Raw genomic sequence first — 109,910 nt, 5'->3', positions numbered from 1 at the left:
GCGCGTCGATGACGGCGAGGCTGCGTTGCGTGCGGGTCAGCTGGTCCTGCAATGCGAGGTTCTGCATGGCGAGCATGCGGTCGAGATCGGTCGCGTGGCCGGCGAGCAGCCGGGCGATGTCCTGCAGGCTGAGCCCCAGCCGCTTCAGAGCCAGGATCTCGGTGAGCCGCGCAATTTCCCTGGTGCCATAGAGCCGCCAGTTCTTTCCCGTGCGCGGCGGCCGGATGAGGCCGGCCTCTTCATAGAGCCTCAGCGCACGCACCGTCATGCCGATCCGCTCGGCACATTGCGCTGCCGTCAGCCAGCTCTGTTTTCCTGTTTCGGCGTCCATCAAGCCTCCCGCGATATCTCGGAACCCTTCTAAGCTATGACGCTGGGTCCGGCTCAAGAGGTTTTTCGCGGGTTTTTTCGGTTTCGGCTTGATGCTTATTGCAGGCGGCTGAGAAGTCGCTCGGAACCGGGCCACAGCATCGGCCCGAAAATCGGAATCGATCTTTGGAAGCCTGATGCGTCGATTCAAAGAGTTGGAGCGTCGGTGCGGCGAATGGCGCAATGCAGGGGGAAAGAGATTATTCTGCCCATGGGAAAACCCATGACAGGTGCAATCGATCCGCCGGGTATGCCGCCCGGCGGATCGAGCGGCCGTTAATTCCCTGTCGAGGTCGGGGCGGAGTAAGACAGGGATTCACGGATCTGGTCGATTTTGCCGTCGGCGTCACCGACGCCGAGGATGGTCTTGGCCTCGCCGAGGACTTCCGGGCTCACTTCGCCGCTGCGCGTTGCGGAAGCCAGCGCATCCTCCAGTGCCGCATCGCCGAGGACCGGATCGTCGACGGAAGGCTCGATGCCGTTGTCGAGTTCAAACTGGGCATAGGCAACCGCGTAGGCAGCGATCGCGGTCATCTTCGGATCGGACGTGTGCAGATAGGCCTTGTAGCTGCGGTTGAGAGAGTTCAGGCCCTTGAGCTCGGAGGCCAGGTTCTTTTGCTTGATATCGGCTGCGGCGTTTTTCGCGGATAGTGACTTCACCTTCGCCTCACCGGATTTGCCCTTCGCTCCGCTCCCGGATTTCGAACCGTCGCGCAGTGATTTGCCGGTCTGGGAGCTGCCGGTCTGGTGGCCGCGATTTTCGTGACTGCCGCTTTGTCCGCCACCGTTGCCGCCGCCATTGCTGCTGCCGCCACCGCCGCCGTTGCCTCCGCCATTACCGCCGCCGTTGCCGCCACCGTTTCCTCCGCCCTTTGCCATGGCGGCACTGTCGAAGCCGGTGATCGCCAGCGGGCTGGAAGCCATGATCATCGAAAGTGCGGCTATGGACGCAAGAGTTGCGATACGCATCCGGGTCTCCTCGCAGGATAATTCATCGAAAGTCGCGGGATAGCCGACTCGGGAAGGCGGCCATCACGATCACGATGTTAGGTGCGAAATGCGGAGCGTGCATCGGACCGAGGTCCGGCATCCGCCGGACTATGGTCCTAGAGAGCGGGAGATGGTTAACAGGCCTCGCGGCCGGCCGGCAGGTTGCCGATCCGGAATCGGGTGGCCGCCGCTTCTCATATTTCCTACCCCTCCATGACCACGAAACAGGAGGTTTGGACATGGAACTGGAAGACAAGGTCATCATTATCTCCGGCGCAAGCAGCGGCATCGGAGCGGCCGCCGCCCGGCTGTTTGCGGCCAAGGGCGCGAAGCTCGTGCTCGGTGCACGGCGGGCGCAGAACCTCGACACGCTGGTTTCCGAGATCACTGAAAGCGGCGGCACGGCGGTGTCTCTGGCCGGTGATGTGCGCGAAGGAGCTTACGCGCAGGGCCTCGTCGACCGGGCGCTCGATGCCTATGGCCGGCTCGACGGCGCTTTCAACAATGCCGGGATCGTCGGCGAGATGGGCGCCTTTGCCGAGATGAGTGCGGCCAATTGGGAGGCTGTGATTTCCACCAACCTGACGAGCGCGTTCCTTGCGCTGAAGGCGCAGTTGCCGGTGATGAAAGCGCAACGCAGCGGCTCGATCGTCTTCACCTCGTCCTTCGTCGGATACAGCAATGGCGGTTTGCCCGGCATGGGGGCTTATGCGGCCTCCAAGGCGGGCTTGATCGGCCTCGTACAATCGGTCGCCGCCGATTACGCGGCCGATGGCATCAGGATCAACAGCCTGTTGCCGGGGGGAACCATCACGCCGGCGGGCGGCGAGAATAACCCTGAATTCCTCGACTATATATCGAGCCTGCATCCGATGAAGCGGATGGCCGCGGCGCAGGAAATTGCGCAGGCGGCACTCTTCCTGCTGTCGGACCAATCGAGCTTCATGACCGGCAGCCCGATGATCGTCGATGGCGGCATGTCGGTTCGGCTGCTTTAGCAGAAGTGGCCTCGGGCGATGTTGCGCCGCCCGAGGCGCGGAATTTCGCGGCCGTCCCGGAGGGTCACGTCCCAGAGGGTCACCGGCGCTTCACGCCGCACTCGATTCCTGACATATTTGCAGGGAGACAGCCAACCGTCGTGGATATTGCGTCATGAACTCGCAGACACGTGAAAAAAGCACCATGCGCGCACCTACCGGGTCCGTTACAGGGCTTTGCTCTGCGTCCGCCACCATGTTTGCAGTCGGGATGGCCTTTCTGGGTTACTGGGGGGTCTATGAACAGGGGACTTGGCGTGCAATCGATTATCTTGTGATGATTGTTGCTGTCATCGGATTTGCGGCACTTGGCTGCGTGCCCTGGATTGTGACCACACCTGTCGCGGAGGATGAGGCAGACAAAGTCGTCGTCGCCAGGCGAGCGATGGCACTGGGAACGGCGTTAATCTGGATGGCCGTCTGTATTACCGTATTTGCCTGAGTTGCCCTGTGTGACCCCAACCGCAAAATGGATTCATTTGAAGCGATAGGGCCCTAACCGCCGGCGGCGAGAATAATCCTGAATTCCTCGACTATATTTCGAGCCTGTATCCGATGAAGCGGATGGCTGCGGCGCAAGAAATTGCGCATGCGGCGCTCTTCCTGCTGTCGGACCAATCGAGCTTCATGACCGGCAGCCCGATGATCATTGATGGTTCGGCTGCTTTAGGGGTGGGGTGGTTCTGCTCTATCGCGGCAGCAGATTTTCACGCTTGGCGAGCGCGATCAGGGCAGGCGTTATCTCTCCGTCGTCGACCTCATAGGTGAGGGCAGAAAGTGCCTCGTCCCATGCGCCCCATTCGCCGCCAAAATTCAGCACCCGCCGCTTCTGCATGTCGGTTGGATAGGGCTTGCTGAACATGTCGATGCCGCGCTCGATAACATCGGCATGTGTGGTCAAGCCGAGTTCGCGCAAGGCGACTGCGACATCGGGGGCATAACCGCCGGACGAATTGAAGAAGAATTGATGGACGCCGCCATTCAGCATCTCGGCGTTGAAATAATCGACGACGTAGATCTGCTTCAGCGCTTTTGGAAGGCGATCGATCTCGGCGTCCTCCATCGCATTGAGTTTTCCCGTCAGGTAGCTGAGCCGGTCTTCGTCACCGATCTCAGCGCGCGCCTTGGCGGACCATTCGACGAGATCAGGTGTACGCTCGACATAACTGCCGATGGCGCCCGGAAGCTCAGTCATCTCGCCGAAGGCGGCATCGAGCGCGGCAAAATCGGCGTCCTCACTTTTGGCTGCGAGGTCGCGCACTGCGGCAAAGGCCTGCGCCTGCCGCGTCAGGCCGGCCGCTGTCAGCGCCTGCAGCACCGCATCCGCGTTGCGTGCCGGGTCTGATTTTTTGCTCATCTCGGTCATCTCGTGCAGCGTGTCGTCGCTGACGGACTGGCCCTGGGCGACCAGCAGTTTTTTGGCCTCCTCCTGGATCTTGCGCGCCTCGGCAATCGTGGTGAAGAAGCGATGCAACTCGCCGCCCGGCACCACATAATGCAGGTATGAGAGCCAGAAGAGGTTACGCACGTCAGGCTCCAGCCTGCCGATATCGGCCAGTATCGGCCCCTTGTCGTCATCATATTTCACCCGCATGATCTGTGGCAGGAAGGTCGTCTCGATGACGAATTCGGTGGACATGGTCGTCAGAGCCTGCAAATCGCGCGCCTCCGGTTGCGTTTGATCGGATGCCGCCGAAGCTTTCGCCACGATCGCGCTGGTGAACAGAGCGGCAAGCAAAAGACTGGCATATTTCATGGATATTTTTTCCCGTGGCGCGGGTAAATTTGGCGGAGCATTTGCAGAGTTCAAGCCCGTCGGGCGCGCAAGGGAGGAGAAGGATGAATATCCCGTGACCGATCTATGGCGGTAGGGGCTCACCGCATCATGATGAGGAAGTTTCGCTTGGAGTACACTGAACAGATGGCGCTCAGGAGGAATGTTCTTAGTTTTGTAGTCGCGATCACAGTTGTTTTTGTTTTCACGAACGCTGGCCTTGGGCAGATCGCCGTTCAGTCCTCCAATGCCTTGGCGACTGCCAATGATCGGAGTACCGGAGTCATGGTTCGAGGCATCGAAGCCGATGATCTTCGCAGCCTTAACCTTTGGACTGGTGTGGCATCGGCCGATTTTGCCGCAGGTCGTCATGCCGTTATCGGCCGGCAGGTGGCCGATGCGCTTGCCGTCAAGGTCGGTGATCAGTTCCTTCTGATTGATCCTCAAGGCACGCGGACTGCGTTTGGTGTTGCGCCAAGAACGGCGACCTTTAAGGTCGCCGCAGTCATAGAGCTCGCGCCATCTGCCGAGGCGACCATCACCGTTTACGTCTCGCGCAGAGGTCTGGAGGAGCTATCCGGCGGTGCACCTTGATGTGAACTGGATATCAGCCACCGGAAGCAATCGCAGGGCGGTGCCTTCTCTAATCGGCGTGTCGAGGTCAAGCTCTTTTCGAGCTTCGCGGGCCGGTTCCGGCGGGGGAGTGAAATCGAAAAATGGCTCGTCGCCCGCAATCGACCCATAGCGGCCAATCGTCGCCCATTGATCCGGCGGCCAACCATCGTCTCGTTGTCGGCCTGAAATGCGCCCTCCGGCGCTAGGACGACAAGTCATAAGCGAATTCGGCATTGTTTATTACTGTAACGTACTTGCGCATTCGCGATTCAGGCGCACCATCCTCCCTCACGATTAGTATTGAGAGGGAGGAAATACCATGAACATAACAAAACGCGATTTCACGAAGGGCATGATTCTGGCTGCGGGGTTTGCGGGGTTCGGCTCCGCGACGGGTCAAGCTGCGGACGCCATTGAGGCTGAAGCGCGTGCCATCGCCAAGGAGGCCTATATTTACGGCTTCCCGATGGTCGACAACTACCGCGTCCAGCACGCTTATTTCGTTGACGCCAAGAACCCCGAATACAAGGGACCCTGGAACCAGCTCGTCAATATCCCGCGTGTCTATACGCCAGCCGACACGGCGATCCAGACACCCAACTCGGATACGCCCTACTCGATGATCGGCATGGACTTGCGTGCCGAGCCGATGGTGCTGACGGTGCCGCCAATCGAGAAAAACCGCTATTTCAGCATTCAGTTGATCGACGCGTACACCTTCAACTTCGACTACATCGGCAGCCGTGCGACTGGCAACGATGGCGGGAGCTTCCTCATCGCCGGACCCGGCTGGAAGGGCGAGACGCCACAGGGCATCAAGAAGGTCTTCACCTCGGAAACCGAGCTTATCATCGCAGCCTATCGTACGCAGCTTTTCAACCCGGAGGATCTCGACAACGTCAAGAAAATCCAGGCCGAATACAAGGCTGAGCCGCTTTCCAAATTCCTCGGCCAGCCCGCGCCAGAAGCCGCTCCCGTGATCGATTTCATCAAGCCGCTGACACCGGACGAAGAGAAGACCTCACCCGAGTTTTTCAACATCCTGAACTTCATCCTGCAGTTCTGCCCGACCGATCCGTCCGAGACCGAGCTGATGGCGCGTTTTGCCAAGATCGGGGTCGGCGCAGGCAAGACCTTCGATGCGAACACGCTTTCACCCGAAATGAAAAACGCCATCGAGCAGGGAATGGCCGACGCCTGGGCCGATCTCGCTGCTTTGCGCAAACGCGTTGACGCTGGCGAAGTGACCTCCGGCGATATGTTTGGCACACGCGAGTACCTGAAGAACAACTACCTCTACCGCATGGCGGCTGCTGTGCTTGGTATCTACGGCAACTCCAAGCAGGAGGCGATGTATCCGATATATGCCGTCGATTCCGATGGGAAGAAACTTGACGGGGCAAACAAGTACACCGTGCACTTCGCGCCTGACATGCTGCCGCCGGTCAACGCCTTCTGGTCGCTGACCATGTATAACCTGCCGCAGAGCCTGCTCGTCGCCAACCCGATCAACCGTTACCTGCTCAATTCGCCAATGCTGCCGCAGTTTGTCAAGGATGCCGATGGCGGGTTGACATTCTACGTCCAGAACGAATCCCCCGGCAAGGACAAGGAAGCCAACTGGCTGCCTGCGCCCAAAGGACCCTTCTTCATTGCGATGCGCCTCTACTGGCCGAAGCAAGAGGCACTCGACGGTACGTGGAAGCAGCCGCCGATGACGCCGACGGCATAGGAAAACAAATCACGGAACTGTTGCCAAAGCGGTCTTCCCCGAGGCCGCTTGTGGCGCATTCCAGCCGACATCGCCTCCCTTTCACTTGTACTGCGTTCAACGTCTTTCGCGGCCCGCGCTTCTCTCCGGGATCGGCACTCAGCCCTCCCACCGTGGGGTTGCCATGCCGTTTCGCGATGTTCATGGCCCATGCCTTGAGCCAGCACCATTTCACCACACGCGTCAGCATGGTCTGCGCCGCCTCATACAGAAGCCTGCGCATCATGGCATCGCCGCATAGGGAGACATGACCGATCCGCTTGCTTTCGCCGGACTGGTTGAGCACCGGCGTGAGCCCCAATACAACTCCCACCGCTCGTGAATGACGAAACCGGCTGGGAATGTCGATGGTCGAGACATAAGCGGGCGAGACAACCGGCCCGACTCCTGGCACCGTCATCAGACGCTTGCGGTGCAGAACCTGCGTCTCCCGTCCGCCGCGGCTCTTGGGTACGAGATGGTGCTCGTCCCGCTGTTCTTTCGGAACGACCCGGCCGCAGAGCGGGCAGATATCAGGCGTCGGCGCCTCATACCAGGAGGTGACGTCTTGGTTTCTCTTTCGCGCCATCAGGCAAGATTAGCCGCAAGCCGGACCGGCAGGCAACCGGCCATTACCAGCCGTCGCCGCGCTCGATTGCCTCGATGAATTCCTCGAAAGAACGGCCGAGAACGCGCACTTCGTTCAGCCAGTCTCCGGCAAAGACGAAGGGAATGGAGACATAATCGCCCTTGACGAAGCCATAGGCCGTCGGCCCGCCATTCGAGCCGATCAGCAGCTGGTCGTCGCGAAACTCGAAGATCTCGTAGCCGTCAGCCCCGGAGAGTTCCGCCGCACTCCACAGGATCATATAGCCCTGGCCGACCTCGCCGTTGAAGCCGTTGGAGGAGGCGAGGAAGGCCTTGATCTCCGCCGGCAGGATAATCTTCAGTTTCGCCTCGCAGGCGGCGATATCGGCCGGGCTTGCGCCCGGCAACTGGCAGCCGTCTCCAAATTTCTCCAGCATCAGCAGGCCCATTCGAGCTTCATCTCCTTGAGGTCGATCTGGGCGATGCCGTCGCCGAAATTGAAGCCGCCGAAGATCTCCGAGATCTCGATGTAGAAGGGCGAGAAATCGGGATAGCCCTGCATGGGAAACATCGTGCCGCCGAGATGGGCGTGCCAGTCCTGAAAGCGCTCCAGCCCCAGTTTCTGGCCTTCCTCCGAATAGGCGGCGATATAGCCGCTGAGCTCGTTTTCGTGCCTGAATTCGCGCGCCGGCTTGCCGACATTCGGATCGTCCTCGCGCAAGGTGATCTCGATCGGCCAACCGTAATCGAGCGCTTCTGTTCCCGGCAAGTTCTTCCAGCCCCTCGGAGGCCGGGCTGCCGCCAGAAGCTCGTTGACGGCAAGTCCGCCGGGCGAAAAGACGTTCTTTGCCTGCTGCTCGGCCACCGTCCTCGGCAGGTTGAATTCGCCGAAATAATCGAGCGGCGATTTCGAGAGCCAGCCGGGAACAGGGGCGCCCTCGATTGCAGGCGGAGCGCCGAGAGGGGCCGCAAATTCCTCATCCGTCAACCAGAAGAGAGTGTAGCCGTTGTCCATGAATTCCATGTCGAAGCGGCGCGGATCGACCCGCCGCGCGCCGCCTGCTCCGGCATTCCTGCTTGCCGGCGGCGTTTCCCATTGCTCGTCGACGAAGAGCGAGATCGCTACATACTCATTGCCGAGCGTGCGATATTGCGGCGGCAATTTTACCGTGAAGGCGTGGCGAAGCGGCATGCCGTTGGTGGCGCTGATCGGCCACATCGAGGCATCGATGCCGGGCGGGCGGCCATAGCACCAGCCGTTCTCGGGTCGCCTCGCGAGATTGACGGGGTCGGCGAGCGTCAGGTCGTAGGCCTCGGTGAGATCTGGATCGGCATATTTATAGGGTCGTTCCGGATAGATCGCCGTCGGGTCCGTGAGGCTGATCATCCTGACGACATCCTCCTTGATGGCGACGCCGAGCTCCAGCGTATCCGAGAGGTTCATCTTCAGAATGGTCCAGCCATATTCCTCTCTCTCGTCGGAGATGCGCTCGGCGCCGGGATAGAGCCGATGCAGTTCGCCCGCCGGCATTCCCATCCTGACGCCATGGATTGGCCCCGGAAGATCGAAGGGGGCGCGGAAATAAACCTCGCCGAGCCTGCCATCGGCGGTGATGCGCGTGCCGAATTCCTCGATATGCAGACGGCCTTCCGCCTGGATGCCCGGCTCCTTCCAGTTCGCCCCCAAAGCCGCCTTCAGCTCCTCCACCGATACACCCGGCTGCATCGGCGCCAATCTCGCATTGTCTATCGGCATGCGCGTCCTCTCTCGCTGATAATCCCGCGCAGGAGATAGGACGGGTTGGAGACAGGGCAATGACCGCTATATCCTGCGTCGGGCACCAGGCGGTATTGGGTCCGCTTCGGGGAGCGGGGAATGACCGACACCGGGCGGAACCGAAAATTTCCGATCGCAATGTCGGATCGGCGAGATCAGGCCCGTCCTCGAGGCATTGCCAAAGTTCAATCCAAAGGAGGATCAACATGCCGAGCACGATCAAACTTCACCGCGTCCTGGCGGCCAGCCCGGACAAGGTCTATCGCGCCTTCCTGGAAGCGGACGCCGTGGCCAAGTGGCTTCCACCAAACGGCTTTACCTGCACGGTCCATCATCTGGAGCCTATTGTCGGCGGAACGCACAGGATGTCTTTCCGCAACTTCACGACCGGCCACAGCCATTCCTTCGGCGGCGAATATCTGGAACTCGTTCCCGGCCAGAGGCTTCGCTACACCGACACGTTCGACGACGCCAACCTGCCCGGCGAAATGGACGTGACCGTGACCCTGACGAAGGTTTCCGTCGGCACCGAACTCAATGTGGTGCAGGCCGGCATCCCGGATCTCATCCCGGCAGAGGCCTGCTACCTCGGCTGGCAGGAATCGCTGCGCAATCTGGCACGTCTGGTCGAGCCCGATATCCAGCAATAAGCGTCAGAACCCAAGGGGAGGCCCGGGTCTGGGAACTGCTTTCAGCCCCGGCCTTTCTGTGTTGGTGCATCCGGTCGTCCCGGGAAATGGCCTGTTCCGGCCGAAATCCAGCTGAACTATCCGGAACTGTTTCTACCATATCAAAGTATGATTTCGCCCGTCGGAATATCTGCCAGGATCGCCGCGTGGACCTGATGGCGGAGAGTATTTCGATGAAGAAGATTATCGTGGTGTCGTTGACGGTTGGTTTGGTTACCGGCTTGATCGGTTACAATGCCAGTGCGTCCGGAGAGACCGATAAGGGGCGCACCCCGGTCCTGACTGAAATGCCTGGCGGCTACCGCGACTGGCCGGTCATCGCCGTGGCGCACGAAGAGGGTAAGCTCAACGATCTCAGAGCCATCCTGGGCAACGATATTGCGATCAAAGCCTTCCGGGAAGGGGCGGCTACCTATCCTGACGGCACCATCATTGCCCGCCTGGCTTGGGACTATCACCCGTTGGAAGAAAGCAAGGAAGCCTTTGGCGCACCCCAGTCATTCGTCTCGGGGTCGCCCAAGAACGGTGTGCAGTTCATGATCAAGGACGCAAAAAAGTATGCTTCGACCGGCGGCTGGGGATATGTCGAATTTGACGACGGTAAACCCTCGAGCACCGCAATGCCCGAAGCATGCTTTTCCTGCCACTCGATCGTCAAGGATCGCGACTTCGTGTTCAGCCGATACGCACCCTGACAGGGGCATCTGTCCTGAAATTGATTATCCGCTATAAAGCATCCATGCTGCGCATAAGGGCGTCCGGGCGGCGCAGTCGAGGTTGGATATGAAGTTCGCCGCTTGTCTTTTTGCCATATGGTCGTTGTGCAACGCCTTTGCGCCGCCGCTGATGGCAGCGTCCGCTCCCATCCTGGTGACGGCGCAGGGTTGCGGCGATTTTCTGGCGCAGATGCAGAAGAAGCCCGATCATGCGGAATTTGCCGGGTGCAGCTACGCCCCGGATCGGCAGGGCAAACCGCTTGAGGCGACATATCGCGTATCCGGCCGGGATGCGGCTGCCACCGAAGCCTATCTCATCAAGACCGTGGGTTTGAACCGCCTCAAGCGCTCCTGCTGCCTATGGGATTCGCCCGCCAGCCAGTTCCGTGATTCAATGGGCCGTGACTTTTTGATCTCCATGGTCTCGGAGGAAACCATGGTTTCCAGCCGCAGCGAGTGGCACCGGATCACCGTGTTCGGGATAACGGTGGAGACGTTTACGGAAGACATGTGAGAAAGCGGCGCGAAGCGGATCGCAATCCGCAGAACCGCCTTATCGGACCGTCATTCGATCTGCATATCCAGCTGCTGTGCGATGGTTTCGTAGTGGCGGGACGAGGCTGCATTCCCTTGTTTGGCGTATAGCCCGCTGACCTCCCGCGCGGCCTTTGCGGCTGCACGGAACGCGTCCAGCCTGACCTGAGGTTCCAGTTCCGCATCGCCGCCGATATCGCCGTCCTTGAAGCCGCCGACGCGATAGCCTTCGTTGTCGATCACGCCGATGACGGGCACTCCGGCTTGCATTTCCCCGTAGAAAGCGGGGCCGGCGCGATCGCCATCGCGGCGACGCAGCATTCCCGGTCCGGAAGCCTTATTTCCCGGGCATGCGCCGGTCCAGTATGTCGGACCTGACGTAAGGGAAACAGGAGACACGAATTCGCAATGGCTGGCCGGATCCTTGGACCACGTCAGGCCACCCGCCGGTTCCTGCGCCTGCAGAGGCGGCGCGCACCACAGGGATGCGACGACCGCCAGGGTGGCTACGACCTTCAGTGAGTTTCGCTGCTGCAATTTCGTTATCTCTTTTCTCTGATCCGGAGTGACCCAGTCCAACGGCTCCAGCCAAACGTCTAGAGCATTTCCGTTTTTCCTCAAATCACGGAAATGCTCTATCTCCTTGTTTTCACAAAATTCCGCACGCGAAACCGCTGCGCACTTTGCTGACTTCACGAGAACTCGGAAAGCTCCTTCAGCGCGTGAGCCGCGTTATGGTAACGTTCGACGAGCGCGCTGAATTCCGTGGCCTTCATACCGCGGATGCCCATTGCCCCGATGGTAACGACGCGTTGTTTGCGGTCGATCTTGCTGTAAAGCGCTCGCCACTTCTTTGCGGGAAGCGAGGCAGACGGGGCCAGCCAAAGGCGCAGCGCAAACCGGCTCGAGGCAAATACCTGATGGGCGGCGACATCGGTCCAGGCAACCGGCCCGTCGAGCATAGAGGCCCGCAACTCCGCCGGCGTCAGGACCATGAGGGGTTGAGCTGCCGATTTGTGAAGATAGAGCGCGTAAAGGCCGCAGCCGATGACGCCGGCTGCGGCGATACCGGATAGCAGTGTCCTGGCGAAATAATCCTGCGCAAAGCCGAGCTCCGCCGCAAAGACCGTAACCATCACTCCGAACCCTGCAAAGATGGCTGCGACGATCGCCATCGTCCAGATCATCGGCTTGACGTTATCGTAGAGGATCGTTTCGCCCGGCGCCGCGGCGGCGAGTTCTTCGAGCGCCTGCTGGCGAGCCGTGCGCAGGTCGCGCACCTGGTCCAGGTAATCGCCGCTCAGCTGGCTGCAAAGCGCTTTCCAATCCGAAAAGAGCTCGAAGGCGAATGTGAGGCCGGCTGGTTTTGGAGCGCGCGTGGCGAGGTCAAGCAGCCGTTTGTCGACCGTGAGCCCCATTGCCTGAATGCGCTGGACGGTCGGTGGATGCGTATCGGTCGGATGCGGCTGCCGATCTTCGAGCAGGGAGACCGGATCGGACCAGCCATGGAGACGAACGAGATCCGAGGTCTTGGCAACCAGGTCAGGCTCAGGCTCCGAATTTTCCGCAGCCAGCACTCGATTGGCGACGAGGCTGAAGACGTGATCGAGGGCGGGAGGGATCAGCCCGGTCCTGATGAGGGCAGAGGCCGCGCCGACGACGGAGCTGGATCGCGCGCCGCTTCGGTCCGCATCGAACTCGCGAATGCGGCTCCAATGGTTTACCGCATGGTCGAACTGCTGGAGGGCATGAAAGCCCAGCATGGCTGCCGGATACAGGACGAAGCTGCCGCCGTCGCCACGCTGCAGAGCTGAAAGCGATCGCCAGAGGCCGGCGTAGATCGGCGTGAACCTTTGGCTGTACAGCGTGTCCTTGCCGGAAAAATGCGCCAATTCGTGACCGATGATCGCCGCGACCTCCGGCTCGTCGAGCAGGTCGAGATAGGGAGCGGGCAGGTAGAGTGTTCGCCCGCCGATGACTTTATCTTCCGGCCAAAGCCGCAGTTCGCTTTCGGTGACGAAGAAACCGTTGGTGAGACCGACGACAACGGTGTCCGGCCGCACGGCTTTCTGCCGGTCGGCGAGATCGCGGACGAAGCGGAAAAGCCCCGGTGCATCGGCTTCTTCCACCCTGCGCCCGGAAACATCCATTGGCTGGGGAGCGAACAGCGCAAAGACGTTCCTGAGACCGCGCAATGCAAGGAAGGCGCTGTAGGCGGCAAGCCCGGCCAGGCCAAGGGCCAGGACGAAAAGCTTGGCGCTGCCGGACGAGAAGTCCGCCCATAGGCCCATGCTGATCGCTTCGAATACGGCTGCGCAGACGATACCGATGCAAAATCCGATGACAAGGGCCGCAAGGACGAAAGGCAGAATGATGCGTAAGCGTCCGAAACTCCTGACCAACTGCTCCTGAGATCGCCGTGCCCTCAAGCCACTGATGGTCGCCGTGGCAAGCCCGAGGATGCCGCTGACGAATGCCAGGATCGCGCCACCGATCGTGCCCCAGGGGAGCGGCCGGCGGATCGATGAAATCTCGAGATCCTGTTCTGCCTGGTCCAGTGCCGCCTCGATCTGCGGTACGGCGACCATTGCAGAGAGCGACCTCGGCCCCGCGTCTGACTGAAACGTCAGCATGGCTCCCGGTTCGGTTTCCGCGATCTTCCTGACCTCGGCGAGCGTTGCCTTGAGGTCTTGTGCCTGTTGCTGCGACTGTGCCGCTGTCTCGGCAGCGCGCTCGGCCTGCCATAGCCCGAGACCGAAGAGCAGTGCCGGAACAAGGACCAGCCAGATCACAAGGCTCATGCTGTGAGGAATCTTGAATTTCCGCATTGTCCCTCCCTGGTCGGGTGCCCGGTCACCAATAAAGTGCCTAGGAATTATTCCCGTATCAATTGTAGGGCAAGCGGCTGAGATCAACTGACTTACAAAAATTGACGTTCGATCGAGCGCAATGCAACTTCGGGCTGTCCAGATTTCTATCAGGAGATTTCGTGATATAATTCCGCTCTGCGACGGATTATCCGCCGTAGCGTTGCGTGCACGGAGACTTGTCCCATGAGCGAAGTGGACGTTCTTTTTACCGCTTTGCGACAGGCGGCCGACCCGCGGACGGTCGAGTGCATCGAGCATGTCGTCAGGCACGGCTCGGATCGCGAGCTCAACCGCATCAATGCGCTGGCCTTCGCCAAAGCACACAATCTCGATGAAGAGAAGGTGATCGCAGCGTTTCTGCATGCAGCCCGCATCGGCGCCTTCGAGATGACCTGGAATGTGCTCTGCCCGGGATGCGGCGGCGTGCTCGATACGGGTGCCACCCTGAAAGCTGTCGACCGGGATGCCTATCATTGCGCGCTGTGTGCAGCCGGCTACGAGCCGACGCTCGACGAGATGGTCGAGGTTACCTTCACGGTCAGTCCGCGCGTGCGCAGGATAGCCGCCCACGATCCCGACCGGTTGCCGCCGCTCGAATATTACCGGCAGATCTTCTTCTCGTCCGGGGTCGACCTGCCCGATGACCTCGAAGAAAGGTTTGCGCGCATCCTGCTGGAAATGGTCGAACTGGACCCCGGCGAGCGGGCCTTCGTCTCGCTGCAGCTGCCGGCGCAATTCATCATCATCTTCGATGCGGTGACGCATTCGGCGCAGTTCATCGACGTGCAAGGCGATCCGACCGGCGAACGCCAGTCCCTCTCGATGGTCATCAGCCAGGGGCACTCGCCGAACGAAACGCTGACGCTGCGCCCCGGCCTGCTGCGGCTGACGCTGGAGAACCACACCGATCGCCGCGTACTGCCGAATGTCTGCATCGCAGGCGATGAGCTGCACGACATACTGGGCCACAGGCGGCCTTTCCTGACGGCCAAGCGCCTCCTGACGAACCAGAGCTTCCGCGACATCTACCGCACCGACACGCTCGATGTCGACCAGCGCTTGAAGATCACCAGCCTGACATTCCTCTTCACCGACTTGCGCGGCTCGACCGCGCTTTACGAGCGCGTCGGCGATCTCGCCGCTTTCGATCTGGTGCGCACGCATTTCCGGGTTCTGCACGAGATCGTCGCCACCGAGGCCGGCGCAGTCGTCAAGACCATCGGCGATGCCGTGATGGCGACCTTCCCGAGCCCGGACCGCGCGGTGGCGGCAGCACTGAGGATGCGCGAAGCGATGCTGCGGCTGAATGCCGAACGCGGCAGCGAGGATCTTCTCCTGAAGATCGGCATCCACGAGGGCCCCTGCCTTGCCGTCAGCATGAACGACCGTCAGGATTATTTCGGCCAGACCGTCAACATCGCCTCCCGCGTGCAGGGCCTTGCCGAACCGCAGGTGATCCTGACGACGGAGGCGGTCGTCGGCAATGAGCAGGTTTCGGAGATGTTGCGCGACAGCGGCATCAGCCAGGTTTCCCGCATGGAGGAACTTCAGGGCATCGGGCGGGAAGTGAGGATTTTCGCGCTGTCGTGAGGGATCGGACGTTTCGGGCCGTGCGGGCTCGCGAGCAGTGAAATAACCGCGAACGAGACAAGGGCACAGACGATGAATATATCTCCGGGTTCCATCTTCGCAGACCTCGATCCCGGCGATGCGCTCGGCGAGGTGCTTTTCGGGCTGATCATGGCGCTGACGTGGACGGTCGGTTCGCGGCTTGTGCTTGGCGAGGAAGGATTGGATGTCCGCGACCTCGTCGTTGCGACAATCGGATGCAACGTCGCCTGGGGCATCATAGACGCCGTCCTGTTCATCCTGGGGACGACATTTTACAGGAGCAGGCGTCTTCGGCTGTTTCGGCAGATCAGGGCGGCCAGGGACGAAGCCACCGCGCTCACCGTCATCGCAAAAGAGTTTCCGGTCGAAGGATCACCGCTCTCTGCAGAGGCTGCCGATGCGGAGGCGCTTTATCGCTCGATGCTTGCGCTCACGCGTCGTGCCGAGCCGGTAAAACTGTCCCTGACGAAGGCCGATCTGCGCGCTGCGGTCGCAATCTTCCTGCTGGTCTCGGCCACCGCGCTTCCCGCCGTCATCCCTTTCTTTCTGATCGACAATGCTGACCGGGCGCTGAGAGCGAGCAACCTTTTTCTGGTCGTTCTGCTGTTCGTGACGGGTTATGCATGGGCAGGTTTTTCAGGTGGCCGGCCGTTTTATGCAGGTATGGCGATGACCTGCCTTGGATTGTTTCTGGTCGCAATCGCGGTCGCCCTCGGCGGCTAAGGGATTGAATGCCTGACGCGGGGCGCGCTGATGAGAAAACTCAACGTGCAATCGTTACTTTTTCAAATCGTGCGCCCGACGCACCTGACTTATTGCAATTTCTGCGTTTGAATTGTAGCACTTTCCCATTCGTAACGACTGTCGTTCCAAGGCGATGGTGAGTCGTCACCGTGCTCGTGGCAAGCTGAAATGGGGGCATTTCAATGGGGTTTAGTGAAGCTGTTCGGACCGTCCTGAAGCAGAAATATGCAACCTTTTCCGGCCGGGCCTCCCGGTCGGAATATTGGTGGTATTATCTGTTTTATTGCCTGGTGCTGTTCGCCTTTGGGATCGTGGCCGTCGGGATTGCGGCCGCTGCCGGTGGTGAGAACGGATTTTCGTCGCTCGCCATTGGTGTCATGGTCATCGCTGGACTGTTTGTGCTTGCAACTATTCTGCCGGCATTGGCCGTTCAGGTTCGCCGCTTCCATGATCGCAACATTTCCGGCTGGTGGTATCTCGCGTTGGTGATCCTGGGGCTGGTTCCCTATGTCGGTTTGATTGCGAGCATCGCCATTTTCGTGATCAGCGTGCTTCCGGGCACTGTCGGCCCGAACAAGTTCGGCCCGGATCCGCTGCGCCCTGAAGTCAGGGCCGAGGTCTTCGCCTAGGGCGCGCCATTATAAGATAGGCTTGCCGGGGGGCGTTGTTTCCGCAACGGCCCCGTCGGCGCGTCTAGCGGTATCGTGGGTCCGAACAAATTTGGTCCTGGCTCGCGCGTCCTCTATCAAAAGCGGGTTTATTACTGACTGGCGTATGACTGACGGAGTTGTGCCTGGATTGTCTGTTCGATGGCTGCGATCTGGACGGCATTCAGGGGCTGGACGTCGGCGCGACAAAAAATCAACGCAGGATCGTCATTTCCTTGAAAAGGCTAGCGGATACAACTGCATCGTTGCAATCTCCGTGTTTGAGTTGTAGCTCTTTTCATCCGGAACGGCTTTCGTGCCAGTAGGGTGGCAAGTCACGGGCGCGTTTGCAGTATGTGGAAATGGGGGAGTTTAATGGGGTTTAAAGAAGCTGTTAGGACCGTTCTGAGAGAGAAATATGCCACCTTTTCCGGCCGGGCCTCCCGCTCGGAATATTGGTGGTTTCAGCTGTTCTTCTGGGCGGTACTGATTGTGCTTTTTGCACTGTTCGTTGCGGTCTCCGATGCGGCGCGTGGACCTGACGAATCCCTGTCAATCTCTTATGTTGTGGTCGTCGTCATGGGATTGTTTATTCTTGCAACATTCTTGCCACACACGGCCCTTCAGATTCGCTGTTTCCATGATCGCAACACATCCGGTTGGTGGTATCTCGCGGCGTTGATCTTAAGCTTCATTCCCCTTTTTGGTCGAGGCGTCATCGGCGGAATTATTGCTGTTTCGTCGTTCAAGGGCACGGAAGGTCCGAACAAGTATGGTGCTGATCCGCTTCGTCCAGAAGCCAGAGCCGAGGTCTTCGCCTGAGGGCGGGTGCACTCCTGGGATTGGGACATTCTTTGCGGGCCTTGCTGTCATCGCAATCTGTTTGCTTCCGGGCAAGGAGGGGCCGAACGAATATGGCCCGGATCCGCTACGCCCCGAGATGAGAGCGGAGGTTTTTGCCTGAGCCGCACGACCATTCGTCACGCCGGCCTGCTGGTGGCTCTATCGCTGGCCGCCTCGGCCCAATTTTCCCCTGCGCTGGCGCAGGACAGCGGTAGTCAGCAGGGCGGGAAGGGCGACCGGCCTTTCAACTCTGTCGGTAGCGAATATGCCACGCAATGCGCGCTGAATGGCGTGCGTTGCAAGCTCACCTATGGTGATGGTTCCGAAAAGCCCAAGCCTGTGCCGGATGCGACGCTTTCGCGCGACAATCGTTCGTTTTCCACGCAGGAGCCCGCCATCGGTGGTTCCGTGGCCGTCGCGCTGGTGCTTGTCGCCCTTGTCGTCATCATCGGGCTTGCAATGTTTTTCGGCAATGGCGGCGTGCTGCTCTCATCTGCGCCGCGTGACGTGAAGACGCGGCAGGGGGAGGCGCCGGAGAGCTGGCGCACATCGGATGTCGCGGGCGAGGAGCGGCCCAATGATGTCCTGCAGCGTATTGCCGCCATGGCCGATCGCCGGCAGGCGCTTGTGCTCTTGCTCCGGCACTGCTTGCTGCATGCAGCCGATGTGACGGGAACACGGCTTTTCCGCTCGGATACGGAACGGGCGGTTTTTGCCCGTCTGCCGGACACCATGCCCGACCGCGAGCGGCTGGAATATCTGCTCTCCGAGGCGGAGCTCGTTCATTATGGCGGTCGCCCACTGCAGGAAGGACACTTCGATACGCTTCTGGTCTCCGCGCGGGCCTTGCTGTCGATAGGCAGGCTCAGCCATGCGTAATGCCGGTCCGGTTGTGATCCTGCTGGTTTTGGTCGGGCTTGCGGCACTGGCGCTCTTCGGGTTGCCGCGGGACAATGATTTCGATCACTCGCCGCTCGGCAGCAGGGGGCTGCAGGTCTGGCTGGAAGCCAAGGGTATTCCCGTTATCCGCTCCGATCCGCATTTCGTCAGGGCGCGCTCAGAAATCTCCATGCGCATGCTTTTTCTGCCGATATCAGAGGGCGCGATTGCCGCACCTGCGGGAGACGAGAAAACGGCTGAGGTGTCTCCGGAAGACTGGGCCTACGAAGCGATCAACCACGAGCTTCCGACGCTGATCGTCATGCCGAAATGGCGGGGCAGCGTGTTGAGGGATGGCATTGCCGGCCAGTCGGACCTGCTGGATCTCTCCGCCATACAGGACAAACTCAATGGGGTGGAACTTTCCAGCAAGCACCTCTCGCGCAATGGGCCAGAATTCGAAGAGGCGCAAGTCGCTCTGAAACAGTTCCAGTCCATGAGGATCGCCTTGTACCAGGCGCAGACCTTCGATCGGGGAAGCCTGTCGGACGATTGCCAGGAGGTCGTCGGCATGCCGTCGGGCGCGTTGCTCGTTCATTGCGATGATAATCCCGACGTCTATCTGCTGTCGGATCCTGATCTCGTGACCAATCACGGGCTGGCTCTCGCAGACAACGCCAGCTTTGCCGTGGCTCTCTTCGAGCATTTGCGTGGCGCCGGCGAGACGCGCCCGGTCTATATCGACACATCAGGGGCGCCGCTGGATGACACGAAACCCGTGGACGAGGGGCGCACCTACGAGCGCTCCGGCGCCGATCTCAAGCGCTTCTTTGCCTATCCGCTCTCTGTCATCTGGGGAACCCTGTTCATCGTCATGGCGATCTGCTTCTGGCGCGGGTTCTGGCGTTTCGGGCCGCCGCTCAAGGATGCGTCCGGAAATATTGAGCTGTCTAAGTCTGCGGCGATCGAAGCAACCGCCCGGCTGATTCGCCTGTCGGGCAATGACGGGCGGATGGTGTCGCAGTTCGTGCTCCATCTGCTTGCGGACAAGGCGCAGTTGCTCTTCGGCCCCGGAGCCGGAAACGAGGCGGGCATAGATCGGCTGTTCAAACGCCTGGCGCGCCGCGATCATGCGGCGGCGCAGGCGTTGCATTCGTCAGCTCAGGCGCTGATTGATCGTGGACATTTGATGAAACGGGCGGATCTGCACCGCAATCTCGAGACATTCAGGAAATCGCTAGGGAGCATCGACTTTGGATCTGGGTGAATTTCGCAATCTCATTGCCGCGGTACGCGGTGAGATCGGCAAGGCGGTGCAGGGACAGGATGCGATCATCGATCTCGTCCTGATCTCGATATTCTCGGGTGGGCACTGCCTTGTCGAGGGACCGCCCGGCACGGCAAAGACGCTGCTTGCCCGCTCGGTTTCGGCCGCCATGGCGCTCGATTACCGGCGCATCCAGTTCACGCCGGACCTGATGCCCGGCGATGTGCTCGGCGTCAATCTCTTCAACTTCCAGACCAACCAGTTTCATCTCACCAAGGGGCCGGTCTTTACCGACATTCTTCTGGCCGACGAGATCAACCGCGCGCCGCCGAAAACGCAATCTGCACTGCTGCAGGCGATGAACGAGCGGATGGTGACGCTTGACGGGGTCGATTATTCGCTCGGGCCGGATTTCTTCGTGCTTGCCACACAGAACCCGATCGAGCAGCAGGGCACCTATCCGCTGCCCGAGGCGCAGCTCGATCGCTTCCTGTTCAAGCTCATCGTCGATTTTCCCGATCGCGATACGGAAATCGCAATCCTTTCCAGGCATGCGGATCAGGCGCTGAAATCGGATATCCGCAATGCCGGCATCCGTCCGCTCGTCACCAGCGAGGCGCTTGCCGAGGGCCGCGCGCTGATCGATGCGATCCATTTGGACAAGACGATCCTGACCTATATCGTCGATCTCGTGCGCGCCACGCGCTCCGATGCCGATATTCTCTACGGCGCATCGACCCGTGCGGCCGATGCGTTGGCCGCGGCCGTGCGCGTGCGGGCTGCCTTCGAGGGGCGGGATTACGGGTTGCCTGACGATGTGCAGGCGCTGCTGACGCCGGCTTTGCGCCACCGTATCGTGCTGTCGCCTTCGGCAGAGATCGACGGCCGCACGCCTGACGATGTGCTGCGCAGCCTCAGGAACCGCGTGGATGCGCCCCGGTAAATGCGGCCGTCCTCGCTCCTGATCGCGCTTGTTCTTGCCATGGCGGCGCTGACGGCCATCGTCAGCGTGTGGTGGCGCGACATGAGCATGCTACTCGTCTTCCTGTGGGTGGTGCTGGCGGTCGTCACGGCGGGCGATCTCGTCTTCTCGGCGCTGTCGGGCCGGATGGCTGTCGATGTCGATCTGCCGCCGCAGGGTTTTGTCGGCCACGCGGCCCCTTTCACTGTTGTCATCAACAAGCAGAAGGGCAAGCTGCCCGAGGGGATCGATATCCGGCTTGATACCGCGCCGGAGCTTGTCATCGGCGAGCGTCGGATGGAGCGTGCCGCTTCCGGGCCGGTGAAGGCATCCTTCGATCTGCAGCTGACGCGGCGCGGCCAGTTTTCGGTCCGTGAGCTCTGGCTGAAATGGCCGTCGCGCCTCAGTCTGATCGACAGGATCGTGCGCCTGCCGGTGGCGCGCGAGATCGCCGTTGTTCCCGATATCTCGCCGGTGCTGTCAGGAGCGATCAAGACGCAGATCCTGCCGCTGGAAGCCGGCCAGAAGGATTTGCGGCTGCGCGGCGAGGGATCGGAATTCCATCAGCTGCGGGAATTTGCCGCCGGCATGGATCCGCGCAGCATCGACTGGAAGCGCTCGGCGCGCATGCGCAATCTCGTGGTGCGCGAGATGCGGGCGGAGCGAAACCACCAGATCATTCTCTGCGTCGATTCCGGGCGGCTGATGGCCGAACAGCTCGGCGGCTTCACCAAGCTCGATCGCGCCATCAATGCGGCGCTCGCCATGTGCTGGGCAGGAGGGCTCGCGGGTGATCTCGTCGGTTTCTACAGTTTTGACAGCCGGCCGCGCCTCTTCCAGCCTGCTTTGCCGGGGCGTAGTGCCTTTGCGCGCCTGCAGACGGTCTGCGCCGATCTCAACTACGAGACCCAGGAGACCAACCATACGCTGGGTCTGACGCATCTTTCCGGCCGTCTCAAGCGGCGCTCGCTGATCGTGATATTCTCCGATTTCGTCGACAGTATCACGGCGGAGCTAATGATCGAAAATATACAGGTGCTCGCGCGGCATCATTTCATCGTTTACGTCGCTCTGCGCGATCCGATGCTGGCAAAGCTGATGGAGCCGGAAGAGACGACGCTCGATGCCATCGCCCACTCGGTCGCGGCGCGGCAGATCGTGCAGGAGCGGCGCGCCGTGATGGAAAAGCTCGCCCGTCTCGGCGTACTCTGCCTCGACAGCACGCCTGAGGCGCTGACCTCCGATCTCATTGCCCGCTACATCGAAATCAAATCCCGCGAGATGATATGACGGATCTGCGCATCGACCCCAGGATTGATAGTGGCGCGACGCTCCATGCCGGCGGGTCCAACGATCTCCTGCGCTCGGCCCGCTTCCGCTTGGAACGCGAGGCGCACTGGCGCCAGCTGGACGGACTGGTGACGCGGGCCGAAAAGGGCGGTGCGGCAGCGCTCACCTATGACGAGGTGCGCAATCTCGCCGCCGGCTACCGGCAGGCGATGAATTCGCTCAGCGTCGCGCGCGATATTTCCCTCGATCGGGCGCTGGTCGCCTATCTGGAAAGCCTCTGCGCCCGGGCCTATCTCGTCGTCTATGCGCCGCAGGAAAGCCTTGGCGGGTTGATGTCCCGCCTGCTGTTGCGCGGCATTCCGCAGGCGGTGCGCCGCTCGGCCCTGCCTCTGTTCATCGGCTTTCTGGCGCTCGTTCTCGGCGCTTTTGCCGGATACAGGCTCTGCAGCAGCGATCCGAGCTGGTTCTACACGTTCGTGCCGCCCGGAATGGCCGATCTGCGCACGCCGGATGCTTCCGCCGATTATCTGCGCTCGACGATCTATGGCAATGAGCGGCATGAGGGCGACGGGCTCGCCGCCTTTTCGGCATTTCTCTTCTCCCACAATACTGGCATTGCCGTGCTGATCTTTGCACTCGGCGTCTTCATGTCGGTGCCGAGCTTCATCCTGACCTTCTACAATGGCCTGATCCTCGGTGCGTTCTTCGCGATGTTCCGACAGAAGGGGCTGGGCTACGACGTCTTTGCCTGGCTTTCCATTCATGGCGTCACAGAGCTTGCGGCCATTTCCATCGCCTGCGCCGGCGGGGCAGGGCTCGGGCTTGCCGTGCTTCTTCCCGGCGCGCGAACGCGCGGAGATGCCTTGCGCCACCAAGCGCATGATGCGGTCAAGCTCGCGATCCTTGCGGCCCTCATGCTCGTCGTGGCTGCCTTCATCGAAGGGTTCCTGCGCCAGCTGGTACAGGACCCGATCTGGCGGCTCACCATCGGCTGGGGCATGGGTGTCTTCTGGGTCGGCTGGCTGCTGCTTGGAGGGCGCGAGAGCAAAGCTTCGCGTGGAACTGCGCAATGAGAGAGCCGAAACAGTCAAACCAGTCCGTGAGCGATGGCAAGAATGGCGAGCGCATCCAGCAGTTCATCCCTCCGGAGGGTGTTCCGATCGCGCTCGCCATTGCCTCGCTCGGAAGCCGTCTCGGCGCGCAGATCCTCGATATCATCCTCACCGCGCTCGTCATCCTCGTCTGCGCGCTTGCCATCGTCTTCACGGGGGGCTTGCCGACGAACGCGACGACGATCCTGATCATCCTCCTGGGGTTCCTGCTGCGCACCCCCTATTACGTTCTCTCGGAGCTCATCTGGAACGGGCGCACGCTCGGAAAAAGGATCACTGGTATCCGCGTCATCAACGTCGATGGACGGCGCCTGACCCCACATCAGGTGACCGCACGCAACCTGATGAAAGAGGTGGAAATCTTCACTCCCGTGGGCCTTCTCTTCACGATAGGCTCGCAGTCGGCGCTGGAAGCGTGGCTGACGGTCCTCTGGCTGCTGGCGGTGGTGATCGTTCCGCTCGCCAATCGCCGCCGGCAACGCATCGGCGACATGATCGCCGGCACGCTCGTGGTCGACAATCCGCGCTCTGTGCTGCTCTCGGACCTTGCGCTCACCGCCCCTGCCGCTCAATCATCGCAGCCGGCATTCGAATTCCTGCCCGAGCATCTCGATATCTACGGCAAATACGAGCTGCAGACGCTGGAGGACGTGCTTCGCGACACGACGAAGAAGCCGAACACCGAAGAGATCGTCAAGATCGTCCGCACCATTACCAGAAGGATCCGGTATGAGGAGCCCGTGAAGCCCGGCCAGGAGCTCACTTTCCTCAATGATTTCTACCGCGCCCAGCGCGAGCATCTGGAGAGCCTGAAGCTTTTCGGAAAGGCGCGTGAGAACAAGTATCACGAGCATACGCGGACAGAGACGAGGAAGCTTGTTTGACGGCGGAGAGTGTGGGGTTCGCCAGCTTATTGCGCCAGAGATTATACTGGAGGGATACTGTAATGAAGCTACGTATTTTTTGTGCTTTTGCGCTTGTTTTTGCTGCTACGGGTTACGTTCAAGCTGGCGATCGCACAGCCGCCGCGGCAATCTACTTTCATGGAATGACGAAATCGGCATGCGGCTTCAAGATGACGCCAGAGTCGGCAATGAAAGCTGCAACCACTCTTGGAATGTCGACTCCTGTTGGCGAGCCGTTACTTTCGGCGTTGTTTGCAGTTTGCGAGGAGGTGAAAAAAGGAAACAAAGACAAGGTCATCGAGATCCGGGTTCGCGACAGCCACAATGTGCTGCGCAAGGTCACGCTTGAAAAAGCCAAATGGTGGCAGTGAAGGGCCGCCGGGATGGATAAGTCGGCATCCGATCAAGACAAAGACGGCTCGAAGGCCGGGATTGATAAAAAGTTGCCGCTTGAACAGCCTGTCTATTATGGCAAATGGAACATGCTTGTTGCATGTGCCCTGGAAGAAGGTTTCAGGCTTGTCATGAATGATTTCAAAGCGTGGCGCGCCGTGACGAAAAATAAGCGTAAAACTCCGCGTTAGGCCGTCAAGAGCGCGCCGAGTCTGCCGCCATATCAGCCGTTGCCGCAATCTTCGGAGTATCCTTGCGTCTAGTCGGACGCGCAAAGGACGCCCCAATTCCTTGATCCATGCACCGCAGAGACGGAATGGGAACGGCCCGGGTCCGCGACGGACCCGGGCCTGATCCGGCTACTTGACCTCAATCACGGTCAGCTTGCCGTCGACGCGGTCGGCGACGAACTCGATCTTCTGGCCTGCCTTCAGTTTCTCGATAATCGCGGCATCCTTGACGCGGAACACCATGGTCATGGCGGGCATGTCGAGGTTCTTCAGGTCTTCGTGCTTGATCGTGACCTTCTGCGCCTTGGTGTCGACCTTATCGACGACGCCCTTGGTGTATTCCTGTGCGATTGCGCCTGTAGCGGCGCCGACGGACAGCATGAAGGCGAGGGTGATCTTGATTGCAGTCTTCATTTTCGGTCTCCTCTTGGGATGTCTCATTCGGCAGCGACGCTGACGTCGCCGTGCATGCCGGCCTCGTAGTGGCCGGGGATCAGGCAGGCGAACTTGAATTCGCCGCCGGTGGTGAACTTCCAGACGATCTCGCCGGACTGGCCGGCCGTCAGGCGGAGCGAGTTCGCATCGGCATGTTCCATCTCGGGGAATTTCTCCATGACCTTCTTGTGCTCCAGGATCTTGTCTTCCTTGTCGAGCACGAATTCGTGGTCGCTTTGCCCCGCATTCTTGATGGAGATCTTGACCGTCTGGTCCTTGCGAACCTTGATCACGGCGGGCTGGAACAGCATCTTACCGTCCTCGGTTTCCTTCATGCTGACGCGAATGGTCTGGGTGACCTTCGACTTGTCGCCGGGCTCGCCGACCGCCATTTTTTCGCCGTGCCCGCCGGCGTGGTTGCCGGAGGCGAGCGCTGGGCCGGCGATGGCCGCAAGAGCCAGTGCGAGAGTATAAATTTTCATTTCAGGTCCTTTGGTTGCTGGGGATTTGCGTCAGCCGTGTTGCATCGGCTTCGGCGTGATGGTGGTGTTTGCGTCTTTGGCCTTGGTCGCGTCCGGCAGTTCGCCGGTCCACTCCCAGGCCTGGGTGCCGGGCGGGTTTTCGTACCAGCCCGGATCGGCGTAATCGTCCGCCGAGATACCCTCGCGGACTTTCACGACGGAGAACATGCCGCCCATTTCGATGGGGCCGTGCGGACCCCAGCCGGTCATCATGGGGACGGTGTTCTCGGGAATGGGCATTTCCATTTCGCCCATATCGGCCATGCCTTTGGTTCCCATCGGCATGTAATCCGGTTGAAGCTTGCGGATTTTTTCGGCGAGTTTCGACTTGTCCGCACCGATGAAGGTCGGGATGTCGTGCCCCATCGCGTTCATCGTGTGGTGCGACTTGTGGCAGTGGATCGCCCAGTCGCCGAGATACTTGGCGTCGAACTCGTAGGCCCGCATCGCGCCGACGGGAATGTCGATGCTCACCTCCGGCCAGCGTGCTTCCGGCCGCACCCATCCGCCGTCCGTGCAGGTGACTTCGAAGTCGTAGCCATGCATATGGACCGGATGGTTGGTCATGGTGAGGTTGCCGACCCGCACCCGGACACGATCGTTCTTCGAGACCACCAGCGGGCTGATGCCCGGAAAGACCCGGCTGTTCCAGCACCACATGTTGAAGTCGGTCATTTCCATGACACGCGGCACGTATGAGCCGGGATCGATGTCATAGGCGTTGAGCAGGAAGACGAAGTCGCGGTCGACGCGCATGAACGTCGGGTCTTTGGGATGAATGACGAAGAAGCCCATCATGCCCATCGCCATCTGGACCATCTCGTCGGAATGCGGGTGGTACATGAAGGTGCCTGACTTCACGAGGTCGAACTCGTAGACGAAGGTCTTGCCGACGGGGATATGAGGCTGCGTCAGGCCGCCCACGCCGTCCATGCCGGAGGGCAGGATCATGCCGTGCCAGTGGATGGTCGTATGTTCCGGCAGCTTGTTGGTGACGAAGATGCGAACGCGGTCGCCTTCGACAGCCTCGATCGTCGGCCCCGGCGACTGCCCGTTATAGCCCCAGAGGTAAGCGGTCATGCCGTCCGCCATCTCGCGCTCCACCGGCTCGGCGACGAGGTGGAATTCCTTGACGCCATTGTTCATCCGGTGCGGAAGCGTCCAGCCGTTCAGCGTCACGACCGGCTGGTAGTCCGGCCCGGAGGTCGGATGCAGCGGCGGCTGCATGTCGGCCGAGCCCATGGCCGGAGCGTCCGGCAGGCCCATTGCGGATGTCTTCGTCCAGGCCCCGGCCGCCATCAGGGCAGCGCCGGCACCGAAGAGTTGTCTTCTATTGAACATGTGAAAATCCTTTCTCAATGACCGCCGCCGCTCTCGGACGGTGAAGCGGCCTCGGTTCCGGCCGATGCAGCAGACGTGCCGCCGCCATAGACGGCGGGCGCGAGGTTGGCGTCCGCGAGCCAGAAGTCTCGCTTGGCGTTGACGGAGAGCAGGATGGAGTTGATCTTGTCCCGCGTGTCGGTGAGCAGCTCGAAGGTGTTGGTGATCATCCCGTTGTAGGTGAGGAGGGATTCCTCCTCGACCTTGGTGCGGAGCGGGACGACGCTGTTGCGGTAATGGCGGGCGATGTCGTAGTTCGACCGATAGGCCTCGTAGGCCGATCTCGCTTCCGAGCGGACGTTCACGGCCTTCTCCGCCAGCTGATTGGCCGCACGCATGTAGCCAAGCTCGGCCTTGCGCATGCGGGCCTTGCCGGTGTCGAAGATCGGGATCGCGAATTCCAGCTCTCCGACCGCCGTCGTCTCCCACTTCTTGTCGCCATCTTCCCCGACCTCCCTCTCGGACTCGGCTCCGGCAAGGATTTCGAGATCGGTGACGTAGCGGGTCGCTTCGGTGAGGCCGTATGAACGCGCGGTGGCTTCCAGTTCGAGCCTGGCGACCTGAAGATCGATGCGGTTGCCGAGCGCTTCCGCCTCGATCGTATCGCGTTTCATGAGTGCCTTGGGCAGGGGCGGCAGGCTGTTCGGCACCTGGAATTCGGCATCCGAGCCCCACAGGCCCATCTGCCTTGTCAGCTCTTCCTTCGCCAGGCGGGCGGCCAGGCGGGCCTTGGCGGTTTCACCGGTGAGTTCGGCTGCGAACACATGCTCGCGGGCCTGCGCCCCCTTGGCCATCGCCCCCGTCTCGCCAAGCTTTTCGGCAAGCTCGGAGGCGGCATCGGCGGCCGCCTCTGCGCGCTGGAGTTGCGCCACATTCTCCCATGCGGCGACCGCGTTGATCCAGGCGCGGCGGGTGTCGGCTGCAAGCTGTAGCGTGCGCACCGCGGCGTTCAGCTGAGCCTGGCGGAAACGCGTATCGGCAATCTCGATATCGCGCTTCCTGGTCATCAGCGCCAGGAGGTTGGTGGTGATCGCGCCCTCGATCGTTCGGAACGCTTCCAGTTCCGGCGTCCCGATACCGGAGAAGCCGACGGAGACCGTCGGGTTCAGCAGCATCGTCGACTGCCATGCGTCGGCAGCACTTTCGCCAAGATCGGCATAGGCGGCCTGCAGGCCCTTGTTGTTGATGAGGGCGATCTGCACTGCCGTTTCCGCGTCCAGCGTCTTTCTGCGGGCAAGGAGCGCCTTCACCTTGGCGGAGGCCACTTCGGCTTCCTGCCGGTTTTGAACCCAGACGGTCTGTTTGGAGGCAACCCCGCCGACCTTGGCGGAAACTGCTGCGAAACCGGCCTCTTTCGCCGCATATTCGGTACTGCTCACGCAGCCTCCGAGGACGAGGGGCAAGGCGGTGAGGGCGAGTAGCGTTCTGACGACGGTCATGAAGCGTCTCCCTTTTGCGGAGACTGCTGCTCGTTCTGTTGTCGCCAGGGCTTGGGATCGACCGGCTGGCGGGCAACAAATCCCGAGATGGGCGAACGATACTGGAGCGGCCGAACGGAATAGGTCTGCTCGACATCCACAGGTGCAATGACATCGGGAGGAAGAGTTGATGCGCAGCCGCCCGCAATAAGCGGCAGCCCCACCACCAATATGGAAGGTTTCATCTTAAAAATCCGAATAGTAGAGTCTCACGGGCAGGCGCGGTTCACCACGGCATGCCTTCGGACCCGCAGAGGCGGGGACGACAGCTATTCAGATCTTGGGCGGACGATGAAGAGGCGGCACTTCGCCCAGAATGCTCTGATCGTCGACGAACTGGCGGATTGAAGAGATGACGGGTCCGCCGACCTCGTGAGATTCGCAGACGATGCCGAAGCCGCCACAAAAATCCTTGCAGCATTGCTGCTTGGAAAGTTGCTCGTCATCGCTCGCGGACGAGCCGTGATCATGCCGGTCGGCAACACCCTGGACCGTGACGTCTTCGCTCGAAGCGGCATGATCGTCGCCTGACATGGCATGGTGGTCATGCGCGCCAGCCAATATCGCCGGCGCCTGCACGTCGGGGAAAGCCGAACCGTGCATGGCGGCATTCGCGTTGGACAGCGAGTATCCTGCCAGCGATACGATGATCACCAGCCGCACGAAAAGGAGCAGTCTGCCCAGTGCGTTCAGATACATTTTGCCCATAACCCCGGAGCTGCGATCAAGGCAGCTCCGCTTCAATATCCTCGACAGACCTTCCAATGATTCGCGACCTTTGAGAGGCTGTTCGGATGTGCGTCTAAGGCTTCCCCCTGCTGGAAGGTCAATATCTTTATCGCGCTCGATTGCGATTTTATCGGCATTGGCGATTCAGGTTACCGGCTGGTCGTCACGCGGCAGGATCATCCGGTCGAGTGTTCCGTCCCGCCTGATCGACGGTCAGCGGCTTTCCGATATGGGGCAGCAACTGCCACCAAAGCCCGTTGGCGATCAAACGCCGTCAGGAGGCGCAAAGAAACAGTTAATATGGTAGCGTCCGCCTCGTCCTATCCCATCCGCCTCATTGGGTTCGTCCGTCGGTTGAAGGCAGATGTGAAAATCGCCGTCTCCGGATGGTGACTCATTTCCATAAGGGATCAGGAACGACTGGTTTCTCGTCACCAGGTGATGGTCTCCCGGGTGAAGGATAACGGAGAACGCTCCGGGACCCTTCCTCACCCGGGATCGAGGTATAGCCTCGCAGTCTCCACCGAAATCTTTGCCTTTGCAGCACGAGGGCGGGTATGCCCAACCGCTGCCGGATTGATGGGCATCGCTCTGTGCGCAAATGCTGACCGATATGACGGCGAAAGACACCATGGACGCTGTTGAAGGTGTGAAAGCCATCGACGCCTCCAAACGAACATTCCGCCCACCGAAGAACGGAATTCTGCGTTGATTATTCAAGCGCGTATTGAAAAGCTTCCAAGCCTATCCTTTGTAGCAAAATTGCCGCTCAATTTCTAGTAGCGCAATGATGGCGGCATTTGCTACCGGGCGTCGCCACTCTCCCCAACCAGCTCCCACAAATCCACCTTCTCAGCACGCCCCTTCACCTGCACCAGCCCGAGCGGCCGAAACTCAAACCCGTCGCCAACCGCGTCGTGAATGGCCGCACTCACCAGGATCGACGTACCAAAATCCTTGTTCAACCCTTCCAGCCGCGAGGCGACATTGATCGTATCACCCATGGCCGTGTATTGCTGGCGCGAGATGGCGCCGAAACTGCCGACGACGGCCGGGCCGGTGTGCAAGCCGAAGCGCGTGAACAGGGCGGGGTGGCCGTTTCTGGTGTTCTCCTCGTTCAGGCCGTCGACCGCCGCTTTCATGGCGAGCGCGCATCGGCAGCCGTTTTCGGCATGCCTGTCGTCCTGCACGGGGGCGTTCCACATGACGAAGATGGAGTCGCCGAGATATTGCACGACCGTGCCGCCATTGCGCTCGGCGATGGTGTTCAGGAGTTCGAAATAGGCCGAGAGCGTATCGACCACGTCTTCGGGCGAATGCTGCTCGGATATGGCGGTGAAATCCCTGATATCGGTGAAGAGCACGGTCACATCCTGCCGCGTCGCCTTGACGACCGTTCGCCCCTCCGGGCTGACAATCCGCCGGACGACTTCGCGCGGCACATAGAGGGCAAACTGGCCGATGGCGTGGCGGCTCGCCGCAAGCGCAGTCGCCAGCGTGTTGATCTCCGTTATCCAGGAATGCGATACGGCTTTCTCGCCGACATCGAGATCGCCGATCCTGCGCGCCTCGTCGGCCAGCCGGTTGAGAGAGCGGCTGACCATGCGCGACAGCAGCACCGATGCCGCGACACCGGCTGCCAGGAGGGCTCCGGCAATCAGGAGATTGTGCAGCAGCAGCCGGTGGGCCTCCGCCACCAGATCCTCCATCGGCACGATGATTGCGGCGGCACTTCCCTCAAACAGGCCGGAGACGCTGACGGGCGCGATCTGCACGAGCTGGCTTTCGCCATCGAGCTCGACGCGCGCCAGGCCGCCATTGGCAAAGGCGGGATCGCGCCTGAGCCTTGCCACGGTTTCGAGGCTCGAGTCGAAACTGTTTGCCGTCGCAACAAGCGAACCTGATGTTCGCGACCATATAGCGATGATCCGGTTCATGATATCAGGGTCGGAATGGGCGATGAGATCATCGCCGGCATCGATGATGTAGGCGCGCGCCCGCGGGGAAATCTCGCGCGCATCCAGCAGGCGGCTGATGGTCTGCAGGTGAATGTTGATGCCGACGACCACCTGGCCGTTGTCCCGCATGGGTGCTGCGATCGTCAGCGTCGGCACACCAAGCGTTCCGGCGATATAGGGGCCGACGGAAACCGTTGCGCCATCCTGAACGACGGCCTGATACCAGGGGCGCTGGCGCGGATCGAAGGATGCGTATTCGACCTGCCGCTCGCCGATCGGCCTTGCCTCTATATCGAGAAACTGCAGCGTCGAGATGACATTGGCGCTCTGTCTGCCAGCGATCGTCCGGATCGCGAAAGCCGTGCCGTCAGGCGCTGCAAGCGTCCGGGAGATATCGCGCCTTTGGGTGTTGATGACCTGCAGATAGGAGCCGTCAGGATAGCCGGTGTAGATGCTCGTCGCATTGGGGACGTTTCGCAGAATCTCCAGAAAGAATTCCTGCTTTGCCTTGATATCCTGAGGCGGCGGAGAGGCGAGCAGCGGCAGGGTAGAAGCGAGCGCCACCGCCTCCGTTCCTCCCTGCAGCGTGTTGCGATATCCCTCGATCAGCCGCACGCTCATCTCGCGCATCTGCTGCACGCCGGCGCTCACGGCAGCATCGCTTCCACGGCTGAAGGCCAGCCAGATGATCGGCATCGACGTGAACAGCAGCGATGCGACGACCAGGACGCCGAGATGCAGCCTTAAGGGTTTGGACCAGCGCACGAGACTTTCCTCGAAATGCGGGCGCGTTCGGCACAGGTTTCATCTCAAACTTGTGTGGTTGTGCAGGAATGAGCGTACCCAACTGTCGCAGCTAACCGCTTTTTGAGGGCTTATACAAGCCGGATGCCGCAGTCACACATGCCACGTTTTCGCCGGTCGTTGGGGCGCGAATGAAAAGCCCGCGATTGAATGGCCTCCAAGCCTCTCGAAAATCGCCGACACTCTTCTATCTGCGCCATGGCCGTTATTTCTGCCGGTTCGCCATTGAGGCGAGGAGCGATGATTTTCGAATGGGGGCGTTTCTTTGACGGACGATATCTCTCAGCCTGCCGGCAGGGCCGAATGGACGCTGGCCGATTTCCTCAGCACCTATCGCTACTGGGCCCTGTTTTTCGCCTCGCTGCTTCTGGCCTTTGGCGGGCAGGGGCTTGCCACGGTCTTTCCGCTGATTTCGCGCGAAGCCGGAAGCAGCTTTCAGACGGTCGGGATCTTCTACCTCGGCTCCAATGCCGGCTGGGTCATCGGTGCCTTCCTGGCCTTCGTCGTCGCCACCCGCCATGGCCGGCCGGCGCTGATCGCGCCGCTTGTCGCCTGCGCCCTTGTCGCCATTGCAGTCATCCCGGCGCCGGCGCTCTGGGCTTCGCCCGCGTTCCTGTTTGTCTTCGGGCTGTTGTTCGGCACGGCGCGGGCGGTTTTCCCGCTGGCGATCGCGATCTTCCTGGTCGGCGGGCGGTCCGGCAGGATTGATTTCGGCTGCGCGCTGACACTGATGTCGACCACGATTCTAACCTCGGGTCTCGCGCCCGTCGTCGCCTCCTGGCTCTATCAGGCCGGTCAGGGCGGGGTGCCCCTGACCCTCGGTTTTCTCGCCTGCCTGGTGGTTGCCGTCCTCCTGCTTCTGCCGGCGCAGCCTCTCGCCTTCGATGACGCGCCGCGTCAGCGCCACAGGCCGATTGCGCCGCAAAAGCGATCGCCGCTCATGGTTGCCGTGATCCTCGTTGTGCCAATGGTGCTGATCTTCCTCCTCAGTCTCGGGATCTATGGCCTGCAGGGCGGGGATATCGAGGCGGGCGGCACTTTCGAGTTCACCCAGCTTCTGGCGCTCGCGGTGCTCGTCATTGCGATCGCGGCGCTCATCTATCTCGCCTGGTGGTGCTATCGCATCCATGGAGAGCTTGCGGGGGTAGCACCCTCGCAGCGCCTGCTCACACCGTTTGCCGCGATGCTGATCGCAGTTTTCGTGCCGCTCGGTCTGCCGGTTCTGCTCATGACGCTTGGCGATCTCCTCAATGATCGCGGCGGCGAGAGCGGAAAGAGGCGCCTGATCTCCATCGCCTGGCTCGCCTTCTGGAGCTTCCTCTTCCCGCCTGTTGCGATCGCACTGGTGCAGAATGCAGCAAACAGGAGCTATGACGGGGAGGTGCTGCAGGCCGGATAGACCGGTGGGCATCGATCGGACAAGCACGCCCATGGGCCGGCGAAAAGAGCGCTCTATGGAAACGATATTGCGCAGTGTGCCGTGTCACACACTTTTCACGCGACTCTTGCTTCCATCCATGATTATTTCACGCGCTTAACGCGTTTTGGCGGACTGAGCAGGTATAGAGGCTCGCGGACGTATTGCGTGGCGAGCCCTATAACCGGCCTCAAATTCTGAGGAGGTTTCGGCCCTTTTGGGCCTGGATCGCTCGCCGGCTCAGCGTCGAAACCATCCTGAAATTGCGTTAGCTAAAGCCTGTCCGGCCGTCGACCGGACTTATCGCTTTAACGAAGGGCGGTTTTCCATGCGGACTGCGCCTCCTTCGTTCTCCCATGATGCCAGGGCTTTCTGGTCGGGGTTCAGCTTGCGCCGCCGGGAAGCCGGGTAGCCAGGGCGAGGGATCGTCACGTCTTTCATGTGCCGGATCACCAGCGCCTCTTCATGATGTTCGCCGCTTTCGGGGGGCCGGGGATCGGACGACGCATAGTCTGCGCGCTTGAGCCCGCCCAGCAGACGCCAGCGCTTCCGGCTCGCTGCAGCAGTTCCGTCTGGAAGGAAGATCTTTACCATGGCCAACCGTTCTCGCATGTCGCGATTGAGTGTTTGAAGGTGGAAGATTCTCACCTTCCCTGGATCGGAGCGAAGGGGCCTTTGTCTGGCTGGGCCCGCTTCGTTGACCGCCGAATAGCTGACTATGCGCTTCCATTGCGCTTTATCCAAGGCGGGAGGCCCCGGCGTTCAAGGCTGGTCAGGCTGTCGTGGAAAGCCGGCGTCACTGCCAATCGAACCGCGCCGGCCGTTGGCCGAAGCGCACAACGCTATGCAGGCTGGGGTCGTGTCGACCGGGTTCAGGTGGGTCGGGCTGTATCGGCTGGGACTTCACGTCGAGGACGTCTTCGATCCGCTTCAGATGGTAGAGAACCTTCCTCTGGCGATCGTAAAGCCTGCCAAGCAACGCATAATCCAGATCCAGCGGCGCCCCGATCATGCGCAGCCTTCTAAGGACGATTTCCTGGCTGGTGATGTGCCGCGCCGCCTTTGCGGCGTGGAGCCGCGCGAACTCCAGATCTTTTTTCTTATATCGCACCGACTGCATCTGTTTCGCCAATCGTTTCCGTTATTCGCGCCGGGCCGGGACGCTGTTCTCTAAGGCTCTCGGCTATTGTCGCGGAGGTTTCGACGGCGCGGCCGCTGTGGCCACGAGTCCGCAACAGCTCCTGCGGATGCCGATTGCAAATCAAATTCGGAGCTTTCAAAATAACCAGTAGCATTCTCACCGCAGGCTTTCAAAATAATAAAATATTTTTTGATAATAAAAATGAAAAGTATGACTTTTGTCATTTTGAAAATAAATAAAACCGGAAAAATACAACTTTATTACGAGATATTTTCTGAAGTTTTTGGTATTTTTATTTGAAAATATTTCCATAGTAATTTAGAAGATGCTATCTGTCTGCGTGAACGTAGGATGAATTTTCAAGCATTTATGAAGTAGCATCTTCTAATTAACCGACGGATGAGCAGGGACACGGAACGAAGGCAGATCAAAGCCGGCTCACCATCGATCGTGACGTTCCTGTCACTTCTTCTGCGGTGATGTGTGCGGCCGCGGGCCGTGGCAATGACGGGGCAGGGCGCTGCTCACCACGGCGAATGACAGCAGACCACGGCATGGAACAATAAGGCTGCCGGATGGTTATATGAGGCTAGGCGACGGACATTCCCGTTCGTCATTCAACTCCCCGGAGCCTGCTATCTTCATACTGGAGCGGCTGCCTCTTAAAGCAGAAAGCAGGAGGCGGTTATGTTGAAGGTCAACCCCGGGAATATGCCGACGACAAAGTGGCGCACAGGCATCAGGTCCAGTGCGGGATTTAAAATCTGCATTTGGATACTCATTGCGGCTGCTTTTGCGATGCTTGCATGGAGCATCATTCTTGCATGACTGCAGTGACCCCGGGTTTTCTGCCCGACTGCAAAATCCAATCAATCTTCAAGGAAGGCCATACATGTCACCTCAAGACGAGGAACGTGCTCTATTCGATCGTGTCTGGGCCAAAGGTGCTTTAGTAGCAACAACCAATCGAGACCCGGTGCTCGCCGAGATCGCCAGCAGCAAGCCGACACTCGAACAATATCGCAAGACCTACGGCTCTCGAAAAACCGATCTCATCAGGATCATAAAACTCGGTATCTCCCAGCTCCACGCTTCCGGTGAACTGCATGAACCGTAATCTACTTCTTTTGGATGATTACATCAGGACAAGCGCCTGGCTCCGGTGGAGCCCATGGCTGCTGCCATGCACCGGTTCGCATCCGCCGCTAAAACGGCATAATCGAAGGGCTCCCACTCAATACTCGGCAAGCCCCCCACATCGGTTTCGGTCCTTGTAATCCTACTACCGCCGCTTAGCTACTTTGGTCGCGTCGCGGTCGATTCGCAATTCATCCAAAAGGGTTAGGCAGAAAGCCGGTCATTCGCGCTGACGGGCCTCATGATGGCCGTCCCGCCACAGGGCGACAGGTGCAATGGCCCTGCCGGCCCAAAGCCGATGCTCTCCCTCCATCCGCGGGTCAGAAGACCGTCCTCGCCAGTACCCAGGGCCACCGCTCCCGCCCAAGAATTCTTCTGTGGTTGTTCTTGCGCATTACTCGCGCCAGGCGGGCGGCGATGTTAGAGATCACCTGCTAACTGGGGTTATCTAATGAAAAAACTCATTCTCGCCGCGGCGCTTGCCGCAGCGCTCACGTCCTGCGCGAAAAGACCTGACGCCATCGTGCAGGCCGATATTCCGATGCAGGCCTACACCAATCTCAGCTGCCCGCAGATCGCCAGCGAACATGCCAAGGAAAAGGTGAAGCTCGACGGCCTCTCGAAGCAGCAAATCTCTGCTGCCAATGGCGATGCGTTTGGTGTGTTCCTGGTCGGCGTGCCGATTGGGAGCGTTGCGGGTGGGGATAAGGAAGGCGAGGTTGCCGTGTCGAAGGGCAAGGTTTCGGCGATGGAGAGTGCGGCGCTTTCGAAGGGGTGTAAGTTGTAGGTGAGGGATGAGAGGGGAAGTTGGCGACAAGAGCAGCAGGGCGGCAACCGCTTGGTCGGCAATCGGCCCTTCGCGGACAAGGTATCTACATATCGACGTGCCATCGAATTGCTCTTTTAAGAGGTTTGCGATTCTGGTCTTTGAATACATCAAAATGGGGTGCCCCATTGCCATCTCGAATTATTTCTAGTTAAACCTTAAGGTTGAAGGCAGTAGCGCATACAAGTGGCAGGTCGGTGGAGCTAAGTGCGTTAAAAAAGCAGTTGCAGGGGCACCTTGGCGATGGCCTCGTTCTGGTAATCGGTTCGGGGCTTTCTTGTGCCGAAGGCGTACCCGGTATGGGAGCGCTAGGCGTCCACCTCGTTGCACACATTCCCGCTAGTCTTTCCCCTGACGACAACAAACTGTGGGAGCAAATTCACCCTCTCATCGAAACCGAAGGGCTTGAGGCCGCACTTTTAAAGCATGCACCTACGCCATCACTGGAAGCCGCTATTGTACAGAGTACGGGTGAATTCATTGCCGCGGCCGAGGCAAGTATTATTGCGGAAGTCTTCAATAAGGCCAAAACGCTCCGTCTCACAAAGCTCGTCCCGCATTTGCTCAAGCCGGATATTGGCATTCCAATTGTGACGACGAATTACGACCGGCTCGTAGAACTTGCATGCGAGGAAGCGGGGCTGGGCGTCGATACCATGTTTAGTGGCCAATTTGCAGCGAAGCTGGAGCCCCACGAAAGCTATTGGAGCTTCTGCCGTGGCGCGAAATTAGTGGGCAGGACTGTGCGCTATAAGTTCGCGGCAAAGGCAAACGTGTTCAAACCGCACGGAAGTCTTGATTGGTATCATCGGGAGGGCAACCCCGTTCGCTATGCCGGAGCGCTGCCGCTTCCACGCCTCATAATCACGCCAGGATTGAATAAGTTCAGAAATGGCTACGAAAGCCCTTTCGATAAAAATCGTGAGAGAGCGAATGACGCCATCGACAAGGCAAGAAGGTTCCTCATTGTCGGCTACGGGTTCAACGACGACCACCTTGAGACCCATCTCACGCCGCGTATCAAATCGGGTGTTAAGACTGTGATATTGACCTATGCCCTTTCTCCGAAAGCTAAAAAAATGTCGGTGGAAAACAAAAATGTAGTCGCCATCGAATTTCACGAGTCGGCAGGAGTAAAAGGGGCAAACATCGTGGTTGATGGAACTGAGGTATTTTATCCTGACGTCAATTATTGGGATCTGGAGGGATTTGTGAAAGGAGTTTTGTCGGCATGACAAGTGTAGCGCTCGAATTTATCGAGAATGATCAGATCGGTCGTGTCGCTGGTGTCGATACCAGTCGCGTTGCAATAGACGTCACAAACTCCGAAATGCTAACTCGCGTCGGGATCGGGCAGCTAATTGCCATCAAAGGTGCAACGCAGGCGGAATTTTTGATTGCGATGACCGATCGAGTGACTCGTTCACTTCGTGAGGAGCTTCCCGATCCAGAGGGCGGTGAATTTGCGCCCCTTACGGTTTCGCCAGCAGATCACATGCAGGCTTTCGTCATTGGTACGTATCGCACGGTGGATGGGGATAAAGCTGACACGTTCAAACGCGGTGCGGACAGCTTCCCTCAGATTGATCGGGACTGTTTTGTCATCGAGGGCGGGAATCTCCAACGTTTCATGGGCATACTCGGGGCTGGTTTTCCGGAAGACGAGAGATTGAAACTCGGGACGTTTGTCGCAGACCGAAGTGCCGACGCAATCGCAAGCGGAGATCGATTTTTTCAAAGGCACGCGGCCGTTTTAGGAAGTACCGGTTCCGGAAAAAGCTGGGCGGTCGCACTCATTCTTGAAAGAGCAGCCAAGCTCAATTATCCGAACATCGTCGTTTTCGACATGCACGGTGAATACAAGCCATTAGCGGATAAGAGTAAGGGCGGCTTCGCGCAACGCTTCCGCATCGCCGGCCCTGGGGACCTCGCCGCGCCGAAGGATGACACGCTGTTCTTGCCATACTGGCTATTAAACCGCGATGAAATGCTATCCATGATTTTGGATCGCAGCGATCAAAACGCTCCCAACCAGGCCTCCCGCTTCACCCTTCATGTCCGTGAGTTGAAGGGAGCAACGCTAGACGCGTCGGGCAAACCCAAGGTGAGGGAGACCTTCACCGTTGACTCTCCGATTCCATACAAAATCGCCGAGCTTGTCGATAGGCTCAAGGAGGACAACACTGCCAAGGGCACATCCGCGTCTACTGGTAAGCCCGTCAACGGCGAATGGGAGAACAAGCTTACGCGCTTCATCTCTCGCCTTGAGGCGAAATTGGAAGATCGCCGCTATGGGTTTATGTTTACACCACCGAAGGAGGCCTTGAACTACGACTGGCTCGCCAAACAGATAGTCAAACTTTTGCGCGCGAATTCTGGAAATGGGATAAAGGTAATCGATTTCTCGGAGGTTCCTGCCGATGTACTACCAGTCGTTACAGGAACGCTAGCCCGTCTTCTTTATGATGTTCAATTTTGGATGAACGCAGATGCTCGGACGCCAGTCACGCTTCTGTGCGATGAAGCGCATTTATATCTTCCGGTCAAGGATGATGCTGATTCAGTTCAAAGACAGGCGCTATGGTCATTCGAGCGCATCGCGAAAGAGGGAAGAAAATATGGATTTTCATTGCTCGTGGTGAGTCAAAGGCCCTCCGACGTCAGCAGGACTATCCTTTCTCAGTGTAATAACTTTCTCGCCCTAAGGCTGACCAACGACAGTGACCAGAACGTCATAAAGAGATTAATGCCGGATTCCCTTGTTGGCCTTACTGCCATGCTGCCACTGCTCGATACCGGTGAGGCGTTGCTATTGGGAGACGCCGTCCTTTTACCGACCAGGATCAAACTCGATCAACCAGAGGTGAAACCTGACAGCGCCACTCGAGACTTCTGGAAGGAATGGGGCTCAGTAATGCCCGATGAAAAGCTGCTTGAAGCGGCGGTCGAATGTCTGCGCAGTCAATCTCGGACTAGTTGATCCATAGCTGGAGCGGTCGCAGGCGAGCGTAAATGAATATTCGCTTATGAGTGCGGCCGGATGGCGGACCGGCCCCAATCTCCACTCCTTGCACTTTCCAGCCGAGGCAGCCTGTAGGCTCTCAGTCCAAGCGGGCTTCGCCGGTGTCGACGCACTGGACCGTTTCGGCATGTTTGCTCGGCATCTGATCTATTTCCCTAGAGCAATGTATCCATTCAAAAATTTGAGAGGGGTTATGATCAACAGTATAGAAGCCAGAAGAGCAATAGCGCAGACAATTGGGAAGTCTTTGGACGAACTTGTACGTGATCGGATGACTGGGCTCGTAGAGGAGCCGGACATCACCTCCCGTATAGGTCAACGTCTCGAGGATCGCTTCGACGGTGCGTTTCTAGCAGGTTATAAAGTTAGCGTTATCAGCGAAACCATCACCTCACACGGAGCTAAGAGCTTGGAAAGGCCGATGGGGACCGACCTTTATATTGCGATGTCGGTTGAAGATAAAATCGGTCATCAGACCTCTAAGGGCATACTTATCCAAGCCAAACGTCGTGACAAGTTGAGCTTGCGTGATTTGGGGGAGCAGTGCCGCCGCATGAATATGGTGACGAAGAAAGGCTCTGTCGTCTGGATTTATGATGTCTCGGGGATTGACGTAATTCGGTCTGAGGACGTCCTGAAAGCTGCTTCGCCGGCCTTCAGTTCTTCTGAATTCTTTGAGCGTGTGCTCGAATGCAATATAGGGGACAAACGGAAAGTCCCTACCGGGCCTTTCGGCGACCGGCCCAAGCTGAAATCGATGTTGGAGACATTGGGTGCGAGAAACGCGGTTTGGCTTGAGTTCGACAAGAGCTGAGCTTGAGACAGTACAGGCGCGGCGTGGATATATACTATACTGCTTTCGCAAGTCGGCTTTCTCGCTTGGGGGGAACGGCGCTGTTGTTATCTCGCCCCTACAACCTCGCCACCCTTCTCAAATGCTCCGCCGTGGTCGTCGCAAACCCAAAAAACTCCAGATAAGCCGGTATCTGCTCAAACAGCATATCCGTCCCCACCTGATACCTGCACCCTCGCTCCCGCGCTGCCGCCAGAAACGGCGTGATCTCCTCCTTCATCACCACTTCACCCACGAAGGTACCGGCCGAAAGCCGGGTCACATCCAGCGGCAGCGGATCATCCTTGCGCATGCCGAGCGGCGTGGCGTTGATGACGATGTCGAATCCATCGGGGTCGTTGGAGCCGGTGGTGACCCTCGTTGCGGGGTAGTAGGTGTTGAGGCGTTTTTTCAGGCCTTCCAGGGCCGTCTCGTTGTCGTCGTGGAGGGCGAGGTGGCCGATGGCGGCGGAGGCGAGCGAGGCGGCGATGGCCGAGCCGACGCCGCCGGCGCCGATGAGGAGGGCTTTGGCGCCTGATATAGTCTGGCCTTTGCGCTTGAGGCCGCGCACGAAACCTTCGCCGTCGAACATGTCGCCGATCAGCCTGCCGTCGGGGCCGAGCTTGACGGCGTTGCAGGAGCCGGCGACGCGGGCATTGGTGGAGATCTCGTCCAGCAGGCCCATCGTGGTGATCTTGTGCGGCATGGTGATGAGGGCGCCGTGGATGTTCGACAGGCGGAAGACGAGCTTCAGGAAGTCAGGGTAATGCTGCGGTTTGCAGCCCATCGGCACGACGACGGCGTCTATGCCCTGTTCCTCGAAATAGGGATTGTAGATCAGCGGCGCCTTGAAGCTTTCCGTCGGGTAGCCGAGATGGGCGATCAGCCTTGTGGTGCCGCTAATCATGGGGTTTCGCCTTTTAGGAATATAGTCCTTCCCGTGCTCGCGGATGCCTTGATCGCCTCGATGACCTCAAGTGTCGCGAGCCCTTCACGGCCGCTGACGAGGGGCGTGGCCGTGCCTTCGATGACATCGCAGAAATGCTGGAGCTGCAGGGTGAGCGGATCGGCCGGTGTGACGGGCAGGCGTTCCTCGGTCAGCTTCTCGCGCCAGTCGGGGCGGCCGGTATTGGTCCAGAGGGTGAGATCGGGGATCGTCAGCGCGCCCTTAGTGCCGCCTATCTGGTAGCAGAACTGGTCTTCCTGCGGAAAGCCGGGGTTTTCGCCCGAGGTGCGCTCCCAGCTCCAGGGCGAGGGCACGGCATCGGAGGCGCTGAGGGTGGCGAGCGCGCCGCTTACGAAACGCAGCAGTACGACGGCGGTGTCTTCGACCGCATGGCCGCGCGCGGCATTGGATTCCATCGCATGCACGCTTTCGACTTCGCCGAGCAGATGGCGGAAGAGATCGACATCATGGATGAGGTTGATGAAGATCGGCCCGGCGCCCGGTTCGCGGCGCCATGTCACCTCGAAATAATCATCGGGCTTGGCGACCCAGAAGCTACCGTGAACGGAGCGGATGCGGCCGAGGCGGCCGCTTTCGATCAGGCGCTTGGCCTGCCGGATAATGGGGTTGTGGCGGCGGTGGTGGCCGACGAGGATGGGCACGCCTGATGCTTCGGCGCGGCGCACGAGACCTGCCGCGGCCTCTGCATCATCGGCAACAGGCTTTTCGATGAGGACGGGGATGCCGGCGGCTACCACATCCAGCGCGTTTGCCACATGCAGCTGGTTGGGTGTCGCGACGATCACGCCATCGGGCCGGGTGTTTGCCAGCGCCTCGGCGAGGCTTGCAAACCAGGGCAGGCCATTGGCGCCGGCCTCGTCGCGGGCGGCGGGCGAGGGGTCGATGATGGCGGCAAGCCGGGTGCGCGGCTCGGCCAATACGCCTTCGATGTGGCGCTTGCCGATCAGCCCGGCGCCCATGACGGCTATGTCGAGGGGGCGTGTGCGCGAAAGATCCGACATTGAAACTCCTTCAGATCCTAGTTGCGCAGGATTTCGCCGAGGAATTTGCGGGTGCGCTCATGGCGGGGATTGGTGAAGAATTCGGCCGGTGCCGCCTCCTCGACGATCGCGCCGCTTGCCATGAAGATCACCCGGTTGGCAACCTGGCGGGCAAAGCCCATTTCATGGGTCACGCAGATCATCGTCATGCCTTCCTCGGCAAGGCTGATCATCGTATCCAGCACTTCCTTGACCATCTCGGGGTCGAGCGCGGAGGTCGGTTCGTCGAAGAGCATCACCTTTGGGCGCATGCAGAGCGCACGCGCAATCGCCACGCGCTGCTGCTGGCCGCCCGAGAGCTGCACCGGATATTTATCGGCCTGTTCGGAGATCTTGACGCGGGCAAGCAGGGTGCGGGCGCAGTCCTCGGCTTCGGCCTTGGTGACGCCAAGGGCGCGCATCGGCGCCAGCATGCAGTTCTGGAGCACGGTCAGATGCGGGAAGAGGTTGAACTGCTGGAAGACCATCCCGACCTCGCGCCTGATCGCGTCGATCGCCTTCGCCTGATTGCCGAGCAGGATGCCGCCAACGCGGATCTCGCCCTTCTCGTAGGTCTCCAGATGGTTGATGCAGCGGATGAGCGTCGATTTTCCGCTGCCCGAGGGGCCGCAGAGCACGATGCGCTCGCCCCGGTGCACATCGATATTGATATCGTGCAGGGCCTGGAAGGCGCCGTACCATTTCTCCACGTGGCTCATGGTGATCATGGTTTCAGATGATGGGGCGGGAACGTTGGTCATGGTCTCTGGTCCGTTTCGCTAGGGCGCGGCATCAGCGCGCGTGCGCGGCGTTGAAGCGACGCTCAAGGCGCGCGCCAAAAATGGTCAGCGGGCAGCACATCAGGAAATAAAGGATGCCGACGATGCCGAAGACGGTGAGCGGCTGGAAGATCTGGTTGGAGATGATGTTGCCGGCCCGCGTCAGCTCCGTGAAGCCGACAATGGAAGCAAGCGACGTGCCCTTGATGAGCTGCACCAGGAAGCCGATCGTCGCCGGCAGGGAGATGCGCAGCGCCTGCGGCAGGATGATATCCTTCATGCGCGAGACATATTTGAGGCTGAGGGCCTTTGCCGCCTCCGTCTGGCCGCGCGGCACGGCCTCGATCGCGCCGCGCCAGATCTCGCCGAGATAGGCGCTGGCATGGAGCGTGAGACCGATGGCGACCGCTTCCCAGGCATCGAGCTTGAAGCCGATGAGGGCCAGCCCGTAATAGGTGACGAAAAGCTGCATCAGGAGCGGCGTGCCCTGGAAGACAGCGATATAGGCCGATGTCAGCCGCTCCACCCACACTATGCCGCAGGTGCGCGCCAGCGCTACGCCAAGGCCGGCGATGCAGCCGCAGACGAAACCGACGGCCGAGAGTAACACGGTCCATTTCAGGCCGATCAGAAGGAAGGTGAATTCTTCGCTGCCCATGGCGCTCTCACTTGACCGGATAGGTGAAATAACGGGCCGAGAAGAGCGCGAAGAGGCGCATCATCAGCCAGGAAATGATGAGGTAGAACACCGTCACGGTGAAATAGACCTCGAAGCTGCGGAAACTGTCGGATTCGATGCGCTGGGCGACCGAGGTCAGCTCGTAGGCCGAGATGGCCGAGCAGATGCTGGTCGACAGCGTCAGAAGCACGAACTGGCTGGTCAGCGAGGGGTAGATCGCCCTCAGCGCCGGCTTCAGGATGATCAGTCGGAAGACCTGCACCTTGTGGAGGCCGAGTGCCAGACCGGCCTCCATCTGGCCGCTCGGGATGGATTGCACACCGCCCCTGATGATCTCGATCGCATAGGCGCCGCCATTGATGCCGAGCGCGATGATGGCCGTCGGTGTCGGGTCGAGGCGGATGCCGATCAGCGGCAAAGCGAAGAAGAGAAAGAAGATCTGCACCAGGAAGGGCGTGTTGCGGATGAGCTCGACAAAGCCGATCACCAGCCAGCGCAGCGCCTTGATATGGGAATCCCGCAGCGCCACGCCGCCGATGCCGATGACGATTGCCAGGGCCATGCCGCAAAGCGCCAGAAGAAAGGTGCCGAGACAGCCGAGCAGCAGGCTCGGCAGGCCATCGATGACGGGCGTGAAATCCAGTTGATAATTCATGCTGCTTTTGCCGCTCCGACCATATCCGCCATCGCCTCGATCGCCAGCTCATAACCGCGGGCGCCGAAGCCGATCATGATGGCGGTGGCGACGCGCGAGACGAGGGATTTGTGATAGATCTCCTCGCGGGCGTGGACATTGGAAATATGCAGCTCGATCTTCGGCGCATCGAAGGTTTTCAGCGCATCGAGCAGTGCGATCGAGGTGAAACTGTAGCCGGCGGGATTGATGATGATGCCGCAGGCGGCCTTGCGGGCCTGATGCACGCTTTCCACCAGCTCGCCCTCGAAATTGGTCTGGCGGAAGTCGACGGAAAAACCGAGGCTTTCGGCCTTTGCGAGACACATCTGCCTGATATCGGCAAGGGTGGTCGAGCCGTAGATGGCGGGCTCGCGCTCGCCGAGCAGGTTCAGGTTCGGTCCATTGAGGACGAAGATGGTTCTGGTCATGTCGCGCACCTCAAACGGGGCAGGGCCTTATGCCGTGGTTGGGGCATGGCTGTTGCGTTGACGGGCATTGGCATGCCCGCCCTTATTGCTGTCATGAAAGAGAGCGGATCGCTCAGTTTACGGCGAAGGGGATGCCCTCAAGCTTTTCCGGGAATTCCGGAACCGGAACCTTCATCCACTTGTCGTAGATCTTCTTCAGCTCGCCATTAGCCTTGATCTTGTCGATGAACGTATTGATCGAGGCGTTGATTTCCTTTTCGCCCAGACGCGTGCAGGCGCCGTTGTAGAGCTTCTGGAATTCAAGCTTGTTTTCGAACTCGCCAGGGCGGGCCTTTTCGACGCGGTCCATGTAGAAGATGTTGCCACCGAGCGCCTGCACCTGGCCGGAAGCCAGCGCCTGCACGCTTGCTGCATCGCCATCGAAACGGCGGATCGTGGCGGTGGACGGCGCATTCTTCGTTACCTGCGTATCCTGCGCGGCACCCTTGGCGACACCGATCGTCAGGTTCGCCATATCCTCATTGGTCTTGATCGAGGTGGACTTGGCGCCGATCAGCACGATGGCATTGGCGACATAGGGCTTGGAAAACTGCACGGCCTTGGCGCGATCCGGCAGCATGGCCATGGTGGCGAAGAGCACGTCGACACGGCCGGTGGTCAGCGCCGGAATGCGGTTGTTCACTTCCAGCGGCACGAATTCGACTTCGACGCCGAGCTCCTTGGCATAGAGCGTGGCGATATCGGCATCCAGGCCATCCTGCTTGCCGGCGCTGGTCACGAAGCCCCATGGCGGATTGTCGCCCTGGATGCCGACGATCAGCTTGCCGCGGGCCTTGATTTCTTCCGGGGTGACGGCGGCGGCCGGGTTTGCAAGCCCGATGGCGGCCACGAGAGCGGCGGCACCCAGCATGGCGCCACGCCGCGTCAGCAACGATTTCAGCATTGGAATCTCCTCCTTTTTGGCGGCCGTCAAAAACGGCCTCACAGTCATCCTCTCCCGACTGTTCACATCATGTTTGCCAGAGGGGCGCTCATAAATCAACATAGTTTTTGAAAATCATATGAGACTTTTGATTTGATCAATTGAATTGCAATCCTAACGACGTTTGCCATAATGCCATGAGGAGGGTCGCTGGTTTCAGCCATCGCGCCCGATAACGAGGAGGATTTGCGAGCCATGAAGACCTCGATTGCGACGGTGACGCTCTCAGGCGAATTGCCGGAAAAACTCGAAGCGATTGCGCGCGCCGGCTTCGACGGCGTGGAGATTTTCGAAAACGACTTCCTGGCCTTTGACGGCAGCCCCGCCGATGTCGGCCGCATGGCGCGCGACCTCGGCCTTGTCATCACGCTCTTCCAGCCCTTCCGCGATTTCGAGGGCATGCCGGAGGGGTTGCGCAGCCGCACCTTCGACCGCGCCGAGCGCAAGTTCGACATCATGCAGGAGCTCGGCACGGACATGGTGCTCGTCTGCTCCAATGTCTCGCAGGCAGCCCTTGGCGGCATAGACCGGGCAGCGGCCGATTTCCACGAGCTGGGAGAACGAGCGGCCAAGCGCGGGCTGAAGGTGGGTTACGAGGCACTCGCCTGGGGCCGCTATGTCAACGACCACCGCGATGCCTGGGAGATCGTGCGCCGTGCCGATCACGAGAATGTCGGGCTGATCCTCGACAGTTTCCACTCGCTGTCGCGCAAGATCGACATCACGTCCATCCGCTCGATCCCCAAGGAAAAGATCTTCATCGTGCAGCTTGCCGATGCACCGCTGATCGATATGGACCTGCTCTACTGGTCCAGGCATTTCCGCAACATGCCGGGCGAGGGCGATCTGCCGGTGACGGAATTTACCGAGGCCGTGGCCTCCACCGGCTATGACGGCTTCTTCTCGCTGGAGATCTTCAACGACCAGTTCCGCGGCGGCTCGACGCGGGCGATCGCTGCCGATGGCCACCGTTCGCTGATCTATCTGGCCGACCAGATCCGCCGCAAGGTGGAGACGCCAGTCGGCATCGATATGCCCCCGCGCGCGGCCGTCAAAGGCGTCGGCTTCATCGAATTCGCCACCGATGATGAGGAAGCGGTGGAGCTGGTCGGCATTCTGGAAGCGCTCGGCTTCCGCAAGACCGCGGTGCATCGCTCCAAGAAGGTGACGCTCTTCCAGCAGGGCACTATCCGCATCCTCATCAATGTCGATCCCGAAGGTTTTGCCAATGCCGCCTATGCCGTGCACGGCACATTCGCCTATGCGGTGGCGCTTATCGTCGAGGATGCGGCGGAGGCCTATGCCCGCGCGCTGGCGCTCGATGCCGAACCCTTCACCCAGGCCGTCATTGAAGGCGAGCTGCAGCTGCCGGCGATCCGCGGTGTCGGCGGCGGGCTGATCTATCTCATCGACGAGAAAAGCCCGCTCGGCCGCTTCTCCGAGATCGATTTCGAACCGGCGGAACAGGCGGGCGAGGCCGAAGATGCTGGCTTGCTGCAGGTCGATCACATCGCCCAGACCGTCGCCTATGACGAGATGCTGACCTGGCTGCTCTTCTACACCTCGATCTTCGAGACCCGCAAAACCCCCATGGTCGATATCATCGATCCCGCTGGCGTGGTGCGCAGCCAGGTGATCGAAAACGAGGCGGGGACACTCCGCATCACCATGAACGGTGCGGAAAACCGCCGCACGCTCGCCGGCCATTTCATCGCCGAAAAATTCGGCTCCGGCATCCAGCATCTGGCGTTTTCGACCAAGGATATCTTCGCTACCGCCGCAGCCTTACGCGCCAAAGGCTTCAAGCCACTGCCGATCTCGCCGAACTATTACGACGATGTGGAGGCCCGCTTCGGACTGGAGCCGGAGCTGACCGAACGCCTGAAGGCGGAAAACATCCTCTATGACCGCGATGGAGAGGGCGAATATTTCCAGCTCTATAGCGGGACTTACGGGGAGGGCTTCTTCTTCGAGGTGGTGGAGCGCCGCGCCTATCGCGGATACGGGGCGCCGAACGCGATCTTCCGGATTGCGGCGCTGAAGAAGCAGATGCGGCCGGAGGGGATTCCAAGGGATGCGGGGTGAACCCCGCCGCAGCCCTCAGCTAATCCGCCCACTCTTCAACACATGCTCTACACCGCTCTGCACATGCCTGCGGATCACGCCCCTTGCACCTTCGACATCGCGCTTCAGCGCCAACTCGAACAGCAGCTTGTGATCATCCACCACAGCCTGCCCGCGAAAGCTCTGCGCCAGCATGTGATACCTCAGAAACCGGTCGAAGACCGAGGACAGCGTCGCCATCAGCGTCGCGGAATTGCAGGCGGAAACGATCGCCTGATGGAATTCCCAATCATAGCGCACCCAGTCGACAGTGCGAGAGGCGTCCCCCGCCAGAAGCTTCCGCTCGGCCGCCACCAGCTTGTGGTGGGCGGCGACGATGCGGCCTTCCCATTCCAGGTTTCCGGCGGCAAAGGAAAGACCGATCGCGTGGGTTTCGAGCACGGTCCTGAGATCGGCAAGCTCCTCCAGCTCCTTGACTGATGCCGGGCTTACCTCGAAGCCGCGCTGTCCCTCGGCAAGCACGAGATTTTCCATCGCAAGACGGCTCAGGATCTCGCGCAGCGAGGATACGCTGATCGAATAGTGTTCTTTCGCCTGTTCGAGCTTGATCTTGGCGCCGGGGGCGAGTGCCCCGGATATGATATCCTGACGGATCTGCCGGAAGACGACATCGCTGATCGTCTCGGAGGCTTCGCTCGCCATCTTCGGCATGGGTTTTTCGCTGCGCATCAGGCCGTCATCCCCTGGCCTGCGCGGGCAGGGAGGACAACAGCCCCCTGCCGAGCGCATGTTCGACGCCCGCCTGAATATGGCGCTGAAGGATTTCCTTGGCGGTCTTGCTGTCGCGCTTGAGGGCGGTCTCCAGAAGCTGCCGATGCTCCTCTTCCGCCACGCTGCCGCGATAGGAAAGCGCCACCATCTGATAGCGCAGATATTTGTCGAAGACGGCCGAATGCGTTTCCATCAAAAGCCGCGAGCCGCAGGCGGCAATCAGCGCCTGGTGAAACTCCCAGTCATAGCGCTTCCAGTCCTCGGCTTGGGCTGTATCGCCCGTCGCCATGACCTTTTCCATGCGCGCCAGCTTGTAATGGGCGGAGACCAGCTGCGCCTCCCATTCCACATCCCCCTGTTCGAAGGATTGTTCCAGCGCATGTTCCTCGAGCAGCAGCCGGAGCGCGGCGATCTCCCGGAGATCGGCGACGGAAACGCCGGCAACCTCAAACCCCCGCTGACCTTCGGCCACGACGAGGCCTTCCGAGGTCAGCCGGTTGAGGATCTCGCGCAGCGTGCTGACGCTCGTGCCATAGGCGCCTTTGAGATTTTCCAGCTTCAGCTTCTGCCCCGGCGAAAGCCGCCCGAAGATGATATCCGCGCGAATCTGCCTGTAGCCACTCTCGGCGACGGACTCCTCGATATCTTCCTGCCGCATGCTTGTCTCCGAGATTTTGCGTTTTCTCCTATATAGCTGGAGAAGTCGGGTGCATTCAATGGAAAACGGATTTTGGGTTAAGGAGCGGGTGAGGCGAATTGCTGCAGGGCGGCAATCTGCCTGGGTTCTGCGCCTTTTAGAGCGGCATTCACGTAAGGCAAGGTTTATGAGGTAATGTGTCCCGAAACATTACAAAGGCTTGACTATTATCCCAACCGGGGTTCCATTGTGCGACGCAGCATAGGAGCAACGATGGAACTTTCGTCAAAACTCGTGAAATCCGTTGCCTACGACCCGTCGACCGGGGTCCTCGACATCGAGATTCGCCTCAAGGGCCACCGCAGATATTTCAACGTGCCACTGGTCGTGTATGAAAACCTGGTCACGGCTACGTCCCCCGGCTGGTATTACACGCGCCATATCCGCGATGCCTATCCGCGCTCGGCCGAAGGTGCCGAAGGACGCGCGAAACAGGTGCTTCGCATGGTCACCGGCAAGCGCGGTCAATTGTCCTGATCGTGCCTGCAAGACATTGAGATGATGCAGGCCGGATCGTCCGGTCCGGCCTGCGGGCTCCTGTTATCAGGGGCTTGCGCGCTGCGGCGAATCCGGCGAGCATCCTGTTATGCCGACCCTCAAACAGCTCTCCATCGCCCTTGGCCTCCTGACCAGCGACCATGCCGCCGTTCCCGACGAGGACGGATGGAAGAACTATGTCTGGCGCGTTCACGCTGCGCAGGAATGCCTCTCCGTCGAGAATGGATATTGCAAACTCGTCGAGGACAAATGGGATTGGAAGCGGCCGCAATATTACAGCTTCGCCTTCCGCACCGACCCGAAGACGAACTCTGTCACCTCGCGAATCACGCTCAGGAACGAAGACCCAGATGATGACGACCAGGTCTGCGTCGTCGCAGGCTTCCTCAATGCGGCCGGCGAGGAGGTGGGCATTTTCTTCGTCAACTGGCGCGCGCTTCCCGGACGCTCCTATACGCGCGAGGCGCCGATCTGGCTGACCACCGATGTCCGCGATATCGTCACCGTGGCCGTCGGCACGAAGCAATGCGATGTGAAGGCGATGGCGGATGCAGAGAATTTTTACAGGATCCGGCTCGAGCTGAAGCAGCGCTGACGATGCGGGGCAGGTGTGCCGGACGGGGGATGGTGTGACCTATAATTTCAGATTTTCTCTATTCGCCGCAATTCTTGCGATCGCTTCTGCGGGCCTTGCTTCCGCTGACTCGGCAGCAGCGGAGGAGATGCCGACCTCCTGGAAGAAATCCATGACGAACGATCCGGCGACGAATCACTACGTCGCCCAGGCCATGAAGCCGCTCGACAACCCGGATGCCCAGACATTGCGGGTCGTGAAGCTCGCCAGTTCGCTCGCCACTCTCTGCAGCGGTGTATCGCTCAACAAGAAGGCGCTCTACGCCTATATGAACGAAACCCGCTTCGCCGAGATCAAGGGCAAGGCCTATAACGAGGCGGCTTTCCTTGCCGACAGCACCTTCCGCTATTTCGACTACCGCGCGCTTGCCCATCTCTGCGCGGGAAGCGCCTATCTCTTCGGCCCGAACGGCCATCTTGCGCCAGGGTTGCTCAAGGCCGGAAAGGGCAAGCCGAAGATGAGCTACGATCCCGACAATCCCTTCATTACCCTGCCGCCGCTGGCGCGCAGATCCTGAGAGACGGCGCGAGCTGAAGCAGCGCTGACAGCGGTGGGCGAGGGGTGGCCACAGTTTTGGCAATTCTATTGAAAGTCGCCGCCTGGTTGCGGGGGCGGAAGCGTGTAGCCGGGATTGCCGATCCTGCCGCCTTTTTTGACGCCGATCGTTCCTGTCGAACGCGGGTCCGCCGGCTCACGGTGGAATGACGAGGCGATCATGAAAATCCCGAGCGCAAGCGCAATGAGCGGCGGCGCAACGAAGATGATCAAGAGGTAATGCTGTGGCTTCATCGCGTATCGTAGCAGGTGAGCTCTTCACCCGAGCAGCGCTTTCTTCGGTCGGTTGCAATCCGCAAGCTCCAGTGGATTTTCCTGCTGCCCGCTCTCACTTGCCCGCTGCCGATGCTGCAAACTCAGCAGGAGACGAACCTGGATCTTTCTTCCATCTCCTACCCCGGCTTTCCGTCAAAAGATATAACGACTGTCACATCCCGGTTGCAAACCGGTGGCGGGTGGCATTGCGGCTAAATAATTGTTCGCAACTAACTATTATGGGCAATTTGTCAAGATCAGCGTCATGCATGACTATGTAGCCGGCCTGGCTATCGCCTAAAGCGAGCAATAGTCTTTCACATCAGGAACAATTCTATTCGGATGTCACAATGACCTGGACTTCCTTTGAGTGTCACAAGGTGCGGAAGGTGAAGTACAATGAGAGCGACCGCACCCTTGAGATCCAATACGCCGATGGCGGCAGCGCCCAGGCAAGCGGCATCACGATATCCCGGTACGTACAACTGATGTCCACGCGACCCGAAGACCGGGACATCTTTTTCCAGAATATCATCGAGCCATATATCGTCGCGCGCAGGAAGCCTCCCCCGTCTCCAGTCACGATCCTGAAGTTCGTCGCCGCGGCGCTGTTGCTGGCGGCGTTATTGTGGCTTCTTTTCTAATTTATCGACCACATCATAATCACGGCCAAACTGTGCCGCGCATAGGTGTGCCGCGGTATTACTGGCTGCGCTGAGCAGGGCGGTAGGACTTGTCGCGGGCTTGAGCTGAAACAGCGGCGGTGATGATCGGAATTTGCGTCTTTCGAGCGCAACATTGCTGTATTTCGGCTCTGCGGGAAGGTACTGCCCATGTGGAGATGCCTGATACCGCTTTGATATATTTGCGATATCTAAAATATTACCGCGCCGCAACATCGTCAATTAATAGTTAACTTGTGCTTTGACTTCTGGTTGTGGCCGTGAAAGAAATCCCCCGCACGCAGAATTTTTAGGGGGTTTTATGGGAACGCTTGTCCTTACTTATAGCAATATCAATAACTCCTATCTGGGCCAGTTTATTGACGGCACGACGTTTACTGGCGGATCAACCGATCTAATGATGTCGATCGGATCTTTTGACACGTCTCTGGGCGTTGTTCTCGGGTCGCAATCCTCGTCAATTCCATATTTCTCCGGCAATGGCGCAATGACCAGCGCCTATGCTTACGGCAACGTTTCCGATTCACCGCTAAATGCGAATGTGGCTGCTCAGACGCTCTTCCTGTACGGAGGCAATGGTGATGATCACGTTGAGGCAATTACGTCGGCGTTCGCCTCCATCGCGACGGGTGCAGGCAACGACTACATTTCCGCCGTCGGCTCCTTTGGTTCCGTCTCCATAAATGGCGGCGCCGGCGCCGACATAATGATCGGAGGATCCGAGTACGACACCTATATGGTCGATGATGTTGGCGATCAGGTAATCGACCTCGGCGGCAACTTTGGTTCTCACGATAGCGTTAGCACAACACTCCTGACCTACACTCTCGGGGCGAACATTGAGGACCTCGACCTGCTGGTGGGGGACGCATCGGGTTATGGCAACGAACTCGACAACAACCTCACCGGAAGCGATGGTAATAACATCCTCAACGGCTTTGCGGGCAATAACACGCTTGAGGGCAGAGAAGGCAACGACAGGTTCCTCGTTACAAGCGACCAGTCGCGCAACGCAATCTTCGGCGGCACCGGCGACGATACGCTGGTCTACAAGCAGGGCTTGGGCGGCGGAGAGCTTCCCTGGGCAATCGACCACGGCCAGTCAGCCAATTTCGACGGTGAAGACGGCAACGACTCTGCGGCGCTGGACTTCTCGCTCGCCCAGCAGGTTACCGCAACCGTGAATGGCGCTAAGGTCGTCTACGATATCCTTGGTGCTGACGGCTACCACTCGAAGGTCTCGCTGACCTCGGTGGAGCGCGTGACGATCACCGGTTCGGCCGCTGCTGACACATTCTACGGCACCTCGGGCAAGGACTGGATCGACGGCGGCGCCGGCGCCGATACGATCCATGGCTCTGCAGGTGACGATGGCTACGTCTTCGACAATACCGGCGACCGCGTGGTTGACGAAGCGGCAGGCGGCGGCACGGATACGATCTGGGCGACCGTCAGCGTCAACCTCAACGACAATGCCTTTGTCGAAAACCTGCGCATGAACGGCGCGGCAAACATCAACGGCATCGGCAATGGTCTCGCCAACATGATCACCGGCAATGCCGGCAACAACGTCATCGCCGGCGGCTCAGGCAATGACAGCCTCTATGGCAAGGGCGGGGCGGATACGTTCCATTTCAATGAGATGGGTGCCGCCAACAAGGACTCGATCTGGGATTTCGATGCCAACGACAAGATCTCGCTCGGCGCTGCCTTCACTGGCCTCGATCTCGATAATAACGGCGTGGTGGATGCCGCATCCTTCGAGATCGTCAACAAGTGGGGTGCTGTCGGGACGAAGGCCGGTCCGGAGCTGATCTACAATGCCGCTTCCGGCATTCTCTCCTATGACGCCGATGGCGCCGGCACGGCCCATGCCGCGCAGGACATCGCTTTCGTCGGCGTCAACAAGGCGTTCTTCGACCATAGCGACATCCTGATCAACAGCTCTCTCCTGGTCTGAGAAGCGCCAGTGATCGCATCTGAAACGGCCGGCTTTCGCCGGCCGTTTTTTGTCATTCAGCCAGTCGTCCAACGGCAATTGCCAAACCGCAGCGTGCAGCGGCATGACTTTTGCAAGGTTACCGATATGTTAGTTCGTCGGGAACCAAGCGTAATGAAATGGGACACTTCTGCATCGTTCGATCCGGTCATCCTTGTCTTCAAGGACGAGAACAGACGTTTGATTGTCCGGACGGTCGGGGAAGCTGCCAACGCGCTGATGAGGGAATGGCCATCCGACGATGGCGAGGAGTTCCTGTCTGCCGTGAAAGCCTGCCTGGACGTGATGACCGGTAAAGCCGGAGCCGACGAGCTCAGAGCGGCCATCATCCGGGCCGCAGACGAAGCTGGTGTTACAGCGCTTACCGTTCTTCATTGACCCTGAAGGAACGCTCCGACGATTGACGAGCAGCGGCGATGAGGGTAGTGGACCCGCCGCCATGCTCAGCACTGACGAGGTGGTGATGGGGAGGCCCGGTCAGCACGAGGGGCCGGGCCTCTGCCTGCCCGCAGATTCTGGCGAAACGCGCTTGAAAATCCGCCATCCGAAATTATCTCGAATCCCGATTTCCAATGATGGAGGGATCGAATGATTGAACGTCACATAAGCGGGCGCGATCAACCGATGACGTCGGAAGACCTCGCCATTTGCCAGCGCGTGCTGGATGCCGTGCAGGCGGAATTTCAGCTTGCCAGGGATGATGAGGAGACGGCGCGCATCGCCGCAATTACCATCGAACTGTTCCGCGAGGGCGTGCACAATTTCGACCAGTTGAAGGTTTTGGTCTCTGCCGCCAGAGGCAAGGTCTGATCGGAACTTTTAGATATCGGGTCAGTTAAGGTCGCATGGACCACGCGGCGGATGCACGTCCGCTTGACCCTTCAATAGCCTCGGCCGCGCTGTCTGACCTTTCCTCAAAAAAACTTGCCCGCTTCGGCGGGCCTCTTTTTGCGATTTCTCCGTCGCCGCTTTTATTTGTCAGAGGGACGTCGTTTTCAAAAACGGTCCCGATTAAACGCACAAGGGCGTCGAAATCAGAGCAAAGGTATCGTTACAGAGAGGACAGCAACGAGCGATGCGACGAGAACGGATGTCTCGATCATGAATACGACTATCTGCCTTGTAGACATTTCAGGAAAAAGCGATTTCATGATTTCACCTCAGTTAAAATATTATTCTATCATCTGCTACAGTATCATCAAATTACACGAATAGTTTTTTATTTTCGTATTTTCTAAAGTTTTCGCGTCTCGCGGTTCGCCACGTCGAATCTCACTCGCACTATCGGTTCGGATGTGCGGTCGTGCAGGAGGGTCGGGCGCGGCGTGTGGGACTTTAGTCCGATTGAAGACCGCGATCTGCCCGCTAATTTCTGTTCGGCTGATGCCTCCAGAGTCAGCACGAAAAGGGTGTCTCTTTCCTGACCCCGAGCACCCTTTTCAACTCTTTCTCCTGGGAAGTTCGCCAACAGCCTTTGGCGGGCTTCGTTTTGGGGTGGCGGGTCAGGCCGCCAGTTCCGAGACAGCTCTCGGACTGCCGATCTTGCGGATGATCGGCGCCCCGATTTTAGCGACCCCGGTGCCGCATGTGTTGCAGAGGTGTCTTGGGATCAGCAGGTTGTCGAGGCGGATGTTCGTCATCGTCAGCCCAGGCGGAAGCCAGAGTTTCGAGCCGCGGATATGGAAGGTATGGGACCTTAGTCCGATGGCAGAACGCACGCATTGCGCTAATTTCTTTACTGCTGGCGCCTTCAGAGTCGGCAAGAAAAGGGTGTCTTTCCCTGACCGGGAGGCACCCATTTTCAATGGACCGCAGAACCAGATGCCTTCATCCACCGTCGGCCTCTCGCTAGCCTGTACTGCATTCGATACTACCTGCCGCGCCTCCGTGATCTTCGACGGAGGGATCAATCAAACTTAGCGTCATCCTACTGGATAGAGGCGTCCCACTTATGAGGTTGGGGCTGGTGGTATTTAACCTTACCGGTTGACCTTGATCTGATTTTCTCTCGGCCTTGTTGCATTGCGCGATTTACGTGCAATTTCCAGCCTGATACCGCTCCCTTCGGGTTGAGCTTCCGGGGTCGGGTGGAATGGGCATCGAGCAGCTGTTTGAAGAAACGCAGCAGGTTTACGACATAGACGAGTTGATACAGACCGTTGCTGTGAACAAAGGCAACGTTTCCGGTATCGTCAGCTCAAAGGACAAGGTCGTCAAAGAAGCGATTTCGCCTCGGGGCGTAGACGCCCGGGAAGGCGATGGTTGGTCCATGAGAGATGAGATCCATCCGACACCACGTTCCCGCCTGAAGGCGGGCCTGCAGCCGAGCATTCGCCGGCCCTCTGCCGCACCCGTTGCATTGCGCGTGGCAACGGCTTTCATTGCGAGGCTCTTCGGCAAGAAGGTCCTCGCTAGCAGATGAGGGTAGCGGATGCTGCAACCGATCGCGTGATGTCGGTGGAACGGGTGTTTCTGGCCTTAGCTACTCGCCGCTTGAGCGATGCGCTGGCCGGAGGCATCGAATTAGTCGGCGTCGGACTTTGGTCCGATTGCAGACTGCGGTCTGTCCGCTAATTTCTTTCCTGCTGGCGCCTTCAGAGTCGGCAAGAAAAGGGTGTCTTTCCCTGACCGGGAGGCACCCTTTTCCACGCGGGGTCGCCACATCAGACCTTGGTCCCTGTTTTCCGTAGTAACTGCTGTCATATTTCACTCCCACCTAGGGGGAGAATGAATGAGCCATGTTCTGGTGGATCTTGTACGCCTACTTGTCCTTGCAGGCCTTCATTTTAGCAGGGATATTGCTCTTGTTGCTGAGGGACAAACTGAAGGCATCCAGGACACCCGCTTCAGATACGGCGGGGGTCAGGTCGCCAGCTTCCATGCGGCCTGAGGATCAGCAGCAAGCTTACGAATGATCGGCGCCCCGATCTTTGCGACCCCCGTGCCGCCGGTATTGCAGAGGTGCCGCAGGATCAGCAGGTTATCGAGCCGGATGTTCGTCATCGTCAGCCCGGTCGGAAGCCAGAGTTTCGAGCCGCAGATGAGCGAGCGGTTGCGCCCGCCAATGTAGTTACCCGTCGTCCAGCCGCCGCTGGTGGCCGTCACCGTGTTGCCGATCTGGACGGGGCCGCGGATGGAGCTGTCGAGGTAGTCCCAGCCCGCCCAGTCGTTCAGCTCGACCGGGATCTGGATTTCGAGCCAGTCGCCGGCGACGAGGCCGAGCGTTGCCAGGCTGAGATTGGCGGGCAGGCCGTAGGTCACGGTATGGACGGCGAGCGCGTCGTTGACGGGCGTGATCGTGATCACTTGTTTCTCGTTTCCGGCCGCCACCACTTCCTTGCTGCCGACATAGGTCGAGGTGCCGGTTCCGCGAACCAGGCGCATGCCGGTGGCGACATCGCCGGTGACGTTTGTCTTGGTGCCGGTGATCCCCGGCGTGCCCTTGGGCGGGAAGATGTTATAGGCGGCGAGCGGGTCGAGCGAGCGCGTTTCCCCGGCCGAAACCATGCCCTGCAGGATCGGCAGGAGGATGTCTGATCGTTTTGCCATCAGGTCGGGCTTGGGGTGAAGTCCATCGACAAACATGGCAGGCGAGATGCCGGAGGCGGGGCCATCGAGCGCAAGCGTGTTGCAGAGCATGACGCCTTCGCGGCCCGCCTGCGCCATGATCCACGCATTGACGCCGTCAAGGATGCCGGGCCATGCCGGATCGTCGGTGCCGGGCTGATCGTCGAGCGTGTTGGTCCAGCTCAGTGTCTGCAGGATGACGTAAATGCCGGCATCGACGATGCGCTGCACCTGGGTGTCGAGGTCCGCAACGATCTGCGCAAGCGTCCTGCTTCGGACGATATCGTTATAGCCGATGTCGATATAGACGATGTCCGGCTTCTGGCCGAGAGCGTAGGCGGTGCGGGCCAGCGTGCCGGGGAATTGCGCTTCCAGGCCGGGAACCGGGAAAAGGCAATCGCCTGATTTTCCGCCCATGGCGCCCGAGAAGGCCGCAAAGGAACTCGGCGTGAAGAACGGATGGTTGAGTTCGGCGAAAATGTCGAGGTTGAAGCGGCCATCGGCTGCCTTGATCCATGAGAGGACGGTGCGGCCATTCTCATAGAAACCGGTATGGCCATTCGTCGCCGTCTGTCCTGCGGTATAGGTCTGCGCGGCACCGAGGCCGATGAAGCTGTGGCCGAGGCCCATGATCTTTGCGCCTGTCGCCAGAGGCAGGGCGGGAAGCGGCACCACGATATCTGCGCCCTTCACGGGAACGACCGGCGCGTTGCCGTAGAGGCTGCGCCCGTCTGATATCCTGACGGCGCCGAGCACGGGCAGGTCGTTATAAACAGTCGCGCCATCGCTGATGATATCGATGCCGAGGACGGGCTTGTTATCGGTAAACAGCGTGGAACTGCCCACATCGCGGATGCCGATGACAGGGCGGTTGTTGAACATGCGCGTGCCGTCGGAAACGATGACGACGCCCTGGACGCGCTGCATATTATAGAGTTTCGCCATTGGCGCCTTGCCTTCGCTCGGAGAGAAAAAAGAGCGGCCGAGGCCGCTACGGCATCGGCCCGAAAATCGGATTCGATTTTCGGAAGCCTGATGCGTCGAATGAAAGAGCTGGAGCGTCCCTTGTGCGTCCGGGTGGGCGCGCGGCGCTCCAGAGGTGGCCTGTCGATCAGCTTGTGTCAGTCGCCAGGCTGGGAGGAGTTCTGGATTTCCGGCGCCACCCAGTCCGGGGCGGGGCCGCCAAGGGCTTCCTGCACGCCGTTGCCGATTGGCTCGGGAGGCGTGGCGGGCTTGGCTGGCTTTGCGGCCGGCTTTTTCTCGGCCGGCTCCGCTTCCGCCCTGGCGCCGGATCGGGCAAGCCGCACCCATTTCGGGCGGCGCTTTTCGTCCTTCCAGAGCGCGTCCGGCAGGGCGAAGCGCTCGCCGGGTTCGCGTCTGGCGCCGCCGAAATAGCCGCGCTCGATGGCGATCACATCAACCATGCGAGGGAACCCCAGCGGTGAAGCCGGCGGTGATCTTGCCCGTGGTCGGCGCAGTACCCGTCACCGTGTAGAGCAGGCGCAGGAAGAGTTCATCCGTGCCGCGCGGAATATGGCTCGGCGGGATGATCTTGCCGGCCTTGAGGTCGGCCAGCGTGAGCGTGGTTGATATGACCGCCTTCGGCGAGGGGAAGGCCTCGTTGTCGTCGGTCTGGATGGTGACGGCGAGTGACGTCAGGTTGTTGAAGCTTTCCACCACCTGCATCAGGAAGGGGATCGGTTCGCCCTTACCGATATCGCGGGTCAGACCCGTCCTGATCGGGCCGAGATTGATGACATTGGTGCTGGGGCCGGTTGCGGTGATCGCCTGTGCGTCCGAAAGCAGCGTCTGCCGGTCGAAAATCATGGGATGTGCCTTTCGTTAAGGGAGGGGCGCCCGCCGCCTGATAACGGCGGGCTGATGCAGACGATCAGGCGAGCGCCGGAACGGCGGCTTCGGTGTTGAGGATGGCGTCCGTCTCGCGGATCGGGATGCCGCGATAGAACTTCACTTCCTGGCCCTCGACGAACTGCGTGGTCAGGTGGACCGTGTTCTGCCGGTCGGAGGTCAGCGCCCGGTCGGTGGACTGGACGTCGAGCACTTCGAGCACATCCTTGTTCATGTAGATGGCGATGCGGCTCGCCTTGGCGTTCAGCCGGCGGGACTGCAGGCGGTAGTAGCCCTTGCGCATCAGCGCCCAGAGATCGACGGTGCCTGATATCATGTCGGAGACGTCGATATTGGCGACGCGGGCATTGTAGCGCCAGTCCTTCACGGCTGCGCCCAGATGCCAGGTGTAGAGCGTTTCCTTGGCATAGTAGGGGTCGCCATTGGCATCCAGCACGCGCTGTTCGCCCTTGTCGTCGATCTTCACGCCGGCCTTCGTGCCCTTGGGGTAGAGCAGGTGGGTGGCGTGGTCGCCCCAGGTGACGAACCAGATGGAGGTGTTGTCGGCCCCGGTGCCGCCGCCATGCACCACTTGGCTGGCGATATTCGGCTGCGCCGGGTTCGGCAGGTTGGGGTTATAGGCGGAGTAGCGGGCGGAAAGTCCCTTGAACTTCTCCGGGGTCGTTGCCGTATCGTGATAGAAGAGGCCGGAGGCCATTTCCTGGCTCAGGGACTCGATGAAGGGCATGGTGTCGACGAGACGGGCTTTCGCCTTGTCCGGTGCGAGATCGAGCAGGCGCATGTCGATTTCGGAGCGGGCATGCACGAAGCCGGTGGTGTCATCCACCTGCTGCATCGTCGCCTTGGACTGTTTGATGCCCTGGTAGAGGCGGCCCCAGGAGACCGAGGGCAGGCCGGTGCGCACCATATGGCGGTGCACGGCATCCATGTTGCATTCGACGGCCATCGCGTCGTCGAGGATCGGGTTCTGCTGGGAGAGAAGCTCGATGACGGCGCCTTCGGCAGAGCCTTTGAATGCGTCAACAAGTGTCGGGTAGTAGCTGCCAATGGTGGCCATGTTTTATCAGCCCTTCGGTGCGTCTTTGGGAAACATCAGGTGCGCGGTTTCGGCCTTCCGGCCGTGTCCGCCCGCGCCGCCATTCGGTGGGTTGTCCTCCTGGATCATCGATCCGACCTTTGCGAAAATTCTGATCATTTCGGGGTGGTTGCCGCCGCCGCTGGTGTTGAGATATTCGCGCAGCGCCGGGGTGCCCAAGCGGGAAAGCGCGCGTTGTGCCGAACCGACGGTGCCGCCCCATTTCGCCCCGCCGATCTCGCGGTCTTTCCGCGCCTCGTCGGCCCAGCCCTGAACGCGGCCGGCCCAGGCTTCGGATGCGGCCTTGCCGCGCCGGCCCTGGATCTCGATGAAGCGGTCGGCCAGTTGCTGCGCCTGCCGGTTTGTGAGGCCGAGATTGTGGAAGTCAGGGCCGAGCGCATCGATCAGCTCCTGATCCACCTCGATGCCTTCGGGCATGGTCAGCGTGTAGCGGCCATCGTCGGGCACGCGGTCGGCAGGGTCGTCGCCGCTATCATCGGGCTTGCCGGCGTCGCGGTCTTCGGTTTCGGCGTGGTCATCGCCACCGGTGTCACCATCCGGTGATGGCATATCATCGGGAAAGAGAATGGTTTCCGGTGCAGCACCTTCACTGCTGCCGCTGCCACCGCCGCCGCTATTTGGGCCTTCGGCGCTCATCGCGATTTCGGGCCTGCCGATCTTAAGCATCGCTGTCATGGTCTTCGCCTTCCTCACTTGCGGCGCGGCTTGCCGCCGCTGCCTTGTCATTTGCCTTGAGATCCGCGATCGCCAGCAGCAGGCGCGGGTAGAGTGTCGGGTCGATGCGGTCGAGCTCGGCGATCAGCCGCCGACCGGCGCCCTGCTTGCCCAGCGTGTAATGCGTGGCGTTGACGAGTTCCCCCGCGTAAGCCTCCTGGTAGATCGCGCACTGTTCCAGCATCCAGAACAGCACGCGCTTGCCGGATGCGGTGGCGAAGACCTCGCGGAAGGCCGCGGTGATCTCATCCCGCTCGACGTTGTGGGGCAGAGACGGTTGATCCTTAAAATGGTCCATCAGGCGAGGCCCAGCTGGCGCAGAAGCGCTGATCCATTCGGGTTGTCATTGGCATCGGCCAGTACCTGTGCGGCCTTGGCGCCCTGATTGAGGGCAGGCGCCACCTGCGAGGCCATCTGCGCGGTCTGAGCCGCCTGCATCTGCTGGGCCCGCTGCGCGCGGATATCCTCCACCTTGTCATCGGCGAGGATCATCGAGGGCGGGGCGCCGATCGCATCGAAATAGAGGTCGATCGCCTCGTCGACATCGAGCTTGTCGAGCGCTTCCGGCTTGACCGCCGAGACCTGACCCATGAAGGCGACGCCGCGCTCGATCGCACCTGTCGCAACCGCCTGCTGCGCCTGGGCGAGCGTCGAAATATATTCCACCTTCAGCTCCGTGCCCTGCAGCTCCGGCGGGGGCGGGGGCAGCTCGTCGCGGGCGGCGAGGATGTCGAAAGTGCGGTCGATCGTCGGCCCCAGCTGGTCGCCGAAGACGTTTTCCAGCACGGGGCCGAGCTGCAGGAGCTGCTCTTCCTTGCGCTGGGTCAGCTCGAACTGGTTGCGCGGCTGCACACCTTCCATATTGGTGATCGCGAAGAAGAGATCGGCAAAGAAGGTCTTCTCGATGCGGTTCTGCACTTCCTGGATATCTTCGCGCAGCTCCATCAGGCTGAGATTGACCTCCATCGCCGGGCGGAAACCCTTGCCGGTCGGATCGTCCACATAGTTGACCGCACCCGGCAGCAGCGAGGCCGGGCTGTTCTGCATGGAGGTCGGCGCGTTCATCGGCGGGCGCACCTTCTTGTCGATGCCCTCGAGCTTTCGCGTCTGTTCCAGCTGCAGCATTCTGATGTCGCCGAGCGCCTTCTGGCCGGGCGACAGCGCGTAATGATCGTCCTCGGAGAGCTCCCAGGCGGGCGCGATGATGGGATTGCTGTCGAAGCCGCTTTCTTCCAGCAATTCGCTGCCGATTTCGTCGATCCAGTAATTGGAGAGAAAGGGCTTGTTGCGCTTGTCGATCAGCTTGGGGTCGCGGTCATAGCGTGGTTCGATGGCGTGATAGACATCGAAGCACTCGCCATATTTGGAGCTGTCGTAGAGGCTCTGCAGCCGCTCCGGCACATTGTCGTAACCGAAGCGCTCGATGATGCGCTGCACGCTCCAGCGGAAGGTGCGGTAGAGCGTGGTCGCCTTGCCCTTGTGATCCCTCGCGATCCAGAAGCGGCCATGCACCAGCTGCTGCACGCGGATGACCGTCTCCTCATCTTCCACGAGGATCGCCACCGACTGGCCGAACTGGCCGAGATCGCCGTAGCCGATATGGAAGGCGCGGTAGAGATTGGAGGCGGCAAAGACCTCGCGCATCTTGTCCTGCACGGCGGCGAGATAGACTTTGACGGAATCCCGCTTCTTCAGATCGGGATCGAAGGTCGTCAGCCGAAACCAGGGTCGCGCCGGCGAGGTGAGCCCGGAATGCATGCCCGATTTCAGCGTCTCATAGGCATGGGTGCCTGTGCTGTCGATGATCTTGTCACGCGAGCGCGGGCCTTCCCGGCCGGAATGGAGCCTGAGCCGCGTCGGCTCGATATGCTCTGCCAGTGCCCGCCACTCGGCCTCCCATGGCTGGCGAACCTCCTTCAGCTCATTCAGCCGGCGGCGGTGATAGGCTGTCTGCGTTTCGTTATCGCGACGATGATTTTCCATTGATGCTATCCGCCCTTATTGCCCGAGCAGCGTCTTCTTGAGCGCATTGCCGGACAGCACCGGCGACTGCGTATCGGCAAGCGGCGGCGCGCCCGAGGGCGAGGTGAGGATGGTAGAAGGGGCACCCTTCACCTTTTCGGAGGCGCGGCGTGCGGCAGCGGACTGGGCCGCGGCATAATCAGGCGTCTTCTGCTGGGCGTATTCGGGTGGCGCCTGCGGCGGCTCGGCTTTCGGCGGCGAGGAGAACATGCACATGGGGTCATCCGATCGTGAGAGGTGAGCGGTTGAGCCGGACGGAGGAGGGGTGGCCCATCCAGCCGGTTCGGCATCGATGGGAGGCAGCGTTACGGGTGAAAGGTTGTGGGGGTGTCACACGGCACAAGGCCGGGACTGTCATGGATTCCGCGCGTGAGGCCATGATTGTGAAACGGCACCAAAGTCGAGCCTGGCGGGCTCCGCGGTATGCCATTGAAAATAGAAAGATGACGGTGATGTCCGAAGAGGTCTGATCGGCAGTTCCCCCCCGCGATGACCACGGTTTCTTGCCACGATCTTGATAGTTCCGCCGCAGATGGTTGGCCGCAACCATACTCGTCGGGCTTAAAATATGATCCAGAATGAATTGATCACTGCAGCGGCAAAAGGCGAGATTTCCGCCACTCCTCGTCGGTACTCAGCGCCCGAAATTGCTGATGAACCACGGCAGTTCCGATTTCTCCTGCTCTGGAGAATACTGACTTTCGTTCTGCGGGCCCGTTGGAAGCGTGGCGTTCTGTTCTGGTTTCGCTTTGCCGCCCATCCGATCCTGACTATCAGCTGGTGGCGCTTCCTCGCGGGTTTTGCCGCAGCACGAGGGTTTCCGGCCCCGCATGACGCGTTGCTGCAGAAGCCATTGTCGAAATTCCTGGTTTACGGAATGCGCAATTCCGAGCGGCTTGCACGTCTCGTCGACCATTTCCTTGTTGCGGAAAAGATCCTGGCCAGGGAAACCATGATGAGGCTGTGGCAGGGGGAACGGCTGGACATGGGCGTCGTGAACGGCCGCAATGAGGCCTATACGTGCCGTATCGCACTGGCCGATCTTTGTGGCGGACGTCACGAGGGTGCCTTCGCCATCGAGCTTGTCCGTAAACGCGACAAGGCTCTCCTATGCACAGGCAGGTTCACATTCCTTCGCCAGGGCTCTGAGGGCGGCTACACCTTTGTCATCGGCAGCATGCAGGGGCCTCGCAATGGAAAGCGGCTGATCGTCGAGGCGACCCGCGATCTCCTGGGAGTTCGCCCGAAGGAGGCGATCCTGATCGTCCTGCAGGGGCTGAGCGTCGAAGGCGGCATGCCGCATTTCCTGGCCGTGTCGCGGGCCAGGCAGCCGATCCAGTATCGCCGCCGCAAACGGCGGTCCATGATGCTGTCGGCGATCGATGCGTTCTGGGCCGAGCGCTCTGCCGATCCTGAAGAGACCTATGGGTTCAGGGTGCCTAATTCCGCAACCGGCGGAACGGACAGGCGCAGCCGGAGCAAATCGCGTTTCCACACGATCGGCGAACTGTTCCATTGAGCATGCCCCGCCTGGGGCGCGGTGGGTGCAATGGCAAGTTTGCCGGCCATGATCTCAGGCCGGGGAGATCTTGCAGGAAGGCTATCAGCGACCATTCTAAATGGCGGTCAGGTCTTTGTATGTTATGCCGGACGCAGGTGGATTGCGACCATCGCGCCACCGCCTTCCCGGTTGGCGAATTCAAGATGTCCGCCATGGGCAACCGCGATGGCCTGCACCACCGATAGTCCCAGTCCTGTGCCGCCTGTTGCACGAGATCGGGAGGGATCACCTCGCCAGAAGGGGTTCGTGGCCACGGCATACAGCCCTTGCGGAAATCCGGGACCTCGATCCAGAAAGCGGATGACGACGCTCTCATCCGGCAATTGCTCTGTTTCGCACCGCAGCCAATTGCCGTCTGCCGCGTAGCGGCTGGCATTTTCCAGAAGCGCCAGCACGGCCTGGCGAATACGCGGCGAGTCCACCGATATAAAGGCGGGTTGCAGACCGGTTTCGAGCGTCAGCGTGCTGGTCTCCAGCATGGGTTTGGCCGATGTCAGCACCGCTTCTACCACCTGCGACACGTCGGTCCGTGCACGCTCCATGACGAGTTTCTGGCCGATCGCCAGCGATAGGGTGCGCAGATCCTCGACAATTCTCCCAAGACCTTCCACCTGAACCAGGAGATCGGAGATCATCTTCCGGTCCATTGGAAAAACGCCATCAAGCATGCCCTGCAATGAACCCCGCAGGATCGTCAGCGGCGTGCGCAATTCGTGGGCGACGGCCATGTTGTTGAAACGCAGCCTTTTTTCCATGCTGTCGAGGCTGGTTGCGAGCGCATTGAAGGTATCCATGAGACTGGAGACCTCTCGGGTGGTGTGGCGCGAGGCAGCGACGCTCACTGAGAAGTCGCCGGATTTCAGGCCTTCGGCAGCAGATGTGAGTTCTGCGAGAGGCCTTGCGATCTGTCGCGCCAGAAATATCCCGATAATGGCGCAGACAAGGGCCGAAAGCAGGCCGCAGGTCAGAATCAGGATCTGGAGCTGGAAATCTGTCTGTTCTTCCTGCAGCCCATTGAGGTTAGCGAGGAGGAGCTTGAGCGAATCCTGGTCGGGGACGACGCCATTGTCCAGATCGCGATAAGCAGCCGCGGCTCTCGGTGGCAGGTTTTCAATGATGCTTTCCTCGAGATAGGTGGAATACCAGATGGCCCCGAGATAGGTCATGCCGACGCTGAGAAGCAGCATTACTCCGATGATGGCAGCGGTGACCGTCGCAAGCGGCAGCGAGGGGAGCCTGAATATCTTCATCTCGGATCCGAAAAACGATAGCCAATTCCCCTCACGGCAGGAAAGAAGCCGTTCTGCCCCAACTCTTCCAGTTTGCGCCGAAGGTTGGAAATATGCGTGTCGACGGTGCGCACCAGAGCGTCGCTTTCCGGCAGGCAGGCGTCGAGAATATCGGCACGCGCAAAAGCCTGGGTCGGATGGCGTATCATATAGGCGAGAATTCGAAATTCACTGAGCGTCAGGGATAGGTGCGTGCGGCGCTCGTTGCTGGTGACAAACGCCGTGTAGCTGGTGAAATCGACCTCTATAGTCCCAAACCGCTTGATGACGTTGGCGTGTTCTCCCCGCGTCCGGCGCAAGACGGCTTTGACCCGGGCAACAACCTCCTGCGGGTTGAACGGTTTCACCACATAGTCATCGGCGCCAAGGCGCAAGCCGCTCAACCGGTCGATGTCGTCGGCAATAGCCGTCACCATGATCACCGGCGTCGACCCCGTCTGGCGCAAGCGCGCGAGCACGTCGAAACCGTCGAGTTTCGGCAGGCGCACGTCAAGCAGCACAAGATCCGGTTTCAGATGCGCATGATGTTGAAGCGCTATTTCGCCGTCGCCGGCGCGAACAGTACGGAACCCGTCACGCAACAAATAGGCTTCCAGTATCTGCGCGATTGCCGGTTCATCCTCAACGATCAGAACGAGACTGTTATCCACCCCAATGCCCTGCAGTTGTTCAATTGTCTTTGCCGGCTTTGCCGCCGGGCGCCCACTATCGCGGACAGGAAAGATTTCTGCAATTTGCAAGCGTGCTTTCAGCAGCCAGGCAGCCTGTTCTCAACAGCGCCTTGATCCCTTCCTCGCCATTTCTTGACAATTCGAAACCAGCTTGCCGGCCGACTAGAGCGCCGTGCGTCCGTTCGGACACGCAACGGACGCCCTAGCCCTTTGAATCGACCATCAGGCTTTCCGAAAATCGACTCCGATTTTCGGGCCGATGCTGTAGCCTTCGGAGATACCGGCTTGCGAAAATTTGTGTTCGATGACTGGAATTCTGCCTCCAGCGGCGTGCCCTTGCCGGCAACGCCATCCACGGCTGACCGGGCGCTTGCCGTCATCGGCACGTCGATCGTCTGGGTCAGTTTCGTTTTTGTTGTCTTTCCCAATCTCGATCTCATGGTCTCGCGCTGGTTTGTCAGCGGGGGGATCTTCGTTCTGGCCGACAATGCCTTCTTGCGGGAGGTAAGGGATATCAGCCGTCTTGCACAACCCTATCTTATCGGCTCGATGATCGTGCTGATCGCGCTGCAGACGCTCCTGCCGGGACGAATGCGGTTCTGTTCGCCCGAGAAGCCCTTGTTCGTCCTCCTGAGCTTTGCCGCAGGTCCGCTCCTCACGGTCCAGACGCTCAAGGTTCTCATCGGGCGTGTACGGCCTCGTGACCTTGTCGAGTTCGGGGGAACCATGGATTTTACGCCGGTGTGGCAGTTTTCCGCCGCGTGCAGCCGCAACTGCTCCTTCCCTTCCGGCGAGGCTTCCGCAGCCGCGGCGTCACTGTCGCTGCTGGTTCTGGTGCCCGCCAGGCTCAGGTGGGCGGCCGCGATACTGCTATTGCCTTGCCTCTTGTTTGTGGCGTTCAATCGCGTGATTTTCGGCGCTCATTTTCTTTCAGACGTCGTGCTTGGCTGGCTGCTGACGATGTTCGCCATGGCCTGGGTCTGGCGCTGGATGGATGAGTATGCAGTTTCAAAGCTTTGGCGGTGAGGGGATTGATCTCTGCCGCAAGCAAATATCCTGCTATTTCAGCACCAGCTAACTCATGCTATCAATCCGTGCATCCCTCGATCATCTTGGGGGAGACGCGCCATGAACAAACAGCAAATCGCAGCCCTCTTCGCCCATCTGGAACAGGGCGACGGCGCCGCTTTCTTCGCCCACGTCGCTGATGACGTCGACTGGACAGTCATGGGTACCCATCCGCTCGCCGGCCATTACCATTCCAAACAGGAATTCCTCGCCGGCACCTTCGCCAAGCTGCACAAGGTGCTCCCCGACGGCACGCAGCTTTCCACGGAGAATATCCTCATCGACGGCGACTGGGCGATCGTCGAGCTGCGTTCCATGGCGACCGCCCGCGACGGGATGCGCTTCGACAACCACTATTGCTGGCTCTGCCGCTTTTCGGGCGGGACGATCGTGGAAGTGCGCGCCTATCTCGACAGCTGGATGGTCGGCGAACTCTTCCGGCGCAACCCGATCGGTGCGAGGGGTTCGGCTGTCGTTTGAGGGGTGGCCAAATATCCGGCGGCTCACGGCATTTTTGTATCGTGGTGTGATACGTTCTGCTTGACGCAGTCATGTATCGCGCTATGATACAGACGCTCAGGGGATGGCCGTGATCCGATCATTCAAGAATGCGATGACCGAAACGGTCGCGACCACGGAGAAGGCCCCAAAAGGGTTTCCGGCTGATCTGTTGCGCGCGGCTCAGCGAAAGCTGGCGATGCTGAACGCCGCGGCTGTGCTGGACGATCTTCGGTCTCCGCCTGGCAACAGGCTTGAGGCCCTCAAAGGAGACAGGCAAGGCCAGCATTCGATCAGGATCAATGACCAATGGCGCATCTGTTTCGTTTGGACTGAAGGCGGCCCGGAGGCCGTTGAAATTGTCGACTATCGCTGAGTTCTCGATGCCAGGGTGCCCTTTTTGCAGGAGGCAATGTGAGAAATGCTAAAACTTCTTACTCCCGTTCACCCCGGAGAAATCCTCCGCGAAGAGTATCTCAAGCCTCTCGCCATGAGCGCCGGAGCGCTGGCGCGAAAGCTGAATGTTCCCCGCACGAGGATCGAACGGCTTGCCTCTGAGCAGACGCCGGTCACGACGGACACGGCTCTCAGACTTGCCAAATACTTTCGTACCACGCCGGATTTCTGGTTGAATCTGCAATCCAGCTACGACCTCAGCAGCCAAGCGCCCGCACTGCAGGAAGAGCTTGATGCCATCGAGGAAATCGACCACGCCGCCTGATGCCGGAGGTTCGTACGCCGGCGCGGTCGAGCCCCAGGCCCGCTAGGGTGAAACCTCGATCCGCCCCTTCATATTGGGATGATAGCGGCAGCTATAATCCACCACCCCATCACCCTTGATGACAGTCGACCCCGACTTGCCCGCCGGGATCACCACGTCGAAACTCCCCTTGGATGTTGCGGTGTGATCCATCACATCCTTATTTCGCCAGAGGATGGTATCGCCCGGCCGCGCCTTGACCACCGCCGGCTTGAACTCGAGCTTTTCGATGGTGACCTCGATCGTGGCGGCGCTTGCGGCCGTCCCGCAAAGGGAAAGGCCGGCCGCAAGGCAGAGTCTTGGCAGGATTGCCATGACCGTCATTTCAGCATCGAGGCAACATGCTCGGCATGCTGCTCATGGCCTTCGAAGAGCTTCAGGCCGGTTTCGAGCAGGGCCTTCAGATCCGGGTTCTGGGCTGCCGGGATCAGTCCTGTCTTCAGCGCCTCGTTGACCTGCTTGTGGTAAGCGACTTCATTATCGACATAGGCCTTGTCGAAGGCGGCACCCTTGAGCTTGGAGAGTTTCTGCCGCTCCTTTTCGGCCGCCGATGTCAGCGATTTGCTGGTATCATTGTCTTCGGGCGTCACCTTGAGCTTCTTGACGAGATCGAGCGCCTGCTTGTTGACGGCCTCGTGGTCGCGGATCATATCCTTGGCGAAGGCGACGACTTCCTTGTTTTTGGATTTCTCGACCGCCTGCTTGGCCGCCGCGATGTCGATGACGCCGGCCGTATAGGCGATATGGGCGATCTGCGGATCGGTGGGTGCTGCGCCGGCGGCAAAAGCTGCGGGGGCTGAGAGCGCGAAAGCCGCAAGCGCCGCGATAAGGTGTTTCTGCATCTGGTCCTCCATCCGGCTGATACCGCCGGTCAATGTTTCCTACGCAGAATTGGATGCCGGCATCGGGCAGACGTTCCCGAAAAGATTTTTCCGGATGTCGGGAACCTTTATCCTGCCCCGGCATCCAATGCGAAAAAGGCCCGCATCCAATGCAAAAAAGGAATGAGCCATGGCGCAGCAGGTGGAAAGAGCGGCAGCAGAGAGAAGTGACCCGGAGCTTGTGGCGATGGCGCTGGCACGCGATCCCGAGGGTTTCCGCGCCATCATGCGGCGCTATAACCGCCGGCTGTTCCGCATTGCCCGCGGCATCCTGCGCGATGATGCGATGGCGGAGGATGCCCTGCAGGAGGCCTATCTCAAGGCCTTCCGCCACCTTGGTGAGTTCCAGGGCGCCAGCGCCTTTTCCACCTGGCTCACGCGTATCGTCATGAACGAGGCGCTCGGCAGGCTTCGCAAAGCGAGCCGCACGCCCGAAGTGCCCGTTGATACCGCGCAGATGCAAAGCCGCATCCTCGATTTCCCCACCGGTTCGCCCATCGACAATCCCGAGACCACCATGGCGCAGCGACAGATCCTGAAACTCGTGGAAGAGGCGACCGACAGCCTGCCGGAAGAATTCCGCCTCGTCTTCATCGCCCGAGTGATCGAGGAGATGAGCGTCGAGGAGACCGCCGAACTGCTCTCCCTCAAGCCCGAAACCGTGCGCAGCCGGCTGCACCGGGCGCGCGCGCTGCTGCGCCGCCAGCTCGACGAGCTGATCGGCCCGATCGCGCTCGATGCGTTTCCCTTTGCCGCCTGGAAATGCGACCGGCTGACCGAGCGGGTGATGGGCAAGCTGATGGGGCGGTGAGGGTGCTATTTCGGCTCGGGCTGCTGGATGACCGCCGGCGGCTTATCGCTCTGGCCGCTACCGCCGAACATCTGCACGCCCAATATGCCGACGACGGATGTGATCATCAGCGCCAGGATTAACATCATCAATAGTCTCATGGGCCTGCCTGATCCGGTGATTGTTGCCCGGATAACATCGGAGGGGCGGAGTTCGTTCCCGTTTGGGGCTTTGAGGGCGCCAGGTATTATGCCGTTTCAATCTGTGCGGTAGGTCCTGACAAACGCTCTTCGCCTCCGAACTTTCTGCGATCCGCCGCGTTCCGGATCAAAGGAGGCAATCAATGTCCCAACGGAAATTCAGGAAACTCACCCACCGCCTTCTCGGCCGGTTCGATGAGGTTCAGACTCTGCTCGACAAGATCGAGGGCAGCGCCATGAAGCTGCAGGCGGCCTGTGACGAAGATGTTGAAGGCGAGCGCGTTATGCACCCGGTCGTCTATCTGCCACAATGGCCGAGGCATGGGGCGGCTCCGGCTGCCCTGTAGCGCGCCTCAAAGGCGGGCAGACTTGCCGGCAAACAGGTCCGCATGCGCGGCAAAAAGCGCGCTTAGCCTGTCGATCACCATGCGCACTTCCGGCCGCTGGCGCTCATCCTCATGCACGGTGATCCAGATGTCATAGGTCAGGCTGTCGATGACAGGCCCGGCGCGGACCAGACCGGGTTCGGCATCGCCCATGAAGCAGGGCAGCAGGCCGCGGCCGGCGCCGCCGCGGATGAGGTGGAGCAGCATCAGCGGCGTATTCGTCCAGCTGGTGATCCAGTGGTCGGGCTGCTCGAAGGTCCATTTGTTGGCAGGTGTCACCGCAATCTCCGTTCCGAGCGAGATCCAGTTGTGATTGGCGGCGCTGAAGGTGCTGGCCTGATAGGCTGCGTGGGCAACGGAGACGGAGCGGCGCGTGGCGAAATTGCCGCGCTCGGGTCGCCTCTGCATGATAGCGAGATGCGCCTCGCGATAGGTCAGGTCGAGGCCGGTATCGAGCGCCTTGTAACACATGCGGAACCTGTCTTCCGGCTGCCAGACGGCGGGCAGGTGGCCGGCGATGAACCATAACATCCAGGCATCCGCACCCGTCGAGACGATCGGCAGGGTCAGCACGTCGCCGCGCCAGTCGGCGATCGCCTCGGCTGCCTCCTTCATGACCAGGACGCGCTCGAGCAGTGTCTCGCCATCCTTGGCCAGCAGATAGCCGGTCGGGCCGCGCCGGAAGAGCGTGCGCCCGGTCGCCCGCTCCAGCGCCAGCATCCGCCTGCCGATGGTGGGCGGGCTGAGGCCGGTGCGGGCCGCAGCACCCGTCAGGCCGCCCGATGTCGCGACATGGAAGAAGAGCTGCAGGTCATCCCAGCTTGCCTCTTTCATCCGTGAAAACCCCCTTTTATCCGCGCGTCTACCTTTGCCGGGGCCGGCGCCTTAGCTCAGGTGGATCTGTCATAGATGGAGGCAGGATCATGCTTCTCAACTGGATCATGCTCGCAAACGCGCTTCACAGGAAAAGCCGCCAGCAGAGACAAGACCCGCTCGCCGATCCGCTCGACGCGCCTGAGTGGGATGGCCTGCGATGGGCCTTGCCGCTTTTAAGCCGGATGGCGCGGAGACAATACAAGGACGGTCAGGCGCCTGCGCCGAAGAACCGGGTGAAATGCGCAATGACAGCGTCAGGCGCTTCCTCGGGAATGAAGTGACCGCAGGGCAGGGCTTCGCCCTCGACCCGCTCCGCCCAGCCTCGCCAGGGCTCGAGACCATCCTTGCCTTTCAGCGTGCCGCGTTCGCCCCAGAGCATCAAGAGCGACATGTCGAGTTTGCGGCCGCGATCCTGCTCGTCAAGTTCGCGGTCGATCGTCCAGCCGGCACGATAATCTTCGGCCCAGGCGTGAACGCTTCCGGGGTCGCTGGCACAGGCAAGATAATCGGCCATGTTCTCCTCCGGAAAGGCAAAACCCTGACCCGATTGATGCGAGAGGATGTAGCGGATGAACCACTCCGGATCGGCGCCAACAAGCTTCTCCGCCAGCCCGTCCGGTTGGGCCAGCATTGACCAGTGCCAGGCGGAGACGGCCTCCCTGGCGCCCATCCGCGCCCACATATCGGCCGTCGGGATCACGTCGAGGCTCGCCAAGCGGGTAACCGCCTCGGGGTGGTCAAAGGCGAGGCGATAGGCGACGCGCGCGCCGCGATCGTGGGCGCCGACGGCAAAGCGCTCGAAGCCGAGTGCGCGCATGGTTGCGATCTGGTCGCGAGCCATGGCGCGCTTGGAATGGATCTGATGATCGGCGCGGCCCTCGGGCTTGTCGCTCCGGCCATAGCCGCGCAGATCGGGCACGACGACCGTGAAGTGTCTGGCCAGATCAGGTGCGACGCGCGACCAGCACATGCGGGTCTGCGGCCAGCCATGCAGGAGGAGGAGTGGTGGGCCATCGCCGGCAATGAGCGCGTCGATCTCGACGCCGTCGCCCGGGAGGCGGCGGCGCTGGAAGCCTTCGATGATGCCGGTGGACATGGTGTTCCTTCCTCGGTTGCGGGGAGAACTTTGCGGGTGGGGTTTGATTCAAGCGCTAGCTAGGCTGCAAGCGGATGACGTCAAGTTACAAGGGGCGCCTCCCGGCACGCCGTTTCAGATATGCCCAGCCACCCGCCTGCCGACTTCTCCGCCAGCAGACCCCGATCTCCGTCATCAGCTGCACATCGGCCAGCGACGAGGCGGGCAACCATGCTCACGCGCCTTCGTCGGGAATGTTGAGAACTTCGCCGCAGGCCTTGCAGTGAACGGCATCGGCATCGTGGCGCTGCAGGCCGCAGCGGTGGCAGGGAAAGGTGACCTTGTGCGGCCGCACCACCGCCTGCGCCAGCCGGACGAAGAGCGAGATGCCGACGATCATGGTGACGACCGAGGTGAGCTTGCCGAGCGTGCCGGGCAGTGTGATGTCGCCGAAGCCCGTCGTGGTGACGGTTGCGACGGTGAAATAGAGCGCATCGACGAAACCTTCGCCTCCCTCCAGGTTATAGAAGAAGGATGTGTAGACGAAGCCGGTGACGAGGAAGAGGAAGACCACGAAATTGATGACCGCCCGGACAACATCGATCCGGTCGACACAGCCCATCCTGCGCAGCGCCACCCTCAGCAGCGGGCTGCGGCCGATCGCCCAGAGCCGCATAACCCGCAGGAAGGCGAAGTTGAAGAGCGCGAAGGGAAAGAGAAGCGTCGCCAGTACCACGAAATCGATCCAGGTCATCGGCCGCAGGATCCAGGTGCGCAGCGACGGAGCGGCAATGGCGCGCGCCGCCATCTCGGCGGCGATCCACAATGCAATCGCGTAATCGATGACGAGATAGGTGGGCGCGGCGCGGAAATAGGGGCCGAGCACGAAGAAGACGAGAATGGCGATATCGATGACGGTAAAGAGGAACTGCACGGCAAGTGCCTTCTGGCCTTCGCCCCGCTCTATCCGCTGAAGTGTGAGGCGCAGCCCCTTGCTGCGTGACGTTTCGCCGAAGATGCCCATGCCGGCGAGATAGCTCGCGGATCGCGTGTATCAATGGCTCGCCGGAGCCGATTTACCGCCTCGCGAAATTCTTCCGGATCGGTCAGTCCGCCCGCTGCTTGCCACGGGCCTTCTTCCTGACCTTGCGCAGCTCGTCCCTGTCGATGAAATGGTCGGTGACACCGGCTTCCTTGTCCGGATGGGAGATTTCCACGTCCAGTTCTTCCGGCAGGTCAAGCGCCTGCCTGGTATTCATGATGCCGAGCGGCACGCGGCCGTCCACGGTCCTGGCGGCGACTTCGACGAGCGGTTTTGTCTTGTGGGCCATGAAGCGCTCCTTTCTCTTGAAGCCCAACGCGGGGCGGACTCGCCTGTTCCATCGAGGCTGAGAATTGCGGGCAGGCATCATGGCGCCCCGTTTCGGAACAAACAGCATTTGCCGGCGTTCGATCCTTGCGAACACACTCATATCATGGAGGATTTTCACATGGGTCGCGGTATTCTTCTCTGGCTTCTCGGCATCCCCCTGCCGATCGTCATTCTTCTCGTTCTGTTCATGCGATAGGGGGCTTACATGTCTCTTGCGGAAGGCAGATACCCTCTTGAAGGTGGGCAGACCGGTGTGATGCCGGTCGAATCCTCGGTCTCGGCCATCGCCTGGGGACCGATCATCGGTGGCGCTGTGGCGGCGACGGGCATCACGCTCATCCTGCTGCTGCTCGGCTCCGGCGTCGGCCTCACCATGGTGTCGCCTTGGGCGGGACAAAGCAGTTCGGCGGCCACCGTCGGCATTGCCGCGGCCATCTGGCTGGTCGTCGTGCAGTGGCTTTCCTCAGCCCTCGGCGGTTATCTGACCGGGCGGCTCAGGACCAAATGGGCGGCGGTGCACACGGATGAAGTGTTCTTCCGCGATACGGCCCATGGTTTCCTCAGCTGGGCGCTTGCGACCGTCTTCGTCGCCGGCTTTCTGGCCTCGTCGCTGACCTCGCTTGCGGGGGCAGGGGCAAGTGCTGCCGGTCAGGCCGCCATGGCCGCCGGTGTCGCCGGAGGTGCCGCCGCCGTTTCGGCCTCGGACACGGATTCGGCCGGTGCACCCACCGCCTATTTCACCGATGCGCTGCTGCGTCCGCAGAATATCGCCGACCGCGCCAACGCGGATAACGGTGCGGCCGCTGCCGAAATCTCCCGCATTCTCCTGCAGGGGGCGGCGAACGGCTCGGTGCCTGACGGTGACAAGACCTATATTGCCGGCATCGTCTCGGCCCGCACGGGCCTTCCGGAAGCCGATGCCCGCGCGAGAGTCGATACGGTGCTGAAGCAGATCGACGATGCCAAGGTTGCGGCACAGGCTGCTGCCGACAAGGCCCGTAAGGCTGCGGCAACCTCGGCTTTGATCGGCTCGCTGTCGTTGCTGGTCGGTGCCTTCATCGCCGCTGCGGCCGCCGCTTTCGGCGGGCGTCAGCGGGACGAGGAGGAGGATCTGATCGCGACCAGCCGCGGACCGCTGGTGTGATGGATGGGCGCTGCTCTCGAAGGAGAGGGTGCCGCGCTCTCGTCAGGTGCGTTGCGGCACACCTTTCCTCCCTCATTCCTGTGCCTGTCACAGGAATCCATTCACCGCGCGTCTGCGCGGTGAATGATCCCCTACTTGCCGTAGGCGAAAAAGTCTTTCCTGCCCAAAGACTTGGGCAGGCTGGATCCCTGTGACGGGCACAGGGATGAGGGAAGGTTGGGGCGGTCTCAGTGCCCCAAGCAAGCCCGGCGCATTGGCGGTGACTCTGCGCCGGGAAAGTGTTGCGGCAGACGTCCGCAAGTTCATCGTCGTTCGACTTCCATATTCCCCAGGCGAAACATCTGCGTGAAGAATGCCTTGTCGGGCAGGCGGCGCAGCAGGGCGGCAATCGCTGCGCATGCCGCGACAGCGAAAATGAGCCGGCCGGTCAGAACGCCGTGCAGATCCGCCCCGAGCGAGATCACCACGATCGTGTCCTCGATTACGCTATGCGCAAAGCCCATGAACACGCATGACAGAAAGATCTGGCGCGGCGATATCGCTCCCGATTGCGCCTCGCGGATCAGCAGGCCGGCGCCGTAGGAAATGCCCAGAAACAGGCCGATAGCCGTGAGATGTTCGGCCTCTCCCCGAATGCCGGCGAGGCGCAGCACAGGCGAAAGCGCCTTCATCATCAGGCCCAGCAGCCCGGTCGCCTTGAGGATTTCAAGGCCCCAGGACAGGACGACGAGGATGACCAGCATCCAGACCATGGTCTCGGCAAGCCCTCTCATATAGTCGCCCCAGTCGGGCGTTGCGCTGATCGGCAGCCAGACAGGATTGGCAGGGCCAGACAGCCAGCCGGTCGCCGTCAGAACATGGTGCAGCAGGAAGGCATAGAGCAGGCCGCCCGCAATGCGCAGTGTGGTCGTCGCGATCATTCCTGGCCCCGCCTTCTGGATGATCTTCTGCTCGATCGGCAGACCATGCGCAAAGAGGATGAGCGCCGAGAAGACCGTCACGTCGGCGACGCTGAGCGAGGATGCGGGAACGAGGGTGAAAACGAGCGGAACGGCACCCCAGATCCCCACCAGCATGCCCGTCAGCCAGGCCACGCCCAGCTCCGGAGGCAGCCCGATCAGGTTCATGACGGGTGCAAAGGCGGGGGCGATCGCCTTGACCGCTCCCATCCTCGACAAGAGCTCGGCCGCAACCGCGATCGGAACCGTGATGCGGACAAGCACCCAGTAAATTGCGAGTGTTTCCCTGGTGTTGCGGCGGATGAGCGATAAGAACGACATTTGAGACCCCCTTGATGGTGCCTCAATCTGTTAGCCCCGTTCGCTTCGAATTTGCGGTCAAAGATTGCAGGTGTGTGCAATTTTATTGCAAAGGCGCGTTTGGCCGGTATGCTCGCCGGCATGGACCGTATCGACCGAAAACTTCTGAACCTGATGCAGCGCGACGCATCGCGCACGAATATCGATATGGCCGAGGAGGTGGGCCTGTCTCCCTCCAGCTGCCTGCGCCGCGTACAGCGGCTCCACAAATCGGGTGTGATCGACCGCATCGTCGCAATCCTCAATCCCGCCAGGGCCGGACGTGGGATCAAGGCGCTGGTGACGGTGGAAATGAAGTTGCATGGCGAAGCGCATATGCGCCGCTTTCTGGATATCGCGGTCGCCGAAGAGGCCGTTTCGCAAGCCTATTCCGTCACCGGCGAAACCGATGTCGTTCTGATGCTGCGCCTGCGCGATATGGAAGAATTCGATGCTCTGTGCGACAGGCTTTTCCGCGACGAAAACAATGTCGCCCGCTTTTTCACCATGATCGTTATCCGCACGGCGAAAGAGGAGACTGCCATCAGGCTTTGATCGGCTCGCCGGGGCTGCCGGTCGCCGCTCTCAAAAGGATGTCACGGCTCTGAAGCCAAAAATCGCTGCATTCTGTATCCGCGAATTCGGCTTGTCGGGATCGGCTGCATTGCCGCCGGGTCGGATGACATATTGAAAGAATGGCTGGGCCGTAAACCATGGCGTGACGGCCGCCTGATAGGTGGCTTCGATCACGGCTTCGGAGCTCGGAACTGGCTGCGACGTCCCAGTGAAGGCATTTTCGGCCTTTACCTGATCCGACATGCCCGAGCTCATGCTGGCATAGGCAAAGCTCACGCCGGCTGTGTCATTGTCGCGGCCCGGCAAAAGCCCCTTATAGGCAAGGCCCAGATCGAAATACCAGTTCATGCTGTTGCGATCCTGCTGCGGCGCAACCGCGATACGGACAAATCCATTGAGGCCATTGTCGGTACTATCAGGCTCCTGCCAGAGCGTCTGATCGACAACGGCATAGACCGCAAAATTGCCCGAGAGCCGGCGCGGACTGCCGCTCGACAGGGGATCGGCGAGCGAAACGCCGTTCGATGCGGTGAACAAACTGTCGAACTGCTCCGAATTATACCAGGCGCCGATCTTGTAGGTGCCCGGCAAGCCGGGCTCGCCCTTTCCCGGCGTATAGGCATAAGCCGCCTCGGCAATCGCAAGCACGCCATCGCCAATCGGAAACCCCAGTCCATTGGCATTGCCATCGGGGTCCGAACCGGTCGGGCTGCCATTGAAGACGGCAGCCTGCAGCGTCCAGGCATCGTCAGGCTTGATGATGATCTGAGCGCCCGGAACGGCGAAGGGATAGGCCGGTCCTCCTCCGGGCAGATCCGCGGCAAAAATGCCGGGCCATCCGAATGTCGAGTTGACGAAAAGGCTGGCCGTATTGCTGATCGCGAAATTCTGATCCGCCAGGATTTGCCCGAGCTTCACCGTCACGGTGTTGTTCATGAGGCTCTGCGAGAGATAGAATTCGCCCAGCCTGAATCCGGGATCGGCCTCTACCGAGGTTGCTGTCAGAAGATTGCCGACATCCTTGCCGGACAGGCCCTGTCCCTGGATCGCATAACCGGAAATATGAATGGCGCCGCCGGTCCAGCCTGCCAACCGGCCCATGTCGAAATCGCCCTGCAATTGGAAAAGACCGTCATAGGCCGTTCCTCTTTTCACGCCGCCCGATACGTTGCCGAGCACATCGCTGGTCTGCGACATCGTGAACGTGACGCCCTGATCCCGCAGCCAATTGCGGTAGCCGTGCCAATCGCCTGTCAGTGTCGTATCGGCATAGGATGGCGGTGCCGTATCGTCCGCCCGTGCTCCCGCGCCGTAAACAGCAATCGCAAGTGCAAGGGCGGCGCCGGGCAGTTTTTTCATTCTCTTCCCTTTTTCGGAGGCTCTGATTTGGGAGGATGCAAAGGGGCTCACCTGTAGCGCCTTTGGCGCGAATCTGAGCTCGCTATCATTGGAACGAATTGCGCATCCGGGCAAGTTTTGCGCTCTTATGCAGCACATGCCATCAACCGCGCGCTCATTTACGAGCCAGATTGCCACTTGATGCTGCCGGAACGTTTCGCTCTCCGAGGTCCCAATAAAGCCCGGCCATCAATGCGAGTCCTTCACGCGCGATATTCATGGGCAGGTGCTCGTTCGGCGCATGCTGAGAGCACCCCGGATAGGAGTGCGGTATCCACACGGTCGGAAGCTGCAGCGTTTCAGAGAAGGCATCATTCGGCAGCGAGGCGCCGAGGTTCGGCAGTATTGCCGGCTTTTTCCCTGTTGTACGGCCGATCGAGTCCACTACCCAGTTGACCCAAGGATGCTCAGGATCGTGCCTTGTGGCACGAAAGACCTCATCGCTTGCCTGCGCTATTTGAACCTGGGAAAAACCGTGACGATCCAGGTAACGGCGCAGAGCCGGCAAGACATTTTCCACGTCAATACCGACGACGAACCGTAGCTGACAGCGGGCCCAAGCTCTTGCAGGGATAGCCCCAACAGGCGTTCTCGGGTTTCCGGCCTCGAAGGCGAGTACAGCAAATGAACACCAGGCGAACAGCTTTTCCGCTGCCGTCAGCCCAGGCTCGCCCCAGTTCGGATCAATCTGCGGGCCTTCGGCATCGCTCTCGACCTCACAATCCGCAAGCACTCGACGAACATTGTCCGGGATACTCACCGGAAGCCATTCCGGAACAAGAATCTTGCCAGAGGGCTCAGTGATACTGGCGATCGCATGGGCAAGCTGGATTGCGGGATCGGAGAGAAGACCGCCCCAGTTACCGGAATGATGGCCGCCCTTGCGCGCATCGATCCAGATGTCAAAGCTGATCGCTCCGCGAGATCCCAGAAAGACGGTCGGCCGCGCGGCGGAAAGTCGGGGACCATCCGAGGCGATCAGCACGTCGGCGCGGAATAATTCCTTATGGGCGTCAACCAGTGCATGCAGGCCAGGGGAAATTCTTTCCTCCCCCATCTCAATCAGATACTTGGCATTGAATCCGAGTTTCCCGCGCGTCTCCAATACGGCCCGGAGCGCGCCGATGTTGATGGTATGCTGACCTTTATTGTCGGCGACACCGCGACCGTACCACCTGCCGTCCCGCTCGATGAGTTGCCAGGGAGAAAGGCCGTCGGCCCATTCATTATCGAGCCCCCGTATGACGTCACCGTGGCCATAACCCAGCACCGTCGGCCGAAGGGCGTCCTCGTGGCGCTCGACGTAAAGGAAAGGCCAGCCGTTTTGGGAAAGCTTGCGACATTGAAAGCCAAGGGCTTCAAAGGCGGGTGTCATCTCACTATCGAGATACTGATCGAGAACCGGTGCACGATCAGGGTTCTGGCTCTCGGTCGGCATCGCGACACGTCGCGCCAGATCCTTCCGAAAATCGCCGGAAGCGAAGTAAGACTCTGCTCTGGCAATAGCGGCGTCTCGGCTCATACCTGCAACCTAACACGAGAGGGAATTGGCCGGAATGGTCAAAGCGGCGTGCAACAACGATCGCGTTGGGCCATGAGCGGGCTTCGGTGACATCTGCTACATGATGCCGAGGTTTTTTCGGGTGCGGTATATTCGATTGCACTTGCCCTGCCGCCAGTTCGGAACTCGCCATCCATCATCTCCAGTCGTCGCACACCGCGGTTTTCGCGGGGTGCGAAGATGGCTCGTCATGATGTCGGTGATTTGCCGGTGCCGCATCCGGCACCATGGCGTCACGGCTTGGCGAGATGCCAGACGCCTTCGGCCCCGTCACCGTGAATATCTCCACGCATGGAATCGAAGTGATAGGTGTATAGCGGCGAGCCGTTATAGGCCCACTGGGTTACCCCGGTCGGTCGCGTGACGACGCTCCAGGGACCGGATGCCTTGGCGCCGGCTGGTGCCACGAATGGAGGCCAGGCGAGGGCACACAGCAGTGTGCAGGCCGACTTGCCGGGCTGGTCCTTGTCGAAGGTGTAAAGCGATCTGCCGTCGGCGTCCGCAAACAGCTTTTGCTGTCCGCTGGTCACGACCGTGGCAGGGGACGGCGTCTTTGCCTCTGCAGCCGAGAGCGAGATCAGGGCGAGGCCAAGCGAGATTACCAGGCTTTTCGTGGTTCCAGACATTTTGGGGGCCTTTCTGCCGCAACCCTGTGCCACAGGAGGGGTTCCTGCCGGCCACAGGCGGCGTTTGGTTCAGGGGTTGGTGGGATCAGTTTGCGGGCAGCTAACCCTTGGCAGCGGGTGCCGGCGGCACCGGCAGAATGATTTCTGAAGCAACCTTCCAGTCCTTTCCGATATGAAGCCAGTCGATGATCATCAGGAACGGTTTGGGCGTCCCGTCCTGGCCGGCATAGGAGACGGTGATGTTCATCGGCGCGTAGGATTCCGCCACGTCAGGCGTCAAGCCGACGATCTTGAGCTTGGTGTAATCAGGCTCAAGCACGACCGGGCCGGATGTGCCGATGTCGTGCAGCTTCCGGTCGATCGCTTCGTTGCCCCAGAAACCTGCCCAGTTTCCCTCGGCGGGAACGGCGCTCTTGGCAACGAGGAGGGCTGAGGGAGATTGCCAGAACATCCCGTGAAGACCATCGAAGTCGTGCCGGTTGGCGAGTTCCATCAGCCTGGCGAACTCTGATTTGATCCTGTTCGTGGTCTGAGCGTTCAGTGGTTTCTCGTTGGCGGAAGCAGCAAGCGAGGGCGCGGCGGAAACGGCCAGGGCGAAGGCCGCGGCCCATAATGTCTTATGCATGTCATTGTTGCCTTTGCGGATTTGACGGCGGGGTCGTTAGGACGGACATGATCTTATGGGCTTGCTCGAACTGGTATTCACTGCGCACCCGGCGAGCGAGGCGGACGCGTGACGCGCACGGGCGGATCGTCAGCATAAGCGAGCGGCCTCATCGCCTGGCAGGGCGTGCTCCGTTCCATGACCACGTCTCCGTTGTCCAAGAGTGACTGTTTTCAGCCCCGTCAGGATCACCGGGTTAGCCGGGATTTGTAACTATACGAAGGTAGTGAACGCGGTAGATGAAGAGGTGAGTACAAAGTTCGGTGAGCCTGATGTGATCGCGCCGGCCTGCCGTCATGACAGACCGCTTGGCTCGGCCGCGGCGTGCGCGATCTGCGGGCGGATCTCGGGTACGGCGGCCCTTGCAAAAGTGAGCCGCTGCACACAGTTGATGGGTTCAATATCCCTACGGCATCGGCCCGAAAATCGGAATCGATTTTCGGGGGGCCTGATGCGTAGACTCAAGGAAGTAGAGCGTCCCTAGTGCGTCCGAATGAACGCACGGCGCTCCAGGGAACGGAGAAGAATGCAGCGTATCAAGACCTGGCTGAACCAGTATGAGCCGATGACGCTCATCACCTTCGCCTGCATTGCCGGCGGCCTCTTCCTGCTGCAGCGGCTGACGAGCGAGGTGCTGGAGGGAGAGACGCTCGGCTTCGACCAGACGATCCTGCTCTGGCTGCGCCAGCCCGGCGATCTCAGCCGGCCGATCGGCCCGCAATGGCTTGTTCATGCGATGGGCGATATTACCAGCCTCGGCGGTGTCACCGTCCTGACGCTGCTGACATTGCTTGCGACCGCCTATCTGCTGCTCGACCGCAAGACTGTCATCGCCGTCTTCCTGTTCCTCTCGGTTCTCAGTGGCTGGCTGGCGAGCACGGGTCTCAAGATCATCATTGCCCGCGCAAGGCCTGACGTTGTTCCGCATCTCGTCGATGTCAACGATCTGAGCTTCCCGAGCGGCCATGCGATGGTCTCTGCCGTCACCTACCTCACGCTCGGGGCGCTTCTCGCCCGCACGCAGCGCTTCCGCGCCACGCGCATCTTCGTCATGGGGGCAGGCATCTTCCTCGCCGTCACCATCGGCCTCAGCCGCATCTATCTCGGCGTCCATTATCCGACCGATGTGGTGGCCGGCTGGGTCGCCGGCTCGCTCTGGGCGCTCGGCTGCTGGCTGATCTCGAAGCGTTTCATTGCGCGCACGGTTGATGAGGCTGAGAGCGAGCGGCAGTGATGGCGCTCGGTCGGTGATCCGCACCAGGACGGATGAGGGCGGCTCGGTCCGACGGGGGATGGCAAGGCAAGGCGCCAACCCCATCCTCCCTCATTCCTGTGCTTGTCACAGGAATCCAGCCGGCTTGCGTCCGCAAGCCGAAAAGGCTCTTGAAAAACAGTAGCGGAATACGCCATCCTTCAACCATGAAGGGTTATGTCTACATCCTCGCGTCAAAGAGAAACGGCACGCTTTACACCGGGGTGACGCGCGATATCGCGGGTCGTCGGTTCGAGCACCAGAACGAGCTGACGCCTGGATTTACCTCTCGCTACGGGGTGAAGACACTGGTCTGGTTCGAGGAACATGACCTGCTGACGACGGCGATTACCCGCGAAAAGACCATCAAGAAATGGCCGCGGCAGTGGAAACTGAACCTCATCGAGGAGAATAATCCCGAATGGGAGGATATTTCCTGGCACTTGATGGGATTGTGAGGTCGTTGCCGGTCTAGAGTCTCCCGCCGCGTGGACACGCGGCCGCTGGATTCCTGTGACAAGCACAGGAATGAGGGTGGTGGGGCACCGCGCAGTTCCAACGAGAGCTCCAGACGTCTCCAACGTCTTTTCATTTTTATCCTTGGTATTGGGCTGGAAAGAGGAGGGTGACGCCGAGGCCGGGATGCCGGTCGGCGAGCGTGATATCGGCGGCATGCAGATCGGCGATCGCCTTGACGAGGCTGAGGCCCAGGCCACTGCCTGTTGTCGTGCGACTCTTGTCGAGGCGGTACAGGCGGCGGAAGACGAGTTCGCGCTCCGCTTCGGGAATGCCGGGGCCGTCGTCGGAAACATCAGCCGAAAAGCCGTCATCGTCGGCCCGGAGCGCGAGCGTGATCCTGGTCATCGGCGGGCAATGGTTGATGGCATTTTCCACGAGATTGACGAAGAGCTGGGTCAGCAGTTCGCGGTCACCATTGACCATGCAGGGGGAGGCGGGCCTGGTGGTGAAGTCGAGAGACTGGCCGTTATCCTCGGCAACGCTGCTGTAGATTTCCGCAACCGAACCCATGATGTCGCTGATATCGACCGGCCGGAAGCGCGCCTTGCGAGCGCCGGCCTCGATCTGCGAGATGCGCAACAGCGCCTCGAACGTGGCGTTGATGCGGTCGCTTTCCTCGCGGGCGTCGATCAGCAGGGTCTGCACATCCTCGCCGCGCCCGCCCTGATCGATCGCCTGCTCGACGGTCATCTTCAGGCGGTTGAGCGGCGTCTTGAGATCATGGGCGATATCGGCGCTCACCTGCCGCATGCCTTCGACGAGGGCCGACAGCCGGTCGAGCGCCTGGTTCATATGGGTTGCGACGACATCGATGTCATCGCCATTGCCTTCGAGCGGAATGCGCCGCGCAAGATCGCCGCCCGAAACATCGCTCATCGCGCGCTCAATGCCGTCGAGCCGCCGCTGGGCGCGGGCGGCGAAAAAGGCGCCGCCGCCGCAGGCGAGGATGACGATGACGCCGGAGGCCCAGACGAAGCTCATCAGGGCGATACGTTCCAGATCGTCGGTGTCGGAATAGCTCTCGCCGACGATCAGCCGGTTGCCGCTGACAGTTCCCGCCTGGATGCGGATGCGGTCATCGCCTTTCACGCCGATATCGCCGGCCTGAACGGTCGACAGGCCGTCCTTCGCCGTAAACAGCGAAACATTGCCGGCAAGCCGCTCGCCCTTTTCGTTGACCAGCAGGAAGATGCTGTCTTCGGGGTTGTTGAGGCGGGCATAGGTTGCCACGCTGGCAACGAAGTCTTCCGCCTCCTCGGAGGAAGAGGCGGAGGCGACGACCGAATAGGTGTCGCGCACGGAATCGTCGAGTGCCTCCGCCAGGTCGCGTTTCAGGAGCTGATAGGTGATGATATCTGCCACCATGAAGGCCAGGATGAAGAGCAGCCCGAAAGCAAGCGCCAGCCGAAAGGGCGTGCTTCGCCATAATCTCCAATTTTTCTTCAGCATCGGATGACCCGAAAACCGCTATACACTTTTCGGTCCGATGCTTTGTTTTGCTTGAAGCATCGGATTATCCGAAAACCGCTGCACACTTTTCGGTCCGATGCTCTAACGCGGCGCATGCAGGCTGTATCCGGTATTGCGCACGGTATGAAGCAGCGGGATGTCGAAAGGCCGGTCGATCTTGGCGCGCAGGCGGCTGACATGGGTTTCGACGACGCTGGTCTTCGGGTCGAAGTGAAAATCCCAGACGCGTTCCAGTAGCATGGTGCGGGTCAGCACCCGGCCTTCGCCACGCATCAGCACTTCGAGCAGGGTGAATTCGCGCGGCTGCAGCTCGATCGCCTGGCCCTGTCGCGTCACCTGCCGGCGCACCAGGTCGAGTTCGAGATCGGCCACACGCAGCAGCGTCTTCTGGTCCTGCACGGGCGGGCGGCGCGCGAGCGCATTGACGCGGGCGAGCAGCTCGGAAAAGGCGAAGGGCTTGGTGAGGTAATCGTCGCCGCCGGCCTCCAGCCCTTCGACGCGATCGTCGACGCCGCTGATCGAGGTGAGGAAAATCGCCGGCGTGCCGATCCATGCGGCGCGCACCGCCTTGACCAGCGACAGTCCGTCGAGGCCGGGCACCATCCTGTCGACGACAAGCACGTCATATTGCTCACGTGTCGCCTGGAAAAGCGCGTCGTGCCCGTCGTCGACGACGTCGCAGAGGTGGCCCGCCTCGATCATGCCGCGAGCGACAAAATCGGCCGTCTTTTTATCGTCCTCGACGACGAGAATTCGCATGGCCGGTCCAAACCCTTCACCTGATCGGAAGATTATTCTCACGCCGCACAATTCGCGCAAAATTGTGTCCCCCGCCTTATCGAATTCTTACGGATTCGTAAGTCGGCGGAACCAGCCCGATCCCGGCTCTTCCGGCAGGCCGGCCTCTCTTACGAAACCGTATCCTGCCGGCAAGGGCTGTGTATGAGCCGTCGGCCGGAAGTTGAGACACGGTGGCGGAAAACGCGAACGCAACAGCGCCGACCTAGCCATGAGGATGATGGACACGTCGGGTTTGCTGCTGGCATCCTCCCTGCCGCGGCGCGCTGCTTCCCGGCTGCCTGTCCGGACCGAAGCCCAAGAAAACCGAGTAGAAGATGACGACGATCACAAGCATTACCTCGACAATGGCCGCCTCCTTCCTCGGCTCCTTCGTGGAAGTGGTGGAGGCCTTTACGATCATCCTTGCGGTCGGTGTCACGCAGAGCTGGCGGCCGGCCTTTATCGGCACGGGGCTGGCGCTTTTCGTGCTGGCGGTGCTGGTGCTGGTCTTCGGGCCCTTGCTCGGCCTTGTCCCGATCGACATCCTGCAATTTACCATCGGTACGCTGCTGATCCTGTTCGGCATGCGGTGGCTGAGAAAGGCGATCCTCAGGGCCGCGGGTTTCATTGCGCTGCATGACGAGGAGAAGGCCTTTGCCTCGGAAACGGATGCCCTTGCCCGCCAGTCCACTGAACGGCGGGCCGATTTCTTGGCCGGCACGGCGGCCTTCAAGGCCGTGCTGCTCGAAGGCGTCGAAGTGGTGTTCATCGTGATCGCGACAGGTGCGCGGCCCGGCATGCTGCCCTATGCAAGTCTCGGAGCGCTGATTGCCTGCATCGCGGTGCTCGTCATCGGGCTTCTCGTCCACAAGCCACTGTCTTCAGTGCCGGAAAATACGCTGAAATTCATCGTCGGTCTGCTGCTGACGGGTTTCGGCATCTTCTGGGTGGGCGAGGGCATCGGCACGCCGTGGCCGGGCGAAGACCTCTCGCTCATCGCAATCTTCGCGCTGCTCGCCGCCTTCTCCTTCATCGCAGTCCGGTGGCTGCGGCAATATCACGATACGCATGCGGAGCTCGCCCGATGAATATTCTCAGGATCGCCGTCAAGGAACTCATCGGCATGTTCATCGATGACGGGGCGCTGGCGCTGTTCAGCCTGCTGCTGGTGCTCGCCGTCGGCCTCGCGGTGGAAACCACGCTCATCGGCCCGATCGCAGGGGCGGTGCTGCTCGTGGCTGGCTGTCTTGCGGTGCTCGCCGAAAGTGTCGCGCGGGCAGCACGGCGGAAGTTTCGGCGGTAACGGGTGGGTTGTTGCCCCCCTTTGGCCACCACGCTTCCCTTTTTGATGAAGCCGCCACCCCCAACCTCCCTCATTCCTGTGACAAGCACAGGATTGAGGGAGGGCAGGAACAGCACGTTCGCTACCTTCCTCTCTCCTGCGCCGCCCCGATCAAGCGCCGGGCATCACTTCCCCGAAGACGGAATGGTCTCCACATCCACGCCATGCGTGTCGAACCACCATTCCGGCGATTTGTCGGGGTGCTTGTGGCGAAGACGCTCGTATTTTTCGACTAGGCGGTCCTGCCGCTCGACCTCCTCATGGAAGAAGGGATGGTCGAGCATTCCGCCAACGGCATGCAGGTGCCGCAGGAGCTTGCGCAGAACGTAGCCTTGCTCCTTGCTGCCGGGACGGTAGCCGCTATCGATGATCGTCATGATCGCGTTTTTGAGCGTCTCGACAGCAGTCACGGGCGGGGTGCCGTTGACGATCATATCCAGCCGCTCGGCGCCGAAGCCGACGTCGATGCAGTTTCCCAACGGATTGACGATATTGCCGATCTCGATCCCGTCCTTGTAGAACTCCGTGCAGTATCCACTGATGCTGCCGTCGCTCCATATGCATTCGGGATCGGGAATGATGAGCACGCGGCCGCGATAGAGCGGCGTCCATTCCTTCAGCCTGTCGGGATGGATGGTGACATGGTCAGGCGTGAGCCCGAGCAGCCCAAGGAAATCCAGCCAGAAATCGATTGCTTCGCCGACCGTCATCTGACGGAAGGAGAACAATCCGAGCATGGTGAAGTGCAGGAAATGCGTGCCGTCGCCGATCTCATCGAGGTCGCCCATGCGCAGGCAAGCCTGGCTGTTTGCGACGGTTCCCTTGTGGGACGGATCGGAGAAGAGAGGCTTGTACTGCTGCATACCGGCGCTGCAGAAGAGCGTGGTATCGTCGTGCGGCCGTACGGAGTGAATGCACGCGTAATCGATGCCTTTGGAAAGGCAGTAGTCACGATAGTTCTGGATCAGGCGTCCCGCGGTGTCATAGGCAACCTCCTTTTGGTTCAAATGCCTGCATCAAAGATAGAAAAAGCGCGCCGTGATTGCAAGAAGACCGCCTTGCCGGCTTTGCGCCGCCGGCGGTCGTGCGCGGCAACGAGCGAAGCTCTGGCGGTCAAGGCAGGGTGACGGCAAGCATCGGGAAAAAGGGTATTGGAGGGAGGGCGCTCCTACCGGCCTCTTTCGCGCGCCGCCGCGATGAGCAGCGGTGCCGCCGCCGTCACCAGCGAGCCGAAGGGCAGCCGCTGCAAGGCCTTGCCCACGAGGAAGGCCGCCGCCATGGCGCCTGACAGTTTCAGCCAGGGATAAGCGCCAAGCTGCGCATGGGCGCTCGCATCCGCCCAGCGAATATTTTCTTCCACCACGCTGCCCGCCTGATGGCGGATGATGTGCAGCCGGGCGCGCAGATGATTGATCTCCGCACGTACATCCTCGATCTGCCGTTCGAGCTCCTCGCGCGCGGCGGCGCGTTCGATATCGACGACGATCTCCTCTATCGGCGCATCCTCGGCGACCGCATGCAGGTAGTCTTCATAGGCCGCCTCACTCGCAAAACCCTCAGCCTTCGCGTGCTGATCGGCCTTTTCCTGTTCGGAGGTTTTTTCACGTTCGGGGGCTGGCGTGGGCTCGTTCGCGTCTCTGAGCTCTTCCATGCCTTCGATGGCGTCCTTGCCTGTCGTGCTCGCCATTGCGGTCTCCTCATTCGCTGACGGAGTTCAAACGTTCGAGGCGGAAAAAGGATGCATGGGCGGCGGGGATTGATTGCCGGCGCGGTACGCCGACAGGACGGGTTGATCCCTGACGGATTGAACTCAGCTGCTTGGCTAGGATTGAACGAGGATCACCAGGGTCTCGGGCAATACGCCGTCATATTCCATCGCATCGGCCGCTTGCTTGCTTTTCATGAATTCCGCCAGGCGGCCCATGTCGGCGACGTCCATGACGAGGCCAACCTTGTTGGACGATTGCGGATCGACGAAGGTGCGAATGTTCGTGCAGCCGATCGGTTCGAAAATTTCCTTACGACGGGGCGAGGCGAGCCAGTGTTTGACGTCCTTGACGTCATGATGAGCCAGGATGGTCGGCATTGCGTCCTCCTCTTGCTGCTCTGGACATCAGAGCCGGAGAAAACTTTACGCCTCGGGTAATCGCATAGATATCACCCGCATGGGTGGGCGCATCTAGTTTTACGGGGACAGGATGATCACCGTTCCGATCGAACTCGACGTGACGAATATCAAGCCAAACGGGGAACGGGTGCGCTCGAACGAAACGGAGCTCGATTTTTCCCTCTGCATGCTCGACCTGATGAACGACTTTCCGGTGCCACTGAAAGCGAAGTGAGGCTGCCGGGTGTCCTTTCCGAAACCGGTGCTGGCGGGATTGAAACGCTCGAGATGGTGAAGAGGATGCTTGGGCGGGTGAAGGGTGCGTGGTGGCGGTGGACTCGAACCAAGCGCTTCGATCTTGGTGGGCAAGACACCCACAATACCTGAAGGCAGCTCTCTTACCCAAGCCCATCATAAGCCGCACTCAGCGCCTCGCACTGCGCATCCGGCGCCAGCGTGGCAATCCGCAGCCGCTCCCGCGCATCCAGCGGCAGATGATCGATCAGCCAGTCCATCAGCATGGCGGCATCGTCGGAGGCTTCAAGCTTGCGCGCCTCATATTCCGAGAGGCCGCCGAGCTGCCGCCCAAGCGCGCCGGCGCCCCTGAGATCGCCGACCATCCTTGCCCGCAGCGCCGAAACCTCCACTTTGCCGGTGACTTCCGGCAGCGGGGCGATCCGCACGGCCGCAAGCGCCTCCGGCGGCACCGGCCTCAGTTGGCGGCGGAAGAAGCCTATCGTGCCTGATTTTTCAAAGCGGCCATTGGCGAACATGCCGGCAACTTCGGCAATCTGCACCGCCTGCCTGGCGCGGAAGGAAAAGCGCATCGCCTTGCCGGGGCTGCCGCTGCTGCCATGGCATTCGGCAATCACGGCGGGAGCGCCGGGGACGAGCTCGGCTGCCACGACAAAGGGCGTGTCGAAGATCGCGAACTTGTCGCCATCGGCAGGCACCGCCGCCTCGATCGGCGCTTCGCCCTGGCTTGAGAAATGTCCGCCGGGCCGGGTCACATTGGCCGAGGCGAAGGCCGGGTAGGGACGGGAGAAATCGATCGGCTCCGGCGGTTTCGGGCTATGGGGGTAGATCTTGTCGGTTGCGACCGCCTCCATCAGGCAGACGAGATCGGGCGGGCGTCTTGCCGGCTTGATCGGCTCGCCGGATGCGGGCTGAAATTGCACAACATAATCGGGCAGCTTGTCGGCGCCGTTATCGCTTGAACCCTTGTCGGCCGTACCATCCCTCGCGCTTGGCTCGGCGCTCCACTCAAGCGCGGTCACGGTGACGGCATAGTCTCCATTCGCGATGTCGATCCAATATTCCTCAGCATCTGTTGTCTGCGTCATTTGCTCCTTGCCCGGCAGGGTATCGGTATTGTCGAGAAACACTCGTCCATGCCGCACGCTATAGGGAAAGGTCCAGCTCGGCCCGGCATAGGACTGTTCCCGCTCCGTTGTCGCGCCATCGGTGAGGCGCAGGGCAAAGCTGCCGTCGCTGCGCGTCGACCAGACAATCAGCCGGCCCGCGGCACTTTCAAGCGGGTAGACGAAGGGCTCGGAATACCAGGCGATCGGCCAGTCACCGGCATGGGCGAGATCATCGGGGTGGAAGAGCACGATATGGGCAACATCGGTCGAAACCATCAGAGCCTTCGAAAATCCCGTCATGAAATATCGTCCCCTGAGAATATGATGAATGAAACCACGGCGGCATATGGCCTGCAAGGGCGAGGATATAGGCTGATGGCGTCCATTTTGATGAAGGTCTTTTGGGGGAGGAGGTTCGCCTGCGCTCACCCCTTTTCATGAGGGGCTGTGCGAGCGCATACTTGCCCAATTGGATGCTGAAGAGCCCTTTTACTTTAGCATCGTTGTACCACGAGCGCTCACTTCGGCCATGCGGCCCGGCGGATGCTGGCGAAATCTCCGACGTGGAGGCACGGATGGTTTTGCATCCTTGGCAGCTAAAGTGCTAAGAGCGGCCCATGACCCTATCAACAGAGCTAGACTGTCAGGCCTGCGGCGCGTGCTGTTCCTATTCACACGAATGGCCGAGATTCTCCACCGAGAGCGATGCCGACCTCGATTTGCTGCCGGCTCAGTTCGTCTCGGCGGATCAATCAGGCATGCGCTGTGATGGAGAGCGTTGCTCTGCGCTCTCAGGCACCATCGGTAAGCAAGTATCATGCGTGATCTACGGCCTCAGGCCTGACGTCTGCCGCACATGCCTTCCCGGAGACGACGCCTGTTCGACGGCGCGCAAGGCCTTCGGGCTGGCGTAGCCGTTTTTGGCGGAGCTTGTTCTTGAAGGGAACCTGACCTCGTCATGGTGATCGCCGAGGCATCGGTATCAGAACATTGCTTCCTTCCGATGCCGCACGGCGAGGATCGTTACCGTGTTCGCATTAAGGCGGTAGCGAACCATATATCCGGTGTCTGCGAAATCGATGAGCCATTCGCGGTATTGCTCGGGCAGATCCTCGATCAGGCGGCCCATATGCGGATGCATGCCGAGGGTTCTGACACCTGCGAGGATCGTTTCCCCCGCTCGCCTGGCTGCCAACGGGTTTTTCGGTGTCGGGAGATCCCGCAGCTGTTGAAGATCGCGGATCGCTGCCGGCGAGAGCATTCGATCTGGCGGAGGGCCGGACAGATTTGAAGCTGATGGCGCCGTGCTTGAGCTTCGGCGCCATCTGCCACTCAATTAGCCCGCCACTCAATCCAGAAGATCGGCCGGCACTTTGCCGCCGTTTTCCGACAGTTTCTTCATGAGCGCCTTGTGGAGGAAGATATTCATCTTCGCGCTGTCGTTCGTATCGCCGGTGTAGCCGAGCTCGGCTGCCAGTTCCTTGCGTTCGGCAAGGCTCGCATCCATTCCGAGCGCCTTCATGAGGTCGACGATCGAATGGCGCCAATCGAGCTTCTGGCCGGATTTCTTGACGGCTGCGTTCAGGATCTGCTCGATATCGGCATTGCTTGCCTGGCCGGGGCTTGATTGTGCCGGCGGCGGCGCGCCGGTCGCGGGTTCGGTCACCGGCGCGGACTTGGTAGCAGGCTGAGTGGCAGGAGAAGCTGCAGGCGCACTGGAGGCCTGCGGCGCGGCGGATGCGGGCTCTGGCACGGGTGCTGCCTGCGCTTTGCCGAAAATCGCGTTCTTGATGCGGTCGAAGACGCCCACGGGGAAACCCTCCTCTTGTGGTTGCGATGGGGATGACCGGGAGAGAAGTAGGGTGGCGGCGCGATCCGCAAAGGTGGCGGACGGGAATCATGGTTCGTGAGATGCGGCTTTTAGGTATTAAACGTATGTGCTCGGCACACCCCCGGCAGTCCGGCAGGACAGAGGGGGGTGTGCCGAGCATACGGCGTAATATTGCGCTCCCACCCGATCACGAAAACTCGTTCGCCCGCGGCCCGGCAAGTGTCACGCGCCAGGTCGATTTCTTCAGGAAATCCTGCGTTGCCAGAAATGTATAGGGCGTGGCTCTCCAGGGTTTGACCGCGTTGTTGAGATTGTCGAGCACGTAGTCGCCGTCGTCCATGCGGGCGATCAGCACGACGTGATTCTCGTCATGCGGGCCGATCACCACCGAGAGCGCCAGGCGGTTTGCCGGAAATCCGGCGTCGATCAGGTCCTTCATCTTCTGCAGGGCGTAATCCTCGCAGTCGCCCCGGCCGCCGATGGGCAGCGTCCAGACATCGCTGTTTCCGGAAGAGGAGCGGTCCTCCGTCGAGCGGACGGCGAGGTTCACGGCGCGGGTGACCTTGCGCAGAAGCGGCATGCCCGCCTGCTCAACCGGTGCCCGGCCGCCGCCCTGAGCGGACGTCTGATGGCAAAGCCAGCGATAGCTGGCGCAGGCAGAGGCGAACCCCACCGGCGCGCCGATATTCCTGCCAGCCGGCAGAGGCTGTCCGGCAAATGCTTGAAATTGCGTAGGAAAAAACACGAGGGAAACAAAACAAAAAAGCCATCGCATGAATCACCTCTTTATTGTGCGCGGCGAAGGTAACATAGTTTATACTAAAACTTTAATAAAATTTATTACTTGTGTAATTAACTATAGATTAAGACTTTGTGCCATTATCCACAGTTTATTCTTGGATTTAACAATTCTCTAATATAAGAATTCTCCCAGTTAACGGTTTGTTAACTTTGGGAGAAAAAAGATGATCAGCAAAGCAGCGAAGTATAGCGTCGCCGTTGCTTACCTTCTGGCAAGCAGCAGCCTCACGATGGCCGCGCCGGCAGTTGTCAACTGCGCCAAGGCAGCGCCGGGTACGATTGAGGCCAGGCTGTGCCTGCCAACGAAATCCATCCGCACCGACAATGACAGCCGCACGGTCAATGACGACAGCAGCGGCAATCGCTTCGGCAACCGCTCCGGCGGCAACTCCGACTCTGGCAAACAGGCGTCGAACCAGACCTCTTCCGGCGATCAGAACAACGGCGGCGATGACGGCGACGGCAACACCGGTGGCTCCGGCCCTGGCGATGGCGACGGCGACGGCCCCGGCGATCACGGCGGTCATCACGGCGGCAAGGATCGTGACCACCACGGCGGCAAGGATCATGACCACCACGGCGGCAAGGATCGTGACCACCACGGCGGCAAGGATCGTGACCACCACGGCGGCAAGGATCGTGACCACCACGGCGGCAAGGACCGCGACCACCACGGCGGCAAGGACCACGACCACGATGGTGGCAAGGATCGCGACCATGATGGTGGCAAGGACCGCAATGACAAGGGCGGCAACGACCGCAACGACAAGGGTGGCTCTGACAAGGGTGGTTCCGACAAGGGCGGCTCCGACAAGGGCGGCTCTGATAAGGGCGGCTCGGACAAGGGTGGTTCCGACAAGGGTGGTTCCGACAAGGGTGGCTCGGACAAGGGCGGCTCTGACAAGGGTGGTTCCGACAAGGGCGGCTCGGACAAGGGCGGCTCCGACAAGGGCGGCTCTGACAAGGGTGGTTCCGACAAGGGCGGCTCCGACAAGGGTGGCTCTGACAAGGGCGGTTCCGACAAGGGCGGCTCTGACAAGGGTGGTTCCGACAAGGGCGGCTCGGACAAGGGCGGCTCCGACAAGGGCGGCTCGGACAAGGGCGGCTCCGACAAGGGCGGCTCTGACAAGGGTGGTTCCGACAAGGGCGGCTCCGACAAGGGTGGCTCCGACAAGGGTGGCTCTGACAAGGGCGGTTCCGACAAGGGCGGCTCCGACAAGGGTGGTTCCGACAAGGGCGGCTCTGACAAGGGTGGCTCCGACAAGGGCGGCTCTGACAAGGGCGGCTCTGACAAGGGTGGCTCTGACAAGGGTGGCTCTGACAAGGGTGGCTCTGACAAGGGTGGTTCCGACAAGGGCGGCTCGGACAAGGGCGGCTCCGACAGGGGTGGCTCTGACAAGGGTGGCTCTGACAGGGGCGGTTCTGACAGGGGCGGTTCCGACAGGGGCGGTTCCGACAAGGGCGGCTCTGACAAGGGCGGTTCCGACAAGGGTGGTTCCGACGAGGGCGGTCATGGCGAGGGCGGTCATGACGGCCAGGGCAATGGCGAACACAATCCCGGCTAATCCGGCATCTTGAACCGGGGGAAGGGCTTCAGGGACGAAGCCCTTCTTTCAACGGCAGTATCGGAAATGCGGCTCGGTGACGGTGTCTTCTTGCCACTATCTGCCGGGCGCATTCCCTTTCCTCTCTCATTCCTGTGCCCGCGTGCTGGCGCAAAGGAAGTCACAGGAATCCAGGCGTCGCCTCTGCGCAGTGATGGTTCAGATGTACCGCGTAGATGTCATTGCGCCCAAAAGGGGCGGCGCGAATCTCTGTGAGATAACCCGGGCTGGGCCGGGAACACAGAGGTGAGGGAGGAGAGGGGTGTTTGTGAGGGGGCCGGTATCCGGGGAGGGGATGCCGGCTTTGGGGGGGGCAGAAAGGGGGTGCCGTGAGGTGCCCCCTTTTTGTTGTGCGGAGCGCCCTAAGGGGTATGCTGTAAGCGATGTGCCGATCCCACTTGACTGGGAAAAGCCGGGATTGGTATCGACTACCACTCCCGACCCGCTGGAAGAGGCCGCGCGACATGGGCGAGACTAGTGCGTGAGCCAGCCGCTTTTCGGGCCTTAAGCCGCTGAGCGCAAGAGGGTCACTCCACCTTCTCGATGTCCCCTGGGACCCAGCTCTTGTCGATGGCCGCTTCGGTCGGGCCGTAGAGCCTGAGGATGGCGAAGTACCCCTTGCCCGGCACGGTCGCGAGCCAATTGCCGGCCTTGCCCTCGGGTGCTTTGGAGGCGAGGTAAAGCTCCGTGCTCCCATCCGCGTTCTGCGCCGGCCTGTCCTTTGAACCCAACGATGGGAAAGGCTGCCCATTGGCGAGACCTGAAGCATTTTCAGCCTCGTAGAGCGTCACCGACCAGAAGTTGGCGGCGGGAATGTTGGCGGGCAGGTTCATGCGGTAGTTACTCCCACCGGACAGCGGCGTGCCTTCGCTATCGGTGAAGGCTATCATGTACTTCGCGCCCTTGCCCGGGGTTTGGGACATCATCCCCGGGCTGATCGAGTAGTAGTCGGTGAACATCCAGATTCGGGCATCGAGGGCCAGATATGGATACGCTCCGGCGACATTCTCCCAGTCCGGATTCTTCGACCCACCCGGATTCGCGGGAGTCCCGTCGGAGAAAGGATTGAGCCAGCGGCGGTCTGGATAGACGAGCAACGAGAGACCACTTACCTTGTCGGCAAAGCCAATGACACGGCTCATTTTGTAGCCGGTCTTCGCGGCGCGATCGAGGATCTCGCGTGTGTGCGCATCAGGATTGAACGGCTGGCCCTTGACGATGCCGATGGCCGCCAGCATGCCGAACCAATCGGGACCGGCGAGATTGTCACCCTCCCTGTCCACCAGCAGCTTGAGTTGATCGAAGGCGCTGCCGTCGCTGATCGGCAGCATGTTGACCGGGACGCCGGAGCCATCGGGGAATTCCATCGGCTTGGCGCCAGCCTCGCCGTTAAGCGGATAGATCTTTGTCTTCTCCAGGTGCGCGACAGCGGGTGTCAGATTCTTCGGGTCCTTGTAGAACCCACGCAGGAAGATAAAGACGCTGTTGGTGCCTGACCGGTAAACATAATAACCGTCCGGCACCGCTCCGGTGTAGCCGGGTGGCAACAGGAGGAACTTGCCCCCCTTGCCGCCATCCGGTCCAAACAGACCGACGTCACCAAAGAACTTGCCGCCATCCACCGGGATGGGGCGCTGCCAGTAATCCAGCAGGATGCCTTGCAACTCAGACGGCGCTTCCATCACCAGCGGACCATCCTTGCCCAGGTCAACGTAGCTCATGGCGTAGAGGACGTCGGAGTTGGGGGTAGTCACCAGGGTCTTGGCGTCGAGCCGCTTTTTCCAGATCGGCAGGACGTTGTAGCCGGTGCCGAATGTTTTTTCCGACCCGACCTGCATCCCGAGGGTGTTGATCAACGGCAGCGCCCAGAGATAGGTCTGCGTCGCCCGTTGGAAGAGCAGTTCGTCGCGCAAGGTCTGCGCTGTCTCTTTTGTGGGCCGGCCTTCCGCGAACGGGAGGTTGGCCAACTTATCGAAAGAGGTCTCCTGAGCAAAAGCCTGCGTAGCGAGGCCGTTGATCGCCAAACCGCCAGCCAGCGCGGCGACGAGAAGGTTGAGTGGGCGAATGGTTGTCACTGTCATGACCCTCCGCGTTGTCTGGGGTTTATTCAGTTCGCCATCGTGACGGTCGGGGGCTGCCAGGTGCCGTCGAGGATGGCCTGCTCGGCCCAATAGGCGCGGATGTAGAGCGAGAACGTCCCTTCGGGCGCGGGCAGCCAGTTGCTTTCCTTGTCCGCGCCCGGCGACTTGGCGCTGGCGTAAAGCGTCAGCGAGCCGTCCGCGTTGTAGCTGATGGTCTTGTTCTTCGTGCCCAATGAATAGCGCTTTAGTGGATTTGGGTTGAAGAAGTGGACATCGTTATACAAGGTCAACGACCAGAACCCCTTAACCGGTGGCGTCTGACCCTTGGCAAATGTGATCGTGTAATTGTTCTGTCCGTTGAGTTGTGCACCCTGGTTGTCGTTGTCCGTGTAGATGTACTTGGTTTCCGCAGGCCGGTTGTCGTACATGTTCGACTTGGAGGTGCCCGTGCGATTGAGGTAGTCGGTCCCCCACTCGGCATTGTTCACCGGCGAATTCCAGCCATTGCCGGCAGGGCGGCCGTTATTGGCCCACTTAAAGAACGGTGAGATCAGTTCACCCTCGGCGGCGACAGCAGTTTCCATAAGGGTCTTCTTGATCGCAGGATCCTTGGCGGCCGCCTCCAGCACGCTACCGATCCAGTTGTAGAGGGTTTCCTCGCCCGGCATCGGCGGCACTTGTTTCATCACCTCAGGTAACTCGTCGAAGAAGGTTTCCGGGTTTACCCACTTGGTCTCACCTTTGCCGGTGGATTTCGGTGCGGGGAAATGCGGAAGCTTGCTCCAATCCTTGATCTTCATCTTCCCGTCGAACTCCGACAACGGGTAGTAGACGACCTGGCTGAGCAACGGCTGGACGGCTTTTTGATCCTCCGCGCTGTCATCGATGAAGATGCGCGGAATGACAAAGGCAAGCGACGTGGAGGAGCGCACCACCGCCGTGATGCCGGCTGGCGTTTCGCCCTTCCAGTCTGGGCCGACCATCAGGTAGAAGCCGGGCTTGGTGCCGTATTGCTTGCCGATCTCGGAAAACTCGTCGGTGCGCGCGTCATAGTGCGCGTAGACCCAGAAACGATCGCCAAAATCCGGTACCTGGAAGACGATGGGCTCTTTTTCCAGTGTCATCCAGCCGGCACCATACGCGACATCCTGGTTCGGGCAGGCGATGATCGTCTGGTCCGGGCTGATATACCCGGTCAGCATTGCGTTCCCGTTGAATGCGATCGGAACCACTCCGCCGATCAAGCCTGGTTGGGGAGCCTTGGAAAAGGCGATGGAGCGGTTGACGGAATTGACCAGTGGCCAGCCCCACAAGTAGGCCATGCGCCCGACCGATTGCACGTAGGCCGTGGTCATGGCCGTGCCGCTGGGCGGGCCGGGAACTCCAGCGGCGGTTGTGGGTATGGGGACCTGTTGCGCCCAAGCCTTTCCGGGCAACATCAAGAGGACCCCGGCTCCCAGCAAGGGGAAAAAAGACCGACGGTCAATTTCCCCGAACCGGTGGTGGCGTTGGTTGGTTCCGCGAGGCTTCATCGACATGTTTGATTCCTCTGCTCTGTGAGGAGGACATTTGACGTGCATGGCACCACGTGCCGCGGGACGCTCAACTTACATGAGAAATCGCCGAACCGATATTGCCCGTTTGGGCAAGTGCGGACTGCAAAATGGAAGCTGAGTTCGCCGGCTTCGCAGACCCACGGCGTATGACCGGATCTCTATGATGAACAGCTATTCGATCTTCGGTCAGATCAGGACAATCGTGACGGCGGTGTGTGCACCGGCACGGAGCCTGTATCGCGGGGAACAGAGAGGAACATATGGGCCGGTCGCGAGGCGGGCTCACCAGCAAGATTCACGTTGTCGTCGACGCCGCCGAAAGCGCTGGCATCCAGCGTGTCGGACCACGGTTTAACCGGTTGCGCCACCCGCCAGCGGCGGTCGCCAGCCGGAGGAGCTGCGTACGGAATTCCCTTGAAACTGATTACCTCCTCTGACTGCACACCACGAACTTTACCGGAGTCTATGGCGACGACCGTCGGGTTGCTCTGTGCATGAGCTGGGGCAGTTCCAAGGACGGCAAAGGCAACTAAGAAGCCGCGAATTCTAAACATCGCTTCCTCCCGACACGGCAATGCCCGCACCCCGATTGTAGAAAGGGGTCCGTGTCGGCCCTGTTCAGAGGTCAGTTCCGCCCTTTCGATGTCTTCGCCAGCATCTCGCTCAGCGTTGCCGCCGAGAGCATGGCTTCGGCCAAAAGCTTCTTGAGCTTCTGGTTTTCTTCCTCCAATGCTCTCACCCTTTTGGCAGAGAGACCGCCGCTTCCGAACTGCAGGGATTGCCACCGATAGAAGGTCGGCTCGCTGATACCGTGCCTGTGGCAAACATCTGCCACCGTCACCCCGGCCTGGTGCTCCCTAAGAATGCCCGTAATCTGGTCGTCGTCGAATTTTCTCTTGCCCATCACCGTGTCAGTCCTCGCGAAATGCTCTGTTGAAACTGTCGAGGAGTGGTCTGATGGCATAGAGCGCCACGCTGCTTTGGCCCGTTTCGATCAGTGTCTGCGCGGGCATGCCCGCGACCAGTTCGACATCTCTCATTTTCGCCAGCCGCTCGTCCGTTACACGGATCGTTGCGGCAAAATAGGGCTGGCCGCTCTGCTGATCGATGAGGCGGTCGGCCGATACATATTCAACGCGACCTTTCAGGAGCGGGACGCGCCGCTGATTGTAGGGGAGGAGGTGAACCTGCGCCTCGAGCCCGGCACGGACGAGGTTCATGTCTTCCGGTCTGACGTGGACGGACACGATGAGGCGATCGGAGCGCGGCAGGAGATCGACGAGCGGTTCGCCCGCGCCGACCACGCCACCGGCCGTGTGGATGCGCAGGTTCATGATCGTTCCATCTTCGGGAGCACGGATATCGGTCCTCGAAACCTGGTCGTCGATCGCCCGCAAGCGCTCGCGCAACTGCATGATCCGGCTTTCCGTATCGCGCATGCCTTGGGCAACTTCGCTCAACCGGTCGCTTTCGAGCTTTGCGAGATCGGCCTTTGACTCGCTGATCACCTGATAGGCGCGAGAGATCTGTGCCTCTACTTCACCCTGCCGGCCATCAAGGTCTGCTTTTTCCCGCTGGAGGTTGAGAAGTCTGCTCTTCTTTTCCAGTCCTTTGGCGTTGAGGGCTGTAACCTGATCCATTTCCTGGCTTGAGATCGTGGCCCTGTCGGCCAGTGATGCCTTCTGTGCGCCAAGTCCGACGATTTCCTGCCGCACCTGCGCGATCTTTTCATTGATGATCCCAATTTCCGCCTGCATGACCCGGCGACGGGCTTCGAAGATTTTCTGTTGCCCGGTCATGATAGCGCTGACCGAAGGATATCTCTCCATGGCTGCCCTGAGGTCGTCAGGATAGGCGATATGGTCGCCGCCCGTCTGCTCCGCAAGCAGGCGGGCGCGGCTTCCTTCGGCGTCCCAAAGCTGCCCTTGAATGCTGTCGCGCTCCGAGCGGGACTTCGTGTCGTCGAGCTCTATCACGATCTGCCCGCCCATGACCGCATCGCCGTTCTTGACGAGGATCCGTCGCACGATCCCGCCTTCCAGGTGCTGAATGGTCTTGCGGCTGGTTTCCGGTTCGATGACGCCCGATGCGACCGCAGCGCTTTTCAGCGGCGCGAGAACCGACCAGATCCCCAATCCGACTATGAAGACCAGGATCAGAAGGTTGCCCGTCCAGACAACGCCTCTGAGCCCCGGCATGGGCGAAGGGGGGGCGGGGCCGCGCTGTTTCGGATCGATGACCGGAAAATAGGTTGTCTGCTGCTTGGCTGGCGCCGTCGATCGCTGAGCCAACCGCAGACCCGTCTTTGACAGATCTGAAAATTTCGCCAGCGCTACGTTCAACTGAACAAGGGTCACGGCGGCGTCCCTCCCTATGTTCCTGTTCGAGACGGCGGTTGAAGATAGGTGTCGTAAATCCGGTCGCTGTCGCCGAAGGCAGCCACCGTCCCGTTACGCATGATGGCAATCTTGTTGGTGACCGGCAGGATACCCATCCGGTGGGTTATGATGACGACGGTCATCCCCCTGGATTTCATGCGCTCGATTGCCGTGAACAGCATGCGTTCGCCGTCATAATCCAGGCTCGAATTCGGATCGTCGAGAACGATGAGAGATGGATTTCCATAGGCTGCGCGCGCCAGTCCCAGCTGTTGGCGCTGAGCTCGAAGGAGCAGGTTTCCCCCTTCACCGATATCGGTCTCATAGCCCCGGGGCAGCCGCATGATCGCTTCGTGCAATCCAACCAGTTTCGCGGCGTCGATCGCCTTGCCGGGATCTCCTCCGTCCAGCCGGCCGATCACATCCTTGATCGCTCCGCCGAAGAGTTCGATGTCCTGCGGCAGGTATCCGACATGGCGGGTCCCCCCGCAAAGGCGGAGCGCCGAGATATCCACGCCGCCGAGAAGAACACATCCGCTCGTGGCCGGCACAACGCCGGCTATGACGCGGCCGAGTGTCGATTTTCCCGATCCCGACGGACCGATGAGCGCTACGCAATCGCCTGGCGCGAGGCGCAGGGTGATATCGCTCAATATCGGCCGATCGGCGAATGGCCTGACATAGCTGACATTATCGAGAATGAGGCCATTGGGTTCCGGAATCGGCACTATTCGGCCGTCATGTTCCGAAGCAACTGTTATCAGCATTCTGTTCAGGCGATTGAAGGCATTGCGGGCAAACGTGAAGGAGCGCCATGCACCGATTGCGCCCTCGATCGGTGCAAGCCCGCGCCCGAGCAGCAGGCTCGCAACGAAGATGATGCCGGGACTGCCGCTGTTTACGAGCACCAGCCATGTGGCCGATCCCATCATGAGGATCTGCGCGAGCGTGCGGATCGATTTGGAGAAACCAAGAATGATCTCCGTTCGATGCATCGCGATGTCCTGCGCCTTTCTTGCCATTTCCGCATCGCGATAGACGATCTGCGCTGCGCCATCCTGCATGCCCATCGCCCTGATCACCTCGATGTTCTTGAGGGCGGTCGCAAATCGGATATAGCTGCTCGAAAGGGCAAAATTGGCCTGGGTAAGCGGCTCTTTCGTTGCCACTTCCGTCAGGAACGCAAACAGCAGAAGTGCAACTGCGCTCAGAAGACCGATGGTCCCGAGCAGCGGATGGACAAGAAAGAGCAGGAGCAGGAATACCGGCGCCCAGGGAACGTCAAAAAAGAGGGAGCTGGCCGGTGAATCGAGGAACTGGCGCAATGCGGCGAGGTCCCTGTAGCACTCCGTGGCGGCTCCGGTATCGGCAAGAGTGGCATATTCGAATGATGCCGTGAGCACCATCGGCCGCAGCCTGTGGTCCAGCCAGCTGCCGATGCGCGAAAGGGCTGCCCTGCGCACGATATCCAGTATGGACCCGACCAGCACGGCGATGGCGATGATCAAGGTCAGCATCAGAAGCGTGTCGGCGCTTCGGCTCGACAGGACCCTGTCATAAATCTGCAGGAGATAGATGGAAGGCGCCAGAAGAAAGAGATTGTAACCGCAGCTATAAAGGAAGACCAACCCGAAGGCGCCGGCACAAGCTCGGAGCGCAACAACGAGGTGTGTCTGTGGGCGCAATGGTTTTATGGAAATCGTTGCCATTATCAGATCTCACCGCATTTGATACTGACACGAAGAGGTTGCTTGCAGGTTCGGCAATAGTGGAGGGTCGCCAGCCGAAACCGGCGACCCTCAGAGCATTGAGTTCAGGAGCCGAGATGGCTGACGTCGATATGACCGAAGGCGTTTATGAAATGATCGAGAGCATTGTTCACCGTCGTCGTTTCGGGATCGGTGTGAACCACTGCTGACGAGATATCGCCACCCAGAGCGTTGTTCCCGTTGCCGCCGTTGCCGCCGACGCCGGCCAGGATGGTGGCATGCTGGTCAGCCATGAGCTGCGTATATTGTGTCGCGGTCGTAGCCGCATTCACCGTAGCCGTGTCGCCGCCGCTCGTGTTTCCCTGGTCGCCGTTGGAGTGAGCTTGTCCCCCCGCGCCGCCGGCGCCGCTGGTGAGCGATGCAAGGAAGCCGTTCTGGGCCTGGCTGAAGCCACCGGCTCCACCGCCGCCGGCGTCCCAGTCTGCCCCCTGCCAAACGTGATCGCCGTTGTGCAGATGGGTCTCTGCCCCGTAAACCGTTTGCACGGGGTCAATATAGGCAACCGGGTTGTAGTCAATGGTGCCATGATTGATGCCATCGCCGCCGTTGCCGGCATTGGCGTCGCCCGCATCCGGGTTGTGGAGATAGATCGTGTCAGACAATTGTGGAATAGGCATTGATATCACTCCTTCTACTTCGTTTCTATCGGGTTTATTCTACGGTGTTTCCCCCTACGGTGTGATTATTCAGGATGCCACCGCCAGCCAATACAACCGCGGCCGAATATTGCCTGCGATTTAATATTTGAACCATCTAGATATTCGGTGACGTTCTTTTGGATGTATACTTGAAAGTGGCGGAGCGTTGTTTTGAGCTTGTTTTTGATGATTTGGCGCCGGATGGCATTGTCATGAACATATCTGCGACCTCACCGAAGCGCCGCCGCTTTTCGAAGCGCGGCCGTCCAGGCGAACCGGCTCTGTTGCGGGGTTCTGATCAGGTTGCGCTTGGCAAAGAAGACCCTGCCCGGGGCTGAAAGACTCTCATGACACGCCGCGAGAACGGCGGGTAAAGGATGCAGGGCCTCCAACCCGAAGGCGGATCTGGTGCTCGCAAACGCGCAGAATGGGCGCTGCGGCCATGACAGCCAAACGGCTAGAGAACTAGCCAAGGGGATGTAGACGAATTGCAGGCTCTGCTTTTCCTGCTTTCAGATGCACAATGCCCGAACAATTCAGGGCCTGAACAATTCAGCCTACATCCGCTGCACGCCCGGTTGCCGTGCGGTTGTCCGCGGAATGGAGACGGTAATGACGGAAACTCGTCCCTTATCGGAAGACCTGCCCAAGTCAGGCTCCGATCAACAGCTCGCCTCCAACGTGGCCGCGGGGCATCTTGCATTGGTGCCGACCTGGCTTCCCTTGGATGTCGCGTCCGGTCCAGGCTATAATTCAGCCGGCAGCGGTGGTGACGGAATAAGCGAAGGCGTGATCAGCAGCAACGCAATGGCGGTCTTCATGCCGTCCAATGCCGCTATTGCAGGATCCCATTCTGCTGCCAACGCCTTCCAGGGCAACGATGCGCTCATCAATCAGCATCCCACCGAAATGGCCGGGATAGGCGGGAATGGCGGAAGCGGCAATGTTGCCATCGGCAGCGGCGAGGGCGCCAATCATGCCGGCAGCGGGGGCGATGGGCTTTTCTACGGTGGACTCGTCAGCACCGCAGTCGGGGTGTTCGCCCCCGTGAATACTGCCGTGGCCGCAGGCCCCGGCGCGGAGGCTCACGCTGAGCAATCGAACAATGCACTGTTCCTGCAGGGCGCAACCCAGATCGGCGGCATGGGCGGCTCGGGCGGAGACCATAATGTCGCGGGCCATGGCCCGTCGATGAGCCCGGGAACTGCGCTCACATTGACCGGCGACTTTTATGCGGGCCACGGCGGCAATGGATATTTCGTCGGCAGCATAGTCGACGTGAGTATTGCCATATTCTCACCGATCAACATCGCCATCGGCGCCGCAGGCGGCTCGGCGGAGGCTCATCAGACAAACAATGTCATTTTCGATCAGGGCGCCGTGCAGATTGCCGGCATCGGCGGTAATGGCGGTGGCTTCAACCTGTCGTCGGACACGATTTTCACCGGCAACCATGCGGGCGGCGGTGGCGGGGACGGATCGTCAACCGGCAGCATCACTGACGTCAATTTCGCCTATTTCCATCCCATCAACATTGCCGTTCCCGCCGGTGGGACGGCGGATGCCCAACAGATCGATCATGTTCTCTATGATCAGCATGCGCTCCAGATGGCCGGCATCGGGGGGCATAGCGGAGAGGGCAACCTCACGGACGCCCATTCGGCTCTCGTCGACGACATTCTGGGCTTCATGCATAGTTAGAGCATTCCCATTTTTCTTCGAATTACAGAAATGCCCTATCTCTTTATTTCCACGCAATTCCGGACGCAAAACCGTGGCAGATATCAGGGACAAGCCCTGACATGACGGCCGAGGGGCTGGCATCCCAGACGGAAAAACCACTTCGCACTTTTCCTGGAAAAGCTCCGGCGGATAGGCTCCCCCACCAGCATTGCAGAGGTCAACTGCATGAGGCTGTTCCTCGTGCCATTTTTCAAGCCATTTGTTGAATCGCTTCTTCCTCACGGCTTTTGTCTCCTGGGTCGAGATGGCACGGAAGCCGGCTCACTGAGATACCGAACATCCCACCGTGACCCCTATCCGCATTGTCGTCGATTTCGGCCCCGGAGGCCGTTGCCTCCGGCCGGCGTCTGTCGGTGCGCCGCAGTGCTGCCTGCGGGAAAACGCCTGATAGCCGGTATCAATGCGTCAATGGCCCCCAGTTATTCAGTAATCATAAAGGGTTACCGGCGATCTCAGGCTTTTGTTGCTTTTCGCGTTGGTCGTTTCGCTGTCGAGGTTTGCGGCTGTTTTGAATTGAGATATGGACACAAAGCCTGGCCGATCGGCAGCTCGTTATATCGAACGGCTCTTTCCTGAATGGATCTGTAGCAGATCGCCTGCCTTTTCAGTGCCTTTGAAAGCTTTGTTGACGCGCTTTCCGTACGTGAATTCGGCGAAGACTGGAAAGTCTGTGGCGACAAGTCGAACCAGAAAGTCCTCGTAGATAAGCTTTCCAAAGTGCTCTTCTGGATAAGTTGTCTCTCACCTGAATCTTATAGACTATAAGAATTATCATGAGAGATCAGACTATTGATGCTGGCAATACACTCATTTTTTATCATGACATGAAGCGAGAACAGGAATAATGTGAATAGCTGTTGGGTTGCAAATCTTCTGGGGAGCACGCAAGTGTCCGACAGTGCTAAAACTAAGCGCCGCATGGGGCGCACTGCACCAACTGTGATCATAATCGAGCATTCTACACTGGCACGCACCACCGTGGTGAAGCTTCTTGAGCATGAGCTCGCCGGTTGGAACTTTATCGACTTGATCTCGACCGAGAGTCTCGACCGAGCTCTTGGAGCTGAGGTGCGTTTGATTGCATTGGATTTGGCCGGCAGAAGTATCGAGAGCATTAGCCTGCGTGATGACCTTGCGGCCATTGCTGCACGTTTTCCCGAGGCTCCTATCACGTTGCTCTCAGGGACTGACGACGCCTTCATAGCCCGTCAGGCGCTCACGATGGGCATCCGCGGCTTTTTCACGACTTCACTGCCCATTGATATCGCCCTTGCCGGTCTTCGTCTTGTTCTGGCAGGGGGAACATTTTTCCCGCAGCTCATGGGAGTTGTTGCAAACGGCTCGAACGAGCATATCCCGGTCAGAACCGAGGCCGAAAGAAGGCTGGACGACAGGATGCAGTACCTGGCGATTGCCGAATTCACTCCGCGGGAAGCGGATGTGCTGGCAGAGCTGCAAAGCGGCTGCTCAAACAAGGTGATTGCGGGAAAACTCAATTTGTCGGGGCATACGGTGAAGATGCATCTGCAGCACATCATGCGCAAGCTGCAGGCGCAGAACCGTACCGAAGTGGTTGCCCGCCTGGTTCAAAGAGCCGCCGGCGGGCCTGACGCCGCGCCGAGTTAGGCGGTCTCGCCAGGGAAGGGCGCTGTCGCAACGTGAGAGGCAGGCGCCACCCATGAGCGTTTTGGGCTCAAAGCAGTCTTGAAGCACGTCGCATCAAACCTGTTCCGAGCGACGCGCTTCAGGAATTGTTTTTTCGGATATCTTCGATGCCGGCCAAAACCGAGCCTCATTAGCCAAACCGTTCCACCAGGAAATCGATCACCGTCCGCAACATCGCGGTCGGCCGCCGGTTCGGCGCGTAGACGAGGTACATCGGGACAGGCCGGTAGGACCATTCCGGAAGCACCTGCTCGAGCCGCCCTTCGGCGATGTCAGCGGCCAGCAGCAATTCCGGCTGAAGCGCGATTCCCGCGCCGCTGAGCGCTGCCATGCGTAGCGCCGCACCCTGGTTGGTCGAGAATTTTCCGGAAATCAGCACATCGCGCATTTCATCTCCCGGCCCGATCAGGTGCCAGCGATCCTGCATGCGCCAATAGGAGTGGCCAAGGCAGAGATGGTTCGCGAGATCCTCCGGCGAGGCCGGCCGGCCGTGGCGGGCGAGATAATCAGGCGAGGCTGCGAGAATCCGCCGATAGGGGGTCAGCGGGCGGGCGACCAGGCTGCTGTCCGTTAGCGGGCCGATGTGGATGCCAAGCTCGAAACCCTCGCCGACGAGGTCATGGACGTTGTTGTCGAGCGACAGCTCGATGCTGACGTCGGGATAGGCGTTCTGATAGTCGATCAGCGCCGGCACGAGGTTCTGCGTCCCGAAGCTCACCGGCGCAACCAGCCGAAGCCGGCCGCGCGGCGCCGATTGGAGTTCGCTTGCCGAAGCCTCGGCTAGCGCCACTTCGGCCAGAGCGCGCTTGCAGCGCTCGTAGTAGAGCTGGCCAATCTCCGTCAGCTGATGGCGCCGCGTGGTGCGATGGATGAGCTTCGCCCCGAGCCGGGCCTCGATCGTCTTGATTTGCTTGGCAACCATGGCGGGCGACACGCGCGCGATCTCTGCCGCTGCCGCAAAACTGCCGGCTTCGATAACCCTGACGAACGTTGCCATGCCAGCCAGCTTGTCCGTGATTACCTACCTGTAGGTTTCGAATGACGATACCTGCAGCTTATTTATCAACCGCGGCATTTACAACATAGTCGTCATGCCCGAGCCAAGGCGACGGGACATTGCCAACGTGACCAAGGAAAAAACATGCCCATTCTTCACCTACAGATGCATCCCGGCCGCACCGACGATCAGAAACGCGCCTTCGTGCGCGAAGCCACCAGGGCCGCCGTCGAAACCCTGGCGTGCCCGCCTGAATCGCTGGAAATCCTGATAACGGAGATCGGCAAGGATTCCTGGGCGGTCGGCGGCAAGCTGAAGTCCGAGGCCTAAAGCGTGTCACGCAAAAGTGTGCAGCGGTTTTGCGATAACGACACGCGAAAACAAGAATCTAAAGTGCGACAAGCGAATCTGAAAGATCGCGACGCGCTTTAGAGACGGCCCGCGGTGCCTCGAGCATCGGCCCGGAAATCGCAATCGATTTTCGGGCAGCCTGATGCGATCGTCAAAGAGGCAGACCGTCTTTTGGGCACCCGCCAGCGCGTGGCCCTGGCGCCCTTCAATCCCCGTTGCCATTTCTCACGAATTGCCACTCGATACCGGTAATCCGCGTCGGCTTGACAATGTGCATGCGCGCCTGCAGCAGCCGGAGGGTTGGCACGAGCTTTTGGGGATCCGCAATCTCTGCAGGGACGGGTCTGCCCATCTCCTTGTAATGCGACTCCATTTCTTCCCTGAAGTCTCTGATATCGAAGGTGTCTACGCCTGCGTTGTACCAGTCTACCAGGATGACATCGCATACGATATCAAGGCTGTTTGGGTCGTCGGCATCGAGCAGGGGCGGCATTGGCGGACCTTCTGAAGATGGAGTTCATCCTTAAGCGTCCCCCGAGGCAGTCTTTTCTGACGTCGTTTCGTCAGATAACTGGCGAAGACATTGGGGCTCGCCACCCAGCACCAAGACGAGCCCCAGCCCCGGTGTTGTCTCATCTGCGCCCTCCACCGTGACAAGCCGATTAGACCCCCGCACACGGAGCGCAGCAATTCGACCAGTTGGATTAACTCGGCGGTTCGCGCCACGAAATCCCAGTTTCTGCGGGATTTTTTCGCCTGGAGCTTGCGAATAAACCTGTGGATAAAATTGGAACCGTGCATTGTGATTAGCCTGCCGCGACCACGGGTCTAATCCTCTCCCGGTACCGCCACACTACCCATACGGATCGTAATCCACCGCTGCCTTCACCTCAGTCTCTGCCCGGTGACGTACGTGTTTTACCATCGGTGCAGGACGCGAAGCGCGAATTGATGCGGCCGGCCAGTAAATGCCACCAACGCCGCCTCGGCCCGTTGCAGACATCAGAAGTCGTCGTCTGCCGCATTATACCCCAAGGCTTCGTCGAGCGCCTTGCGGCCGATCCCGGCGAGCCAGGCGCGGAAAGTGAGGATTTCCGGATTGATCTCGCGCATGAGATCCAGATCCACACGTTCTGCCAGCGGACCATCTTCCAGGCTCCTGGCCATGTGCGCGAGGTCGGCATTGGCTGCGAGAACATCGTCGGGAAAGCGCGCATAGGCGATCGTGCGGCCGGCGATTTCGCTCAGGGCGGCTTCGAGTTCGTAGCCGGTAAGCCTGTCGCTTGCGATTTTCAAGGTGACGCCGCCGAACCGGGCCTTATCGGCGAACATGGCCGCAACGAATTTCCCGATGTCGTCCACAGCGGTCAGCTGGATCGAATGCTCTGGCCTGATGAGCGAGAGCAACTGCCCCTTGTCCAGGCCGAATCCGGGCCGCACCAGCATTTCCATGAAGATCATCGGCCTGACGATCGTGGCCGTGATAGGCGATTTGCGGATATGCGCCTCTATGCGAGGTTTGGCGTCAAAACGCGCCACACCCGTCGGCTTGTCGCCGACGCTGGCGCCCGAGGAATAAACGAGATGCGTGACGCCGCTTTCGACGGCCAGGTCGGCGATCGAAGTCCCTCGGCGTTCTTCCTCCTCTGCCGACAGGTTGGCCGGCAGCACGCTGAAAACGCCATATGCGTCTTTCATCGCCGCTCGGATGGCATCCTCGTCCTCGAACGATCCGGGCACGAT

120 protein-coding genes and 4 pseudogenes (2 of these 124 running past the window's edge) are annotated in these 109,910 nt (G+C 60.3%); 54 read left to right on the top strand and 70 right to left on the bottom strand.

Annotated elements, in window-relative coordinates:
- Together J2X71_RS25675 and J2X71_RS25670 are read right to left on the bottom strand one after the other, a co-directional pair.
- On the bottom strand, positions 1-331 hold the beginning of the coding sequence (locus J2X71_RS25675) for a MerR family transcriptional regulator (RefSeq protein WP_310386488.1). Its footprint begins 752 nt before the window's first position; 331 of the gene's 1,083 nt are visible here — the first part of the coding sequence; the start codon lies at positions 329-331; its stop codon lies beyond the left edge, outside the window.
- Between the two features lie 314 nt (positions 332-645).
- A complete protein-coding gene (locus tag J2X71_RS25670; protein WP_310386486.1) occupies positions 646-1,338 on the bottom strand; it encodes a hypothetical protein in 693 nt (230 codons plus the stop codon).
- Between the two features lie 260 nt (positions 1,339-1,598).
- On the opposite strand from J2X71_RS25670, the gene J2X71_RS25665 reads away from it, so the two are divergent.
- The 3 genes and pseudogenes from J2X71_RS25665 to J2X71_RS25655 form a co-directional block, all read left to right on the top strand.
- Positions 1,599-2,357, top strand: a complete 759-nt coding sequence (locus J2X71_RS25665; RefSeq protein ID WP_113324787.1) for an SDR family oxidoreductase — start codon at positions 1,599-1,601, stop codon at positions 2,355-2,357.
- A gap of 154 nt (positions 2,358-2,511) precedes the next feature.
- Entirely contained in the window at positions 2,512-2,838 is a 327-nt protein-coding gene (locus tag J2X71_RS25660) for a hypothetical protein (RefSeq protein ID WP_113324786.1), read from the top strand.
- A 68-nt stretch (positions 2,839-2,906) separates the two neighbouring features.
- Positions 2,907-3,164: pseudogene (locus tag J2X71_RS25655) on the top strand (SDR family oxidoreductase); the annotation flags it as partial.
- Here J2X71_RS25655 and J2X71_RS25650 read toward each other — a convergent pair.
- The gene (locus J2X71_RS25650; RefSeq protein WP_310386483.1) at positions 3,085-4,152 is read right to left on the bottom strand and encodes a DUF4375 domain-containing protein; all 1,068 of its coding nucleotides are present in this window, start codon (positions 4,150-4,152) and stop codon (positions 3,085-3,087) included. The pseudogene J2X71_RS25655 and the gene J2X71_RS25650 overlap by 80 nt on opposite strands.
- A 147-nt stretch (positions 4,153-4,299) precedes the next feature.
- Here J2X71_RS25650 and J2X71_RS25645 point away from each other — a divergent pair, with 147 nt between their 5' ends.
- Positions 4,300-4,764 (top strand): hypothetical protein, encoded by a 465-nt coding sequence (locus J2X71_RS25645; RefSeq protein ID WP_310386481.1) that lies wholly within the window; start codon positions 4,300-4,302, stop codon positions 4,762-4,764.
- 340 nt (positions 4,765-5,104) lie between these two features.
- Positions 5,105-6,517: a DUF1254 domain-containing protein gene (locus tag J2X71_RS25640; RefSeq protein WP_310386479.1), complete on the top strand. Its 1,413-nt coding sequence runs from the start codon at positions 5,105-5,107 to the stop codon at positions 6,515-6,517.
- A gap of 160 nt (positions 6,518-6,677) precedes the next feature.
- Here the strand turns inward: J2X71_RS25640 and J2X71_RS25635 are convergent.
- The 3 genes and pseudogenes from J2X71_RS25635 to J2X71_RS25625 form a co-directional block, all read right to left on the bottom strand.
- Positions 6,678-6,959: pseudogene (locus tag J2X71_RS25635) on the bottom strand (transposase); the annotation flags it as partial.
- A 208-nt stretch (positions 6,960-7,167) separates the two neighbouring features.
- Positions 7,168-7,572 carry an SMI1/KNR4 family protein gene (locus J2X71_RS25630; RefSeq protein WP_310386477.1) on the bottom strand — a complete coding sequence of 135 codons (405 nt, stop codon included), beginning with the start codon at positions 7,570-7,572 and terminating at the stop codon, positions 7,168-7,170.
- Entirely contained in the window at positions 7,560-8,879 is a 1,320-nt protein-coding gene (locus tag J2X71_RS25625; RefSeq protein WP_310386476.1) for a hypothetical protein, read from the bottom strand. The genes J2X71_RS25630 and J2X71_RS25625 overlap by 13 nt, the downstream gene beginning before the upstream one ends.
- Before the next feature lie 227 nt (positions 8,880-9,106).
- On the opposite strand from J2X71_RS25625, the gene J2X71_RS25620 reads away from it, so the two are divergent.
- The 3 genes from J2X71_RS25620 (at position 9,107) to J2X71_RS25610 (ending at position 10,819) form a co-directional block, all read left to right on the top strand.
- The gene (locus J2X71_RS25620; protein WP_310386474.1) at positions 9,107-9,550 is read left to right on the top strand and encodes an SRPBCC family protein; all 444 of its coding nucleotides are present in this window, start codon (positions 9,107-9,109) and stop codon (positions 9,548-9,550) included.
- Positions 9,551-9,762: 212 nt separating this feature from the next.
- Positions 9,763-10,284 (top strand): cytochrome P460 family protein, encoded by a 522-nt coding sequence (locus J2X71_RS25615; RefSeq protein WP_310386473.1) that lies wholly within the window; start codon positions 9,763-9,765, stop codon positions 10,282-10,284.
- 88 nt (positions 10,285-10,372) lie between these two features.
- Entirely contained in the window at positions 10,373-10,819 is a 447-nt protein-coding gene (locus J2X71_RS25610; protein ID WP_310386472.1) for a DUF4952 domain-containing protein, read from the top strand.
- Between the two features lie 50 nt (positions 10,820-10,869).
- Here J2X71_RS25610 and J2X71_RS25605 read toward each other — a convergent pair whose 3' ends face one another.
- Positions 10,870-11,376 (bottom strand): hypothetical protein, encoded by a 507-nt coding sequence (locus J2X71_RS25605; RefSeq protein ID WP_310386697.1) that lies wholly within the window; start codon positions 11,374-11,376, stop codon positions 10,870-10,872.
- 155 nt (positions 11,377-11,531) lie between these two features.
- Positions 11,532-13,667, bottom strand: a complete 2,136-nt coding sequence (locus J2X71_RS25600) for a M48 family metalloprotease (protein ID WP_310386470.1) — start codon at positions 13,665-13,667, stop codon at positions 11,532-11,534.
- Between the two features lie 225 nt (positions 13,668-13,892).
- Between J2X71_RS25600 and J2X71_RS25595 the strand changes: the two genes are divergently transcribed.
- The 12 genes from J2X71_RS25595 (at position 13,893) to J2X71_RS25535 (ending at position 24,552) form a co-directional block, all read left to right on the top strand.
- Positions 13,893-15,299, top strand: coding sequence for an adenylate/guanylate cyclase domain-containing protein (locus J2X71_RS25595; protein WP_310386468.1), 1,407 nt, complete (start codon positions 13,893-13,895; stop codon positions 15,297-15,299).
- Positions 15,300-15,371: 72 nt separating this feature from the next.
- Positions 15,372-16,043: a VIT1/CCC1 transporter family protein gene (locus J2X71_RS25590; protein ID WP_310386467.1), complete on the top strand. Its 672-nt coding sequence runs from the start codon at positions 15,372-15,374 to the stop codon at positions 16,041-16,043.
- A 203-nt stretch (positions 16,044-16,246) separates the two neighbouring features.
- On the top strand, positions 16,247-16,693 hold the full coding sequence (locus J2X71_RS25585) for a DUF805 domain-containing protein (RefSeq protein ID WP_310386465.1): 447 nt from the start codon (positions 16,247-16,249) through the stop codon (positions 16,691-16,693).
- A 393-nt stretch (positions 16,694-17,086) separates the two neighbouring features.
- Complete coding sequence (locus tag J2X71_RS25580; RefSeq protein WP_310386463.1) at positions 17,087-17,533, top strand: DUF805 domain-containing protein; 447 nt, start codon at positions 17,087-17,089, stop codon at positions 17,531-17,533.
- Positions 17,534-17,704: 171 nt separating this feature from the next.
- Entirely contained in the window at positions 17,705-18,433 is a 729-nt protein-coding gene (locus J2X71_RS25570; protein ID WP_310386694.1) for a hypothetical protein, read from the top strand.
- Entirely contained in the window at positions 18,426-19,700 is a 1,275-nt protein-coding gene (locus J2X71_RS25565) for a hypothetical protein (RefSeq protein WP_310386461.1), read from the top strand. The genes J2X71_RS25570 and J2X71_RS25565 overlap by 8 nt, the downstream gene beginning before the upstream one ends.
- Positions 19,687-20,643, top strand: a complete 957-nt coding sequence (locus J2X71_RS25560) for a MoxR family ATPase (protein WP_310386459.1) — start codon at positions 19,687-19,689, stop codon at positions 20,641-20,643. Before J2X71_RS25565 ends, J2X71_RS25560 begins: the two co-directional genes overlap by 14 nt.
- Positions 20,644-21,951 carry a DUF58 domain-containing protein gene (locus J2X71_RS25555; RefSeq protein ID WP_310386457.1) on the top strand — a complete coding sequence of 436 codons (1,308 nt, stop codon included), beginning with the start codon at positions 20,644-20,646 and terminating at the stop codon, positions 21,949-21,951.
- Positions 21,948-23,024, top strand: a complete 1,077-nt coding sequence (locus J2X71_RS25550) for a stage II sporulation protein M (protein ID WP_310386455.1) — start codon at positions 21,948-21,950, stop codon at positions 23,022-23,024. Before J2X71_RS25555 ends, J2X71_RS25550 begins: the two co-directional genes overlap by 4 nt.
- Positions 23,021-23,947 carry an RDD family protein gene (locus tag J2X71_RS25545; RefSeq protein ID WP_310386454.1) on the top strand — a complete coding sequence of 309 codons (927 nt, stop codon included), beginning with the start codon at positions 23,021-23,023 and terminating at the stop codon, positions 23,945-23,947. The genes J2X71_RS25550 and J2X71_RS25545 overlap by 4 nt, the downstream gene beginning before the upstream one ends.
- A 62-nt stretch (positions 23,948-24,009) precedes the next feature.
- Positions 24,010-24,339, top strand: a complete 330-nt coding sequence (locus J2X71_RS25540; protein WP_310386453.1) for a hypothetical protein — start codon at positions 24,010-24,012, stop codon at positions 24,337-24,339.
- Between the two features lie 12 nt (positions 24,340-24,351).
- Entirely contained in the window at positions 24,352-24,552 is a 201-nt protein-coding gene (locus tag J2X71_RS25535; protein ID WP_310386452.1) for a hypothetical protein, read from the top strand.
- A 168-nt stretch (positions 24,553-24,720) separates the two neighbouring features.
- Here the strand turns inward: J2X71_RS25535 and J2X71_RS25530 are convergent, their stop codons facing one another.
- The 7 genes from J2X71_RS25530 to J2X71_RS25500 form a co-directional block, all read right to left on the bottom strand.
- The gene (locus tag J2X71_RS25530; protein ID WP_310386450.1) at positions 24,721-25,005 is read right to left on the bottom strand and encodes a copper-binding protein; all 285 of its coding nucleotides are present in this window, start codon (positions 25,003-25,005) and stop codon (positions 24,721-24,723) included.
- Positions 25,006-25,028: 23 nt separating this feature from the next.
- Positions 25,029-25,508, bottom strand: coding sequence for a plastocyanin/azurin family copper-binding protein (locus J2X71_RS25525; RefSeq protein WP_310386449.1), 480 nt, complete (start codon positions 25,506-25,508; stop codon positions 25,029-25,031).
- Positions 25,509-25,538: 30 nt separating this feature from the next.
- Positions 25,539-26,888, bottom strand: a complete 1,350-nt coding sequence (locus J2X71_RS25520) for a copper oxidase (RefSeq protein WP_310386447.1) — start codon at positions 26,886-26,888, stop codon at positions 25,539-25,541.
- Positions 26,889-26,902: 14 nt separating this feature from the next.
- Positions 26,903-28,366, bottom strand: coding sequence for a TolC family protein (locus tag J2X71_RS25515; protein ID WP_310386445.1), 1,464 nt, complete (start codon positions 28,364-28,366; stop codon positions 26,903-26,905).
- Complete coding sequence (locus J2X71_RS25510; RefSeq protein ID WP_310386442.1) at positions 28,363-28,590, bottom strand: hypothetical protein; 228 nt, start codon at positions 28,588-28,590, stop codon at positions 28,363-28,365. The genes J2X71_RS25515 and J2X71_RS25510 overlap by 4 nt, the downstream gene beginning before the upstream one ends.
- 88 nt (positions 28,591-28,678) lie before the next feature.
- Positions 28,679-29,113, bottom strand: a complete 435-nt coding sequence (locus J2X71_RS25505; RefSeq protein ID WP_405049753.1) for a hypothetical protein — start codon at positions 29,111-29,113, stop codon at positions 28,679-28,681.
- Positions 29,114-29,937: 824 nt separating this feature from the next.
- Positions 29,938-31,857, bottom strand: a complete 1,920-nt coding sequence (locus J2X71_RS25500) for an adenylate/guanylate cyclase domain-containing protein (RefSeq protein ID WP_310386438.1) — start codon at positions 31,855-31,857, stop codon at positions 29,938-29,940.
- 304 nt (positions 31,858-32,161) lie between these two features.
- Between J2X71_RS25500 and J2X71_RS25495 the strand changes: the two genes are divergently transcribed.
- Positions 32,162-33,295 carry a hypothetical protein gene (locus tag J2X71_RS25495; RefSeq protein WP_310386437.1) on the top strand — a complete coding sequence of 378 codons (1,134 nt, stop codon included), beginning with the start codon at positions 32,162-32,164 and terminating at the stop codon, positions 33,293-33,295.
- Positions 33,296-33,613: 318 nt separating this feature from the next.
- On the opposite strand, the gene J2X71_RS25490 is transcribed toward J2X71_RS25495, so the two are convergent.
- Both J2X71_RS25490 and J2X71_RS25485 read right to left on the bottom strand, forming a co-directional pair.
- Positions 33,614-33,907, bottom strand: coding sequence for a hypothetical protein (locus tag J2X71_RS25490; protein ID WP_025669830.1), 294 nt, complete (start codon positions 33,905-33,907; stop codon positions 33,614-33,616).
- A 202-nt stretch (positions 33,908-34,109) separates the two neighbouring features.
- Entirely contained in the window at positions 34,110-34,433 is a 324-nt protein-coding gene (locus J2X71_RS25485) for a hypothetical protein (RefSeq protein ID WP_310386434.1), read from the bottom strand.
- Between the two features lie 913 nt (positions 34,434-35,346).
- Between J2X71_RS25485 and J2X71_RS25480 the strand changes: the two genes are divergently transcribed.
- The 5 genes from J2X71_RS25480 to J2X71_RS25460 all read left to right on the top strand — a co-directional run bounded on the left by J2X71_RS25480 (position 35,347) and on the right by J2X71_RS25460 (position 40,253).
- Positions 35,347-35,571 carry a hypothetical protein gene (locus tag J2X71_RS25480; RefSeq protein WP_310386432.1) on the top strand — a complete coding sequence of 75 codons (225 nt, stop codon included), beginning with the start codon at positions 35,347-35,349 and terminating at the stop codon, positions 35,569-35,571.
- Positions 35,572-36,042: 471 nt separating this feature from the next.
- Positions 36,043-36,378: a hypothetical protein gene (locus J2X71_RS25475; protein WP_113325433.1), complete on the top strand. Its 336-nt coding sequence runs from the start codon at positions 36,043-36,045 to the stop codon at positions 36,376-36,378.
- A 236-nt stretch (positions 36,379-36,614) separates the two neighbouring features.
- Positions 36,615-37,652: an SIR2 family protein gene (locus J2X71_RS25470; RefSeq protein WP_310386430.1), complete on the top strand. Its 1,038-nt coding sequence runs from the start codon at positions 36,615-36,617 to the stop codon at positions 37,650-37,652.
- Positions 37,649-39,397 (top strand): ATP-binding protein, encoded by a 1,749-nt coding sequence (locus J2X71_RS25465; RefSeq protein WP_310386428.1) that lies wholly within the window; start codon positions 37,649-37,651, stop codon positions 39,395-39,397. The genes J2X71_RS25470 and J2X71_RS25465 overlap by 4 nt, the downstream gene beginning before the upstream one ends.
- 235 nt (positions 39,398-39,632) lie before the next feature.
- On the top strand, positions 39,633-40,253 hold the full coding sequence (locus J2X71_RS25460; protein WP_310386426.1) for a hypothetical protein: 621 nt from the start codon (positions 39,633-39,635) through the stop codon (positions 40,251-40,253).
- A 97-nt stretch (positions 40,254-40,350) separates the two neighbouring features.
- Here J2X71_RS25460 and J2X71_RS25455 read toward each other — a convergent pair whose 3' ends face one another.
- From J2X71_RS25455 to J2X71_RS25425, 7 genes are all read right to left on the bottom strand, one after another.
- Positions 40,351-41,178 carry a ThiF family adenylyltransferase gene (locus J2X71_RS25455; protein WP_310386424.1) on the bottom strand — a complete coding sequence of 276 codons (828 nt, stop codon included), beginning with the start codon at positions 41,176-41,178 and terminating at the stop codon, positions 40,351-40,353.
- Positions 41,175-42,239 (bottom strand): Gfo/Idh/MocA family oxidoreductase, encoded by a 1,065-nt coding sequence (locus J2X71_RS25450; protein ID WP_310386422.1) that lies wholly within the window; start codon positions 42,237-42,239, stop codon positions 41,175-41,177. The genes J2X71_RS25455 and J2X71_RS25450 overlap by 4 nt, the downstream gene beginning before the upstream one ends.
- 17 nt (positions 42,240-42,256) lie before the next feature.
- Positions 42,257-42,985, bottom strand: a complete 729-nt coding sequence (locus J2X71_RS25445; RefSeq protein WP_405049758.1) for an amino acid ABC transporter ATP-binding protein — start codon at positions 42,983-42,985, stop codon at positions 42,257-42,259.
- 64 nt (positions 42,986-43,049) lie between these two features.
- On the bottom strand, positions 43,050-43,694 hold the full coding sequence (locus J2X71_RS25440; protein ID WP_310386418.1) for an amino acid ABC transporter permease: 645 nt from the start codon (positions 43,692-43,694) through the stop codon (positions 43,050-43,052).
- 7 nt (positions 43,695-43,701) lie between these two features.
- Positions 43,702-44,370 (bottom strand): amino acid ABC transporter permease, encoded by a 669-nt coding sequence (locus tag J2X71_RS25435; RefSeq protein ID WP_310386416.1) that lies wholly within the window; start codon positions 44,368-44,370, stop codon positions 43,702-43,704.
- On the bottom strand, positions 44,367-44,819 hold the full coding sequence (aroQ, locus tag J2X71_RS25430) for a type II 3-dehydroquinate dehydratase (RefSeq protein WP_310386414.1): 453 nt from the start codon (positions 44,817-44,819) through the stop codon (positions 44,367-44,369). The genes J2X71_RS25435 and aroQ overlap by 4 nt, the downstream gene beginning before the upstream one ends.
- Positions 44,820-44,931: 112 nt before the next feature.
- The gene (locus J2X71_RS25425) at positions 44,932-45,762 is read right to left on the bottom strand and encodes a transporter substrate-binding domain-containing protein (RefSeq protein WP_113324685.1); all 831 of its coding nucleotides are present in this window, start codon (positions 45,760-45,762) and stop codon (positions 44,932-44,934) included.
- 234 nt (positions 45,763-45,996) lie between these two features.
- Between J2X71_RS25425 and J2X71_RS25420 the strand changes: the two genes are divergently transcribed.
- Positions 45,997-47,886 (top strand): TIM barrel protein, encoded by a 1,890-nt coding sequence (locus J2X71_RS25420; RefSeq protein WP_310386411.1) that lies wholly within the window; start codon positions 45,997-45,999, stop codon positions 47,884-47,886.
- Positions 47,887-47,901: 15 nt separating this feature from the next.
- Here J2X71_RS25420 and J2X71_RS25415 read toward each other — a convergent pair whose 3' ends face one another.
- Complete coding sequence (locus J2X71_RS25415) at positions 47,902-48,594, bottom strand: GntR family transcriptional regulator (RefSeq protein WP_310386409.1); 693 nt, start codon at positions 48,592-48,594, stop codon at positions 47,902-47,904.
- 7 nt (positions 48,595-48,601) lie between these two features.
- Positions 48,602-49,294: a GntR family transcriptional regulator gene (locus J2X71_RS25410; protein ID WP_113324683.1), complete on the bottom strand. Its 693-nt coding sequence runs from the start codon at positions 49,292-49,294 to the stop codon at positions 48,602-48,604.
- 252 nt (positions 49,295-49,546) lie between these two features.
- Here J2X71_RS25410 and J2X71_RS25405 point away from each other — a divergent pair, with 252 nt between their 5' ends.
- The 3 genes from J2X71_RS25405 (at position 49,547) to J2X71_RS25395 (ending at position 50,982) form a co-directional block, all read left to right on the top strand.
- A complete protein-coding gene (locus J2X71_RS25405) occupies positions 49,547-49,810 on the top strand; it encodes a KTSC domain-containing protein (protein ID WP_113324682.1) in 264 nt (87 codons plus the stop codon).
- A 109-nt stretch (positions 49,811-49,919) separates the two neighbouring features.
- The gene (locus J2X71_RS25400; protein WP_310386406.1) at positions 49,920-50,426 is read left to right on the top strand and encodes a hypothetical protein; all 507 of its coding nucleotides are present in this window, start codon (positions 49,920-49,922) and stop codon (positions 50,424-50,426) included.
- Positions 50,427-50,577: 151 nt separating this feature from the next.
- A complete protein-coding gene (locus J2X71_RS25395) occupies positions 50,578-50,982 on the top strand; it encodes a hypothetical protein (RefSeq protein ID WP_310386404.1) in 405 nt (134 codons plus the stop codon).
- 65 nt (positions 50,983-51,047) lie between these two features.
- Here J2X71_RS25395 and J2X71_RS25390 read toward each other — a convergent pair whose 3' ends face one another.
- Positions 51,048-51,254, bottom strand: a complete 207-nt coding sequence (locus tag J2X71_RS25390) for a hypothetical protein (protein ID WP_310386402.1) — start codon at positions 51,252-51,254, stop codon at positions 51,048-51,050.
- A 371-nt stretch (positions 51,255-51,625) separates the two neighbouring features.
- On the opposite strand from J2X71_RS25390, the gene J2X71_RS25385 reads away from it, so the two are divergent.
- The 4 genes from J2X71_RS25385 (at position 51,626) to J2X71_RS25370 (ending at position 54,767) form a co-directional block, all read left to right on the top strand.
- Positions 51,626-51,919 carry a hypothetical protein gene (locus J2X71_RS25385; RefSeq protein WP_310386400.1) on the top strand — a complete coding sequence of 98 codons (294 nt, stop codon included), beginning with the start codon at positions 51,626-51,628 and terminating at the stop codon, positions 51,917-51,919.
- Positions 51,920-52,445: 526 nt separating this feature from the next.
- The gene (locus J2X71_RS25380; protein ID WP_310386398.1) at positions 52,446-53,918 is read left to right on the top strand and encodes a calcium-binding protein; all 1,473 of its coding nucleotides are present in this window, start codon (positions 52,446-52,448) and stop codon (positions 53,916-53,918) included.
- Between the two features lie 153 nt (positions 53,919-54,071).
- Positions 54,072-54,335 (top strand): DUF982 domain-containing protein, encoded by a 264-nt coding sequence (locus tag J2X71_RS25375; RefSeq protein ID WP_037107432.1) that lies wholly within the window; start codon positions 54,072-54,074, stop codon positions 54,333-54,335.
- Between the two features lie 210 nt (positions 54,336-54,545).
- Positions 54,546-54,767, top strand: coding sequence for a hypothetical protein (locus J2X71_RS25370; protein ID WP_007823043.1), 222 nt, complete (start codon positions 54,546-54,548; stop codon positions 54,765-54,767).
- Positions 54,768-55,459: 692 nt separating this feature from the next.
- On the opposite strand, the gene J2X71_RS25365 is transcribed toward J2X71_RS25370, so the two are convergent.
- The gene (locus J2X71_RS25365) at positions 55,460-55,792 is read right to left on the bottom strand and encodes a hypothetical protein (protein WP_310386395.1); all 333 of its coding nucleotides are present in this window, start codon (positions 55,790-55,792) and stop codon (positions 55,460-55,462) included.
- Between the two features lie 257 nt (positions 55,793-56,049).
- Between J2X71_RS25365 and J2X71_RS25360 the strand changes: the two genes are divergently transcribed.
- Positions 56,050-56,379, top strand: coding sequence for a hypothetical protein (locus J2X71_RS25360; RefSeq protein WP_310386393.1), 330 nt, complete (start codon positions 56,050-56,052; stop codon positions 56,377-56,379).
- 440 nt (positions 56,380-56,819) lie between these two features.
- Here the strand turns inward: J2X71_RS25360 and J2X71_RS25355 are convergent, their stop codons facing one another.
- From J2X71_RS25355 to J2X71_RS25320, 8 genes are all read right to left on the bottom strand, one after another.
- Positions 56,820-58,469 carry an SGNH/GDSL hydrolase family protein gene (locus J2X71_RS25355; protein WP_310386391.1) on the bottom strand — a complete coding sequence of 550 codons (1,650 nt, stop codon included), beginning with the start codon at positions 58,467-58,469 and terminating at the stop codon, positions 56,820-56,822.
- Positions 58,470-58,645: 176 nt separating this feature from the next.
- Positions 58,646-58,948: a hypothetical protein gene (locus J2X71_RS25350; protein ID WP_310386389.1), complete on the bottom strand. Its 303-nt coding sequence runs from the start codon at positions 58,946-58,948 to the stop codon at positions 58,646-58,648.
- The gene (locus tag J2X71_RS25345; protein WP_310386387.1) at positions 58,941-59,351 is read right to left on the bottom strand and encodes a Bbp16 family capsid cement protein; all 411 of its coding nucleotides are present in this window, start codon (positions 59,349-59,351) and stop codon (positions 58,941-58,943) included. The genes J2X71_RS25350 and J2X71_RS25345 overlap by 8 nt, the downstream gene beginning before the upstream one ends.
- Before the next feature lie 64 nt (positions 59,352-59,415).
- Positions 59,416-60,450: a major capsid protein gene (locus J2X71_RS25340; protein ID WP_310386386.1), complete on the bottom strand. Its 1,035-nt coding sequence runs from the start codon at positions 60,448-60,450 to the stop codon at positions 59,416-59,418.
- A 6-nt stretch (positions 60,451-60,456) separates the two neighbouring features.
- Entirely contained in the window at positions 60,457-61,164 is a 708-nt protein-coding gene (locus J2X71_RS25335) for a hypothetical protein (RefSeq protein WP_310386383.1), read from the bottom strand.
- Positions 61,148-61,501, bottom strand: a complete 354-nt coding sequence (locus tag J2X71_RS25330) for a hypothetical protein (protein ID WP_113324666.1) — start codon at positions 61,499-61,501, stop codon at positions 61,148-61,150. Before J2X71_RS25330 ends, J2X71_RS25335 begins: the two co-directional genes overlap by 17 nt.
- Positions 61,501-63,186 carry a portal protein gene (locus J2X71_RS25325; protein ID WP_310386380.1) on the bottom strand — a complete coding sequence of 562 codons (1,686 nt, stop codon included), beginning with the start codon at positions 63,184-63,186 and terminating at the stop codon, positions 61,501-61,503. The genes J2X71_RS25330 and J2X71_RS25325 overlap by 1 nt, the downstream gene beginning before the upstream one ends.
- 15 nt (positions 63,187-63,201) lie before the next feature.
- Complete coding sequence (locus tag J2X71_RS25320) at positions 63,202-63,441, bottom strand: hypothetical protein (RefSeq protein WP_037107399.1); 240 nt, start codon at positions 63,439-63,441, stop codon at positions 63,202-63,204.
- 352 nt (positions 63,442-63,793) lie between these two features.
- On the opposite strand from J2X71_RS25320, the gene J2X71_RS25315 reads away from it, so the two are divergent.
- Complete coding sequence (locus J2X71_RS25315) at positions 63,794-64,744, top strand: DUF535 family protein (RefSeq protein ID WP_310386374.1); 951 nt, start codon at positions 63,794-63,796, stop codon at positions 64,742-64,744.
- Between the two features lie 122 nt (positions 64,745-64,866).
- On the opposite strand, the gene J2X71_RS25310 is transcribed toward J2X71_RS25315, so the two are convergent.
- Positions 64,867-66,036: an ATP-binding protein gene (locus tag J2X71_RS25310; protein ID WP_310386372.1), complete on the bottom strand. Its 1,170-nt coding sequence runs from the start codon at positions 66,034-66,036 to the stop codon at positions 64,867-64,869.
- On the bottom strand, positions 66,033-66,725 hold the full coding sequence (locus tag J2X71_RS25305; protein WP_310386370.1) for a response regulator: 693 nt from the start codon (positions 66,723-66,725) through the stop codon (positions 66,033-66,035). The genes J2X71_RS25310 and J2X71_RS25305 overlap by 4 nt, the downstream gene beginning before the upstream one ends.
- Before the next feature lie 306 nt (positions 66,726-67,031).
- Here J2X71_RS25305 and J2X71_RS25300 point away from each other — a divergent pair, with 306 nt between their 5' ends.
- The 4 genes from J2X71_RS25300 to J2X71_RS25285 all read left to right on the top strand — a co-directional run bounded on the left by J2X71_RS25300 (position 67,032) and on the right by J2X71_RS25285 (position 69,033).
- The gene (locus J2X71_RS25300; protein ID WP_310386368.1) at positions 67,032-67,772 is read left to right on the top strand and encodes a phosphatase PAP2 family protein; all 741 of its coding nucleotides are present in this window, start codon (positions 67,032-67,034) and stop codon (positions 67,770-67,772) included.
- A gap of 102 nt (positions 67,773-67,874) precedes the next feature.
- Positions 67,875-68,294: a nuclear transport factor 2 family protein gene (locus J2X71_RS25295; protein ID WP_310386366.1), complete on the top strand. Its 420-nt coding sequence runs from the start codon at positions 67,875-67,877 to the stop codon at positions 68,292-68,294.
- 109 nt (positions 68,295-68,403) lie between these two features.
- The gene (locus J2X71_RS25290; RefSeq protein ID WP_310386364.1) at positions 68,404-68,688 is read left to right on the top strand and encodes a type II toxin-antitoxin system RelE/ParE family toxin; all 285 of its coding nucleotides are present in this window, start codon (positions 68,404-68,406) and stop codon (positions 68,686-68,688) included.
- A 45-nt stretch (positions 68,689-68,733) separates the two neighbouring features.
- Positions 68,734-69,033 carry a HigA family addiction module antitoxin gene (locus J2X71_RS25285; protein WP_037109167.1) on the top strand — a complete coding sequence of 100 codons (300 nt, stop codon included), beginning with the start codon at positions 68,734-68,736 and terminating at the stop codon, positions 69,031-69,033.
- 42 nt (positions 69,034-69,075) lie between these two features.
- On the opposite strand, the gene J2X71_RS25280 is transcribed toward J2X71_RS25285, so the two are convergent.
- Positions 69,076-69,396 (bottom strand): cupredoxin domain-containing protein, encoded by a 321-nt coding sequence (locus J2X71_RS25280; RefSeq protein ID WP_310386360.1) that lies wholly within the window; start codon positions 69,394-69,396, stop codon positions 69,076-69,078.
- Positions 69,393-69,914 (bottom strand): DUF4142 domain-containing protein, encoded by a 522-nt coding sequence (locus J2X71_RS25275; protein ID WP_007823005.1) that lies wholly within the window; start codon positions 69,912-69,914, stop codon positions 69,393-69,395. The genes J2X71_RS25280 and J2X71_RS25275 overlap by 4 nt, the downstream gene beginning before the upstream one ends.
- 169 nt (positions 69,915-70,083) lie before the next feature.
- Between J2X71_RS25275 and J2X71_RS25270 the strand changes: the two genes are divergently transcribed.
- Positions 70,084-70,764, top strand: coding sequence for an RNA polymerase sigma factor (locus J2X71_RS25270; RefSeq protein ID WP_310386357.1), 681 nt, complete (start codon positions 70,084-70,086; stop codon positions 70,762-70,764).
- Between the two features lie 5 nt (positions 70,765-70,769).
- Here the strand turns inward: J2X71_RS25270 and J2X71_RS25265 are convergent, their stop codons facing one another.
- Positions 70,770-70,892: a hypothetical protein gene (locus J2X71_RS25265; RefSeq protein ID WP_310386355.1), complete on the bottom strand. Its 123-nt coding sequence runs from the start codon at positions 70,890-70,892 to the stop codon at positions 70,770-70,772.
- A gap of 194 nt (positions 70,893-71,086) precedes the next feature.
- Between J2X71_RS25265 and J2X71_RS25260 the strand changes: the two genes are divergently transcribed.
- Positions 71,087-71,290 (top strand): hypothetical protein, encoded by a 204-nt coding sequence (locus tag J2X71_RS25260; protein ID WP_310386353.1) that lies wholly within the window; start codon positions 71,087-71,089, stop codon positions 71,288-71,290.
- A gap of 6 nt (positions 71,291-71,296) precedes the next feature.
- Here J2X71_RS25260 and J2X71_RS25255 read toward each other — a convergent pair whose 3' ends face one another.
- The 4 genes from J2X71_RS25255 to J2X71_RS25240 form a co-directional block, all read right to left on the bottom strand.
- Positions 71,297-72,163 carry a LysR family transcriptional regulator gene (locus J2X71_RS25255; RefSeq protein WP_310386351.1) on the bottom strand — a complete coding sequence of 289 codons (867 nt, stop codon included), beginning with the start codon at positions 72,161-72,163 and terminating at the stop codon, positions 71,297-71,299.
- Positions 72,164-72,413: 250 nt separating this feature from the next.
- Positions 72,414-73,301, bottom strand: a complete 888-nt coding sequence (locus J2X71_RS25250) for an alpha/beta hydrolase (RefSeq protein WP_310386349.1) — start codon at positions 73,299-73,301, stop codon at positions 72,414-72,416.
- Positions 73,302-73,515: 214 nt separating this feature from the next.
- Positions 73,516-74,304, bottom strand: a complete 789-nt coding sequence (locus J2X71_RS25245; protein ID WP_310386347.1) for an ion channel — start codon at positions 74,302-74,304, stop codon at positions 73,516-73,518.
- A gap of 82 nt (positions 74,305-74,386) precedes the next feature.
- The gene (locus J2X71_RS25240; RefSeq protein WP_113325323.1) at positions 74,387-74,611 is read right to left on the bottom strand and encodes a hypothetical protein; all 225 of its coding nucleotides are present in this window, start codon (positions 74,609-74,611) and stop codon (positions 74,387-74,389) included.
- 246 nt (positions 74,612-74,857) lie between these two features.
- On the opposite strand from J2X71_RS25240, the gene J2X71_RS25235 reads away from it, so the two are divergent.
- A complete protein-coding gene (locus J2X71_RS25235; protein ID WP_310386344.1) occupies positions 74,858-75,796 on the top strand; it encodes a hypothetical protein in 939 nt (312 codons plus the stop codon).
- A gap of 302 nt (positions 75,797-76,098) precedes the next feature.
- On the opposite strand, the gene J2X71_RS25230 is transcribed toward J2X71_RS25235, so the two are convergent.
- Positions 76,099-77,076: a nucleoside recognition domain-containing protein gene (locus J2X71_RS25230; RefSeq protein WP_310386342.1), complete on the bottom strand. Its 978-nt coding sequence runs from the start codon at positions 77,074-77,076 to the stop codon at positions 76,099-76,101.
- A gap of 120 nt (positions 77,077-77,196) precedes the next feature.
- Between J2X71_RS25230 and J2X71_RS25225 the strand changes: the two genes are divergently transcribed.
- Positions 77,197-77,649: an Lrp/AsnC family transcriptional regulator gene (locus tag J2X71_RS25225; protein WP_113325324.1), complete on the top strand. Its 453-nt coding sequence runs from the start codon at positions 77,197-77,199 to the stop codon at positions 77,647-77,649.
- 30 nt (positions 77,650-77,679) lie between these two features.
- Here J2X71_RS25225 and J2X71_RS25220 read toward each other — a convergent pair whose 3' ends face one another.
- From J2X71_RS25220 to J2X71_RS25205, 4 genes are all read right to left on the bottom strand, one after another.
- Entirely contained in the window at positions 77,680-79,029 is a 1,350-nt protein-coding gene (locus J2X71_RS25220; protein ID WP_310386340.1) for a carbohydrate porin, read from the bottom strand.
- A 154-nt stretch (positions 79,030-79,183) separates the two neighbouring features.
- Positions 79,184-80,590 carry a M20 family metallopeptidase gene (locus J2X71_RS25215; protein ID WP_310386338.1) on the bottom strand — a complete coding sequence of 469 codons (1,407 nt, stop codon included), beginning with the start codon at positions 80,588-80,590 and terminating at the stop codon, positions 79,184-79,186.
- 272 nt (positions 80,591-80,862) lie between these two features.
- Positions 80,863-81,255: a hypothetical protein gene (locus tag J2X71_RS25210; protein WP_310386336.1), complete on the bottom strand. Its 393-nt coding sequence runs from the start codon at positions 81,253-81,255 to the stop codon at positions 80,863-80,865.
- Between the two features lie 100 nt (positions 81,256-81,355).
- Complete coding sequence (locus J2X71_RS25205) at positions 81,356-81,880, bottom strand: hypothetical protein (RefSeq protein ID WP_310386334.1); 525 nt, start codon at positions 81,878-81,880, stop codon at positions 81,356-81,358.
- A gap of 565 nt (positions 81,881-82,445) precedes the next feature.
- On the opposite strand from J2X71_RS25205, the gene J2X71_RS25200 reads away from it, so the two are divergent.
- Positions 82,446-83,153, top strand: coding sequence for a phosphatase PAP2 family protein (locus tag J2X71_RS25200; RefSeq protein ID WP_310386332.1), 708 nt, complete (start codon positions 82,446-82,448; stop codon positions 83,151-83,153).
- 185 nt (positions 83,154-83,338) lie between these two features.
- Positions 83,339-83,629 carry a GIY-YIG nuclease family protein gene (locus J2X71_RS25195; RefSeq protein ID WP_310386691.1) on the top strand — a complete coding sequence of 97 codons (291 nt, stop codon included), beginning with the start codon at positions 83,339-83,341 and terminating at the stop codon, positions 83,627-83,629.
- A gap of 136 nt (positions 83,630-83,765) precedes the next feature.
- On the opposite strand, the gene J2X71_RS25190 is transcribed toward J2X71_RS25195, so the two are convergent.
- The gene (locus J2X71_RS25190) at positions 83,766-85,139 is read right to left on the bottom strand and encodes a HAMP domain-containing sensor histidine kinase (protein WP_310386330.1); all 1,374 of its coding nucleotides are present in this window, start codon (positions 85,137-85,139) and stop codon (positions 83,766-83,768) included.
- 102 nt (positions 85,140-85,241) lie between these two features.
- On the bottom strand, positions 85,242-85,919 hold the full coding sequence (locus J2X71_RS25185) for a response regulator transcription factor (protein ID WP_310386328.1): 678 nt from the start codon (positions 85,917-85,919) through the stop codon (positions 85,242-85,244).
- 356 nt (positions 85,920-86,275) lie between these two features.
- Here J2X71_RS25185 and J2X71_RS25180 point away from each other — a divergent pair, with 356 nt between their 5' ends.
- Both J2X71_RS25180 and J2X71_RS25175 read left to right on the top strand, forming a co-directional pair.
- On the top strand, positions 86,276-87,028 hold the full coding sequence (locus J2X71_RS25180) for a COG4280 domain-containing protein (RefSeq protein ID WP_310386326.1): 753 nt from the start codon (positions 86,276-86,278) through the stop codon (positions 87,026-87,028).
- Entirely contained in the window at positions 87,025-87,243 is a 219-nt protein-coding gene (locus J2X71_RS25175; protein WP_310386322.1) for a hypothetical protein, read from the top strand. The genes J2X71_RS25180 and J2X71_RS25175 overlap by 4 nt, the downstream gene beginning before the upstream one ends.
- A 164-nt stretch (positions 87,244-87,407) precedes the next feature.
- On the opposite strand, the gene J2X71_RS25170 is transcribed toward J2X71_RS25175, so the two are convergent.
- The 3 genes from J2X71_RS25170 to J2X71_RS25160 form a co-directional block, all read right to left on the bottom strand.
- On the bottom strand, positions 87,408-88,289 hold the full coding sequence (locus tag J2X71_RS25170) for an alanine--tRNA ligase-related protein (RefSeq protein ID WP_310386320.1): 882 nt from the start codon (positions 88,287-88,289) through the stop codon (positions 87,408-87,410).
- A gap of 161 nt (positions 88,290-88,450) precedes the next feature.
- Positions 88,451-88,969 carry a hypothetical protein gene (locus J2X71_RS25165; RefSeq protein ID WP_310386318.1) on the bottom strand — a complete coding sequence of 173 codons (519 nt, stop codon included), beginning with the start codon at positions 88,967-88,969 and terminating at the stop codon, positions 88,451-88,453.
- A 135-nt stretch (positions 88,970-89,104) separates the two neighbouring features.
- A complete protein-coding gene (locus tag J2X71_RS25160; protein WP_310386316.1) occupies positions 89,105-89,368 on the bottom strand; it encodes a hypothetical protein in 264 nt (87 codons plus the stop codon).
- Between the two features lie 112 nt (positions 89,369-89,480).
- Here J2X71_RS25160 and J2X71_RS25155 point away from each other — a divergent pair, with 112 nt between their 5' ends.
- A complete protein-coding gene (locus J2X71_RS25155) occupies positions 89,481-89,624 on the top strand; it encodes a hypothetical protein (protein WP_310386314.1) in 144 nt (47 codons plus the stop codon).
- 163 nt (positions 89,625-89,787) lie between these two features.
- On the opposite strand, the gene J2X71_RS25150 is transcribed toward J2X71_RS25155, so the two are convergent.
- Positions 89,788-91,053, bottom strand: a complete 1,266-nt coding sequence (locus tag J2X71_RS25150; protein ID WP_310386312.1) for a hypothetical protein — start codon at positions 91,051-91,053, stop codon at positions 89,788-89,790.
- A 317-nt stretch (positions 91,054-91,370) separates the two neighbouring features.
- On the opposite strand from J2X71_RS25150, the gene J2X71_RS25145 reads away from it, so the two are divergent.
- Entirely contained in the window at positions 91,371-91,667 is a 297-nt protein-coding gene (locus J2X71_RS25145; protein ID WP_310386310.1) for a YkgJ family cysteine cluster protein, read from the top strand.
- Between the two features lie 68 nt (positions 91,668-91,735).
- On the opposite strand, the gene J2X71_RS25140 is transcribed toward J2X71_RS25145, so the two are convergent.
- The 6 genes from J2X71_RS25140 to J2X71_RS25115 form a co-directional block, all read right to left on the bottom strand.
- The gene (locus J2X71_RS25140) at positions 91,736-92,014 is read right to left on the bottom strand and encodes a type II toxin-antitoxin system RelE/ParE family toxin (RefSeq protein WP_310386308.1); all 279 of its coding nucleotides are present in this window, start codon (positions 92,012-92,014) and stop codon (positions 91,736-91,738) included.
- An 87-nt stretch (positions 92,015-92,101) separates the two neighbouring features.
- Positions 92,102-92,563, bottom strand: a complete 462-nt coding sequence (locus J2X71_RS25135; RefSeq protein WP_310386306.1) for a DUF3597 domain-containing protein — start codon at positions 92,561-92,563, stop codon at positions 92,102-92,104.
- Positions 92,564-92,771: 208 nt separating this feature from the next.
- Positions 92,772-93,359: a transglutaminase-like cysteine peptidase gene (locus J2X71_RS25130; protein WP_310386304.1), complete on the bottom strand. Its 588-nt coding sequence runs from the start codon at positions 93,357-93,359 to the stop codon at positions 92,772-92,774.
- A 127-nt stretch (positions 93,360-93,486) separates the two neighbouring features.
- Positions 93,487-94,899, bottom strand: coding sequence for a pentapeptide repeat-containing protein (locus J2X71_RS38160; protein WP_405049757.1), 1,413 nt, complete (start codon positions 94,897-94,899; stop codon positions 93,487-93,489).
- 617 nt (positions 94,900-95,516) lie between these two features.
- Positions 95,517-97,070, bottom strand: coding sequence for a DUF1254 domain-containing protein (locus J2X71_RS25120; protein WP_310386300.1), 1,554 nt, complete (start codon positions 97,068-97,070; stop codon positions 95,517-95,519).
- Between the two features lie 26 nt (positions 97,071-97,096).
- On the bottom strand, positions 97,097-98,608 hold the full coding sequence (locus tag J2X71_RS25115; RefSeq protein WP_405049752.1) for a DUF1254 domain-containing protein: 1,512 nt from the start codon (positions 98,606-98,608) through the stop codon (positions 97,097-97,099).
- Between the two features lie 224 nt (positions 98,609-98,832).
- Here J2X71_RS25115 and J2X71_RS25110 point away from each other — a divergent pair.
- Positions 98,833-98,940: pseudogene (locus tag J2X71_RS25110) on the top strand (IS5/IS1182 family transposase); the annotation flags it as partial.
- Positions 98,941-98,952: 12 nt separating this feature from the next.
- Here the strand turns inward: J2X71_RS25110 and J2X71_RS25105 are convergent.
- The 5 genes and pseudogenes from J2X71_RS25105 to J2X71_RS25085 form a co-directional block, all read right to left on the bottom strand.
- Positions 98,953-99,180, bottom strand: a pseudogene (locus J2X71_RS25105) (carboxylesterase family protein); the annotation flags it as partial.
- Between the two features lie 71 nt (positions 99,181-99,251).
- Positions 99,252-99,530 (bottom strand): transposase, encoded by a 279-nt coding sequence (locus J2X71_RS25100; RefSeq protein ID WP_405049751.1) that lies wholly within the window; start codon positions 99,528-99,530, stop codon positions 99,252-99,254.
- A 7-nt stretch (positions 99,531-99,537) separates the two neighbouring features.
- Complete coding sequence (locus J2X71_RS25095; protein WP_310386298.1) at positions 99,538-100,983, bottom strand: HlyD family type I secretion periplasmic adaptor subunit; 1,446 nt, start codon at positions 100,981-100,983, stop codon at positions 99,538-99,540.
- Between the two features lie 14 nt (positions 100,984-100,997).
- Entirely contained in the window at positions 100,998-102,713 is a 1,716-nt protein-coding gene (locus J2X71_RS25090) for a type I secretion system permease/ATPase (RefSeq protein WP_310386296.1), read from the bottom strand.
- Positions 102,714-102,817: 104 nt separating this feature from the next.
- The gene (locus tag J2X71_RS25085; RefSeq protein ID WP_310386294.1) at positions 102,818-103,390 is read right to left on the bottom strand and encodes a PE-PGRS family protein; all 573 of its coding nucleotides are present in this window, start codon (positions 103,388-103,390) and stop codon (positions 102,818-102,820) included.
- A gap of 633 nt (positions 103,391-104,023) precedes the next feature.
- Here J2X71_RS25085 and J2X71_RS25080 point away from each other — a divergent pair.
- Both J2X71_RS25080 and J2X71_RS25075 read left to right on the top strand, forming a co-directional pair.
- Positions 104,024-105,112 (top strand): hypothetical protein, encoded by a 1,089-nt coding sequence (locus J2X71_RS25080; RefSeq protein ID WP_310386292.1) that lies wholly within the window; start codon positions 104,024-104,026, stop codon positions 105,110-105,112.
- A gap of 960 nt (positions 105,113-106,072) precedes the next feature.
- On the top strand, positions 106,073-106,780 hold the full coding sequence (locus J2X71_RS25075) for a response regulator transcription factor (protein ID WP_310386687.1): 708 nt from the start codon (positions 106,073-106,075) through the stop codon (positions 106,778-106,780).
- 169 nt (positions 106,781-106,949) lie between these two features.
- Here J2X71_RS25075 and J2X71_RS25070 read toward each other — a convergent pair whose 3' ends face one another.
- Positions 106,950-107,816 (bottom strand): LysR family transcriptional regulator, encoded by an 867-nt coding sequence (locus J2X71_RS25070; RefSeq protein ID WP_113324980.1) that lies wholly within the window; start codon positions 107,814-107,816, stop codon positions 106,950-106,952.
- A gap of 51 nt (positions 107,817-107,867) precedes the next feature.
- Between J2X71_RS25070 and J2X71_RS25065 the strand changes: the two genes are divergently transcribed.
- The gene (locus J2X71_RS25065) at positions 107,868-108,146 is read left to right on the top strand and encodes a 4-oxalocrotonate tautomerase (protein WP_310386685.1); all 279 of its coding nucleotides are present in this window, start codon (positions 107,868-107,870) and stop codon (positions 108,144-108,146) included.
- A gap of 226 nt (positions 108,147-108,372) precedes the next feature.
- Here the strand turns inward: J2X71_RS25065 and J2X71_RS25060 are convergent, their stop codons facing one another.
- Together J2X71_RS25060 and J2X71_RS25055 are read right to left on the bottom strand one after the other, a co-directional pair.
- On the bottom strand, positions 108,373-108,660 hold the full coding sequence (locus J2X71_RS25060) for a hypothetical protein (protein ID WP_113324981.1): 288 nt from the start codon (positions 108,658-108,660) through the stop codon (positions 108,373-108,375).
- Between the two features lie 509 nt (positions 108,661-109,169).
- On the bottom strand, positions 109,170-109,910 hold the 3' portion of the coding sequence (locus J2X71_RS25055; RefSeq protein WP_310386287.1) for an NmrA/HSCARG family protein. 159 nt of this gene lie beyond the right edge of the window; only the last 741 of its 900 coding nucleotides appear in the window; its start codon lies off the right edge, out of view; the stop codon is at positions 109,170-109,172.

This window comes from Rhizobium sp. 1399, from assembly GCF_031455475.1.
GTDB lineage: Bacteria > Pseudomonadota > Alphaproteobacteria > Rhizobiales > Rhizobiaceae > Rhizobium.
This window is presented reverse-complemented; position numbering and strand designations above follow the sequence as displayed.

Coding starts and splice junctions, on each gene's coding strand:
- J2X71_RS25520 (WP_310386447.1), bottom strand. CDS start 26,888: ATGTTCAATAGAAGACAACTCTTCGGTGCCGGCGCTGCCCTGATGGCG.
- J2X71_RS25375 (WP_037107432.1), top strand. CDS start 54,072: ATGAAATGGGACACTTCTGCATCGTTCGATCCGGTCATCCTTGTCTTC.
- J2X71_RS25195 (WP_310386691.1), top strand. CDS start 83,339: ATGAAGGGTTATGTCTACATCCTCGCGTCAAAGAGAAACGGCACGCTT.
- J2X71_RS25525 (WP_310386449.1), bottom strand. CDS start 25,508: ATGAAAATTTATACTCTCGCACTGGCTCTTGCGGCCATCGCCGGCCCA.
- J2X71_RS25120 (WP_310386300.1), bottom strand. CDS start 97,070: ATGACAGTGACAACCATTCGCCCACTCAACCTTCTCGTCGCCGCGCTG.
- J2X71_RS25140 (WP_310386308.1), bottom strand. CDS start 92,014: ATGCTCTCGCCGGCAGCGATCCGCGATCTTCAACAGCTGCGGGATCTC.
- J2X71_RS25400 (WP_310386406.1), top strand. CDS start 49,920: ATGCCGACCCTCAAACAGCTCTCCATCGCCCTTGGCCTCCTGACCAGC.
- J2X71_RS25180 (WP_310386326.1), top strand. CDS start 86,276: ATGACGACGATCACAAGCATTACCTCGACAATGGCCGCCTCCTTCCTC.
- J2X71_RS25215 (WP_310386338.1), bottom strand. CDS start 80,590: ATGAGCCGAGACGCCGCTATTGCCAGAGCAGAGTCTTACTTCGCTTCC.
- J2X71_RS25465 (WP_310386428.1), top strand. CDS start 37,649: ATGACAAGTGTAGCGCTCGAATTTATCGAGAATGATCAGATCGGTCGT.
- J2X71_RS25160 (WP_310386316.1), bottom strand. CDS start 89,368: ATGCCGACCATCCTGGCTCATCATGACGTCAAGGACGTCAAACACTGG.
- J2X71_RS25200 (WP_310386332.1), top strand. CDS start 82,446: ATGCAGCGTATCAAGACCTGGCTGAACCAGTATGAGCCGATGACGCTC.
- J2X71_RS25185 (WP_310386328.1), bottom strand. CDS start 85,919: ATGCGAATTCTCGTCGTCGAGGACGATAAAAAGACGGCCGATTTTGTC.
- J2X71_RS25210 (WP_310386336.1), bottom strand. CDS start 81,255: ATGTCTGGAACCACGAAAAGCCTGGTAATCTCGCTTGGCCTCGCCCTG.
- aroQ (WP_310386414.1), bottom strand. CDS start 44,819: ATGACCAGAACCATCTTCGTCCTCAATGGACCGAACCTGAACCTGCTC.
- J2X71_RS25665 (WP_113324787.1), top strand. CDS start 1,599: ATGGAACTGGAAGACAAGGTCATCATTATCTCCGGCGCAAGCAGCGGC.
- J2X71_RS25115 (WP_405049752.1), bottom strand. CDS start 98,608: ATGTCGATGAAGCCTCGCGGAACCAACCAACGCCACCACCGGTTCGGG.
- J2X71_RS25395 (WP_310386404.1), top strand. CDS start 50,578: ATGACGAACGATCCGGCGACGAATCACTACGTCGCCCAGGCCATGAAG.
- J2X71_RS25410 (WP_113324683.1), bottom strand. CDS start 49,294: ATGCGGCAGGAAGATATCGAGGAGTCCGTCGCCGAGAGTGGCTACAGG.
- J2X71_RS25445 (WP_405049758.1), bottom strand. CDS start 42,985: ATGATCACCATGAGCCACGTGGAGAAATGGTACGGCGCCTTCCAGGCC.
- J2X71_RS25350 (WP_310386389.1), bottom strand. CDS start 58,948: ATGGTTGATGTGATCGCCATCGAGCGCGGCTATTTCGGCGGCGCCAGA.
- J2X71_RS25155 (WP_310386314.1), top strand. CDS start 89,481: ATGATCACCGTTCCGATCGAACTCGACGTGACGAATATCAAGCCAAAC.
- J2X71_RS25085 (WP_310386294.1), bottom strand. CDS start 103,390: ATGCCTATTCCACAATTGTCTGACACGATCTATCTCCACAACCCGGAT.
- J2X71_RS25080 (WP_310386292.1), top strand. CDS start 104,024: ATGACGGAAACTCGTCCCTTATCGGAAGACCTGCCCAAGTCAGGCTCC.
- J2X71_RS25585 (WP_310386465.1), top strand. CDS start 16,247: ATGGGGTTTAGTGAAGCTGTTCGGACCGTCCTGAAGCAGAAATATGCA.
- J2X71_RS25630 (WP_310386477.1), bottom strand. CDS start 7,572: ATGGGCCTGCTGATGCTGGAGAAATTTGGAGACGGCTGCCAGTTGCCG.
- J2X71_RS25650 (WP_310386483.1), bottom strand. CDS start 4,152: ATGAAATATGCCAGTCTTTTGCTTGCCGCTCTGTTCACCAGCGCGATC.
- J2X71_RS25530 (WP_310386450.1), bottom strand. CDS start 25,005: ATGAAGACTGCAATCAAGATCACCCTCGCCTTCATGCTGTCCGTCGGC.
- J2X71_RS25515 (WP_310386445.1), bottom strand. CDS start 28,366: ATGACCGTCGTCAGAACGCTACTCGCCCTCACCGCCTTGCCCCTCGTC.
- J2X71_RS25460 (WP_310386426.1), top strand. CDS start 39,633: ATGATCAACAGTATAGAAGCCAGAAGAGCAATAGCGCAGACAATTGGG.
- J2X71_RS25545 (WP_310386454.1), top strand. CDS start 23,021: ATGAGAGAGCCGAAACAGTCAAACCAGTCCGTGAGCGATGGCAAGAAT.
- J2X71_RS25450 (WP_310386422.1), bottom strand. CDS start 42,239: ATGTCGGATCTTTCGCGCACACGCCCCCTCGACATAGCCGTCATGGGC.
- J2X71_RS25510 (WP_310386442.1), bottom strand. CDS start 28,590: ATGAAACCTTCCATATTGGTGGTGGGGCTGCCGCTTATTGCGGGCGGC.
- J2X71_RS25625 (WP_310386476.1), bottom strand. CDS start 8,879: ATGCCGATAGACAATGCGAGATTGGCGCCGATGCAGCCGGGTGTATCG.
- J2X71_RS25070 (WP_113324980.1), bottom strand. CDS start 107,816: ATGGCAACGTTCGTCAGGGTTATCGAAGCCGGCAGTTTTGCGGCAGCG.
- J2X71_RS25285 (WP_037109167.1), top strand. CDS start 68,734: ATGCTAAAACTTCTTACTCCCGTTCACCCCGGAGAAATCCTCCGCGAA.
- J2X71_RS25345 (WP_310386387.1), bottom strand. CDS start 59,351: ATGATTTTCGACCGGCAGACGCTGCTTTCGGACGCACAGGCGATCACC.
- J2X71_RS25150 (WP_310386312.1), bottom strand. CDS start 91,053: ATGACGGGATTTTCGAAGGCTCTGATGGTTTCGACCGATGTTGCCCAT.
- J2X71_RS25565 (WP_310386461.1), top strand. CDS start 18,426: ATGCGTAATGCCGGTCCGGTTGTGATCCTGCTGGTTTTGGTCGGGCTT.
- J2X71_RS25420 (WP_310386411.1), top strand. CDS start 45,997: ATGAAGACCTCGATTGCGACGGTGACGCTCTCAGGCGAATTGCCGGAA.
- J2X71_RS25250 (WP_310386349.1), bottom strand. CDS start 73,301: ATGTCCACCGGCATCATCGAAGGCTTCCAGCGCCGCCGCCTCCCGGGC.
- J2X71_RS25330 (WP_113324666.1), bottom strand. CDS start 61,501: ATGGACCATTTTAAGGATCAACCGTCTCTGCCCCACAACGTCGAGCGG.
- J2X71_RS25475 (WP_113325433.1), top strand. CDS start 36,043: ATGAAAAAACTCATTCTCGCCGCGGCGCTTGCCGCAGCGCTCACGTCC.
- J2X71_RS25190 (WP_310386330.1), bottom strand. CDS start 85,139: ATGCTGAAGAAAAATTGGAGATTATGGCGAAGCACGCCCTTTCGGCTG.
- J2X71_RS25230 (WP_310386342.1), bottom strand. CDS start 77,076: ATGTCGTTCTTATCGCTCATCCGCCGCAACACCAGGGAAACACTCGCA.
- J2X71_RS25310 (WP_310386372.1), bottom strand. CDS start 66,036: ATGAAGATATTCAGGCTCCCCTCGCTGCCGCTTGCGACGGTCACCGCT.
- J2X71_RS25280 (WP_310386360.1), bottom strand. CDS start 69,396: ATGACGGTCATGGCAATCCTGCCAAGACTCTGCCTTGCGGCCGGCCTT.
- J2X71_RS25270 (WP_310386357.1), top strand. CDS start 70,084: ATGGCGCAGCAGGTGGAAAGAGCGGCAGCAGAGAGAAGTGACCCGGAG.
- J2X71_RS25165 (WP_310386318.1), bottom strand. CDS start 88,969: ATGGCGAGCACGACAGGCAAGGACGCCATCGAAGGCATGGAAGAGCTC.
- J2X71_RS25145 (WP_310386310.1), top strand. CDS start 91,371: ATGACCCTATCAACAGAGCTAGACTGTCAGGCCTGCGGCGCGTGCTGT.
- J2X71_RS25340 (WP_310386386.1), bottom strand. CDS start 60,450: ATGGCCACCATTGGCAGCTACTACCCGACACTTGTTGACGCATTCAAA.
- J2X71_RS25505 (WP_405049753.1), bottom strand. CDS start 29,113: ATGGGCAAAATGTATCTGAACGCACTGGGCAGACTGCTCCTTTTCGTG.
- J2X71_RS25595 (WP_310386468.1), top strand. CDS start 13,893: ATGAGCGAAGTGGACGTTCTTTTTACCGCTTTGCGACAGGCGGCCGAC.
- J2X71_RS25335 (WP_310386383.1), bottom strand. CDS start 61,164: ATGACAGCGATGCTTAAGATCGGCAGGCCCGAAATCGCGATGAGCGCC.
- J2X71_RS25235 (WP_310386344.1), top strand. CDS start 74,858: ATGTCTCTTGCGGAAGGCAGATACCCTCTTGAAGGTGGGCAGACCGGT.
- J2X71_RS25325 (WP_310386380.1), bottom strand. CDS start 63,186: ATGGAAAATCATCGTCGCGATAACGAAACGCAGACAGCCTATCACCGC.
- J2X71_RS25615 (WP_310386473.1), top strand. CDS start 9,763: ATGAAGAAGATTATCGTGGTGTCGTTGACGGTTGGTTTGGTTACCGGC.
- J2X71_RS25435 (WP_310386416.1), bottom strand. CDS start 44,370: ATGAATTATCAACTGGATTTCACGCCCGTCATCGATGGCCTGCCGAGC.
- J2X71_RS25360 (WP_310386393.1), top strand. CDS start 56,050: ATGGGCATCGAGCAGCTGTTTGAAGAAACGCAGCAGGTTTACGACATA.
- J2X71_RS25175 (WP_310386322.1), top strand. CDS start 87,025: ATGAATATTCTCAGGATCGCCGTCAAGGAACTCATCGGCATGTTCATC.
- J2X71_RS25225 (WP_113325324.1), top strand. CDS start 77,197: ATGGACCGTATCGACCGAAAACTTCTGAACCTGATGCAGCGCGACGCA.
- J2X71_RS25405 (WP_113324682.1), top strand. CDS start 49,547: ATGGAACTTTCGTCAAAACTCGTGAAATCCGTTGCCTACGACCCGTCG.
- J2X71_RS25590 (WP_310386467.1), top strand. CDS start 15,372: ATGAATATATCTCCGGGTTCCATCTTCGCAGACCTCGATCCCGGCGAT.
- J2X71_RS25355 (WP_310386391.1), bottom strand. CDS start 58,469: ATGGCGAAACTCTATAATATGCAGCGCGTCCAGGGCGTCGTCATCGTT.
- J2X71_RS25245 (WP_310386347.1), bottom strand. CDS start 74,304: ATGGGCATCTTCGGCGAAACGTCACGCAGCAAGGGGCTGCGCCTCACA.
- J2X71_RS25220 (WP_310386340.1), bottom strand. CDS start 79,029: ATGAAAAAACTGCCCGGCGCCGCCCTTGCACTTGCGATTGCTGTTTAC.
- J2X71_RS25535 (WP_310386452.1), top strand. CDS start 24,352: ATGGATAAGTCGGCATCCGATCAAGACAAAGACGGCTCGAAGGCCGGG.
- J2X71_RS25260 (WP_310386353.1), top strand. CDS start 71,087: ATGTCCCAACGGAAATTCAGGAAACTCACCCACCGCCTTCTCGGCCGG.
- J2X71_RS25380 (WP_310386398.1), top strand. CDS start 52,446: ATGACCAGCGCCTATGCTTACGGCAACGTTTCCGATTCACCGCTAAAT.
- J2X71_RS25205 (WP_310386334.1), bottom strand. CDS start 81,880: ATGCATAAGACATTATGGGCCGCGGCCTTCGCCCTGGCCGTTTCCGCC.
- J2X71_RS25640 (WP_310386479.1), top strand. CDS start 5,105: ATGAACATAACAAAACGCGATTTCACGAAGGGCATGATTCTGGCTGCG.
- J2X71_RS25275 (WP_007823005.1), bottom strand. CDS start 69,914: ATGCAGAAACACCTTATCGCGGCGCTTGCGGCTTTCGCGCTCTCAGCC.
- J2X71_RS25370 (WP_007823043.1), top strand. CDS start 54,546: ATGATTGAACGTCACATAAGCGGGCGCGATCAACCGATGACGTCGGAA.
- J2X71_RS25555 (WP_310386457.1), top strand. CDS start 20,644: ATGCGGCCGTCCTCGCTCCTGATCGCGCTTGTTCTTGCCATGGCGGCG.
- J2X71_RS25580 (WP_310386463.1), top strand. CDS start 17,087: ATGGGGTTTAAAGAAGCTGTTAGGACCGTTCTGAGAGAGAAATATGCC.
- J2X71_RS25610 (WP_310386472.1), top strand. CDS start 10,373: ATGAAGTTCGCCGCTTGTCTTTTTGCCATATGGTCGTTGTGCAACGCC.
- J2X71_RS25385 (WP_310386400.1), top strand. CDS start 51,626: ATGACCTGGACTTCCTTTGAGTGTCACAAGGTGCGGAAGGTGAAGTAC.
- J2X71_RS25670 (WP_310386486.1), bottom strand. CDS start 1,338: ATGCGTATCGCAACTCTTGCGTCCATAGCCGCACTTTCGATGATCATG.
- J2X71_RS25255 (WP_310386351.1), bottom strand. CDS start 72,163: ATGAAAGAGGCAAGCTGGGATGACCTGCAGCTCTTCTTCCATGTCGCG.
- J2X71_RS25620 (WP_310386474.1), top strand. CDS start 9,107: ATGCCGAGCACGATCAAACTTCACCGCGTCCTGGCGGCCAGCCCGGAC.
- J2X71_RS25550 (WP_310386455.1), top strand. CDS start 21,948: ATGACGGATCTGCGCATCGACCCCAGGATTGATAGTGGCGCGACGCTC.
- J2X71_RS25320 (WP_037107399.1), bottom strand. CDS start 63,441: ATGTGCATGTTCTCCTCGCCGCCGAAAGCCGAGCCGCCGCAGGCGCCA.
- J2X71_RS25090 (WP_310386296.1), bottom strand. CDS start 102,713: ATGGCAACGATTTCCATAAAACCATTGCGCCCACAGACACACCTCGTT.
- J2X71_RS25660 (WP_113324786.1), top strand. CDS start 2,512: ATGAACTCGCAGACACGTGAAAAAAGCACCATGCGCGCACCTACCGGG.
- J2X71_RS25390 (WP_310386402.1), bottom strand. CDS start 51,254: ATGAAGCCACAGCATTACCTCTTGATCATCTTCGTTGCGCCGCCGCTC.
- J2X71_RS25600 (WP_310386470.1), bottom strand. CDS start 13,667: ATGCGGAAATTCAAGATTCCTCACAGCATGAGCCTTGTGATCTGGCTG.
- J2X71_RS25485 (WP_310386434.1), bottom strand. CDS start 34,433: ATGCAGTCGGTGCGATATAAGAAAAAAGATCTGGAGTTCGCGCGGCTC.
- J2X71_RS25455 (WP_310386424.1), bottom strand. CDS start 41,178: ATGATTAGCGGCACCACAAGGCTGATCGCCCATCTCGGCTACCCGACG.
- J2X71_RS25490 (WP_025669830.1), bottom strand. CDS start 33,907: ATGGTAAAGATCTTCCTTCCAGACGGAACTGCTGCAGCGAGCCGGAAG.
- J2X71_RS25440 (WP_310386418.1), bottom strand. CDS start 43,694: ATGGGCAGCGAAGAATTCACCTTCCTTCTGATCGGCCTGAAATGGACC.
- J2X71_RS25240 (WP_113325323.1), bottom strand. CDS start 74,611: ATGGCCCACAAGACAAAACCGCTCGTCGAAGTCGCCGCCAGGACCGTG.
- J2X71_RS38160 (WP_405049757.1), bottom strand. CDS start 94,899: ATGACCGCCCTCGTCGGAACCACCCTTGTCGGAACCGCCCTTGTCAGA.
- J2X71_RS25540 (WP_310386453.1), top strand. CDS start 24,010: ATGAAGCTACGTATTTTTTGTGCTTTTGCGCTTGTTTTTGCTGCTACG.
- J2X71_RS25100 (WP_405049751.1), bottom strand. CDS start 99,530: ATGGGCAAGAGAAAATTCGACGACGACCAGATTACGGGCATTCTTAGG.
- J2X71_RS25480 (WP_310386432.1), top strand. CDS start 35,347: ATGTCACCTCAAGACGAGGAACGTGCTCTATTCGATCGTGTCTGGGCC.
- J2X71_RS25295 (WP_310386366.1), top strand. CDS start 67,875: ATGAACAAACAGCAAATCGCAGCCCTCTTCGCCCATCTGGAACAGGGC.
- J2X71_RS25265 (WP_310386355.1), bottom strand. CDS start 70,892: ATGATGTTAATCCTGGCGCTGATGATCACATCCGTCGTCGGCATATTG.
- J2X71_RS25415 (WP_310386409.1), bottom strand. CDS start 48,594: ATGCGCAGCGAAAAACCCATGCCGAAGATGGCGAGCGAAGCCTCCGAG.
- J2X71_RS25425 (WP_113324685.1), bottom strand. CDS start 45,762: ATGCTGAAATCGTTGCTGACGCGGCGTGGCGCCATGCTGGGTGCCGCC.
- J2X71_RS25315 (WP_310386374.1), top strand. CDS start 63,794: ATGATCCAGAATGAATTGATCACTGCAGCGGCAAAAGGCGAGATTTCC.
- J2X71_RS25075 (WP_310386687.1), top strand. CDS start 106,073: ATGGGGCGCACTGCACCAACTGTGATCATAATCGAGCATTCTACACTG.
- J2X71_RS25130 (WP_310386304.1), bottom strand. CDS start 93,359: ATGCGATGGCTTTTTTGTTTTGTTTCCCTCGTGTTTTTTCCTACGCAA.
- J2X71_RS25060 (WP_113324981.1), bottom strand. CDS start 108,660: ATGCCGCCCCTGCTCGATGCCGACGACCCAAACAGCCTTGATATCGTA.